The 115343-nt window shown below is 42.8% G+C and carries 97 protein-coding genes and 4 tRNA genes (1 of these 101 running past the window's edge); 44 read left to right on the plus strand and 57 right to left on the minus strand.

What is annotated here, in order from left to right; translation table 11 throughout:
* Together ACUNWA_RS11380 and ACUNWA_RS11385 are read left to right on the plus strand one after the other, a co-directional pair.
* Positions 1 to 183: hypothetical protein (locus ACUNWA_RS11380; RefSeq protein ID WP_445592038.1), on the plus strand; the 183-nt coding region annotated here is incomplete at its 5' end.
* 626 nt (positions 184 to 809) lie between these two features.
* The gene (locus ACUNWA_RS11385) at positions 810 to 1418 is read left to right on the plus strand and encodes a hypothetical protein (RefSeq protein ID WP_445592039.1); all 609 of its coding nucleotides are present in this window, start codon (positions 810 to 812) and stop codon (positions 1416 to 1418) included.
* 78 nt (positions 1419 to 1496) lie between these two features.
* Here ACUNWA_RS11385 and ACUNWA_RS11390 read toward each other — a convergent pair whose 3' ends face one another.
* From ACUNWA_RS11390 to ACUNWA_RS11400, 3 genes are read right to left on the minus strand one after another with little or no spacing between them, the layout of a single operon-like run.
* On the minus strand, positions 1497 to 3209 hold the full coding sequence (locus tag ACUNWA_RS11390) for an acyl-CoA dehydrogenase family protein (RefSeq protein ID WP_445592040.1): 1713 nt from the start codon (positions 3207 to 3209) through the stop codon (positions 1497 to 1499).
* Positions 3210 to 3238: 29 nt separating this feature from the next.
* A complete protein-coding gene (locus tag ACUNWA_RS11395; protein ID WP_445592041.1) occupies positions 3239 to 4258 on the minus strand; it encodes an electron transfer flavoprotein subunit alpha/FixB family protein in 1020 nt (339 codons plus the stop codon).
* Positions 4259 to 4275: 17 nt separating this feature from the next.
* Positions 4276 to 5154, minus strand: coding sequence for an electron transfer flavoprotein subunit beta/FixA family protein (locus ACUNWA_RS11400; protein ID WP_445592042.1), 879 nt, complete (start codon positions 5152 to 5154; stop codon positions 4276 to 4278).
* Positions 5155 to 5529: 375 nt separating this feature from the next.
* Here ACUNWA_RS11400 and ACUNWA_RS11405 point away from each other — a divergent pair, with 375 nt between their 5' ends.
* The gene (locus tag ACUNWA_RS11405) at positions 5530 to 5733 is read left to right on the plus strand and encodes a hypothetical protein (protein WP_445592043.1); all 204 of its coding nucleotides are present in this window, start codon (positions 5530 to 5532) and stop codon (positions 5731 to 5733) included.
* Positions 5734 to 5793: 60 nt separating this feature from the next.
* On the opposite strand, the gene ACUNWA_RS11410 is transcribed toward ACUNWA_RS11405, so the two are convergent.
* Entirely contained in the window at positions 5794 to 7449 is a 1656-nt protein-coding gene (locus ACUNWA_RS11410) for an AMP-binding protein (RefSeq protein WP_445592044.1), read from the minus strand.
* The gene (locus tag ACUNWA_RS11415; RefSeq protein WP_445592045.1) at positions 7446 to 8012 is read right to left on the minus strand and encodes a helix-turn-helix domain-containing protein; all 567 of its coding nucleotides are present in this window, start codon (positions 8010 to 8012) and stop codon (positions 7446 to 7448) included. Before ACUNWA_RS11415 ends, ACUNWA_RS11410 begins: the two co-directional genes overlap by 4 nt.
* A 555-nt stretch (positions 8013 to 8567) precedes the next feature.
* On the opposite strand from ACUNWA_RS11415, the gene ACUNWA_RS11420 reads away from it, so the two are divergent.
* A complete protein-coding gene (locus ACUNWA_RS11420; protein ID WP_445592162.1) occupies positions 8568 to 9026 on the plus strand; it encodes a zinc-binding dehydrogenase in 459 nt (152 codons plus the stop codon).
* Between the two features lie 102 nt (positions 9027 to 9128).
* On the opposite strand, the gene ACUNWA_RS11425 is transcribed toward ACUNWA_RS11420, so the two are convergent.
* The 3 genes from ACUNWA_RS11425 to ACUNWA_RS11435 all read right to left on the minus strand — a co-directional run bounded on the left by ACUNWA_RS11425 (position 9129) and on the right by ACUNWA_RS11435 (position 12585).
* Positions 9129 to 10340 carry a sodium ion-translocating decarboxylase subunit beta gene (locus ACUNWA_RS11425; protein WP_445592046.1) on the minus strand — a complete coding sequence of 404 codons (1212 nt, stop codon included), beginning with the start codon at positions 10338 to 10340 and terminating at the stop codon, positions 9129 to 9131.
* A 15-nt stretch (positions 10341 to 10355) separates the two neighbouring features.
* On the minus strand, positions 10356 to 12263 hold the full coding sequence (locus tag ACUNWA_RS11430; RefSeq protein WP_445592047.1) for a biotin/lipoyl-containing protein: 1908 nt from the start codon (positions 12261 to 12263) through the stop codon (positions 10356 to 10358).
* 61 nt (positions 12264 to 12324) lie between these two features.
* Positions 12325 to 12585, minus strand: coding sequence for an OadG family protein (locus tag ACUNWA_RS11435; RefSeq protein ID WP_445592048.1), 261 nt, complete (start codon positions 12583 to 12585; stop codon positions 12325 to 12327).
* A 500-nt stretch (positions 12586 to 13085) separates the two neighbouring features.
* On the opposite strand from ACUNWA_RS11435, the gene ACUNWA_RS11440 reads away from it, so the two are divergent.
* From ACUNWA_RS11440 to ACUNWA_RS11450, 3 genes are all read left to right on the plus strand, one after another.
* The gene (locus tag ACUNWA_RS11440) at positions 13086 to 14408 is read left to right on the plus strand and encodes a Gfo/Idh/MocA family protein (protein ID WP_445592049.1); all 1323 of its coding nucleotides are present in this window, start codon (positions 13086 to 13088) and stop codon (positions 14406 to 14408) included.
* A 154-nt stretch (positions 14409 to 14562) separates the two neighbouring features.
* Entirely contained in the window at positions 14563 to 14778 is a 216-nt protein-coding gene (locus tag ACUNWA_RS11445) for a dodecin family protein (RefSeq protein WP_445592050.1), read from the plus strand.
* Positions 14779 to 14978: 200 nt separating this feature from the next.
* Entirely contained in the window at positions 14979 to 16265 is a 1287-nt protein-coding gene (locus tag ACUNWA_RS11450) for a citrate (Si)-synthase (protein WP_445592051.1), read from the plus strand.
* A 76-nt stretch (positions 16266 to 16341) separates the two neighbouring features.
* Here ACUNWA_RS11450 and ACUNWA_RS11455 read toward each other — a convergent pair whose 3' ends face one another.
* From ACUNWA_RS11455 to tamL, 21 genes are all read right to left on the minus strand, one after another.
* The gene (locus tag ACUNWA_RS11455) at positions 16342 to 16662 is read right to left on the minus strand and encodes a DUF3467 domain-containing protein (RefSeq protein ID WP_445592052.1); all 321 of its coding nucleotides are present in this window, start codon (positions 16660 to 16662) and stop codon (positions 16342 to 16344) included.
* 2 nt (positions 16663 to 16664) lie between these two features.
* Positions 16665 to 20942 (minus strand): DNA-directed RNA polymerase subunit beta', encoded by a 4278-nt coding sequence (gene rpoC / locus ACUNWA_RS11460; RefSeq protein WP_445592053.1) that lies wholly within the window; start codon positions 20940 to 20942, stop codon positions 16665 to 16667.
* Between the two features lie 51 nt (positions 20943 to 20993).
* Positions 20994 to 24806 (minus strand): DNA-directed RNA polymerase subunit beta, encoded by a 3813-nt coding sequence (rpoB, locus tag ACUNWA_RS11465; protein ID WP_445592054.1) that lies wholly within the window; start codon positions 24804 to 24806, stop codon positions 20994 to 20996.
* 110 nt (positions 24807 to 24916) lie between these two features.
* Entirely contained in the window at positions 24917 to 25294 is a 378-nt protein-coding gene (rplL, locus tag ACUNWA_RS11470; protein WP_445592055.1) for a 50S ribosomal protein L7/L12, read from the minus strand.
* A 37-nt stretch (positions 25295 to 25331) separates the two neighbouring features.
* Entirely contained in the window at positions 25332 to 25850 is a 519-nt protein-coding gene (gene rplJ / locus ACUNWA_RS11475; RefSeq protein ID WP_445592056.1) for a 50S ribosomal protein L10, read from the minus strand.
* An 11-nt stretch (positions 25851 to 25861) separates the two neighbouring features.
* A complete protein-coding gene (gene rplA / locus ACUNWA_RS11480; RefSeq protein ID WP_445592057.1) occupies positions 25862 to 26560 on the minus strand; it encodes a 50S ribosomal protein L1 in 699 nt (232 codons plus the stop codon).
* A 14-nt stretch (positions 26561 to 26574) separates the two neighbouring features.
* A complete protein-coding gene (gene rplK, locus ACUNWA_RS11485) occupies positions 26575 to 27018 on the minus strand; it encodes a 50S ribosomal protein L11 (RefSeq protein ID WP_445592058.1) in 444 nt (147 codons plus the stop codon).
* Between the two features lie 22 nt (positions 27019 to 27040).
* Positions 27041 to 27589, minus strand: coding sequence for a transcription termination/antitermination protein NusG (gene nusG, locus ACUNWA_RS11490; RefSeq protein ID WP_299584333.1), 549 nt, complete (start codon positions 27587 to 27589; stop codon positions 27041 to 27043).
* A gap of 17 nt (positions 27590 to 27606) precedes the next feature.
* On the minus strand, positions 27607 to 27798 hold the full coding sequence (secE, locus tag ACUNWA_RS11495; RefSeq protein WP_445592059.1) for a preprotein translocase subunit SecE: 192 nt from the start codon (positions 27796 to 27798) through the stop codon (positions 27607 to 27609).
* Positions 27799 to 27939: 141 nt separating this feature from the next.
* Entirely contained in the window at positions 27940 to 29127 is a 1188-nt protein-coding gene (tuf, locus tag ACUNWA_RS11500) for an elongation factor Tu (protein ID WP_445592060.1), read from the minus strand.
* Positions 29128 to 29168: 41 nt separating this feature from the next.
* Positions 29169 to 29240 (minus strand) — tRNA-Thr (locus ACUNWA_RS11505).
* Between the two features lie 79 nt (positions 29241 to 29319).
* Positions 29320 to 29392, minus strand: a tRNA-Gly gene (locus tag ACUNWA_RS11510).
* Between the two features lie 83 nt (positions 29393 to 29475).
* A tRNA-Tyr gene (locus tag ACUNWA_RS11515) sits at positions 29476 to 29558 on the minus strand.
* Between the two features lie 79 nt (positions 29559 to 29637).
* Positions 29638 to 29711 (minus strand) — tRNA-Thr (locus ACUNWA_RS11520).
* A gap of 170 nt (positions 29712 to 29881) precedes the next feature.
* Positions 29882 to 30184: a ribosome hibernation-promoting factor, HPF/YfiA family gene (gene hpf, locus ACUNWA_RS11525; RefSeq protein ID WP_445592061.1), complete on the minus strand. Its 303-nt coding sequence runs from the start codon at positions 30182 to 30184 to the stop codon at positions 29882 to 29884.
* Positions 30185 to 30204: 20 nt separating this feature from the next.
* Positions 30205 to 31089, minus strand: a complete 885-nt coding sequence (locus tag ACUNWA_RS11530) for a tyrosine-type recombinase/integrase (RefSeq protein WP_445592062.1) — start codon at positions 31087 to 31089, stop codon at positions 30205 to 30207.
* 44 nt (positions 31090 to 31133) lie between these two features.
* Positions 31134 to 31325, minus strand: a complete 192-nt coding sequence (rpsU, locus tag ACUNWA_RS11535; RefSeq protein WP_445592063.1) for a 30S ribosomal protein S21 — start codon at positions 31323 to 31325, stop codon at positions 31134 to 31136.
* Between the two features lie 135 nt (positions 31326 to 31460).
* A complete protein-coding gene (locus ACUNWA_RS11540; protein WP_445592064.1) occupies positions 31461 to 32372 on the minus strand; it encodes a helix-hairpin-helix domain-containing protein in 912 nt (303 codons plus the stop codon).
* A gap of 140 nt (positions 32373 to 32512) precedes the next feature.
* Entirely contained in the window at positions 32513 to 33874 is a 1362-nt protein-coding gene (locus ACUNWA_RS11545; RefSeq protein ID WP_445592065.1) for a sodium-dependent transporter, read from the minus strand.
* A 185-nt stretch (positions 33875 to 34059) separates the two neighbouring features.
* Complete coding sequence (gene fbaA, locus ACUNWA_RS11550; RefSeq protein WP_445592066.1) at positions 34060 to 35139, minus strand: class II fructose-bisphosphate aldolase; 1080 nt, start codon at positions 35137 to 35139, stop codon at positions 34060 to 34062.
* Between the two features lie 118 nt (positions 35140 to 35257).
* Complete coding sequence (tamL, locus tag ACUNWA_RS11555) at positions 35258 to 37588, minus strand: translocation and assembly module lipoprotein TamL (protein WP_445592067.1); 2331 nt, start codon at positions 37586 to 37588, stop codon at positions 35258 to 35260.
* 98 nt (positions 37589 to 37686) lie between these two features.
* Between tamL and ACUNWA_RS11560 the strand changes: the two genes are divergently transcribed.
* Positions 37687 to 38451 carry a TrmH family RNA methyltransferase gene (locus ACUNWA_RS11560; protein ID WP_445592068.1) on the plus strand — a complete coding sequence of 255 codons (765 nt, stop codon included), beginning with the start codon at positions 37687 to 37689 and terminating at the stop codon, positions 38449 to 38451.
* 176 nt (positions 38452 to 38627) lie between these two features.
* Here ACUNWA_RS11560 and ACUNWA_RS11565 read toward each other — a convergent pair whose 3' ends face one another.
* From ACUNWA_RS11565 to ACUNWA_RS11575, 3 genes are all read right to left on the minus strand, one after another.
* Positions 38628 to 40649 (minus strand): cytochrome c biogenesis protein CcdA, encoded by a 2022-nt coding sequence (locus tag ACUNWA_RS11565; protein WP_445592069.1) that lies wholly within the window; start codon positions 40647 to 40649, stop codon positions 38628 to 38630.
* Positions 40650 to 40873: 224 nt separating this feature from the next.
* Complete coding sequence (locus ACUNWA_RS11570; protein WP_445592070.1) at positions 40874 to 42424, minus strand: Rne/Rng family ribonuclease; 1551 nt, start codon at positions 42422 to 42424, stop codon at positions 40874 to 40876.
* Positions 42425 to 42651: 227 nt separating this feature from the next.
* A complete protein-coding gene (locus tag ACUNWA_RS11575; RefSeq protein WP_445592071.1) occupies positions 42652 to 42939 on the minus strand; it encodes an HU family DNA-binding protein in 288 nt (95 codons plus the stop codon).
* A gap of 130 nt (positions 42940 to 43069) precedes the next feature.
* Here ACUNWA_RS11575 and mutY point away from each other — a divergent pair, with 130 nt between their 5' ends.
* From mutY to ACUNWA_RS11615, 8 genes are all read left to right on the plus strand, one after another.
* On the plus strand, positions 43070 to 44131 hold the full coding sequence (gene mutY / locus ACUNWA_RS11580) for an A/G-specific adenine glycosylase (protein WP_445592072.1): 1062 nt from the start codon (positions 43070 to 43072) through the stop codon (positions 44129 to 44131).
* A 130-nt stretch (positions 44132 to 44261) separates the two neighbouring features.
* Positions 44262 to 44705 (plus strand): single-stranded DNA-binding protein, encoded by a 444-nt coding sequence (locus ACUNWA_RS11585; RefSeq protein WP_445592073.1) that lies wholly within the window; start codon positions 44262 to 44264, stop codon positions 44703 to 44705.
* A gap of 18 nt (positions 44706 to 44723) precedes the next feature.
* Positions 44724 to 46043, plus strand: a complete 1320-nt coding sequence (gldE, locus tag ACUNWA_RS11590) for a gliding motility-associated protein GldE (RefSeq protein ID WP_445592074.1) — start codon at positions 44724 to 44726, stop codon at positions 46041 to 46043.
* Positions 46030 to 46641, plus strand: coding sequence for a gliding motility lipoprotein GldD (gldD, locus tag ACUNWA_RS11595; RefSeq protein WP_445592075.1), 612 nt, complete (start codon positions 46030 to 46032; stop codon positions 46639 to 46641). The genes gldE and gldD overlap by 14 nt, the downstream gene beginning before the upstream one ends.
* Before the next feature lie 3 nt (positions 46642 to 46644).
* Positions 46645 to 47271, plus strand: coding sequence for a 4'-phosphopantetheinyl transferase family protein (locus tag ACUNWA_RS11600; RefSeq protein ID WP_445592076.1), 627 nt, complete (start codon positions 46645 to 46647; stop codon positions 47269 to 47271).
* Positions 47272 to 47336: 65 nt separating this feature from the next.
* Positions 47337 to 48848: a glucose-6-phosphate dehydrogenase gene (zwf, locus tag ACUNWA_RS11605; protein ID WP_445592077.1), complete on the plus strand. Its 1512-nt coding sequence runs from the start codon at positions 47337 to 47339 to the stop codon at positions 48846 to 48848.
* Positions 48849 to 48890: 42 nt separating this feature from the next.
* The gene (gene pgl / locus ACUNWA_RS11610) at positions 48891 to 49631 is read left to right on the plus strand and encodes a 6-phosphogluconolactonase (RefSeq protein ID WP_445592078.1); all 741 of its coding nucleotides are present in this window, start codon (positions 48891 to 48893) and stop codon (positions 49629 to 49631) included.
* A 363-nt stretch (positions 49632 to 49994) separates the two neighbouring features.
* Entirely contained in the window at positions 49995 to 51704 is a 1710-nt protein-coding gene (locus ACUNWA_RS11615; protein WP_445592079.1) for a GAF domain-containing sensor histidine kinase, read from the plus strand.
* An 89-nt stretch (positions 51705 to 51793) separates the two neighbouring features.
* Here the strand turns inward: ACUNWA_RS11615 and ACUNWA_RS11620 are convergent, their stop codons facing one another.
* Together ACUNWA_RS11620 and ACUNWA_RS11625 are read right to left on the minus strand one after the other, a co-directional pair.
* A complete protein-coding gene (locus tag ACUNWA_RS11620; protein ID WP_445592080.1) occupies positions 51794 to 53887 on the minus strand; it encodes an alpha/beta fold hydrolase in 2094 nt (697 codons plus the stop codon).
* 150 nt (positions 53888 to 54037) lie between these two features.
* Entirely contained in the window at positions 54038 to 54721 is a 684-nt protein-coding gene (locus ACUNWA_RS11625; protein ID WP_445592081.1) for a NigD-like protein, read from the minus strand.
* Positions 54722 to 54971: 250 nt separating this feature from the next.
* Between ACUNWA_RS11625 and ACUNWA_RS11630 the strand changes: the two genes are divergently transcribed.
* The 3 genes from ACUNWA_RS11630 (at position 54972) to ACUNWA_RS11640 (ending at position 57601) form a co-directional block, all read left to right on the plus strand.
* Positions 54972 to 55481 carry a thioredoxin domain-containing protein gene (locus ACUNWA_RS11630; protein WP_445592082.1) on the plus strand — a complete coding sequence of 170 codons (510 nt, stop codon included), beginning with the start codon at positions 54972 to 54974 and terminating at the stop codon, positions 55479 to 55481.
* A gap of 197 nt (positions 55482 to 55678) precedes the next feature.
* Positions 55679 to 56980: an NAD(P)/FAD-dependent oxidoreductase gene (locus ACUNWA_RS11635; protein WP_445592083.1), complete on the plus strand. Its 1302-nt coding sequence runs from the start codon at positions 55679 to 55681 to the stop codon at positions 56978 to 56980.
* A gap of 12 nt (positions 56981 to 56992) precedes the next feature.
* Positions 56993 to 57601: a copper homeostasis protein CutC gene (locus ACUNWA_RS11640; RefSeq protein WP_445592084.1), complete on the plus strand. Its 609-nt coding sequence runs from the start codon at positions 56993 to 56995 to the stop codon at positions 57599 to 57601.
* On the opposite strand, the gene ACUNWA_RS11645 is transcribed toward ACUNWA_RS11640, so the two are convergent.
* Entirely contained in the window at positions 57598 to 57885 is a 288-nt protein-coding gene (locus ACUNWA_RS11645) for a YciI family protein (RefSeq protein ID WP_445592085.1), read from the minus strand. The two genes, ACUNWA_RS11640 and ACUNWA_RS11645, sit on opposite strands and share 4 nt — an antisense overlap.
* A 148-nt stretch (positions 57886 to 58033) precedes the next feature.
* Here ACUNWA_RS11645 and ACUNWA_RS11650 point away from each other — a divergent pair, with 148 nt between their 5' ends.
* The gene (locus ACUNWA_RS11650) at positions 58034 to 60508 is read left to right on the plus strand and encodes a helix-turn-helix domain-containing protein (RefSeq protein ID WP_445592086.1); all 2475 of its coding nucleotides are present in this window, start codon (positions 58034 to 58036) and stop codon (positions 60506 to 60508) included.
* A 1-nt stretch (position 60509) separates the two neighbouring features.
* Here the strand turns inward: ACUNWA_RS11650 and ACUNWA_RS11655 are convergent, their stop codons facing one another.
* Positions 60510 to 61490, minus strand: coding sequence for an isoaspartyl peptidase/L-asparaginase family protein (locus tag ACUNWA_RS11655; protein WP_445592087.1), 981 nt, complete (start codon positions 61488 to 61490; stop codon positions 60510 to 60512).
* A 240-nt stretch (positions 61491 to 61730) separates the two neighbouring features.
* Here ACUNWA_RS11655 and ACUNWA_RS11660 point away from each other — a divergent pair, with 240 nt between their 5' ends.
* Positions 61731 to 64697: a glycosyltransferase family 117 protein gene (locus ACUNWA_RS11660; protein ID WP_445592088.1), complete on the plus strand. Its 2967-nt coding sequence runs from the start codon at positions 61731 to 61733 to the stop codon at positions 64695 to 64697.
* Positions 64698 to 64811: 114 nt separating this feature from the next.
* Here the strand turns inward: ACUNWA_RS11660 and ACUNWA_RS11665 are convergent, their stop codons facing one another.
* The 7 genes from ACUNWA_RS11665 to ACUNWA_RS11695 all read right to left on the minus strand — a co-directional run bounded on the left by ACUNWA_RS11665 (position 64812) and on the right by ACUNWA_RS11695 (position 70343).
* Positions 64812 to 65159 carry a hypothetical protein gene (locus ACUNWA_RS11665; RefSeq protein ID WP_445592089.1) on the minus strand — a complete coding sequence of 116 codons (348 nt, stop codon included), beginning with the start codon at positions 65157 to 65159 and terminating at the stop codon, positions 64812 to 64814.
* Positions 65160 to 65170: 11 nt separating this feature from the next.
* Positions 65171 to 65737, minus strand: coding sequence for an RNA polymerase sigma factor (locus ACUNWA_RS11670; RefSeq protein WP_445592090.1), 567 nt, complete (start codon positions 65735 to 65737; stop codon positions 65171 to 65173).
* On the minus strand, positions 65713 to 65949 hold the full coding sequence (locus ACUNWA_RS11675) for a DUF3098 domain-containing protein (RefSeq protein ID WP_445592091.1): 237 nt from the start codon (positions 65947 to 65949) through the stop codon (positions 65713 to 65715). Before ACUNWA_RS11675 ends, ACUNWA_RS11670 begins: the two co-directional genes overlap by 25 nt.
* 123 nt (positions 65950 to 66072) lie before the next feature.
* On the minus strand, positions 66073 to 67629 hold the full coding sequence (locus ACUNWA_RS11680) for an NAD(P)/FAD-dependent oxidoreductase (RefSeq protein WP_445592092.1): 1557 nt from the start codon (positions 67627 to 67629) through the stop codon (positions 66073 to 66075).
* Position 67630: 1 nt separating this feature from the next.
* The gene (gene porT, locus ACUNWA_RS11685; protein ID WP_445592093.1) at positions 67631 to 68401 is read right to left on the minus strand and encodes a type IX secretion/gliding motility protein PorT/SprT; all 771 of its coding nucleotides are present in this window, start codon (positions 68399 to 68401) and stop codon (positions 67631 to 67633) included.
* Between the two features lie 182 nt (positions 68402 to 68583).
* On the minus strand, positions 68584 to 69306 hold the full coding sequence (gene ubiE, locus ACUNWA_RS11690) for a bifunctional demethylmenaquinone methyltransferase/2-methoxy-6-polyprenyl-1,4-benzoquinol methylase UbiE (protein ID WP_445592094.1): 723 nt from the start codon (positions 69304 to 69306) through the stop codon (positions 68584 to 68586).
* The gene (locus ACUNWA_RS11695; RefSeq protein ID WP_445592095.1) at positions 69303 to 70343 is read right to left on the minus strand and encodes an AIR synthase-related protein; all 1041 of its coding nucleotides are present in this window, start codon (positions 70341 to 70343) and stop codon (positions 69303 to 69305) included. The genes ubiE and ACUNWA_RS11695 overlap by 4 nt, the downstream gene beginning before the upstream one ends.
* A 107-nt stretch (positions 70344 to 70450) precedes the next feature.
* Between ACUNWA_RS11695 and ACUNWA_RS11700 the strand changes: the two genes are divergently transcribed.
* From ACUNWA_RS11700 to ACUNWA_RS11720, 5 genes are read left to right on the plus strand one after another with little or no spacing between them, the layout of a single operon-like run.
* Positions 70451 to 71209 (plus strand): SDR family NAD(P)-dependent oxidoreductase, encoded by a 759-nt coding sequence (locus ACUNWA_RS11700; protein ID WP_445592096.1) that lies wholly within the window; start codon positions 70451 to 70453, stop codon positions 71207 to 71209.
* A 9-nt stretch (positions 71210 to 71218) separates the two neighbouring features.
* The gene (locus ACUNWA_RS11705) at positions 71219 to 72307 is read left to right on the plus strand and encodes an Ldh family oxidoreductase (protein ID WP_445592097.1); all 1089 of its coding nucleotides are present in this window, start codon (positions 71219 to 71221) and stop codon (positions 72305 to 72307) included.
* Complete coding sequence (locus ACUNWA_RS11710; RefSeq protein ID WP_445592098.1) at positions 72300 to 73010, plus strand: glycosyltransferase family A protein; 711 nt, start codon at positions 72300 to 72302, stop codon at positions 73008 to 73010. Before ACUNWA_RS11705 ends, ACUNWA_RS11710 begins: the two co-directional genes overlap by 8 nt.
* Complete coding sequence (locus ACUNWA_RS11715; protein WP_445592099.1) at positions 73010 to 74050, plus strand: sensor histidine kinase; 1041 nt, start codon at positions 73010 to 73012, stop codon at positions 74048 to 74050. Before ACUNWA_RS11710 ends, ACUNWA_RS11715 begins: the two co-directional genes overlap by 1 nt.
* Positions 74047 to 74751, plus strand: a complete 705-nt coding sequence (locus tag ACUNWA_RS11720) for a LytR/AlgR family response regulator transcription factor (protein WP_445592100.1) — start codon at positions 74047 to 74049, stop codon at positions 74749 to 74751. The genes ACUNWA_RS11715 and ACUNWA_RS11720 overlap by 4 nt, the downstream gene beginning before the upstream one ends.
* A gap of 118 nt (positions 74752 to 74869) precedes the next feature.
* Here ACUNWA_RS11720 and ACUNWA_RS11725 read toward each other — a convergent pair whose 3' ends face one another.
* Positions 74870 to 75610, minus strand: coding sequence for a nitroreductase family protein (locus ACUNWA_RS11725; protein WP_445592101.1), 741 nt, complete (start codon positions 75608 to 75610; stop codon positions 74870 to 74872).
* Between the two features lie 160 nt (positions 75611 to 75770).
* Positions 75771 to 79076, minus strand: a complete 3306-nt coding sequence (locus ACUNWA_RS11730) for a T9SS type A sorting domain-containing protein (RefSeq protein WP_445592102.1) — start codon at positions 79074 to 79076, stop codon at positions 75771 to 75773.
* 1311 nt (positions 79077 to 80387) lie between these two features.
* Here ACUNWA_RS11730 and gap point away from each other — a divergent pair.
* The gene (gap, locus tag ACUNWA_RS11735; RefSeq protein ID WP_445592103.1) at positions 80388 to 81395 is read left to right on the plus strand and encodes a type I glyceraldehyde-3-phosphate dehydrogenase; all 1008 of its coding nucleotides are present in this window, start codon (positions 80388 to 80390) and stop codon (positions 81393 to 81395) included.
* Positions 81396 to 81577: 182 nt separating this feature from the next.
* On the opposite strand, the gene ACUNWA_RS11740 is transcribed toward gap, so the two are convergent.
* Complete coding sequence (locus ACUNWA_RS11740; RefSeq protein WP_445592104.1) at positions 81578 to 82762, minus strand: ABC transporter permease; 1185 nt, start codon at positions 82760 to 82762, stop codon at positions 81578 to 81580.
* 438 nt (positions 82763 to 83200) lie between these two features.
* Between ACUNWA_RS11740 and ACUNWA_RS11745 the strand changes: the two genes are divergently transcribed.
* The 8 genes from ACUNWA_RS11745 (at position 83201) to ACUNWA_RS11780 (ending at position 92208) form a co-directional block, all read left to right on the plus strand.
* Positions 83201 to 83728, plus strand: a complete 528-nt coding sequence (locus tag ACUNWA_RS11745) for an IS1096 element passenger TnpR family protein (protein ID WP_445592105.1) — start codon at positions 83201 to 83203, stop codon at positions 83726 to 83728.
* A gap of 61 nt (positions 83729 to 83789) precedes the next feature.
* Positions 83790 to 84695, plus strand: a complete 906-nt coding sequence (miaA, locus tag ACUNWA_RS11750; protein WP_445592106.1) for a tRNA (adenosine(37)-N6)-dimethylallyltransferase MiaA — start codon at positions 83790 to 83792, stop codon at positions 84693 to 84695.
* Entirely contained in the window at positions 84692 to 85066 is a 375-nt protein-coding gene (locus tag ACUNWA_RS11755) for an NUDIX domain-containing protein (protein ID WP_445592107.1), read from the plus strand. Before miaA ends, ACUNWA_RS11755 begins: the two co-directional genes overlap by 4 nt.
* Before the next feature lie 132 nt (positions 85067 to 85198).
* Positions 85199 to 86344, plus strand: coding sequence for a glycosyltransferase (locus tag ACUNWA_RS11760; protein WP_445592108.1), 1146 nt, complete (start codon positions 85199 to 85201; stop codon positions 86342 to 86344).
* A 174-nt stretch (positions 86345 to 86518) separates the two neighbouring features.
* On the plus strand, positions 86519 to 88771 hold the full coding sequence (locus ACUNWA_RS11765) for a RelA/SpoT family protein (protein WP_445592109.1): 2253 nt from the start codon (positions 86519 to 86521) through the stop codon (positions 88769 to 88771).
* 67 nt (positions 88772 to 88838) lie between these two features.
* Positions 88839 to 89279, plus strand: a complete 441-nt coding sequence (locus tag ACUNWA_RS11770) for a Fur family transcriptional regulator (protein ID WP_445592110.1) — start codon at positions 88839 to 88841, stop codon at positions 89277 to 89279.
* A 187-nt stretch (positions 89280 to 89466) separates the two neighbouring features.
* On the plus strand, positions 89467 to 90744 hold the full coding sequence (locus ACUNWA_RS11775; RefSeq protein WP_445592111.1) for an adenylosuccinate synthase: 1278 nt from the start codon (positions 89467 to 89469) through the stop codon (positions 90742 to 90744).
* A 360-nt stretch (positions 90745 to 91104) separates the two neighbouring features.
* Positions 91105 to 92208, plus strand: a complete 1104-nt coding sequence (locus ACUNWA_RS11780; protein ID WP_445592112.1) for an alanine racemase — start codon at positions 91105 to 91107, stop codon at positions 92206 to 92208.
* On the opposite strand, the gene ACUNWA_RS11785 is transcribed toward ACUNWA_RS11780, so the two are convergent.
* Genes ACUNWA_RS11785 through ACUNWA_RS11805 form a run of 5 tightly spaced genes read right to left on the minus strand, consistent with a single transcriptional unit; the run spans position 92205 to position 98383 of the window.
* Entirely contained in the window at positions 92205 to 93998 is a 1794-nt protein-coding gene (locus ACUNWA_RS11785; protein WP_445592113.1) for a prenyltransferase/squalene oxidase repeat-containing protein, read from the minus strand. The two genes, ACUNWA_RS11780 and ACUNWA_RS11785, sit on opposite strands and share 4 nt — an antisense overlap.
* Positions 93999 to 94010: 12 nt before the next feature.
* Complete coding sequence (locus ACUNWA_RS11790; protein ID WP_445592114.1) at positions 94011 to 94850, minus strand: hypothetical protein; 840 nt, start codon at positions 94848 to 94850, stop codon at positions 94011 to 94013.
* 11 nt (positions 94851 to 94861) lie between these two features.
* Positions 94862 to 96430 carry a polyprenyl synthetase family protein gene (locus ACUNWA_RS11795; protein ID WP_445592115.1) on the minus strand — a complete coding sequence of 523 codons (1569 nt, stop codon included), beginning with the start codon at positions 96428 to 96430 and terminating at the stop codon, positions 94862 to 94864.
* Positions 96431 to 96435: 5 nt separating this feature from the next.
* The gene (locus ACUNWA_RS11800; RefSeq protein ID WP_445592116.1) at positions 96436 to 97611 is read right to left on the minus strand and encodes a radical SAM/SPASM domain-containing protein; all 1176 of its coding nucleotides are present in this window, start codon (positions 97609 to 97611) and stop codon (positions 96436 to 96438) included.
* Between the two features lies 1 nt (position 97612).
* The gene (locus ACUNWA_RS11805; protein WP_445592117.1) at positions 97613 to 98383 is read right to left on the minus strand and encodes an ATP-binding protein; all 771 of its coding nucleotides are present in this window, start codon (positions 98381 to 98383) and stop codon (positions 97613 to 97615) included.
* Positions 98384 to 98683: 300 nt separating this feature from the next.
* Here ACUNWA_RS11805 and ACUNWA_RS11810 point away from each other — a divergent pair, with 300 nt between their 5' ends.
* Both ACUNWA_RS11810 and ACUNWA_RS11815 read left to right on the plus strand, forming a co-directional pair.
* Entirely contained in the window at positions 98684 to 99472 is a 789-nt protein-coding gene (locus ACUNWA_RS11810) for an FkbM family methyltransferase (protein WP_445592118.1), read from the plus strand.
* Positions 99473 to 99591: 119 nt separating this feature from the next.
* Positions 99592 to 100032 (plus strand): hypothetical protein, encoded by a 441-nt coding sequence (locus tag ACUNWA_RS11815; protein ID WP_445592119.1) that lies wholly within the window; start codon positions 99592 to 99594, stop codon positions 100030 to 100032.
* Between the two features lie 73 nt (positions 100033 to 100105).
* Here the strand turns inward: ACUNWA_RS11815 and ACUNWA_RS11820 are convergent, their stop codons facing one another.
* On the minus strand, positions 100106 to 101977 hold the full coding sequence (locus ACUNWA_RS11820; protein ID WP_445592120.1) for an AMP-dependent synthetase/ligase: 1872 nt from the start codon (positions 101975 to 101977) through the stop codon (positions 100106 to 100108).
* A gap of 150 nt (positions 101978 to 102127) precedes the next feature.
* On the minus strand, positions 102128 to 105175 hold the full coding sequence (gene ccsB, locus ACUNWA_RS11825; protein WP_445592121.1) for a c-type cytochrome biogenesis protein CcsB: 3048 nt from the start codon (positions 105173 to 105175) through the stop codon (positions 102128 to 102130).
* Between the two features lie 224 nt (positions 105176 to 105399).
* Between ccsB and ACUNWA_RS11830 the strand changes: the two genes are divergently transcribed.
* Positions 105400 to 105612, plus strand: coding sequence for a YgaP family membrane protein (locus ACUNWA_RS11830; RefSeq protein ID WP_445592122.1), 213 nt, complete (start codon positions 105400 to 105402; stop codon positions 105610 to 105612).
* Between the two features lie 23 nt (positions 105613 to 105635).
* A complete protein-coding gene (locus ACUNWA_RS11835) occupies positions 105636 to 105878 on the plus strand; it encodes a putative signal transducing protein (protein ID WP_445592123.1) in 243 nt (80 codons plus the stop codon).
* 223 nt (positions 105879 to 106101) lie between these two features.
* Here the strand turns inward: ACUNWA_RS11835 and alaS are convergent, their stop codons facing one another.
* Complete coding sequence (gene alaS, locus ACUNWA_RS11840) at positions 106102 to 108720, minus strand: alanine--tRNA ligase (protein ID WP_445592124.1); 2619 nt, start codon at positions 108718 to 108720, stop codon at positions 106102 to 106104.
* 269 nt (positions 108721 to 108989) lie between these two features.
* On the opposite strand from alaS, the gene ACUNWA_RS11845 reads away from it, so the two are divergent.
* From ACUNWA_RS11845 to ACUNWA_RS11860, 4 genes are read left to right on the plus strand one after another with little or no spacing between them, the layout of a single operon-like run.
* Positions 108990 to 109961, plus strand: coding sequence for a M23 family metallopeptidase (locus ACUNWA_RS11845; protein ID WP_445592125.1), 972 nt, complete (start codon positions 108990 to 108992; stop codon positions 109959 to 109961).
* Positions 109962 to 109972: 11 nt separating this feature from the next.
* Entirely contained in the window at positions 109973 to 110320 is a 348-nt protein-coding gene (locus tag ACUNWA_RS11850; protein ID WP_445592126.1) for a MerR family transcriptional regulator, read from the plus strand.
* A gap of 31 nt (positions 110321 to 110351) precedes the next feature.
* Positions 110352 to 111449: a Nif3-like dinuclear metal center hexameric protein gene (locus tag ACUNWA_RS11855; RefSeq protein ID WP_445592127.1), complete on the plus strand. Its 1098-nt coding sequence runs from the start codon at positions 110352 to 110354 to the stop codon at positions 111447 to 111449.
* 24 nt (positions 111450 to 111473) lie between these two features.
* A complete protein-coding gene (locus tag ACUNWA_RS11860) occupies positions 111474 to 112250 on the plus strand; it encodes a zinc ribbon domain-containing protein (RefSeq protein ID WP_445592128.1) in 777 nt (258 codons plus the stop codon).
* Positions 112251 to 112607: 357 nt separating this feature from the next.
* On the opposite strand, the gene ACUNWA_RS11865 is transcribed toward ACUNWA_RS11860, so the two are convergent.
* From ACUNWA_RS11865 to ACUNWA_RS11875, 3 genes are read right to left on the minus strand one after another with little or no spacing between them, the layout of a single operon-like run.
* Positions 112608 to 113411 carry a TPM domain-containing protein gene (locus ACUNWA_RS11865; protein ID WP_445592129.1) on the minus strand — a complete coding sequence of 268 codons (804 nt, stop codon included), beginning with the start codon at positions 113409 to 113411 and terminating at the stop codon, positions 112608 to 112610.
* 6 nt (positions 113412 to 113417) lie between these two features.
* Positions 113418 to 113858, minus strand: coding sequence for a TPM domain-containing protein (locus ACUNWA_RS11870; RefSeq protein WP_445592130.1), 441 nt, complete (start codon positions 113856 to 113858; stop codon positions 113418 to 113420).
* A gap of 11 nt (positions 113859 to 113869) precedes the next feature.
* Entirely contained in the window at positions 113870 to 114463 is a 594-nt protein-coding gene (locus tag ACUNWA_RS11875; protein ID WP_445592131.1) for a LemA family protein, read from the minus strand.
* Positions 114464 to 114590: 127 nt separating this feature from the next.
* On the opposite strand from ACUNWA_RS11875, the gene ACUNWA_RS11880 reads away from it, so the two are divergent.
* Positions 114591 to 115343, plus strand: the start of a protein-coding gene (locus ACUNWA_RS11880; RefSeq protein ID WP_445592132.1) for a urocanate hydratase. It continues 1248 nt past the right edge of the window; only the first 753 of its 2001 coding nucleotides appear in the window; the start codon lies at positions 114591 to 114593; its stop codon lies off the right edge, out of view.

Here is a 115343-nt window from a genome sequence, read left to right on the forward strand (position 1 = left end):
GGCCTTTTCTACCAAGTCAAAACAGAACCCCTTATTAACAACCACTTAACAACAAATAAAATTCACACCAAACTTGACTTGAGAATGAAATACCCCCTAAAACGTGTCGACCAAGCTCAAGAGAGAGCCACAATCCCACACATCAAAGTAGCAACAATAGAAAGGGAAAGCCGGTCGAAATAGGTTAAGCAATACGATTTATCCAGATCTATCGCAATCGACAAACCTCAATCCATAACACGCAACGCAGAGAATATGCGAGACTTATCACACCAGAGCAAAATACCCCCTTTTCCAATAACTACTTTTCCTCCCATATAATAGTACTCCACGGCTACCACGATCAGATTACGGAGGCAATCTCTCTTCGAAGCAGCGTGGACTATAGATTCGCCCTACTCTATATATAAGTAATGTACAGTAATATCTGAATTACCGTTCCCCATAACAAACCGGCATGCGAAATAAGATCGTGGAATTGACTTGCCCCCAATCAACCAGCTATTATTAAAAAAAACGACATCTGCAGCGCAAAAATCTGGCAATTACAAACTAGCGACTATTCATTCTTATTAAAAAAGGGAACTCCTTTACCCATTTCTCACACCAAAAATACCAAACAAACAGGCTGATCATCACTAAAAAACAGAACCATCATTATTCATCGACTGTCAAATTATAGGCATCCTCATACTAAAAGCCACGAAGCAACGTTTTGCTTTTAGCTTATTTTTTAGGTATCTTAAACATGATCTATTCAAATCACCTCCTTATATTTACATAGATTAACAAAGAAACAAATGATAAACATGAAAGAACTTTTATCGAAATACTTAGTTGTCTTCATTCTAGTGATCTTCTCAGCCTCAACTTTTGCTCAAACCACATCATTCGAAGCAGCCTTTGACACGCTTACAATAAAAGATCAGTTTGAGCATTTATACAAAAGATCGAACACCTTTGAGGTGTATAAAGTGATGAGCATAAGCGGATACAACTCACTCAAACAAAATTCGATTGACAGCATCCGCCAATATCACGAAGAGGTCAGCGATCACCAACAAGAGATTACCACGCTAAAAAACAACCTGAGAAGCACCAGTTCTGAAATTGAAAATTTGAAAGAGGAGCTGGCAAGCACCCAAAAAGCAAAAGACAGTATCAGCTTAATTGGCATCCCAACATCCAAGGGCAGTTACAACTCCATTATGTGGGGATTAATTATTTGTTTAGCAGTGATTTTACTCATTGTTGTTTCGCTATACAAACGGGGACATCAAATTGTTAAAGAGACAAAAACACGACTAACAGAAGTGCAGGAGGATTTGGAGAACCTGAGAAAAAATGCTCTGGTACGCGAACAAAAGCTCGCCCGCGAGCTGATGGACTATAAACTCAAGCACAAACCAAGCAGGTAATCTATTCGAATCATACATCGATAACAAAACAGGGCCTCACTTTTCAGCGAGGCCCTGTTTTGTCTTATTCAAAATTTTCTATTGCATTTCATATTTATATGAGCCTAAATCGCTCAGATCTGAGGTACGGATAAATTCGCCATGCGCTTTAACCTGCGCTTTGGCCATGCGGATAAAGTTTTTAGCCGATTTAGCAAACATCGCATCACGGTTAGAATCCAACACCAACAAGTAGCTCATGATGATATTTCCAGCCATTTCGACTAAACGACGAGCATGGAAATCGATAAATTCATTGTCATCTGTAGCCAGAATCTTATTTAGTGCCTGCTCGTATTCATCAGTCAAAATAATTAATGTACGACGCAAGTGCTCCAACTCGGGAGAAACTTTCTCAGCTTCGTAAACACGAATTTGGTTCAGGTAAGCACCAGTTGTTACGCCACGAATGGCGGCAACCACCTGCAACTGCGTTGTTCCTTCGTAAATAGAAGTAATCCGCGCATCCCGATAAATCCGCTCTACCGGATAGTCTTTCATAAATCCTGATCCACCGTGAATCTGAACAGCATCGTAAGCCAACTGGTTGCTGTATTCACTAGCCATTCCTTTTACCAGCGGTGTAAAAATATCAGCCAAGCGCTGGTATTTTTTCATTTCATCACGTTCTTCTTTTTCCAGCTTACGCTCTTCGGCAATATGCATGTATGTTTTATATACATCGACAAAACGAGCTGTTTCGTAGAGCAAGGTGCGCGATGCATCCAACTTGGCCTTCATATTCGACAACATTTCGTAAACAGCAGGGAAACGCATAATTGCTTTTCCAAACTGAACACGCTCTTTGGCATACACCAACGCTTCGCGATAAGCCGCTTCCGAAACACCAACAGACTGTGCAGCAATCCCTAAACGAGCACCATTCATCAAGGCCATCACATACTTGATCAAGCCCATTTTACGTGAACCAACCAATTCAGCCGGAGCATCTTTGAAAACCAGCTCACAGGTTGGCGAACCAATGATTCCCATTTTGTGCTCAATCCGACGAACGGTTACACCACCATCATTTTTATCGTAAATAAACATGGACAAGCCCCGGCCATCTTTCGTGCCTGGCTCCGAACGTGCAAGCACCAAGGAGATATGCCCGTCACCATTCGTGATAAAACGCTTAACGCCATTCAAAATCCATTTGCCTGATTTTTCATCGTAAACAGCCTTCAACTGAACAGCTTGCAAGTCAGATCCGGCATCGGGCTCTGTCAAATCCATCGCCATGGTATCACCGTTGCAAACCCGCGTCAGGTATTTCTCTTTTTGTTCTTCGGTAGCGAACTCATTGATGGTTTCAGCACAATCCTGCAAACCCCATATATTTACAAAACCAGCATCGGCGCGCGAAACAATATCAGCTGCCATAATATAAGGAACAATCGGAAAATTCAAACCACCATATTTCCGAGGAAGCGACATGCCCATCAAGCCAGCTTTATTTAAAGCCTCGATATTCTCAGACGTTCCACGAGCATAAACCACATGCCCATCAACTACCTGAGGCCCTTCGGCATCAATCGACTCCGCATTCGGTCCAACAATATCGCCACAAACTTCACCCACAACATCCAACACTTTGTCAAAGTTGTCCATTGCGTCTTCGTGATCCATCGGAGCAAAATCAAACGATTCTTTTTCCGAGAAATTCCGTTCCTTCAACCGGACGATTTTTTCCATCAAAGGGTGACCCAGGTGGAATCTCAATTCTTTATTATCGGTATAATAATTAGCCATTTCTTTTAAAGTTTAAGTTTCACAAAGCACTACTTGGTGTTTTGTTTATAATACTTGATCATTTTGGGAATGATGGTAGCCACGTCACCGTTAATCACATAATCGGCCACTGCGTTGATAGGCGCCTCAGGATCGGTATTGATTGCAATAATCTGTGCCGATTCTTCCATCCCGGCACGGTGTTGAATTTGCCCCGAAATTCCGCAAGCAATATACAACTTAGGCCGAACGGTAACTCCTGTTTGCCCAATCTGACGCTCGTGCTCTGCATAGCCAGCATCAACTGCAGCACGCGAAGCACCAACCTCGCCGCCCAATACTTCAGCTAAATCATACAACAATTGGAAGTTGCCTTTCGAGCCCATACCATAACCACCAGCCACCACAATCGGTGCTGCTTTCATGTTTACCTTGCTTTTTTCCATGTGGCGCTCAATGATCTCTACAACGAAATCGGAATCGCTAACATATTTAGCAACATCCAAATTAACCACTTTCCCTTTGTATTTAGGATCGAGTACTTCTTTTTTCATCACCCCTTCGCGGACGGTAGCCATCTGTGGACGACAATCCGGATTGATGATGGTGGCAATAATGTTTCCACCAAAAGCAGGACGAATTTGGTACAAGAGGTTCTCGTAGTTTTTATCTTGTTTTTTATCGAAGTGGTCACCAATTATCAGGCTCGTGCAATCAGCCGTCAAACCGCTATGCAGTGCCGAAGAAACACGAGGCCCCAGGTCGCGGCCAATGGAAGAAGCTCCCATTAAGGCTATCTGTGGTTTTTGCTCCTCAAAAAGCTTGACAACAATAGAGGTGTGTGGCAACGTGCTGAATGGATACAAACGTTTGTCATCAGCAATATAAACGGTATCCACTCCGTAAGGAAAGATCTCCTTTTCAATTCCTGCTATATTATGGCCGATGGCAATGACTTCCAAATTACATTTCAGTTCATTCGCCAACGAACGGCCTTTGGTCATCAGCTCCTGACTTACTTCAGCTACCTGACCTTCTTCTATCTCGCAATATACAAATACGCTATTCATAATCGTTCTGTTAGGGGTTAACCAATGGTGTGACTTTCAATCAGCTCGCACATCAACTCATTGATGTCGTTGTCAGCCGAAGTAATTACTTTTGCTTCTTTTGCCTGAAGAACAACATTCTCCACTGTTTTCACCTTTGTTGGAGAACCACTTAAACCAAGCTCTGCATGATCTACTTCAATGTCACTCACCGTCCATTCAGGGATGTTCAGGTAAGGACGATCGTTGTATAGATGCAAGTAATCTTCGTTTGAATTCTGAAGTTCAGTCACGGTTTTGGCGTGCTTGTGTTTCATCAGCAACTTGGCATTACGGGCACGACAGTCGGGTGCGGATCCATTGACAGTCATTACCATCGGAACAGGACATGAAACTGTTTCTACTCCCCGCTCCAATCGACGCTTCATGAAAACTTTCCCTTTTTCAATTTTCTGAACTTCCTCCACATAGGTAACCTGAGGCAAGCCCAGTTTTTCAGCTACCTGTGGTCCCACCTGGGCAGTATCACCATCAATAGCCTGACGGCCGGCAATGATAATATCAACGCCTTCAACTTTCTTCAACGCCCGTGAAATGGCATATGAAGTAGCCAGCGTGTCCGAACCGGCAAAAGCGCGGTCAGTCAGCAAAATGCCACCATCAGCCCCCCGGAACATGCCTTCGCGAATAATCTCAGCAGCACGACCAGGTCCCATGGTTAAAATTGTAACGGTAGACCCTGGAAAAGAGTCCTTAATTCGAAGCGCTTGTTCCAGCGCATTCAGGTCTTCCGGATTAAAGATCGCCGGTAAAGCAGCACGATTAATCGTACCATCAGCTTTCATGGCGTCTTTGCCAACATTACGGGTATCAGGCACCTGCTTGGCAAGAACGATAATTTTATAAGCTCTCATCATATTTAAATTTGTCAGTTTTATTGTGTGTTAGATTCAAACCAACCATTTTAGATTGGTGTACAGAGGACAATTTATTGCCATTTTTTCTCTGCAAGGGAAGCAAATATAGCCAAACCACCCAAAGTTATCAAGGCTTACAGCCCACCCGGAGATTTCGAACTCATCTGGAAAGTCATTTTTTTTAACAGATCGATTTAAATAAGAAAAAAACCATTGCTAAAAATGTTAATCTACGAGCATTTAAAACAATCAACCTATTTTTTCAAAAAATCATCCTATCACCCTTCAGCGAACTTATTTATAATGATTTTAATCTAGATTAAGTTGTTAACCAATCACCTCAACAAAGAATTGTCCTGGCTTCACCTCCTTTAAATGAATGTATCGCTTGCCACTACCGGACAGGAATTCTCAAGCTCCAGCGGACAAATTATTACGGCAAAAACAATGAATGATTACAAAGATTTCGATCAGGAAGAAAAAGTAACATTGAAGTCGTTTGAGGTGACGAATCCAAAGAATGGGAAATTAACTATCGAACTACCGGCAAAATCAGTTGTACTGCTTCAACTTCAATAAGCATCGATAAAGCACAAAAAAACGGGAACCGTATCTGGCTCCCGTTTTTTTGTGCTTATTTCATTTCGCTTCACCCCGAATTTCCACCCGGCGTATTTTTCCTGAAATGGTTTTCGGCAATTCCGTTACAAACTCCACAATACGTGGATATTTGTAAGGAGCGGTTGTCTGTTTCACATGGTTCTGGATTTCTTTGATTAAAGCTTCTGATCCTGGCTGAAACTCGGGAGCCAGCACGATACTCGCTTTCACCACCTGTCCGCGCACATCGTCGGGAGCAGCCGTAACGGCACATTCAACCACAGCCGCATGCTCCATCAAAGCACTTTCTACCTCAAAAGGGCCGATACGATAACCGGAACTTTTAATGACATCATCCGTTCGGCCAACAAACCAAAAATAGCCATCTTCATCGCGCCAGGCCAAATCACCGGTATGATACAAGCCATCGTGCCATACAGCTTTGGTTCGTTCTTGATCGCGATAATATTCTTTAAACAGACCAACAGGTATTCTATCGTTAGTTCGAATAACAATTTCCCCAATCTCACCATCCTCACATAAGCGTTCTTCGGGATGCAACAATTGTACGTCATAGATCGGATTTGGAACTCCCATCGACCCCGGCTTCGGCTCCATCCACGGGAAGGTAGCAATAGCCAGCACCGTTTCAGTTTGTCCAAAACCTTCCATTAAACGAATTCCGGTCAATTTCAAGAAACGATTATAGACTTCAGCATTCAGCGGTTCGCCAGCTACGGTACAATATTTTAGTGAAGACAAATCATACTTCGAGAAATCTTCCCGGATCATAAACCGGTAAACCGTTGGTGGCGCACAAAAGGTATTAATTTTATATTGACTAATCACCTGAAGCATATCAGCAGGATTAAACTTCTCATGATCGTATACAAACACAGCTGCACCGGCCAGCCACTGCCCGTAAAGTTTTCCCCATACTGCTTTTCCCCAGCCCGTGTCGGCCACCGTAAGGTGTAGTCCGTTTTCTTCTACCTTATGCCAATACGAAGCCGTCGTGATATGCCCCAGCGGATAGGTAAAGTCATGGGCCACCATTTTGGGGTTTCCAGTTGTTCCCGAAGTAAAATATAAAAGTGAAATTGCAGAATTTGTTGACACAGCTTCCGGCCGCACAAATTCGGGCGCCTGTGCTATTCCGCTTGAAAAATCAGCCCATCCTGCTGGAGTTTCAGGTCCTACTGAAATCCGTTGCTCAATCGTTGGCGATTCCTCCATCGCTAAATCTACCTGCTCAAGCACATCCGACTCACCAACCGCTATAATGGCTTTGATATCGGCCGCATTGTTCCGATAAACTAAGTCTTTCTTCTTCAACAGGTGAGTAGCCGGAATACAAACGGCCCCCAATTTGTGCAAGGCAATAATCGAGAACCAAAATTCAAAGCGCCGCTTCAAAATCAGCATGACCTTGTCTCCTCGTCCAATTCCCATCGATTGAAAATAAGCAGCCGTTTGATCCGTGTACTTCTTCATGTCGGCGAAGCTAAAATCCCGGTGTTCGCCTTGATCGTTTGTCCACACCAAAGCCAACTTTTCGGGTTCTAGCCGGGCATACTCATCCACCACATCATAGCCAAAGTTAAAATTGTCAGGCACCTCAATTTCCAGGTTCCCGGTGAAATCTGACAGCCCTTCAAACTCTGCTTTTTTCAAATATTTCTCACTTAATATCATAGTTCCGTTTTAAAGATCATCGCTAAAAATTTCGTCTTTTTTCCCTCCAAGGCCTTCATACTATGCGGCACGGATGAATCGAACCAGATAGAATCCCCCTCGTTCAAAATCAACTCCTTCCCTCCAAGCACAAGCGAAAGCTTACCGCTTATAACCAAGTTAAACTCCTGCCCGGCGTGTTGATAACCGGCTCCAACTACCTGCTCCGAATTGGGTTCAACCGTCACCACAAATGGTTGGGCCGCCTTATGGATATAACTTTCGTTTAAGGCTTGATGCTGATACTCTTTTCGTCGCTCAACCACCGATCCGGTACCTTTTCGCGTAATCGAATAGCGGTGCATGTTGGGTACATCACCCGTTAGCAAGGTGGTTAACTCAATATTATAAACCGATGAAAACCGGTATAAAAAACTGACTGGAATATCCTCCTGCCCACTCTCATACGCAAGGTATTGTTCAGTAGAAATTCCACAGGCCGTAGCACAATCCGACTCCGAAAGATTTAAAGCATCACGCAGTCCTTTTAATCGCTCGGCAATTTGTTGAATTTTGATGTTCATACTTAGTTTAGATTTTGGAAAACGGCCACAAGAGGCCGACTTTCAGGTTGCTTAAAAATAAGAATTATTTCAAGCAATTGGCTGTCTGATCGAATTTCCTATGGTAAAATGGTGAAAATTTGGATTTCACATCCTGATACTACGAATAAGAATTTAAGCTTTCAAACTCGTTTTTTTTGACCATCACATGAAAGAAAAAGCTTTAAACAAAACGGTTGAATCAGATTGCTTTTTGGCAAAAATGAACCAATTCTACAAAAACTGACTGGATCGCCCCGCGCATGAAATTTTCATTAATTCCTTGTGGGCAAGAAAAAATAATCGTGGTTTAAAACACAAAATTCCGGTTCAGCTCCCTGTCCATTCAAAATCTTCCTAGCATAAATCAGACTGAATTGAATTAGACATGAACGAAACCTCAAGCGTAAAAAAAATCCATTCCAAAAAAGACATGCACAAGAGCTCACTTTCTTTTTCACAGCAAATCTTTCTCTTCCAGCGAGCGCTTAAGCTGTTGGTGATTGTTCCAGAATTTCTGCTCCATTTGCCGTTCAGCTGGGCAAAATTATGGGAGTCCAGGTAACCGATGTTTGCAGTACCTCCAATCTCGCACTGGTCAAATCGCTTGGAGCCGAACAGGTGATTGACTATACGAAAGAGCAACTGGCTCAGACTGGTGAAACCTACGATGTTATTTTCGACACTGCTGGCAAAGCCCCCATTAAAGAGTGTGTGCAAGCGCTGAATGAAAAAGGCTTGTACCTATCAGCTGTGCATCTGGAGTTAGCACGAATTATGGAGGGAATTAGAGCCACGCTAAAAAGCAGCAAAAAGGTAATCGGAGGTGTTGCTAACTACACTACTGAAAACCTGAATGATCTTAAGAGGCTTATTGAAGCCGGCCAATTGAAAACAGTCATCGACCGAAGTTATCCGTTGGAAGAAATTGTTGCAGCTCATACTTACGTGGACACCGGGCACAAAAAAGGGCATGTCATTATCCTTGTCGATTAAGTGAATGACAGAGTAAACGCTGATGCTACGAGTACGGATTGGAGCAACAAAAAAGCCCCACCCGCAAAGGATGAGGCTTTTAATTAACCAGTTTATTTTTGTTTATCCCAAAAAAGAGATGAGCACGCCAGCAGCAACGGCCGAACCGATTACTCCTGAAATATTACTGGCCATGCAGTATTGTAGCACGTGATTCTTCGAATCATATTTAATGGCGATTTCATTGGCTACGCGCGATGCCATAGGGACAGCACTTAAGCCGGTAGCACCAATCAGCGGGTTGATTTTCTTTTTGGCAACCAGATTATACACTTTGACAGCTAAAATACCGCCGGCAATAGAAATTGCAAAAGCGATAAAACCACCCACAATAATCATGATGGTCCGTGAGTTCAGAAAAACTTCCGAAGTCATAGTAGCCCCAACTGTCAATCCCAAAAAGATGGTAGCTGTGTTCATAATGGATCCAGTGGCTGCATCCGACAAGCGAGCCACGGTTACTCCCACTTCTTTAATGAGGTTACCAAAAAGTAACATGCCCAAAAGTGGTACCGAGGAAGGCACAAAAATAGAGATCACAATACCCAACACAATGGGAAAAGCAATTTTCACAGCCTTCAGGTTCTTAATTTTCTGCTTGGCAGGATACAACTTATCCATCTCCTTCATGTTAATCCGCAGTTCTTTTTCGGAACACAACAAGCGGGTAACCAAAGGAACGATAACCGGAACAAGCGCCATGTAAGAGTAAGCGGCAATAGCAATGGGGCCGAGCAAGTGCGGAGCCAGCATAATGGTTGTATAAATGGCGGTTGGCCCATCGGCTCCCCCAATAATACCTAATGAAGCAGCTTCAGCAGGTGTAAAGCCCAAAGCAATTGCCGAAATCAGCACGGAGAAAATTCCAATTTGAGCGGCAGCTCCAAAAAAGGCCAGCCGCAAGTTACGCAGCATGGGCCCAAAGTCAGTTAACGCACCAACCCCCATAAAAATAATGGGAGGTAAGAAGCCGGTTTTGATCAGCGAATAATAAAGGAAGTTCATAATTCCATGATCATGCGCGATTTCAAACAGGTTTTTATAATGATGCTCATCAATTTGAATATACTCAGCAGGCACTACAGCCATACCTCCGCCAGGAAGGTTTGCCAGAATCAGTCCGAAAGCAATTGGAATTAGCAGCAGTGGCTCATACTTTTTCTTGATTCCCAAGTATAAAAGCAATGCTCCAATGGCTAACATCAACAATGTTCCCGGTCCATTAACAATCTCCTGGATGGCAGTCATGTGATAGAGTTTCTCTATAATAGACATATGCAGGATTTTCTGTTATTGAATTTTTACTAAAATATCGTCTTCTTCTACTTCGGAACCGTTGGTACCTGTGATTTCAACAACTGTACCAGCAATATCTGACCGAATAGCATTGAAGGTTTTCATCGCTTCAATATAACCGATCAAGTCTCCTTCCTTAATGGTGTCACCCACTTTAACTGCCGTTTCCGAACTTTCTTTGGTCAGGTAGAATTTCCCTTCGAGTGGCGCAATTACTTCCTTGGTAACTCCACCGGCAACAGGGGCAGGTACAGCAACAGGTGTTGGCGCTACCTGAACAGGCGCCGAAACCTCTGCAGGCTGGCTATCACCATAGGCTACTGACACTTTAAACTGCTCTCCATCAACATTGATAATCATGCTTGATGGATTGAAGTTGGCAGGAGTTGCTGCTGCCGGAGCCTCTGCTTTCTTAGTACCTTCAAGCAAGCCGGCACCATCTTTACGTTTTTTAGCCAAATCAGCTTCAAAGGCTTTCTTCGCCTCACCCGACTTATAAGCACGATATTGCTCAGGGTGCATAGCCAGTTCGAACAGCTCTTCGTCGTCCTGTCCATATTCCCAACCGTTTTCATCCATTTCCTTGCGGAAGGTATCCAAAGCGTCGGGGAACAAACTTTGAGGATTGGCTGTAAATTCTTCTTTGCCGTTTTCTTTGGCCAGTTTCTTCAATTCAGGAGCTAATTCTCCGGGCAGCTTTCCGCCTTTGCCCATCAACATATCCCAAATATTGTCGGCAATCATACTCCAACGCTCTTTCCCTTTTTCCAACTGCATCACATTCATCAAGGCCAGGTTTTTCACATACTGACTGTAAGGCGTTACCAGTGGTGGATAGCCAACCATGGGCCAAATATGTTCCACCTCATTAAACAGTTTCACCAATAAATCATCCTGACTCAATTCGGGTTGGTTATGCTTGGCTTTCCACTTATTAATGCTGGCCAGGTTACTTTCAAGGTCAGCCATCAAAGAGCCCATCATACCTCCAGGCAAGCCAGGACCAATGAGCAAGGAGTTCATGAAACGGTTTTTTGGATTGATATAATAGCCCAGGAAATCATCGATAAAGCTTTGTGTCAGGCTACGCACTTTCATATAAGCATCCATATTAATTTCCGGCACATCAAAGCCTGCATCCTTTAACATAGACTGTACAGCAAGTAAATCGACATGTCCGGTTCCCCATGACAGAGGTTCCATCGCCACATCAACATACTCAACCCCGGCACGACACACTTCCAGAATAGAAGCCATGGCAAAACCAGGACCTGAATGTGAGTGATATTGAAGAGGTATTTCGGGATGTAATTTCTTTATGCCGGAAACAATTTTCCCCAACCAGGCTGGACGTCCGATACCCGCCATATCTTTCAGGCAGATTTCATCGGCACCACCTTTAATCAGCTTGTCAGCCAAATTCACATAGTAGTCAACCGTATGCACTTCTGAATACGTTAAGCTCAAAGCCGCCTGGGCAATCATTCCCGCTTCCTTGGCATATTTGATTGAATCTAAAATATTGCGGGCATCATTCAATCCACAAAATGGGCGAGTAATATCAGTTCCTTGGGATTTTTTAACCTTGTACATCATTTTACGCACATCAGCTGGTACCGGGCTCATGCGCAATCCGTTTAACGATCGATCCAGCATGTGTGTTTGGATTCCAGCATCGTTAAAAGGCTGAGTCCATTTGCGGACGGCATTATTTGGGTTTTCTCCAAAAAGCAAGTTAATTTGCTCAAATCCACCACCATTAGTTTCAACACGTGCAAAACATCCCATTTCCACAATGTGTGGTGCTACTTTCACTAATTGATCAACACGTGGCAGATATTTTCCCGACGATTGCCACATGTCGCGGTAGAGCAATGAAAATTTGATCGTTTTCTTTTCCATAAGGCTATATTAATTTTTTAAAATTGGTTTTTCGTAACTGTTCGAAGAGCAAAAAAGGAATCTACATCTTTTCAATCTTGGTTACATGTCCTTTCCCTTCAGTCACTGTTTTGACGGCAGAAACGATGGCGGCTACTTTCTTCCGATTAAAAGTCCCCGTCTGCTCTGCTACTTGTTGAACTTTCTTACTAATTTCTTCTGGTAAGTATTTATTGACAAAACGAATAATCAAATTACCAAGTAAAACGACTAGGGAAAGTATAATAAACACGGTTATCATACCAATTCCCATCAACTGTAATGCAAATCCTAAATCACTCATAGTTTCAATATTTAAAAAAAACTTTTTCCCACGTTATGTAACGAAAGCAATACTACCAAAATTTTAACCGTTCAAAAATGTTAAAAAATACTTCCGAAAAACAATTATCAATTAATTAACATTGATTTTCATCATATCGAAATCAATCAATTTAATCTCGCTTTCATTCTGAAAGTAAAATCATCAAAAATCCATAGATACCCAAAAAAGTCGAGGATTCCCTAGCATCAGAAAGGAGTCTAAAATAATACTTAAAAGTCCTTAATTATTTTAGCAATTTCCCCAAGTTACATTATTTTCATCATCATTTCTAATCGTCAATCAGAAAATATGAAATTAAAATACTATTCAGGAGTCCACTCAAACAGGCTACCGATATCGCTATTTATACTTACAAAAGGTTTTATTCTTAAAAACTTAATTGTTAATTTTAAACGTTAGAAAAAAGGTGTTCGAGCGTGTCAATTTGCTCGATACAAACTATAAATAAATCAACTAAAATGAAGAAACAAACAAAAAAGGAATTGTCCAGAAGGCGATTCCTGGGTACTGCTGCCATTGGTGTAGCCGGTATCTCCTTACTCCCCTCTTTAAGTTCATGTAGTTCTGCCACAGAACCTATCCGCCTTGGGTTTATTGGCATGGGGCGTCAAGCCATGTTTTTACTGAACGGATTCATTCAAATTCCAGGAGTGCGAGTGGTCGCCGGATGTGATGTTTACGGACGTAAGCGTCAACGTTTTGAAAACCGGGTAAATGAATTCTACACAAAGAACAACGTAGCCGTTGAAGTAACAACTTACGAAAAATATGAAGAATTACTTCAACGCGATGATATTGATGCTGTAGTAATCGCAGTGCCTGACCATGCCCATGCTATGATTGCTATTGCAGCCTGCAAAGCCGGGAAAGATGTATACCTGGAAAAACCCATGACCTTTACCATTAAAGAAGGGCAAGAACTAAAACGGGTTGTTCGCGAAACCAATCGTATTTTGGGAATTGGCAGCCAGCAGCGCTCTGATCCCAACTTCCAGCATGCTGTTAATATGGTACAAACCGGCCGCTTAGGAACAATTGAAAAAGCCAACGCATACGTTGGTGCTCCTCCTACTCCATACAATCTACCCGAAGAAGAAATTCCAGCCGATTTGAATTGGGATTTATGGTTAGGGCCCCTACCCGGAGATATTCATTTCAACAATGAATTAAATCCTCCAATTTCTCTTGACCCGGTGGAACACGAGAAAATATGGGGTGCCTGGCGCTGGTATAAAGAAATAGGCGGTGGTTTCACAACCGACTGGGGCGCTCACATGTTCGATATCGTTCAATGGGGATTAGGAATGGACCGCAATGGCCCTGTTGAAATTTCCCCAATTGGAGATGGTTCCGAATACATGCAGTTTACATACGCCAACGGTATCGTTATGTCCTCAGAGCCATTCAACGAGCAAATGACGAAAGGAGTTAAATTCACCGGGACAGATGGTTGGATTGAAGTTTCACGCGGACATTTCAAAGCTTCCGACGACTCTTTACTCCCTCCGTCATCGGCCGAAAGCAATGACAACACGCCTTACGAAACTAAAATCCCACATCAGATTAACTTTATCGAGTCGGTACGAAACCGGGTTGATCCAGTGGTTCCGGTTGAAGTTGGGCATAGTTCATGTACTATTTGTACCTTGGGCAACATTGCTTGCGACCTGCAGCGCACTATCGAATGGGATCCTGTGACCGAGACCTTTAAAAATGATGAAGACGGAGCAGCAACCGCTAAACTTCATTACCACTACCGTGGAGGGTGGAATTTACTCTAAGCTATAATACATTTTTCTTGAAAAGGCTGACTTCTATAAAGTCAGCCTTTTTCATTTTACCACATTCAACCTATTGTCAAGCATCTGATTTTGCGAAACCGTTCCTCCATTTTAAGAGTAAATAATTATAAAACACTAATAAAAGGAGGTCATTATGCCAGAAAGCGTTTACAAAGTTATTGAATTGGTAGGTACCAGTAAAGAATCCTGGGAAAAAGCCGCCGCGAATGCTATTTCCAAGGCTTCTGAAACATTGCGTGATTTACGCATTGCCGAAGTAACAGAAATGGATATACAAATTAATGAAGGTAAAATTGAAAGTTACCGGACGAAGCTGAAGGTTTCCTTCAAATTTGAAGGACATCATTAAAACACCAGGAGAACAACTAACTATCTTCCAGGATATGATGGGAAATCACATCCTGGAAGTTTTACCCAGAAATTAAATGCATCAAATTGATTTAACCATTAAACTCACTGACCCTTAATGCCGCTTCCTGCTTTATAATTTAGCTGACTTTGATTTATCAGGAACCCTTAAGGGAACGTTGTCACTTAAATTATAAAGCTATGAAACAATTAGAAGCCAAGGTAAACCGTCGAATTACAAATTTGTGTAAGGAAATCACGCAAATTTATGAAAGCCACCAAGATCATGTTATTGGAAAAATTACCGTTAAACACCTTTTGGGTGGCATGCGAGGTCTCAAGGCCATGGTCTGCAACACCTCTTTCGTTGACCCACATCAAGGACTTTTCATCAGTGGCTACAGTGTCGCCGAATTTGAAGCAAAAACCCCCGAAGAAATTTTCTTCCTTCTGTGTACCGGTGAATTTCCAAATGATTCCGAATTGTCGGAGCTAAAAGAGGAACTCGCCGAGCGAGCTGAAGTACCGGCCTACGTTTGGACTATGCTTAAATCACTTCCTCAAGAAACCCACCCGATGACCATGTTTAGTATGGGAATATTAGCGATGGAGGGAGAATCGGTTTTTAAGAAGAAATACCTGGCAGGCATTCCCAAATCAGACTACTGGAAATACACACTGAAAGATTCTTTAAACCTGATTGCCAAACTTCCGTCACTAGCCGCCGGAATTTACAAGATTTTGTTTATGAACGGCCGCCTCATCCCCCCAGATGCGGAGTTGGATATGGCTGGAAACCTTACAAAGATGCTTGGCATAAACAACAAAGACAAATCCTTTGCTGATCTGATCCGGTTGTACTTAGTGCTACATTGTGATCATGAAGGCGGAAATGTAAGTGCCTTCACAGCCCGTGTGGTCAATTCCGCTCTTTCCAATATATTCTATGCGACATCTGCTGGCTTAAATGGGCTGGCTGGTCCTTTGCATGGTTTAGCCAATCAAGTGTGTTTGCATTTTATAACTCGTATTCACGACCAGTTTGGCTTGGATGCCAGCAAAGAAGAAGTTCATCTGTTTGTACTCGACACACTAAATTCTGGAAATGTAATTCCGGGTTACGGACATGCAGTATTAAGAGAAACCGATCCGCGCTTTACGGCCTTCATGAGATTTGGAGAAAACCATTGCAGCGATTCTCCCTATTTTAAAACCGTGAAAAAGCTATTCGAGGTAACTCCGCCAATTCTGAAAAACTATAAAGGAGGGAAAATAGCTAATCCTTGGCCCAATGTAGATGCCATTTCGGGCTCGCTGCTCTATCACTACGGGATGACTCATTATGATTTCTACACGGTGATGTTTGGTATATCAAGAACTTTGGGGTTCTGTGCTCAAAACATTATTGCAAGAGGCCTTAACCAGCCAATAATCAGACCGAAAAGCATTACCAATCAAGGATTGAAAGGATTAACCAAAGGATTATAGTCACCTCAAATACCGACAAAATAAAAAAGCCGTTTCAATTAAGTTGAAACGGCTTTTTAAATATGATTTGTAAGAATTAAGCCTCAGCTGTTGGACCTCCGAAATTCATTGGCGGAATCGTTGGATTACTCGGACCACTGACTTTGATTGGACCATGTTGTTGCTCGAACTTCTTCACATTGTCTTCCAGAGCCATCAAAAGGCGTTTGGCATGTTCCGGAGTCAAAATAACCCGGGACTTAACATTGGCCTTTGGAATTCCAGGCATAATGCGAACAAAGTCAAGGACAAACTCTGAACTAGAGTGTGTAATAATCGCCAGGTTCGAATAGGTTCCCTGCGCTACTTCCTCACTCAATTCAATATTCAACTGATTTTGATTCTTATCTTCTGACATAATTAATCCTCGTATTTTTGACCTTCAGTTTCTTTCACATCAACCATCCGGTCATATTCTTCGCGTGAACCTACCACCAAGTTTTTGTATTCCTTCAAACCAGTACCAGCAGGGATCAGGTGACCACAGATGACGTTTTCTTTCAATCCGTCCAAATAGTCAACTTTTCCTTGAATAGCTGCTTCGTTCAATACTTTAGTGGTTTCCTGGAATGAGGCTGCTGACAACCAACTTCTTGTTTGCAGAGCAGCACGTGTGATTCCTTGGAGGATCTGGCTTGAAGTTGCAGGGATCGCATCACGTGATTCAATCAGCTTTTTATCTTTACGACGTAGTACTGAGTTTTCATCACGTAGGCGACGAGCTGTTACAATTTGGCCAGCACGCAATTCTGAATCACCCGGATCAACAACGACTTTTTTATTGTAAATCCAATCATTCTCGTGAGCGAATTCGTTTTTATCAACGATTTGTTTCTCCAGGAATCGGGTGTCACCAGAGTCCAGAATTTCAACTTTACGCATCATCTGACGGATAATCACCTCATAGTGCTTATCGTTGATACGTACACCCTGCATCCGGTAAACGTCCTGCACTTCATTCAAAATATAATCCTGAACGGCAGTTGGTCCTTTAATAGCCAAGATGTCGGAAGGTGTAATCGCTCCATCAGAAAGCGAAATTCCTGCGCGGATGTAATCGTTTTCCTGTACCAGGATCTGTTTTGAAAGTGGTACCAAGTACTTTTTAACATCTCCAGATCTTGTGGTCACAATAATCTCTCGGTTACCACGCTTAATTTTACCAAAAGACACTTCACCATCAACTTCCGAAACAACAGCAGGGTTGGATGGGTTACGCGCCTCAAACAGCTCAGTTACTCGTGGAAGACCTCCAGTGATATCGCCTGCTTTACCAGAAGCACGTGGGATTTTTGCCAAAACCTGACCTCCAATAATTGTGTCGCCTTCGCTTACCGAGATGTGACCACCTACTGGTAAGTTGTACGTACGAATCACTTCCCCTTTTTCATTCAGAACTCGCAAAGATGGGTTTTTCGTTTTATCACGGGTCTCAATAACAACCTTCTCTTTATATCCGGTTTGCTCATCTGATTCTTCACGGAACGTAATTCCGTCAATCAAGTTATCAAATTCAACCTTACCTTTAAATTCAGAGATAATTACACCGTTATAAGGGTCCCATTCACAAATTTTCTGTCCTTTGGTTACTTCTTGTCCATTTTCGATGTACAATTTAGAACCGTAAGGAATACTATGAGTAGAGAGTGGTATTCTTGTTTTCTTATCAATAATTTTCAGTTCAGCCAAACGGCCAATCACCACACCAACTTTCTCACCGGTTTCTTCTTTCGTTTCAACAACACGCAATTCTTCAATCTCTGCGATACCGTCGTAACGTGATTCAACCATCGATTGAGAAGAGATGTTACCCGCGATACCCCCAACGTGGAAAGTACGCAATGTCAACTGGGTTCCTGGCTCGCCGATCGACTGAGCAGCAATAACACCTACGGCTTCTCCTCGTTGTGACATGTTGCCTGTAGCCAGGTTACGTCCGTAACATTTACTACATACACCATTTTTAGCTTCACAAGTCAGTACCGAACGAATTTCAACACTCTCGATTGGAGACTCTTCAATCTTCCGACCAATTTCATCTGTAATCATCTGACCTGTGCCAATAATCAGCTCGCCAGTCAGCGGATGGAATACATCATGAACCGTTGTCCGTCCAATAATACGTTCGAAAAGAGAAGCAACAACTTCTTCATTGTTTTTAATCGCTGAAGCGACCAAACCTCTTAAGGTACCACAGTCTTCGTCTGAAATGATTACATCTTGAGATACATCAACCAAACGACGCGTCAAGTAACCCGCATCTGCTGTTTTCAGCGCGGTATCCGCCAATCCTTTACGAGCACCGTGAGTAGAGATAAAGTACTCCTGAACTGACAATCCTTCTTTAAAGTTTGCCAAAATTGGGTTTTCAATAATCTGAGCACCAGTAGCGCCCGATTTTTGAGGTTTCGCCATCAATCCACGCATTCCGCACAGCTGACGAATCTGTTCTTTCGAACCACGAGCACCCGAGTCAAGCATCATGTAAACGGAGTTAAATCCTTGCTTATCGGTACTAATCGTTTTCATCACTGAGCTAGTCAGCTTGGCATTGGCATGTGTCCAGATATCAATAACCTGGTTATAACGTTCATTGTTGGTAATGAAACCCATGTTATAGTTAGCCATCACTTCGTCAACTTCCTGATATCCACTATCGACAATGGTTACTTTATCCTCAGGAATGATAACGTCACTCAGGTTGAACGACAAACCACCATGATAAGCAGCCTTATATCCCATGTCTTTAATGTCATCCAGAAAGGCTACAGTGGCAGCGTTCCCGGCTGTTTTAAAGATGTCAGAGATAATGGTACGTAGTGATTTTTTTGTCAGCAATTCATTGATGTAACCAGCTTGAGCCGGTACAACCTGGTTGAACATGACACGACCAACCGTAGTTTCAAGAATGTGCCTAAATGGCTCACCATTCTCATCAACATCTTCTACCTTCACTTTAATGATGGTATGTTTTTCAACCTGCCCTTCATTATAAGCAATAATCACCTCTTCAGGTGAATAGAAAGTCATTCCTTGTCCTTTGGCTCCCTCGCGGTGTTTGGTCATGTAGTACAAGCCCAAAACCATGTCCTGAGAAGGAACTGTGATAGGAGCTCCATTGGCAGGGTTCAATAAGTTGTGAGACGCAAGCATCAACAACTGTGTTTCCAGAATTGCGGCATTACCTAATGGCAAGTGAACTGCCATCTGATCACCGTCAAAGTCGGCGTTGAATCCGGTACATACCAAGGGGTGCAACTGGATCGCCTTACCTTCGATCAAAACTGGCTGGAATGCCTGAATTGACAAACGGTGCAGGGTGGGTGCCCGGTTCAACATCACCGGATGTCCTTTCAATACATTTTCCAGAATATCCCAGACTACTGGATCCTTGCGGTCAACAATCTTTTTAGCCGACTTAACCGTTTTTACAATACCACGCTCAATCAATTTCCGAATGATGAATGGTTTGTAAAGCTCGGCAGCCATATCTTTTGGAAGACCACACTCATGCAATTTCAAGGTTGGTCCAACAACAATTACTGAACGTGCTGAATAGTCGACTCGCTTACCCAGCAAGTTTTGACGGAAACGACCTTGCTTTCCTTTCAACGAATCAGAAAGAGATTTTAAGGCACGGTTATTTTCCGTTTTTACCGCGTTGGATTTACGTGAGTTGTCAAATAATGAATCAACCGCTTCTTGAAGCATCCGTTTCTCATTACGAAGAATGACTTCCGGCGCTTTGATTTCGATCAATCGTTTCAACCGGTTATTCCGGATAATTACACGACGGTACAAGTCATTCAAGTCGGACGTCGCAAAACGACCTCCATCCAATGGAACCAACGGACGTAAATCAGGTGGGATCACAGGAACAACTTTTACAATCATCCATTCCGGACGGTTGATATTTTTGCTGGCACGGAATGCTTCAACAACCTGCAAACGTTTTAAAGCTTCGTTTTTACGTTGCTGTGAAGTTTCAGTACTTGCTTTATGTCTTAAATCATATGATAGTTCATCCAATTCGATACGCTCAAGCAACCCATAAAGTGCTTCAGCTCCCATTTTGGCAATGAACTTGTTTGGATCATCGTCATCCAGATATTGGTTCTCTTTTGGTAGAGTATCCAAGATATCCAGGTATTCTTCTTCAGTCAGGAAGTCTAATTTTTTTATTCCATCCTGACCTTTAATACCGGGCTGAATAACCACGTATCTTTCGTAATAGATGATAGTATCTAGCTTCTTGGTAGGCAATCCAAGCAAGTAACCAATTTTATTGGGTAACGATTTGAAGTACCAGATATGCGCCACAGGAACCACCAAAGAGATGTGTCCCATACGCTCACGTCGTACTTTTTTCTCAGTTACTTCTACACCACATCGGTCACATACGATTCCCTTATAACGAATACGCTTGTATTTACCACAATGACACTCATAGTCTTTCACCGGCCCAAAAATACGTTCGCAGAACAAGCCATCTCTTTCTGGCTTATACGTTCGGTAGTTGATCGTTTCGGGTTTTAATACTTCTCCATGAGAACGTTCCAGAATCTCTTCCGGCGAAGAAAGACTAATCGCTATTTTGGCAAAATTACTTTTAACTTTATTATCTTTTCTGAATGCCATATATCGATGTATATTTATATCAAGTTAATAAAAGGACTCGTGTGCTTGGAATTAATCCAAAGTCACACTTAAACCTAGTCCGCGTAATTCGTGAAGCAACACATTCAATGATTCAGGGATACCTGCTTGTGGCATTGGTTCACCTTTCACAATAGATTCGTATGCTTTAGCACGACCCAGTACATCATCCGACTTGACAGTCAGAATTTCCTGAAGAATATGAGAAGCTCCAAAAGCTTCCAGTGCCCAAACTTCCATCTCACCAAAACGCTGACCACCAAACTGTGCTTTACCACCCAATGGCTGCTGCGTAATCAACGAGTATGGTCCAATGGAACGAGCATGCATCTTATCTTCAATCATGTGACCAAGTTTCAGCATGTAGATTATACCAACGGTTGCTGGCTGGTCAAATGGCTCACCTGTTTCCCCATCGTGAAGGATGGTTTTACCATAAGCCGGAACGCCTGCTTTGTCCGTGTACTCCGTTACTTCTTCGAGGCTGGCCCCATCAAAAATTGGTGTGGCAAACTTCAATCCAAGTTCTTTACCGGCCCAACCTAAAACAGTTTCATAAATCTGTCCCAAGTTCATACGCGATGGCACACCTAGTGGGTTAAGCACGATATCGACAGTAGAACCGTCTTCCAGGAATGGCATGTCTTCATCACGTACAATCCGGGAAACAATACCCTTGTTACCGTGACGTCCTGCCATTTTATCCCCAATCTGAAGTTTCCGCTTCTTAGCAACATAAACTTTGGCCAGCTGAATAATTCCTGCAGGAAGTTCATCGCCAATAGTTACGTTGTAACGTTTACGACGAGCAACGGCCTCGTGTTCTTTATGCTTTTGAATATAGTTAATAATCAATCTGAAAATCAGATCATTTTTCTCTTTGTCTGTAGTCCATTTTGATGGATTGACTGTTAAGTAATCCACTTCCTGGAGTTGCTTCAAGGTAAACTTAACGCCTTTTGGAATGATGTCGCCACCGTAGTAGTCTTTCACTCCCTGGCTTGTTTTTCCATTTACCATGGCAAATAACTTATCTTCAAGTTTTGCCCGGACAGATCGTGCTGCACGCTCAAACTCTTCGTCAATTTGGTCAAGCAACGGCTTGGTAGCCATTTTGCCTTTTTTATCCTTGACAACCCTTGAGAATAATTTTTTCTCGATAACAACGCCTTTCAGTGATGGTGAAGCTTTCAAAGAAGCATCTTTCACATCACCGGCTTTATCACCAAAGATTGCACGAAGCAATTTTTCTTCCGGAGAAGGATCAGATTCCCCTTTCGGAGTAATCTTACCGATCATGATGTCGCCAGGTTTCACATTGGCTCCAACACGAATCAGACCAGCTTCATCCAAATTACGAGTAGCTTCTTCACTAACGTTCGGAATATCTGAAGTGAATTCTTCAACCCCACGCTTGGTGTCGCGAACTTCCAGCGAATATTCATCGATATGAATTGAAGTCAGGATGTCATCCCGAACAACACGCTCGGAAATTACAATCGCATCCTCATAGTTATATCCTTTCCAAGGCATGAAGGCTACTTTCAGGTTACGCCCAAGAGCTAATTCGCCTCCTTGCGTCGCATACCCTTCAGTCATCACTTCCCCTTTAGAAACACGCTGACCTTTAAACACAATTGGTTTAAGGTCCATCACTGTTCCTTGGTTCGTTTTTTGATATTTGGGTAATCTATAAGAAACCACTTCTGGTTCGAAGCTCACGAATTTCTCATCGTCAGTCTTGTCATACCGAACAATGATTTCATTCGCATCAACATATTCGATTTCTCCTTCGCCTGTTGCGGAAACCTGAACACGAGAATCACGCGCAGCACTACCTTCCAAGCCAGTTCCTACAATTGGAGCCTCCGGTCTCAGCAGAGGTACTGCCTGACGCATCATGTTCGATCCCATTAATGCACGGTTGGCATCATCATGCTCCAGGAAAGTAATCAATGAGGCAGCTACAGAAGCGATCTGGTTAGGACCTACGTCCATCAACTGTACTTCATCTTTTTCAACGATCGGATAGTCACCTTCCAAACGTGATTTTACACGTTGGTTAATAAAGCAACCTTCATCATCGATAGGCGCATTGGCCTGCGCAATAACTTTTCCTTCTTCTTCCTCAGCAGTCAGGTAAACTACTCCTTCTTCTGACAAATCAACTTTACCATTTTCAACTTTCCGATACGGTGTAGAGATAAAGCCGAGGTCAGTTACTTTTGCAAAAACACACAATGAAGAAATCAAACCAATGTTTGGTCCCTCAGGCGTTTCAATAGGACACAGTCGTCCGTAGTGTGTAAAGTGAACGTCACGAACTTCGAAACCAGCTCTTTCACGCGAGAGACCACCTGGTCCCAAGGCCGACATACGTCGTTTGTGGGTCATCTCGGCCAATGGATTGGTTTGATCCATAAACTGAGACAAAGCATTGGTACCGAAAAATGAATTAATAACGGATGAAAGTGTTTTTGAATTGATCAGATCAATTGGAGTAAACACCTCATTGTCCCGCACATTCATTCGTTCGCGGATAGTACGAGCCATACGTGCCAAACCAACACCAAACTGGTTAAACATCTGCTCGCCTACTGTACGAACACGACGGTTGCTCAAGTGGTCAATATCATCAACATCTGTTTTGGCATTGACCAGCTTGATCAAATATTTGATGATCTCAATAATATCTTCCTTGGTGAGTACCTGCGTATCGATGTCGATATTTAGGCCTAACTTTTTGTTGATACGGTAACGTCCAACTTCTCCTAAGTCGTAACGCTTTTCAGAGAAAAATAATTTATCAATTACATCACGGGCAGTAGCCTCATCGGGCGGTTCTGCATTACGTAACTGACGATATATGTGCAATACGGCTTCTTTTTCCGAGTTACATGGGTCTTTTTGAAGCGTATTATATATAATGGCAAAATCTTGTAAATTCTGATCTTCCTTATGCAACAAAATCGTTTTTGTGCCTGAATCCAGAATCTCTTCAATATGGTCATTCTCAACAACCGTTTCACGGTCAATGACAACTTCATTTCGTTCAATAGAAACTACTTCTCCGGTGTCTTCATCCACAAAGTCCTCAACCCAAGTTTTCAAAACACGGGCAGCCAATTTTCTTCCAACAACTTTCTTTAAACCGGATTTGGATACTTTAATTTCATCAGCTAATCCAAATATTTCGAGAATATCTTTATCGCTTTCGTATCCGATGGCCCGTAACAAGGTAGTTACAGGTAATTTTTTCTTACGGTCGATATAAGCAAACATGACAGAGTTAATGTCCGTTGCGAATTCGATCCATGACCCTTTAAATGGGATAATACGTGCCGAATAAAGTTTCGTACCGTTTGCGTGTAAACTTTGTCCGAAGAAAACCCCAGGAGAGCGGTGTAACTGCGACACGACAACGCGTTCAGCTCCATTGATTACGAAGGTACCTCTTTCAGTCATGTAGGGAACAGTTCCCAGATATACATCCTGAATAACGGTATCAAAATCTTCGTGTTCCGGGTCTGTACAGTACAACTTCAATTTTGCCTTAAGCGGAACGCTAAAGGTCAAGCCTCGTTCAATACATTCCTCGATAGAATACCTCGGCGGGTCAACCTGGTAATCAAGAAATTCTAAAACGAAGTTATTTCGAGTATCCGTGATCGGGAAGTTTTCTTCAAAGACTTTGTACAAGCCTTCGCTCTTTCTATTTTCAGGAGTAGTTACCAACTGAAAAAAATCGACGAACGATTTCACTTGAACTTCCAGGAAATCAGGATAATCAAATTTAGTTTTGGTGGAGGAGAAGTTAATTCTCTGATTTTCAGTGTTTAACGACATGTATCAACAAAATTAAGTGAACTTAATACATAAATATACAAAAAGGCTTAGAACCCCACGACAGTGAGGTTCTAAACCATTATCTGACCTAATAAAAGGCCCTAAGTCTCTTATTTAAGTTCAACTTCAGCCCCAGCTTCTTCCAACTGACTTTTTAATGCTTCTGCTTCGTCTTTTGAAACTTTTTCTTTGATTGCTTTAGGTGCTCCGTCAACAACTTCTTTTGCTTCTTTAAGACCTAAGCCAGTCAATTCTTTTACTAACTTAACAACTGCTAACTTTGAACTACCAGCTGCTTTTAAGATTACGTCGAATTCTGTTTGCTCAGCAGCAGCAGCTTCTTCACCACCAGCGGCAGGTCCAGCAACAGCTACAGCGGCAGCTGCAGGTTCGATTCCATATTCTTCTTTTAAAATGTCAGCTAATTCATTGACGTCTTTCACAGTCAAGTTTACTAACTCTTCTGCAAGTGCTTTTAAATCTGCCATTTCCTCTAATTTTTATGCTATAAAATTGTAACTAAATTTATTCTTTTTCTGAAAGTGTCTGAAGGATACCGTGGATTTTGTTTCCACCTGACTGCAACTGACCAATAACTGTTTTCATTGGTGATTGTAGCAGGCCGATCAAATCGCCTAGTAATTCGTCCTTAGACTTGATTGTTGATAATGCTTCTAATTGGTTTTCGCCAACATAAACTGATTCTTCAACATAAGCAGCTTTTAAAACAGGCTTTTTATGCTTTTTTGAGAATTCTTTAATCAGTTTTGCAGGCGTGTTTCCAACCTCACAGAACATGATCGAAGTATTACCTTTGAGAGTTTCATAAAGCTCGTCAGTATTCTTTTCAGAATTCTCTAAAGCTTTACGTAATAGTGTATTCTTAACTACAACCAGTTTTACTTCTTTGGTAAAACATAGGCGCCTTAAACTACTTGAGTCTTGTGCATTAAGGTCGGCGATATCTGCCAGGTAAAAATGATTGTAAGAGTTGATCTGTTCAGTCAGATTATCAATAATCTCTATTTTTTCTGATCTTTTCATCTATACAATTTTTACTTGTCAGAAACTGACTTTGGTTCAACTTGAATTCCAGGACTCATTGTGCTTGACAGGTAAATACTTTTTACATAAGTACCTTTGGCAGCTGAAGGTTTCAATTTGAGAATAGTGCTGATGAATTCTTGCGCATTTTCCACAATTTTATCTTCAGAAAAAGAGACTTTTCCAACAGATGCGTGAATAATTCCGAATTTATCAACCTTAAAATCAATCTTACCTTGTTTTACTTCACCAACCGCTTTACCGATATCCATAGTAACGGTACCGCTTTTTGGATTAGGCATCAAACCACGGGGTCCTAAAACCCGACCTAGCGGGCCAACCTTTCCCATCACTGGTGGCATGGTAATAACCACGTCGAAATCAGTCCATCCGCCTTTGATTTTCTCGATGTAATCATCAAGACCAACAAAGTCTGCACCAGCTTCTTTGGCTTCCGCCTCTTTGTCGGGAGTTACCAAAGCTAATACACGAACTTCTTTACCAGTTCCATGGGGTAAGGATACAACGCCTCTAACCATCTGATTGGCTTTTCGAGGGTCCACTCCAAGGCGAACATCCATATCCACTGAGGCGTCAAACTTTGTAAAAGTAATTTCTTTTAACAAAGCTGCAGCTTCATTGAGTGAATAGAATTTATCCTTTTCGAGTTTCTCCTGAGCAAGCTTTTTATTTTTTGTAATTCTGCCCATCTTTAAAATTTTAATTAGTTATTGGATGGAAATTTCCCTGTTACGTTAATTCCCATGCTTCTGGCAGTACCAGCAACCATTTTCATAGCAGATTCCACATTGAAACAGTTCAAATCAGACATTTTCGATTCTGCAATCGTTTGAACCTGATCCCAGCTAACTTTTCCCACTTTTTTCACGTGTGGTTCAGCTGATCCTGATTTCAATTTAGCGGCTTCGAGCAATTGAATGGCTACTGGGGGTTGTTTAATTACAAAATCAAACGATTTATCTGCATAAACAGTAATAATTACCGGGAGCACTTTACCAGCTAGCTCTTGTGTCCGGCCGTTAAACTGCTTGCAGAACTGCATAATGTTAACCCCTTTGGCACCTAATGCTGGTCCTACCGGAGGTGAAGGGTTAGCTGCACCCCCCTTAATCTGTAACTTAATTAATCCAGCAACTTCTTTAGCCATAATAAAATCAATAAAAATTTAACTACTCCTTTTCAACTTGCATAAAGCTAAGTTCCAAGGGTGTTTTACGTCCAAAAATTTTGACCATCACTTTCAACTTTTTCTTTTCCTCATTGATTTCTTCAATGATTCCGTTGAATCCATTAAAAGGACCGTCCGTAACTTTCACAGTTTCTCCAACCACATAAGGAATATTAATTTCCTCGTCATTTTCTGCCATTTCATCAACCCTACCTAAAATACGGTTGACTTCTGACTGACGCATTGGTACAGGATCTCCTCCTTTGGTGTCACCTAAGAACCCGATCACGTTGGTAATATTTTTCAACATGTGTGGGATCTCACCTACCAGAGCCGCCTCTATCAAAAGATAACCTGGAAAGAAGTTACGCTCTTTGCTTACTTTTTTCCCATTACGGATTTGATAAACCTTTTCAGTCGGAATTAATACCTGTGAAACATACTCCTGAAGTCCAGCATTTGCAATTTCGCTTTCGATATATTCTTTGACCTTCTTCTCTTTACCTCCAACAGTACGAAGAACATACCATTTTTTGACAATTTCGCTCATGTCGATCTCCAATCGTATTAATAAAATAAACTGTACACAAAGTTCATAATGTTCTCAAAAGAGATATCCATTAAGAATACAACAAGTGCTATTATAAAGGAAGCAACCATCACGATAAATGCACTATTCTGCAACTCTTTCCAAGTTGGCCAAGAAACTTTATGAACAAGTTCATTGTAAGCTTCTTCGAAATAGAGTTTAAGTTTCATTCTTTGTTTTTTATTAGTTGGTCGGATGGCAAGAATCGAACCTGCTTCTATAACGCATAAAAAACTCCCTACCGAGTTTCATCCGTAAAGAGTCCCGAACCACAAGGTTCGGGACATTCTTTGACTATTTTGTGTCTTGTATTACTCAAGAATTTCAGTAACCTGACCTGCACCAACAGTACGTCCACCTTCGCGGATAGCGAAACGAAGACCTGTGTTCAAGGCTACAGGGTAAATCAAGTTTACAACAATTGTTACGTTGTCACCTGGCATTACCATTTCGCGTCCTTCTTCTAAGTTAATTTCACCTGTTACGTCAAGAGTACGCAAGTAAAACTGAGGACGGTATTTGTTATGGAATGGCGTATGACGTCCACCTTCTTCTTTTTTCAATACGTAAACCTCAGCTTTAAATTTAGTGTGAGGAGTGATTGAACCTGGTTTCGCCAGAATTTGACCACGCTTGATTTCCTTTTTGTCAACACCACGAAGCAACAAACCAACGTTGTCACCAGCTTGACCATCATCCAAAATCTTACGGAACATTTCAACACCAGTACAAACGGTTTTACGACCTTCAGCACCTAAACCAATCAACTGCAGTTCATCACCAGTATGAACAACGCCAGTTTCGATACGACCAGTAGCAACAGTACCACGACCAGTAATTGAGAATACGTCTTCAACAGGCATCAAGAATGGCTTGTCAATGTCACGTGGAGGCAGTGGAATCCAAGTATCACAAGCTTCCATCAATTCCATAACTTTTTCTTCCCATTCTGGCTCGCCGTTCAGCGCTCCAAGAGCAGAACCTTGAATTACAGGAGCGTTGTCACCGTCGAATTCGTAGAAGTCCAACAATTCGCGGATTTCCATTTCAACCAATTCCAACAATTCTGGATCTTCAACCATGTCAACTTTGTTCATGAAAACAACCAACCTAGGTACGTTTACCTGACGAGCCAACAAGATGTGTTCGCGTGTTTGAGGCATAGGACCATCAGTTGCAGCCACAACAATAATAGCACCGTCCATCTGAGCAGCACCAGTTACCATGTTCTTAACGTAGTCAGCGTGACCAGGACAGTCAACGTGCGCATAGTGACGTGTAGCAGTCTGATACTCTACGTGAGCTGTATTAATAGTAATACCACGCTCTTTTTCTTCAGGTGCACTGTCGATTGAATCAAATGATTTTACTTCAGAAAAACCTTTTTTTGCTAATACAGTTGTAATAGCAGCTGTCAGGGTTGTTTTTCCATGGTCAACGTGGCCAATAGTACCAATGTTCACATGGTCTTTATCCCTATTAAAATGTTCTTTAGCCATAACTCGTAATTATTAATTATCTTTTCTATTTATTTATCTTGAGCCAGGGATGAGAATTGAACTCACGACCTCATCCTTACCAAGGATGCGCTCTACCCCTGAGCTACCCCGGCTTTTCGACTTCTAATCTTCTAGTTGTTGATTGAAAAACTTCAATCTTTTCTCACTCAATTATCCATCTTCATATTTTTGAGCGGGAGACGGGATTCAAACCCGCGACCCTTAGCTTGGAAGGCTAATGCTCTATCAGCTGAGCTACTCCCGCAATACTCGGCAAATTTCTTATTCCTAGCTTTCAATTCCAAATATCCAGAATTGTTTTTTTAGCAATTAGCAATTTTCCGATAGTGGGGAGAGCAGGATTCGAACCTACGAAGTCATAAGACAGCAGATTTACAGTCTGCCCCAGTTGGCCACTTTGGTATCTCCCCATTACTATATCGTTGAACGCTTGTTAATTCAATCCAACCGCTACCCGAACTTCAGCGGTAACAAACCCACCTTTCACTGAGCCGAATCTCAGATTCGAACTGAGGACCCCGAGATTACAAATCACGTGCTCTGGCCAACTGAGCTAATTCGGCAGCATCCCTCTTTGAACTCCAAGCCAAAACCCCACGAATCAGCCTATCGTATAGGCTCACAGAGGCTCATCATCCTTTAAGCTCTAACTAATCAGAGACTTGTCCAAAAAGGGTTTGCAAATGTATAAATATTTTTAATTAATTCACAGGAATTAAAGCTTTTTTTGAAATTATTTCTCCTTCATTTTTTCTTTGAATTTCGTAAGCTGGCGCCGAATTGCGTCCGTTGCCAAATCAATGGCCTCTTCGAACGTATCAGCTTCCTTTTTGGCAAACAAATATCCTTTAGAAGGGATTGATAATTTAAGTTCAGCAATCTTATTATCGACAGTTTCAGGTTTTAAAACCTTCAGTATTAATTCTGCGGATATAACACCGTCAAAAAAGGTATCCAGTTTATTTATTTTCTTACTCGCAAAGTCTACCAACTTTTGATCTGGCGTAAAATGAACAGCATTCAAGTTAAGGTTCATAATTTTTCCTCCTCTAAATTTTAGGCTCTCGGATGAGCTTGTTTATATATGCTTTGAAGTCTATCCGTCGTTGTATGGGTGTAAACCTGCGTTGCTGCAAGATTACTATGCCCCAACAACTCTTTAACGGCATTTAAATCGGCCCCATGATTCAACAAGTGTGTCGCAAAACTGTGACGTAATACATGAGGACTCTTTTTCTCCAATGTTGTTACCAGTGCAAGATACTTTTTCACCACGCGATAAACCAATTTTTCGTAGACCTTTTTTCCCTTGGACGTTAAAAAAAATTGCTGGACACCGACTCCAAACGATGCATCCCGAATTAAAATATATTCCTCAATCAAGGAATTTAAGCTTCGGGGATAGGGAACAATTCGCTCCTTATTATTCTTTCCAAGGACTTTAACTAAGTGCTCGCTCAAAAATATCTGATTTTGCTTCAGATTAATCAATTCTGATAGTCGAATCCCAGTACCATAAAACATGCTTAAAATCAATTTATCTCTCACCCCTTCAAAGTCAGACTTAAAATAGCCATCGTCCAGAAGGTGATGCAAATTATCTTCAGAAACAAAAATGGGAAGCCGCTTGGGCACTTTGGGCATTATCACACCATCAGCCGGGCTGATATCAATTAATTCCTGGCGCAGCAAGTATCGAAAAAAGGATTTCAAAGACGTAATTTTACGTGTTACGGTTTTCGCCGCGCTTCCTTGATCCATCAACTCAACAACCCAGCTCCGGATTAATTTTGTATCAACCGCTAGAACATTAAAATCCCCGACCGTTTTGAAAACAAACTCTTCAAACTGATCGAGGTCTTTTCTGTAAGCTACTAGAGTGTTCTCTGAACACCTTTTCTCGAATTTCAAATATCTCAGAAATGATTCCCGGTAGGACATTAAACAAAGTCTTTATGCTGCAATCAGGAATCGGCTAAAATAATTTAGTCTTCTTCGCGTTGCATTTGTTCAATATAGATAGCCTTTTTAATCTCAACTCTTCTTTCTACAGAAGGTTTCGTGAAGGCTTGTCTTCCACGTAACTCTTTAATCACGCCAGTTTTTTCAAACTTTCTCTTGAATCTCTTAAGGGCTCTTTCGATATTTTCGCCTTCTTTAACAGGAATAACGATCATATAATTTTATTTTTAACTGTTTAAATTTCGAGCCGCAAATTTATGAATTCTACCGTATTAATCAAATTTATAACTAAAAAATAAACAGATAATATTTTCGAATCCGTTAAAACCTACGAAAACAAACAAGTACAATTAGTTTTTAGTTTTCAGATAAGGAACAATTTTTTGAAAATCAGTCTCGCTAATCACATTCTTTTCTCTTAAAACTTGCAGCTTAGTCACGAAGCCATTTTCGGAGCGGAAGGCCACTAAGGCCTTGGCAAGTTCAAATGAAATATATGGATGCCGGGCGAAATCCTCCACGTCAGCAAAATTGACATTGATTTGCCCAACTTGTTCCGAATCTAGTTTCAGATACGGAAGAATGTTTTCAATGGTTTCCGGTTTCAGTCCATAAACCTCATAAAGCTGATCGAAGCTGTGAAAACCACCCAAAAGCCGCCGGTATTTCACAATGCGCACCGAAAGCACTTTACCAATGCCTCGCAGTTGCTTCAACTCATCGGCCATTGCTGTATTAATCTCGATCGTCTTTAGCTCTGCATTAAGAGGCACTTGCTCATGCACTGACTGGAATGGCTCATTACTTCTCTTAATATTGACATCAGGCCTGTGTGGCTCATGATTTTGCAATACGATTTGAACATAAGGCTGAATAGTATCAAAAATTGAATCGGTCATCCCATAAATCTTACGCATATCAGCGACTTTGTAGAAGCGTCCGCCCTTGGAACGGTAACGCATGAGGTTCTTTTTTACGTAATTTGGCAACTGAAGGCTATCCAACATCAAGCTGTCAATTGCATTCGGATCAAATCGAAAAAGAGTTCCTTGTGCTTGTTCCTGCTCCATCGCCCTTTTCTCGTCTAGCATGACCATCAGTTTTTGAAGCTTTTCAGAATCAATAACGCCAGGAGTTTCAAAATAAAAGATTAATTGATTTGCAGCTAGAATTAAGCCAATCAACACTAACAGGATGACCAGTCCTATGCGCTCATTTTTTGTAAAAGAAAAGTACTCTCGAATGATTTGCTGAAATCTCACGGTATTGTTGTTTTAAAATACATGCCAACAACCAACTTGTAAACAAAACCATTTTAAAAATTACAACAAAAAAAGCGAAAAATGAAATCAACCGATCTGTTCCTCTTCCACTGACATCAAGTAACCGACCATTTTACAGCCTACAACTGAATCAATCCAATCTGCTGAAGAAAAACCAAGGCAATCGCGATGGGAGCAACAAATTTAATGATCAACATAAAAGCAGGGAAATAAACTACTTTTAACCGCCCCACATTTGACAACTCAGCTTTTGCCTTTTCCTTACCTAAAAACCAGGCAACAAAAACAACAATAAGCAAGCCACCCAAAGGCAACAATACATTTGCTGAGATAAAATCGAGCAAAGAAAATACATTCATGCCAAACAATGCTACATCTTTCATGGCTCCCCACGACAAGGTGCACATAATTCCAATGACCGATACCGAACTCGTGGCCAGCCAAGTTGCTTTTTTGCGCGTCAACTTCAGCTCCTCCACAAAATACGCAACAATAACTTCCAACACTGAAATTGTAGACGTTAATGCGGCAACACCTAGCAACAAAAAGAAAAGAATGGAGAAAATATAACCACCGGCCATTTGCTGAAAAATATTCGGAAGCGTAATATACACAAGCCCTTCACCCGACCCGGGCTCGATACCAAAAGCAAACACAGCTGGAAAGATAGCAACTCCAGCCAGAATAGCAATTAGAGTATCAGCAATAGCTACCGAGAAGGAAATACTCCCCAGAGTCTCCTTTTTATTAATATAGGAAGAATAGGTAATCAAGGTCCCCATACCAATGCTCAAAGAGAAGAAAGCCTGCCCAAGGGCTTCTAAAACCGTCCGTGCGGTAATCTTAGAGAAATCGGGTTTGAACAAGAACTCCAGCCCTCCTACTGCCCCCTCCAGCGTTATCGACCGAATGCACAAAACAACAAGAATCAGCAACAAAACGGGCATCAGAATCTTCGTGTATTTTTCGATGCCATTTTTCACTCCCGCGATAATAACCAGCGCAGTTAGTCCCATAAATACAAAAAACCAAAGCAGGGGACGCCAGCTATCGCTCCTAAAATCAGTAAACATACGAGTCAATTCCTCTGACGATTTTTCGGCAAACCCATTGGTGAAAGATTGGTAAATATATTCTAAGGTCCATCCGGCAACGGCTGTATAGAAAGATAAAATCATAAAAGCAGCCACCACACCCATCACTCCAACCAAATACCAAGGCTTACCTGGCGCAAGAGATTTAAAGGCACCAAAAGCATTCCGCTGAGAACTGCGTCCGATAATAAACTCGGATAGCATGACCGGCAAGCCAATTGCCAACACAAATCCAAGGTAGATGATCAAAAAGGCTCCACCGCCATTTTCTCCAACGACGTAAGGGAATCGCCAGATATTTCCTAAACCGATAGCAGAACCTGCAGTTGCAGCGATCACGCCAAATTTGCTCCCAAATGAATCACGGGCAGTTGGTATTCCAGACATAGTCTCTAAGTTTTAATTTAACACAATTTACTGCGCTTTGCTTTTAGTTCTTTCCTACGAGGGCGCAAAAATGCAAAATATTTTCATTGCATTCAAAAAAAACATCTAGCCAGATAGATAGATATGATCAAAAAAAAAGGTCCTTCAATAATTGAAGAACCTCTCTGTATCATTTTTTGAAAGAATTAGCTTCTTCCAATGCAATTCAAATCTTCGAATGCAATTTTCAAACGTGCAATCTCAGCTTCTTCACCTTTACGAACCCAAACACGAGGGTCATAATACTTCTTATTAGGTTTGTCAGCTCCATCAGGATTACCAATTTGAGCCTGTAAGTAGTCGCGGTTAGCTGCTTCGAAAGCGCGCACGCCATCCCAATATGCCCATTGAGTATCCGTGTCGATGTTCATTTTAATTACACCGTAAGAAATTGCTTCGCGAATTTCTTCTAAAGTAGAACCTGATCCACCGTGGAATACGAAGTTTACTGGCTTTTCACCTAAACCTAATTTCTCAGAAATGTATTTTTGAGAAGCGTCCAAAATAGCTGGTTTCAAAACAACATTACCTGGTTTGTAAACACCATGTACATTACCAAAAGAGGCAGCAATAGTGAAGTTAGGAGAAACTTCGCTCAATTGCTCGTATGCATAGCAAACTTCTTCAGGCTGTGTATAAAGCAATGCGTTATCAACATCTGAATTATCTACACCATCTTCTTCGCCACCAGTAATTCCCAACTCAATTTCAAGGGTCATACCAATTTTGCTCATTCTTGTCAGGTAGTCTTTGCAGATAGCGATATTCTCCTCCAATGGCTCTTCCGAAAGGTCAAGCATGTGAGAAGAGAACAATGGCTTACCGGTTTCTTCAAAATGCTTTTCGCCAGCATCTAAAAGACCGTCAATCCAAGGCAATAATTTTTTTGCAGCGTGGTCAGTGTGCAAAACAACTCTTACACCATAAGCTTCGGCCAACAAGTGAATTGTTTTTGCACCAGCAACAGCACCTGCAACCTGAGCTTGCTGTCCTTCCAATTTCAATCCTTTACCAGCATAAAACTGTGCACCACCATTAGAGAACTGAATGATTACAGGAGAATCAACATCTTTTGCTGCTTCCATCACTGCATTAATAGTACTTGAAGTAGTTACATTAACAGCAGGCAATGCAAATTGATTTTCTTTTGCAACTTTGAATACATATTGTAAGTCTTCTCCGGTTAAAACACCTGGTTTGATGTTATCAAAAAGTTTTTCGCTCATAGCTTCTATTTATTAAGTAAATTAAACGGGATTATTCCTCTTTGAAATCTAATTATTAGATCGGCTGCAAATTTACGAATAAAAAACAAAAAAAATTGCAACCAACATTAAATGCAAGTTAAAACGGATATCCGATGGCGAAGCTGAGATTGAAATGTTCAGATGAAAGTGGATAGTTGCCAATGACAACTCTTCTTCCTGCTTCCAAAGAAGGATCGCGCAGTTTCATTCCCAAATCCAATCTGAAAATAAAGTACGTAAAATCGAACCGTAAGCCCATGCCAGTTCCGATGGCAATTTGTTCATAAAACTGATTCAGCTTGAATTGAGCGCCGGGTCGGTTATCTTTTTCATTGATCGCCCAAATATTACCTGCATCCAAAAAGAAAGCCCCTTCAATACGCCAAACAAACCGATACCGATACTCCAAATTAGCTTCCAGCTTAATATCTGACGATTGATTGGGGTAAGCCCCTTCGGGCGCCTTATAGGTTCCTGGCCCCAGCGAACGCACCTGCCAGGCTCTGATTCCGTTAGCTCCTCCTGTAAAGTACTTCTTCTCAAATGGCAATACATCAAAATTCCCATAAGGCAGGCCAACGCCAATAAACGCTCGACCAACAACTGAATTATACTCATCAATCATATGTCCGTAGCGATATTCAAAATCAGCTTTCAAATACTGAGCGTAACGGGTGCCCCACACCTCATGGTAGTTCGATACTTGACCAGTAATGGTATCATTAAAAGCTGCCTTGGGACGATCAAAAACAGAGGAGAGCAGAGATAATGAATTTCCCGCAGACTCGAACGACCACTTAAAATAACGGTAATGATCTCGCCGCTTCAAGCTCTGCGTATTATCCACCTGAGTGTAATTCATCGCGAAAATGAGGTGATCGGTAAAACTGCTCTTAATGTACAGATCTTGGATTGAGTTCAAAAACTCATCATTAAACTCATAAAGATTCACATAATTGAAATCGACCACACTCAAGAAATGAGTTTTGGTTTGAGAGGTTTTCCAGTTATATCCATACCTGAAGTTGGTGATGGTACGCGTATAATCAGGACGCCGCTGATAGTTATACCCTAGCGTTAGGTTGGTTTGAGGAACCTGGTAGTCAAACAAACGACCACGCTTAATTGGACTCAGAAATTTAGGAATTGTTAACGAGCCTTCCACCCCAAACTCCCGGGTGTTAAAATCAAGTTTATTGTTTTTAATCAGGGTTTGCTGCCGCTCAACTGCCCCTTTTAAATTTAGGTTAAATATTTCAGCTCCCCGAAAAACATTCCGGTGCTGATAATTGAAGTTTCCAGCTACCCCCAAATTGCCTGAAGAATTGGTTCCATCAAGGTCCACAGAGAATCCCTGCCTCGGAAGTGGAGACAATTGGAGGTTGCAATCTAACACGCCAATCGAGTCATTTCCCAGATTCTCTATTTCATCGAAATTAAGATTAACGATCCGAAACTGCCGCAATTGAACCAGCGAGCGATAAGTCTGCTCGACACTCCTCTGCGAATAATACAAACTATCTTCCATCCGGTTCACATTGTAAAAAACCTCTGGTTTATACTTCATCTTTCCCCTATGATAAAAAGCATACGGAAAATCCCGAAGCGTATCAGGCACTGCCACTTGTCGGCGGGCATTCAATTGAGAAGCCACAAAATCGGGGGTAATGTGAAAAGAGCGAACCATAAACTTCCGATGTGGCTTAATCGAGTCCACCTCTTGCTCCGGATCTTCATCAGCAACAACGACAACTAAGTCAACCTGCTGAGATGATAAAGCGCTATCGGCATCGTATGAAATATATTCTTCTGAGAAATTGTAATACCCATAATCTTTAAGTCGATTAGCAATTCGCTTCCGCTCGGCATTCAACACATCAACATCAAAAACAGCTCCAGGACTAATCATTTGGCTAGCCGTATCTGTCAAAATCAATGCTTCGATACTGGGGTCTTCAAACTGATAACTGTAATTCCGGATACGATAGGGCTGCCCGGTTTCTATCGAATAAACAACATTTACCTTTTGGCGTCTTTCCCTAACATCAATCTGCTCTGTTATCGAAGCATCGTAGTAGCCCTTATTGCGCAAGTAAAGCTTCAACTGTTCCTTGGAACGCTGAGTCATGTAGTCGTCATAAATTATGGGGGCTTCACCGATACGCTTAAACCATCCTTCTTCTTTCTTAGCAGAGGATAAGTTATAAAGTCCCAGGTGAAATTTCATAAAACCAAGAATCTTGAGATTCTCCTTTTGCCTGACCTGTGCTTTTAGCTCTTCATTATTGATCGACCGATTGTCGATCTTGATGTCGATATCATTCAGTAAATATTCTCCTTGGGGAACAAACTTCGTTGGGGAACAAGAAAAGCACATGACTGCGATCAACAGACCAATCCGTATTTTAAACAGCTTCACTTTTCTCATTTTTTAACCTTCTCTGGGAATTTCAACAAAAATAAACACTATCAGACGCAAACAAATCGATTAGGGTGTTTATTTTTACAAATTGTTTGCCAAATATCATGCTAAGTAAAAATAAAATAAAATTCATCCAATCGCTCAACCGCAAAAAGACCCGCGAAAAAGAAGGTGTTTTTCTTGTTGAAGGTAATAAGCTTGTACTGGAAGCCGTCGCGTCTCATTTTCGGGTAAGACTCTTGATCGGCACCCCTGGTTTTCTTAAATCCAATCCACTCCCCCCTGACGTGGCTGATGAAGTCATCGAGTGCAGCCCGGAAGAAATCAAAAAAGCCAGTTTACAACAAGCGCCTCAGCAGGCCATAGCTGTAGTTGAAATCCCATACTACCAGCTAAGCATGAATCAATTAACCCGGGAATTCTCACTGGCTCTTGACTTTGTGCAGGACCCGGGCAACTTGGGAACCATTATCCGCATTGCAGATTGGTTTGGCATCAGAAATCTGATTTGCTCGACCAATACGGCTGACTGCTTCAATCCTAAAGTCATTCAATCGAGCATGGGAGCCATCTTCCGGGTTCAGATTCATTATCTTGATCTGGAAAAATTGATGGATGAAGCCAACCAGGCACAACTTCCTGTTTATGGTACCTTTTTAGAAGGCGAGAATATCTATTCATCAAACCTTACAGCCCATGGCATATTGGTTCTAGGCAACGAAGGCAATGGGATTTCCCCAGCCATCGAAACAAAAATCCAGCGAAAAATTCATATCCCGTCCTTTGCAGTAGGCGCACGTGGCTCCGAATCATTGAATGTAGCCAGCGCTGCATCCATTTGCTGCTCCGAATTCAAGCGCAGAAGCTAATATTGATATCTCATTGACTTTTTGCGTGTAGTAAATTTTTCATTCCACAAAAAACTGTCGAAGATCATAACATCCAATTGAAAGCTAAATCAAGATCAGATTTCTAAACAAAAAAGCTCACCAAACTGCTTCTCTTCAAAAACAATTCGGTGAGCTTTTCAGAAGGAAGCGAAAAACTAATTCCGTTTCTCAAATTCTTCCAGGGCACGATCCAGAAAATCCACAAAATTATCCGGATTCAAATCATACGCTTTGGGGTCAACTAACAACTCACCATTCGTATCCGTCAGCACATAGTATGGCTGCGCATTTACGCCAAATTGTGTAATCTGGAAATCGGCATATTTTTTCCCCAGAGTCTTTTTTACTTTTCCGTCGTAGCTCGAGGTCACCCACTCACTTTCGGGCAACTTCGACTTATCATCGACATACAAGGCAATGATAATAAATTCATTTTGAAGCCGCGCCAACACCCGGGGATCAGACCAGACTGCCGCTTCCATTTCCCGACAATTAACGCAACCGTGACCTGTAAAATCGATAAACACCGGCTTATTCAACGCCTTGGCACAAGCCAGGCCTTGCTCGTAATCGAAATAGCCACTCAAACCGTGTGGCAAGTGCAAAAACTCTCCAAACTTAGGCTCCTCACACTGCTCGTTCACTTCACCAAAACCGATGCTATTACCAGAAGAACTAACCAACCGGACTTCATCGCGAATTATTTCATGCAAATCAAAATCGTGTGTACTTTGCGGAGGCATATAGCCAGCCAAAGCTTTCAGTGGCGCACCAAACATTCCGGGTATTAAATAAACCACAAAAGAGAATGAGACAATAGCCATCATCAAACGGGGTACCGAAATAAATTTCAAGTCGCTGTCATGCGAAAACTTCAGTTTCCCCAGCAAGTAAAGTCCCAGCAAAGTAAAGATGACAATCCATACGGCCAGATAGATCTCCCGATCAAGAATTCCCCAATGATAAGTCTGATCGGCAATACTCAGAAATTTCAATCCTAGTGCCAGTTCCAAAAAGCCCAGCACCACTTTAACCGAATTGAGCCAACCGCCAGACTTTGGTAAGTTGCTTAGCCAGCCTGGGAAAAGAGCAAACAAGGTAAATGGCAAGGCGAAAGCCAGGGCAAAACCAAACATCCCGATGATGGGTTTCAAAACAGCGCCACCAGCCGATTCAACTAGAATCGCCCCCACAATAGGTCCGGTACACGAAAAGGAAACCAACACCAAGGTTAGGGCCATGAAAAAAGAACCTAAAAATCCACCTTTATCTACCTGCTTGTCCGAACGGTTCACCAACCAACTTGGCATCACAATTTCAAACATGCCAAAAAATGAAAAAGCAAAGAGTACGAAAATGATAAAGAATAAAATATTCGGCAGCCAATGAGTACTTAACCAATTAGCTGCATCGGGACCAAAGAGAACGGCCACCAAGGTTCCAACAATGGTATAAATAGCGATAATAGAGAAACCATAAAACGCGGCATAAAGACGCGACTTAATCTTCGACTCGCCACTGTGCATAAAAAAGGAAACCGTCATCGGAATCATTGGAAAGACACAAGGCGTAAGAATAGCTGCTAATCCAGCTAAAAAGGAGAAGAAGAAAAACAACCAAAGCGTTTCCGTTGAGCCCTCTTTTCCCTTATCTGTCAATACCCGGTTTGATTTTTCGACGTTTTGTATTCTTTCCGACTCACCTCCCTGGTCAGCGCCTGCTCCATTCAACGCAAAAGCAAAATCGGCTTCAGTTGGCGGCAAACAGGTCTCATCGTCGCAGCACATAAATTCAACATACCCTTCAATAGCAATCGGATCAGCTGTTTTTAACCGAATGGTTTGAATGAACTCCGCCTCGTGACTATAATATCGTAAATCCATCTGAAAAGTTTTATCAAACTCCTCCGTAGGCGCCGGATTCTTTTGCAAATCCCCCACAAACTCAAACTGCGATGTGTCTTGATAGTTAATCGACGTGGCTACCGGTCCTCCTTCAGGGAGATGGGTATCGTACAAATGCCAGGTATCTTCAATCGTGGCTTTAAAAATAAGCTGAACTTCTTTGCCGTCTTGCTTCGAGTCGAAAGACCATTTTACTGGCTCAAGGATCTGTGAAAAACCCTGAAAAGCAAACAAGAGAAAAAGAATTGAGAGGCTATGTTTTACTATCTTCATTTTCTAGTATTTTCTTAGTCAATATTTTTTGATGAATACAACAAAGATAAGCAGGAAATGCTTGTTCCGGAAATGACTTTCAACCATTTAAAACAAGCATTCGTCCTTTTTTCGATTTAAATATTTCAATATCAATATATTTGAATACTTCTTGTAAAATCGAATTGATTGTTAACGTTTTTAAATAAAAAAATCCCAAATCAATGATCCGGGATTTCTTGTATTTAAAGAATAATCTCTTCTAAATTATCATCGTAGAAATGGTACTCCAGAAAACTGTAGGCATTAACGCCTTCAACAGTTATTCGTTTGAAATACTTAAAAGCCCACTTTCTTTTAATGGAATGAATTCCTTTCGTTAAAAAAGCGGCCACATACGGATGAACTTTCAAGGTCAGACTTTTCTTATTCAAGTCTTTAAAAATGTAATTGACTTTGCTACTTAATTCATCTGTAAAGAGAATGGTAGGCGTAATTTTTCCGGTGCCCTTACATGTCGGACAGACTTCAGCTGTCTCCACATGCTCTTCAGGTCTTACCCGCTGACGGGTGATTTGCATCAAACAAAACTTACTTAATGGCAGTATGTTGTGTTTGGTGCGATCAGCTCCCATCGCCTCTTTCATACGTTCAAAAACCTTTTGTCGGTTTGCTGCTTCATGCATGTCGATAAAATCGATCACGATGATGCCTCCCATGTCTCTCAACCTCAACTGTCGTGCTACTTCCTCGGCTGCTGCCAAGTTGACTTCCAGCGCATTGGTTTCCTGATCCACACCTGCTTTTGACCGATTACCGCTGTTAACGTCAATCACATGAAAAGCTTCGGTATGTTCAATAATCAGGTAAGCGCCGTTTTTAAATGAAACGGTTTTTCCAAACGACGCTTTTACTTGCTTGTCGACCCCAAAATAATCGAAAACTGGTTGCCCACCGGTGTAGGTCTTAACAATTTTCCTTTTCTCTGGGGCAATCGTCGCAATGTAATCTGCCACATCTTCGGCAACAGCGGCATCGTTAACGATGATGCTGTTAAACGTTGGCGTATAAATATCTCGAAGTAATGCTGTTGTCCGGTCAATTTCTCCAACAATTAAAGCCGGGGCGGTGGCTTTTTTTAATTTTTGGAAGGTGGTTTCAAATTTGGCTACCAGTCTTTTCAATTCCTGGTCGAGTTCTGCTACTCGTTTGCCTTCGGCCACTGTTCGAACAATCACACCGTATTTCTTTGGCTTAATACTTTGAATTAATCTTTTCAGCCTGTTTTTTTCTTCGGTTGAGCTAATCTTTTGCGAAACACTTACTTTGTCGCTAAAAGGCATCAGCACTAAATTTCGTCCAGCTATTGAAAGTTCGGAGGTTAGCCGGGGGCCCTTGGTCGAAATAGGTTCTTTGGCTATTTGAACCAAAATATTCTGGCCTGCTTTCAATACTTCTGTTACTTTACCCTCCTTATTAATATCTGGTAAGGAGTGAATTTTAGATAGTGAAGAAATACGGTTCTTTTTGGAACTGGCAATTTTCATGAACTTATTCAAAGTTGAAAATTGAGGTCCCATATCGAGATAATGCAAAAATGCATCTTTTTCATAACCAACGTCGATGAATGCAGCGTTTAAGCTCGGCATAATTTTTTTCACCTTGGCTAAATAAATATCGCCAACAGCAAATTTTGCTCCGCTTTTTTCCCTGGTAAGTTCAACTAAGCGTTTATTTTCTAATAAGGCAATAACGACTTCTGAGGGAGAGACATCAATAATTAGATCGCTACTCACAACGTTATTTTGATTTAATTTATAATGTAACTTTTTACATTAGTTAAAAACGGATTAAACCTAAAGCGCTATGCACTTTAGGTTTAACCTTCAATTGTCTTTTATAGCTATTGCTAAAAAAAGCGTAAGACTATTTCTTCTTCTTGTGTCTGTTTTTACGTAGTCTTTTCTTACGCTTGTGCGTCGACATCTTATGTCTTTTTCTTTTTTTTCCGCTTGGCATAATCTTAATTTTTTACTTGATCTTTAACTTGAGCAACAAACGTTTTCGCTGGTTTAAAAGCTGGAATGAAGTGCTCTGGAATAATTATTGTTGTATTCTTTGAAATATTACGTGCTGTTTTCTCTGCTCTCTTTTTTACGATAAAGCTACCAAATCCCCGAAGATACACATTTTTCCCTTCAGTTAATGAATCTTTTACAGTTTCCATAAAAGCTTCTACAGTTTTTTGAACCGTTACTTTCTCGATTCCCGTGTTCTTGCTAATTTCATTAACAATATCTGCTTTAGTCATCTCTTAAAATATTTAGTTTTCAATAAATTATATATTCATGCGTTTCGGAGTGCAAAAATAAAAATTATTTAAAAACTTTAAACACCTCAAATGAATTATTTTTGCAATCTATATAGATTTTAAAGCAGTTATGACAAAAAGCGCCTCATTCTCCGGTATTTTGCTTCGTTGGTACGACAACAACAAACGAGATCTTCCTTGGCGGGAAACCGCTGACCCTTATGCCATTTGGCTATCTGAAATCATACTTCAACAAACCCGTGTAGACCAAGGAATGGCCTATTATCTGCGGTTTATCGACACCTACCCCAGTGTTAAGGATTTCGCCAATGCTTCGGAAGATGCGATTTTAAAGCTATGGCAAGGCCTGGGTTACTATTCCAGAGCTCGAAACATGCACCACACCGCGCAAACTATTGCGAGACATTATAGAGGAATGTTTCCGGCTGACTATGAAAGTCTACTCAATCTAAAAGGCGTAGGCGACTATACAGCGGCGGCAATTGCCTCCATCGCATTCAATTTACCCTATGCGGCGGTTGATGGCAATGTGTATCGGGTGCTATCGCGTATTAACGGTATAGATACCCCCATCGACAGCGGGCAAGGAAAAAAACAGTTTGCAATACTTGCCAATGAATTGCTGGATGCGAGCCACGCCGGGAACTTCAACCAAGCATTAATGGAGTTTGGAGCAACTCTCTGCACTCCTAAAAATCCGGGGTGTGAAAGTTGTCCCTTTAATAAGTTATGCTTCGCCTATAAAAACAACAAGATTGACTCCTACCCGGTGAAAAAAGGAAAGGTTAAAATTCGAAAACGTTATTTCAACTACTTGGTGATTGACCATGGCTCCTACACCTACCTTTCGAAGCGAACAGCTAATGACATTTGGAAGAACCTTTATGAATTCCCTCTCACTGAAAGCTCTGAGAAAAGCGACTTACAGCAAACACTGGCAGAAAGTCAAGCAATCTTCCCGCTACAAACCCAACTGCTACTGGAAAAAGAAAGTGACTGGCAAAAACAAGTGCTCAGCCACCAGCACATCTTCTATCGATTCATCTACTTGAAAATAGTCGGTAAAATAAAGATCCCCGCTTCCTTGCTTAAGGTGAATAAAAAAGATATTTTTAACTTTGCTGTTCCAAAACCAATCGAAAAGGAACTAAGCAAGTGTAATTGGTTTTGATTCGTTCATATAGAAGAGGTTATGGTTTAGCGTCAAAAACAGGCCATTTCTAAAATACTTCATCAAACATTACCTCTCAGAGGGGGAAATTTTGTAAATTTATTATTGTTTAATTCTAAAATCTTTAATTATGTCAGTAAACAAAGTAATCTTAATCGGAAATGTCGGTCGCGATCCTGAAGTCAGATACCTAGATAAGGACGTTGCTGTTGCCAACTTTTCGATGGCTACCTCTGAGAGCTACACTGCTAAAAACGGCGAAAAAGTAACCACCACCGAATGGCACAACATTGTTATTTGGAGAGGCTTAGCCAAAGTTGTAGAGCAGTACGTCAAAAAAGGTGACCGTCTGTATATCGAAGGCCGTATTCGCACCCGCTCGTGGGAAGATAAAGATGGCAACAAGCGCTACACTACTGAAATTTATGGTGACAATATGGAAATGCTTGGCGGTTCAAGAAACCAACAGGACAACAGTAACACCAATCAACAAAGCCATCCACAGAATCAACCGGACAACCAGGTTAGCGAACCAGACTTCGCACCCAACGAAGAAGATGACTTACCATTTTAGTAACTTAAATTAGTTTAATTGGAAACAGACCCTTTACCAATACTCACAGCAATTATCGGAGATATTGAATTCTATCCCCTGACAACAGCTGTAATTCTGTGCCTTGCGTTTATTTTGATACTCTTGTTTTCTTCAGCCTTGATTTCAGGCTCTGAGGTTGCGTATTTTTCACTAAGTCCTCAGGATCGTGAAAAACTCAACTCATCCAAAAGCAAGCAGAATCATGCGATATTAAAAAACCTGGACAACCCTGAAAAGTTATTGGCGACCATTCTGGTGGCCAATAACTTTGTTAATGTAGGCATCGTCATTCTTTCGGCCTACACCACAGGAAAGCTTTTTAATTTCGAGTCAGCACCAACCTTAGGCTTTATCTTTCAGGTGGTCGTCATCACTTTCGTCCTATTGCTTTTTGGCGAAATCATCCCCAAGGTGTATGCCTCCAGCCACCCCCGTAGTTTTGCGCGCTTTATGGCTATTCCGCTAACCGTGCTGGAGCGCTTGCTTCGCCCCATTAATTCAATCCTGATTTATTCGACATCGTTTGTGAATAAGCATTTTCAAAAACAAGCACAAAATATTTCAGTCAACGAACTTTCACAAGCACTCGAACTTACGTTGGAGCACGAACACGCCGAGGATAAAGAAATTCTAGAAGGAATTGTCAAGTTTGGAAATAAAAATGTGGTGGAAATCATGCGATCGCGCGTTGACGTGGAGGCGCTTGAGATCAGAGATTCGTACAGCAAAGTAATCAATCTGATAAACGAATCAGGCTATTCGCGAATTCCGGTCTACTCGGGCTCTTTTGATAACATTAAGGGTATTCTTTACATCAAAGATCTACTCCCGCACATTCATAAAAAAGTAAATTTCAAATGGCAAACCATTATCCGTGCACCCTTCTACGTGCCCGAGACCAAGAAGATTGATGATTTGCTGGAAGAATTTCAAAAGAACAAAGTACACATGGCCATTGTGGTCGACGAGTACGGAGGCAGCTCGGGCATCGTCACACTAGAAGATGTACTGGAAGAGATTGTAGGCGAAATAGCCGATGAATTTGATGAAGAAGAAAACTATTTCACCAAAATCGCAGAAAACAAATACTTGTTTGACGGCAAAATCCTTCTCAACGACTTCTATAAAATTACCGGAAGCAACGATCATATTTTTGACGACTACAAAGGAGATGCCGACACCTTGGCCGGACTAATTCTGGAACTAAGAGGTGAAATACCAATTACTCATGAGAAACTAAGCTGCGAGAATTTCGTTTTCACCATTGAATCTGTTGATAACCGACGTATCAAAAAGATCAAAGTTGAAATTAATTAACGCTTCCGAAAAAAATGCTCCTATGCAAAACCGGCTTTTTTTGATTGTAATACTCATTGTTTTACTGGCCAGTTGCCAAAAAGAATATACCCCAAAACCGCGTGGTTATTTCCGGATTGACTTTCCGGAGAAATCCTATCATGGGCTAAGCAAGGATCTCCCCTACTCGTTTGAAATTGCCGATTACTCGACCCCCCGATCTGCCCCGGACTCAGAAAACTCAGCCAATTCAGCGTGGATGACAATCAGCACGCCTGCCAATAAAGCAGATTTGCACCTGAGCTATGCCCATCTGAACAAAGATCTGCAAAAGCACTTGGAAGAGTCGCGGCGCCTGGCTTACGATCATACCATAAAAGCAGATGCTATTGAGGAGCGTTTATTCATCAATCCGGAGCAGAACGTTTATGGCACGATTTATTATATCGAAGGAAATGCCGCTTCACCCATCCAGTTTTTCCTGACCGACAGCACCGAGCATTTTTTGCGTGGAGCACTCTATATCCGTGAAGTCCCAAACATCGATTCCATCCGCCCGGTCATCGATTTTCTGAAGCCCGACATCATCCATTTAGTTGAAACAACCCGTTGGAATTAAGCCATGCCATTAGCCAAAGAAATTCATATCGAAGAAGGCTTGCTTCTGCTTTGGGAGCTGACCGAAGACCTGGAATGGCTCAAAGCTCAGTTTCCAATGCTGGATAGCGATGAAGCATTTCGATCACTAAAAAATAAAAAACGACAGCAAGAATGGCTATCGGTAAAAATGATGCTCCGACACATTGGATGCCAATCAATCAAAGTAACCTACAATAGTAAGGGACAGCCACAAATCGACCACCCCCTTTACCACCATATCAGCATCAGCCATTCCAGCCAGATAGCGGGCATCTTGCTTCATCCTCACCAAGCTGTAGGATTGGACATTGAAAGCCTGAGCCGGAATTTCTTGAACATCGAGCGAAAATATCTTTCTCCAGCCGAAATGGCGTTGGCCCATAAGGACTCGAAACGCCACTGTCTTTTTTGGAGTGCGAAAGAAGCTGTTTACAAAGTGGCAGGCATTCCTGGAATCCATTTTGCTGAGCAGATAGCTCTTAGTCCGAAAGAAAACGATCAATTAATAGCTGAATTAAACACGAATGAAAAGAATCAGCGCTTCCTACTCAACTATTTTGAATACAAGAAACAACTGATTGTCTTTTTGATTGCAGCAGAGCCGAACTGAAAAAAAACGGCTCATTTTAAAAACTTCACACCTACAAACTTGTTTATCCCTGAAAAATTACGACCATGAAACAAGCCGAATCACATATACTCGTCATTTTTGGAGCTTCGGGCGATTTAACCAAACGCAAATTAATTCCCGCACTCCTTGAACTAGAGAGACAAAGCCTTCTTCCAGACGAATTTGCAGTACTTGGCGTAAGCCGAACCAACCTGTCAGATGTTGAATTTCGCCAACGAATGACAGAATTTCTCACAAAGGAAGAAGACCATAAACTGATTGAGAAATTTTTAGGCCGACTATATTATCAATCCATTTCAACAGCCGACTCCTATGAATATCCGGTATTGAAAGATCGGTTGTTTACCATTGCCAAAGAAAACTCGATTCCGGAGAACTTCATTTTTTACCTGTCCACACCACCCAAATTATACGAAATCATTCCGAAAAATCTGGCGAGTGTAGATCTGAATAAAACAGATGATGGTTTCCGCAGGCTAATTATCGAGAAACCTTTCGGCACAAACCTGGCATCGGCCAAAGAACTCAACAAAAATTTGTTGAACTATTTTGCCGAAGATCAGATTTATCGAATTGACCATTATCTGGGTAAAGAATCGGTTCAAAACCTCCTGGTAACGCGCTTTTCCAACGGTATTTTCGAACCCATCTGGAATCAAAATTTCATTCATCATATTGAAATCACCTCTGCTGAAAGCTTGGGTGTTGAAAATCGGGGAGGTTATTACGACCACTCAGGGGCCATGCGCGATATGGTTCAAAACCATTTACTCCAGTTGGTCGGTATGGTAGCGATGGAGCCTCCCGTTGTTGTTGAAGCAGACGCCATTCGGAATGAAGTGCTAAAAGTGTTTCAATCGCTACGTCCAATCAAGGAAGAAGAGGTAGATCAGTACGTCATTCGAGGACAGTACATCGAATCGCATATTAAAGGAGAATTGGTTAAAGGCTACCGACAAGAAGAAGGCGTTGACCCCGAAAGCCGGACAGAAACATTTATGGCCATGAAGTTTTTCATTGACAACTGGCGCTGGGCCGGTGTTCCGTTCTATATCCGAACCGGCAAAAAATTGCCAACCCGTGTAACCGAAGTCGTCATTCACTTCAAAAAAACGCCTCACCATTTGTTCGGCAACCAATACGAAACAGAACAAACAGCCAACCAACTGGTTATTCGTATTCAGCCCGATGAGGGCATATTGCTGAAATTTGGCATGAAAGTTCCGGGAGCTGGGTTTCGCGTGCAAACCGTCAACATGGATTTCCACTACGAAGACCTGGCTGATGCACATCATTTGCCTGCAGCCTACGAACGCTTACTATTAGACTGTATGCAGGGAGACGCCACCCTCTACTCGCGTGGAGATGCGGTGGAAAAAGCATGGGAATTTGTTCAGCCGATTATGAATGCCTGGCAACACAACCCGGACATTCCGATTTATGGCTACCCCGCCGGCACTTGGGGACCCGACGTTGCCGACCAATTAGTTGACGACAGCCAATGGCGCTATCCATGTAAAAATCTGTCGAACGATGGCACCTACTGCGAACTTTAAGAAAACAATCGTTACTAATACAAAATAGTTTACTGCACTGCTATGACTTCAAAAAAAGCAATCAAAATATTCTCAACTGCACAAGACTTAGCCGAAGCTTTTGCACTTGAACTTTACGAAACCGTAAAAGACACCTCCAAGCGATTCGATATCGCCCTTTCCGGTGGAAGTACTCCCAAATTACTGTTCGATGTACTTGCTCAATCGTATGCGACAAAAATGCCTTGGAAACAGCTGCATTTTTGGTGGGGCGACGAACGATGCGTGCCTCCAGCCAGCGATGAAAGTAACTACGGCATGACCCATAAACACTTGTTCTCGAAAATTGAAATTGATGAAAGCCAAATCCACCGCGTAAAAGGTGAACTAAGCCCGAAGGAAGCTACGAGTGACTATATCCAGGAAATTAAGTCAAACCTTAACGAACGTCAAAACTTACCTGTTTTCGACCTGATTATTCTTGGCATGGGTGATGACGGACACACCGCTTCTATTTTCCCACATGAAATGCACCTGCTAAAATCGGATACGATTTGTGAGCTTGCGACTCATCCCGCAAGTGGTCAAAAACGGGTGAGTCTTACGGGAAAAGTCATCAACAATGCCGATCGTATTTATTTTCTTATCTCCGGAAAGTCGAAAGCCAGTCGCATGGCTGAAATCATAAACAACCTCGAAGGAGCAAGCAAGCTGCCAACAAATCACATCCAGCCGACACAAGGACAACTCGTCTTCTTTTTCGATAAGGCTGCAGCCTCTGAAATAGAAAATGAACACGATTGAATTACCAAAACTCCAAAAGAAAGCAAAAATAATAACTGACAAATGCTCACCATCAGCATAAGCTGCTCATTGTTAATATCGTGTGTATAAGATTTACACCAACGAAATAGTTTGATTAATTAAATTTTGTACTTTTAATTCAGTGTTGCCGCAAATAGAGAGCTATATAAATAAAGAAAGAGCCCAACGCAAAAACAGCAAGAAAAAAACGTATGTTCTTTTACCTATTTTAAATAACAACCCATAGTCAGCATTTAACTTGAACTCAAGTCCTTTTTCAAGTTCTTAATAAAAGTTAAAACCGCATTTGGATGTGAGATATGAAAAATTGGTTTGTAATTTAGACAGCTAACATTAACCCATTTGGAGCAAAAACAACAAATAAAGTCGTCTCAGGAAAGTATCTTAAAAAATGCTTTTAATGCTGCGCAAACGGGCATCTGGCATTGGAGCATTGACAGCGACAGAGTTCTTATCAATGATGCCTGGGCTCAACTTATTGGATACACACCTGAAGAATTATATCCCTTCGATTTAGCCCAGTGGCTGAACCTATGCCACCCAGAAAACCGAACTCTTGTTTCCAAAACCTTGAACCGTATTTTAAAGATGGGAACCAACCATTTTTCGTTTCGAACAAGGCTAAGACACAAAAATGGCGGCTGGATCTGGGGGCAATTCAACGGAGGAATAGCTGAACTAGATTCCTTCGAAAAACCAGCGGCTTTGAGCGGTACACTGACCGACCTTTCTGAGCTTTATCAATCAAAAAGCAACCTTCGATACCGCTACGAAATCGAAAAACTGGTTTCTGAAATCTCTTCAGACTTTGTTGGGGCGCATTTGTACGATACCGATAAAGCAATCAACCAAGCCCTAACAAAAATTGGTCAATTTCTAAACGTAGATCGCTGCTATGTCTTTCAATTTCGAGAGAATACGACCATCATGGACAATACCCATGAGTGGTGTACTAAAGGCATCCAGCCGGAAGCCGAACTCCTGCAAAATATACCATCTTCTGTTTTTCCTTGGTGGATGGATCGCTTAACAAAACTTGAGCACCTCTACATCAAGCAGGTCAACGACCTACCAATAGAAGCGATAGCGGAAAAGGAAATATTAAAAAGCCAATCTATCATTTCGCTACTAGTTGTCCCCATTCATTTTCAGCAAAAATTGCTTGGGTTTATTGGATTCGACTCCGTCGCCAAAGAAAAAGAATGGCTTGAAGCTGACATTCATTTAATGAACACAGTGGCCCACGCCATTGCCAGCGCACTGAACGCCAAAAGCTACCAGGAAGTACTTGTTCAAGCCAAAGAAAAAGCAGAAGAAAGTGATCAAATAAAATCGGCTTTTCTGGCAACCATTAATCATGAGCTACGCACACCGCTGCATCACATCTTAGGATTTAGCGACCTCCTGAGGATGAGCAAAATACCAGTTGCGGAAATCAGCAATTTCGCCGACAGAATATACAAAAGCGGAAAAAACCTGCTCCAAATTATTGAAGATATCCTTAACCTGGCACAAGCAGACGAAACTTATGTGAAGATTCGCAAAGAGTACCTTCATGGCAATGAGCTCTTTCTTCAACACAAGAACTTATTGGACGAAATGTTGAAGTCATCAGACAAAGAAGAAAGCATTAAGTTGATTTATAATCCATCGGCTAAGTTCCTCAACAACCATTTTATTTCAGACAACAGCAAGATCAACCAGGTCATCATTAACTTACTGAAAAATGCCATCAAGTTCACCAGTTCGGGAAGTATTGAATACCGGGCGGAGATCAAAAACAAGATGCTTTCATTTCAAATAAAAGACAGTGGCATAGGAATTCCACGAGATCAACAAAAGCTCATTTTTGACTTTTTCAGGCAGCTTGACGATTCAAGCACTCGTATTTACAGTGGGATTGGTGTTGGTCTGGCCATATCCAAAAGAATAACCAAGATACTGCAGGGCCGATTAACTGTTTGCTCTATTCCTGGTAAAGGAAGCACTTTTACTTTGAAAATACCTGTTGAAATGGCCGCCAACCTTCAGAAAGAAACTCGGAAATTCTAATCCCAGTCTTCGCTATCACATCCCATTCAAAAAAAATAAGGCAGCAGCTTTAAGCTACCCCCTTATTTCAATCCGTTAACTCCGGAAAATTATTTCGTCAACCACTTATCAAGCCACTGCTTGAATACCCGCTGCCAAACAATTCCATTCTGAGCTGAAGTAACCCAGTGACTTTCTTCGGGGAAATATAAAAATTGAGCCGGAACATCTCTTAAAACAGCTGCATTGAAAGCTCCCATGCCTTGCGTATACGGAATTCGGAAATCTTTCTCTCCATGAATAACCAGAATCGGTGTATCCCACTTCTCGACAAATAGGTGTGGAGAAAAGCTGTAAGAACGCTGAGCAACTTGATTATTTTTATCCCAGTACGGACCGCCAATATCCCAGTTTTCAAACCACATTTCTTCGGTCGTTACATACATCTGATCGAAGTTAAAGATACCGCAATGCGAAATAAAAGCGTTGAAACGTCCTTCATGGTGCCCCGCCAGGTAGTTGACAGAGAAACCGCCATAGCTGGCTCCTACCGCTCCCAGACGATCTTCATCCACGTAAGGCTCTTTGGCCAGTTCGTCAATCGCTACCAAATAATCCTGAATATTCAGCCCACCGTAATCCTTGCTGATTTGCTCGAGCCATTCCATGCCAAAGCCGGGCAAACCGCGCCTGTTTGGAGCCACCACAATGTAACCATTGGCAGCCATCATCTGGAAATTCCAACGGGTCGACCAAAACTGGCTCACCGTTCCCTGGGGACCACCCTGACAATATAAGAGGGTTGGATATTTTTTATTGGGGTCAAAGTGTGGTGGATAAATCACCCACAGATGCATGTCTTTATCATCAATGGTTTTCACCCAGCGCTCTTCCACTTTTCCCATTTCCAGCTGGTCGAGCAAGCCCTTATTCACCGTAGTAAGTGATTCGTCTTTTCCTGTCTTTGAATTAACCAAGTACAATTCAGCTGGCTGCGACATCGATACCTTCTGTGCTAATAACTTCCCATTGGGCATTTCAACCACCGACTGGTAATTATGCACACCATCCGTCAACCGACTAATCTCAGCCTTTTTCAAGTTTAAACGATAAATTTCATCTGTTGCATGAATGTTGCTGATAAAATAAATGGCTTGACTATTTCTTGACCAACTCAAATGTCCGGCATGCTGTTCCCATCCTTCCGAATAATTCGTTTTCTCCCCGGTTTTCAGGTTCATAACAAACAAGCGTGTTTGGTCTGCTTCATAGCCATCGCGAGCCATACTCGTCCAGGCCAGTTTAGTTCCATCGGGCGAGAAAAGCGGGCTTTTATCGTATCCTTTATTCTCTTCCGTCAAGTTTTCGGTACTCCCGGTTTCCAAATCATAGCGATACAAATCTGTATTGGTTGACAGCGAATAGGCCTTCCCCGTCAGTTTTTTACACGAGTAAACGATTTGTTTACCATCCGGACTCCAAACAACCTGATCCAAACCATCAAACGGCTTATCGGGACTATCGTATTTCTGTCCTTCCAAGATATCCTTCCCTTCTGAAATGACTTCGTTGCCGTATTCAGCAATAAAAATATGATTGTAAGTATAATCATGCCAGCTATCCCAGTGCCGGTACATCAAATCATCTTCAAGTCGGGCATTGGCCTTGGGTAAATCCGGAAACAGATCATGAATATCATCATCCAGTTTCACGGTTTTCGTATAAAAAATGTGTTTTTGGTCAGGCGCATATTTAAAGCCGGTAATACCGCCTTCAATCTGAGAGACCTGAGTGGCATCTGAACCATCGGGGTTCATTTCCCAAAGCTGGGTGTCACCATCTTTGGCAAATAAATACCCGATTTTCTTTCCATCAGGACGCCACTGTGCTCCAGACTCCTTAAGCGCCGTGCTGGTAATTTGTTTTCTTTCTCCTCCATCGACCGGCACCGTATATAATTCACGGTACGACTTATTTTCTTCGATATGATAATAGGTCACCGCATACAATACCGTCTTGCCATCGGGCGACAATTCCGCATTTCCAAGCTGCCCAAAAGACCACAGCACTTCCGGAGTCATAACATCTGATTCCAGCTTCGGGGTTTCCGGGACGTAAGTTTTCTTTTCTACAGCCATAACTTCTGATTTCATTCCGGCATAGAACAACAAAGCCAGAACAGGTAAAACAACTAATTTTCTCATGGTTTCTTCAATTTTTCAGAGTCCGAAAAATACATCTTTGCCTAGAATAATAAAAAGATTCACTGGCGCAAAGTTCCTAATTATAAAAAAAAGCACCTGCTCCACAAGGGAACAGGTGCTGTCATCTTAACCAATTGATGTAATCACCCATCAATAGCGATAAGTACCTTCGTACTCAAACACTTCTCCTCCGTAATCTTTTCCGGTTACTCTAAAGGTCACTGAATCTTGTCCTTCAATTTGCAAGGAGCTCAGGTCAAAAGTAACAAATGCCGACATGCGGTAATTGGGAGCATCATCGCGGTTATTATGTCTCAACTCAAGCGCAACAGGCTCATTATCTGCAGTAATTACACCTGATTCTTTCACCAGATTTACGTAATGAATCATCCCATTACCATAATAGTCCAGTTCAAAGGTGAGCATGTTGTTGGTCGTCCAAACGCTTTCAACATGAATCGGATCATTCCCGATACTATCTTCAATTTCTTCGGTAATGTCCAAAATCCCCTTAAACAAAATATCTTTGACTGAGTTGACCCGCACGTAATACTCTTCAAACTCATCATCAACACGCTTGTCGCCCAAAACAGTAAAATTGACAAGTACACGAGTACTGTCATCCTCTTCATCCCAATGATAATAGCCATCCACTGGAAAAAGTTCTGATCCGTCATCCATTTTAATGGTGAACCCAGCGTTATCGTTAATATCGATCACACCAAACCCTACCCAGAATTTATCCAACGAATATCCATCATCATCATTCAAATCACAGCTGAACAAAGCGATGCCCAGCACTGCGATTAAACTAAATTTCAAAAACCTTTTCATTTTTCTCTCCTTTTTCTATTTTGAATTACATACCTAATAGATTGACTAACCATCAAATTGGTTGCGTCAGCTTTCATTTTTTTTACCGACAAAAAATCAGCAATAAACTTCTGGCACAATCATTGATATTTACTTTTCTACATATTTGCATTTATACATTCAATATGCGAACAGAAAGCAATCGTTAACTGTTTACTGTTGCTGATCGAAATAAAAACCAATGAGTAGAAAACGAATAAAAACAAATACCATGAAAAAATTATTAGTAATCATTGCTCTGGCAGCTGTTACCGCGACAGGATGCGCCACTGGAAACGGAAAAACAAGCGATCCTCTGCAAAACAATCCTTCAGCAACTATTGCTCAGGATGGCCATCAAGGCGGAACGAGTTTGATTTCCAAAGAACAGTTTTTAAAACAAATATGGAACTACGAGCAATCGCCTGATGAATGGAAATTCCTGGGTGACAAGCCGGTGATTATCGACTTTTACGCCGATTGGTGTGGCCCCTGCCGCATTGCTTCGCCCATCCTTGAAGAAGTGTCAAACGAGTTTGCCGGAAAGGTGAATGTTTATAAAATAGATACTCAGAAAGAGCGTGAGCTTGCCGGTGTTTTCGGCATTCAGAGTATTCCTGCATTTTTGTACATTCCGGTAGAAGGCAAACCCGTCATGATGGCAGGCATTGGCCGATCCAATGAAGAAACTAAAAAGATGTTTATCGATAACATCAACAAATACCTGCTTACAAAAGACTAAAGCATCTGCTTTCTTGTTGACGAAATGAACCAGCTCTTGCCCGAACACAGCAAAAAGGGTTCAATAAATTATATGCAGAGAAAGCCGCCTCCGAGTGGCTTTTTTTTGTAGTCCAACAGCCAGCCGAAGACTTAATTACAAAGCCTAATAAAAAGTTGGACGAAAACCTGTACTTTTGCCAGCCTAAAAGCTATTTGATGACAAAAAAAGAGCATACATCCCCTTATGATGTTGTGGTAATTGGAGCTGGACCAGCAGGTTTAATTGCTGCAGGACGGGCTTCCGAACTGGGTTCACGTGTCCTCGTGATTGAAAAAATGAGGTCTGCCGGACGTAAGTTACTAATCACAGGCAAAGGCCGCTGTAATATTTCCAACGATGCATATCAATCCGACTATTTCAAAAATATATTCCCCAACGGAAAATACCTTAAGCCCGCATTTGGCTCCTTCTTTTCCGGCGATATTATTCAGCTGCTAAAAGACGAAGGCGTGGAAACAACCGTGGAGCGAGGAGGTCGTATTTTTCCAACGAGCAACAAAGCACTGGACGTTCTCAATGCCCTGATGAGCTGGGTCAGAAAACGCAAAGTAGACTTTCTGTATTCATCCAAAGTGACTGAATTAATCACTGCAGATGGACGAATCACCGGTGTCGAAATCCTCAGGAACGGACAAACCGAGCAGATTCTTAGCTCATCTGTGATGCTGTGCACCGGCGGAAAATCATACCCCGCCACCGGATCAACAGGCGATGGCTACCTGCTGGTCGAACAGCTTGGCCATACCATTACACCGGCACGTCCGGCACTGGTCCCCCTGGTTACTTCGGGCAAAATGGCTGCCGAGCTACAAGGCTTAAGCCTGAAAAATGTGACTGCCAGTGTTTGGGTCAATTACAAAAAGCAGAAGGACGAGTTTGGCGAAATGTTATTTGCACATTACGGGCTCACCGGACCAATTATTTTGACGTTGAGCCGACTGGTTGTAGACCAGCTCAATCAAAAAAGTAAAGTTCGGATAACAATCGATTTGAAGCCTGCCTTGGATGAAAACAAGCTGGACGCTCGCCTGATTCGTGACCTGGATGCCAATGGTAAAAAGCAAATCGAAAATATTTTTAAAAGCTGGCTGCCTTCTAAACTCATCCCGGTTTTTCTGAACGAACTTCAAATCGATGGAAAAAAACAAGGACACCAAGTCAACGCTAAAGAGCGTCGCAAGATCATGCTGATGATGAAAAACCTGCCTTTTGAGGTGATTGATTACCGGGGATTCAACGAAGCCATCATTACCGCCGGAGGCATTAGCACCAGTGAAGTGGATGGAAAAACCATGCAATCAAAGCTCATCAAAAACCTTTATTTTGCAGGAGAAGTGCTGGATCTGGATGCCAATACCGGTGGCTACAACCTGCAAATAGCCTATTCCACAGCTTGGCTCGCCGCCAACTCGCTGGTTAAAAATCAAAAGGAAACGAATTCAACACCAAACCATTAATACAAGAAGAATATGATTAAAGAAGCCTGTATTGAAAATTTCACACAAGCCCTGGCAGCCCAACAAGCCGGTGCCGACCGAGTTGAATTATGCGAAAACCTGGCTGAAGGTGGAACGACACCTTCCTATGGAACAATTAAAGCCTGCATGGAAGAACTCTCAATTCCTCCGTTTGTTATGATTCGCCCACGTGGTGGTGACTTTGTATACTCTGCAGAAGAATTGAATATCATGCAAACAGATATCGACTGTTGCAAGCAGCTTGGCGTTCCAGCCGTCGTTTTTGGCTTACTTACGAAGGATGGCGAAATTGACACGATAAACACCCGCATGCTGATTGAACAGGCACGTCCCATGCAAGTCACTTTCCACAAAGCATTTGATGACCTAAAAGATCCGCTACAGGGTCTCGAAATCTTAATTGAGCTGGGCGTTGACCGCATCCTCACATCAGGAACAAAAGCTACAGCAGCCGAAGGAACGAAGCTACTCAATCAACTGGCCGAAAAAGCTGCGGGTCGAATTATCCTGGTTGCTGCCGGCAAAGTCACCAAAGACAATGTGCCAGAACTCAGCCAGACCATCAACACCAAGGAGTTTCACGGTAAAAAGATTGTCTAATCCAGTAAGCTATCCAAACCCTTGCCGGCTCTGGTAGCAGCAAACTCGGTAACCTCAAAGTCAGCGATCCCAAATTCATAAAAGGGATCCTGACAAATGATTTGTTCCAACTCATCACGACTTGAACACCGCGCTAAAACAACACCTCCGGTGCGAGGTATTTTTTTGCCTGAAAGCAGAAATACACCTTGCTCAAAATAAGCATCAATAAACCGGATATGTGCCTCCAAATGCTTGTCGGCCTCGCTTACCGGAACTTTATAAGTCAATGAAATAATAAACATGATCTGAATTTTTTCTGAAGAAAAGAAAAAACAAGTCCTGAAAAAAATATTTACTCATTTTTATTCTCCATTGATTTTGCTTATTTTAGTTTAACAAAACTTAGCTCTCCCGCTATTCATTAAATCCCCATAAAAACCGGCTGATATTATGACAACAACCATCGAAAACACCCAATTACAGCTGGCGCTGGACTTCGTAAGATATACCAATCAAAATATTTTTCTGACCGGAAAAGCCGGAACTGGAAAAACCACTTTTCTGCGTAACCTGAAAAACGAATCGCCCAAGCGGATGGTCGTTGTCGCACCAACAGGTGTTGCGGCCATCAATGCCGGAGGAGTTACGATTCATTCCTTTTTCCAGATGTCGTTTGGCCCGCAAGTACCACAGTCCAATCCCTCCTTTTCCATTAGCAATCCAAATGGGATGAACGCGCCGACGGCCATCAAGCGTTACAGCAAAGATAAAATCAACATCATCCGCAGCCTCGACCTGCTGGTGATTGACGAAATAAGTATGGTTCGTGCCGATCTACTAGACGGCATCGACGAAGTGTTACGCCGATTTCGTGACCGCCGCAAACCGTTTGGAGGCGTTCAAGTGCTCATGATTGGCGACCTGCAACAGTTAGCTCCAGTAGTTAAGGAGGATGAATGGAATATTTTGAGAAGCTACTACGACACCTGCTATTTCTTCAGTAGCCGGGCTTTAAAACAAGCCTCCTTCACCAGTATTGAGCTGAAACACATCTACCGGCAAAGTGATGAACAGTTTATTGGTCTTCTGAATAAAATCCGCGAGAACCAAGCCGACGCCACAACCTTAAACGAACTCAACAAACGGTACATCCCCAATTTTCAACCAAAAACTGATGATGAGTACATTACGCTCACGACGCACAACTACCAAGCCCAACAGCTCAACCAATCGAAACTGGCAGCACTGAAAACAAAAGCCAGTTCCTTTGAAGCCAATGTGTACGATGACTTTCCCGAGTACCTATTCCCAACCGATTTTAAATTGGTCTTGAAACCCGGCGCTCAGGTCATGTTTGTAAAAAATGACAGCTCGCCTGAAAAACGCTATTACAACGGTAAAATTGGTACGATTATCGAAATTGACGAAGATTATATTGAGGTCGAATGTAAGGGCGATGCCAAACCCATTGTCGTGGAACGCGACAAATGGCAAAATGCCAAATACGGAATCAATAAGCAAACCCAGGAAATTGAAGAAACCCTCATTGGCGAATTTGAACAATTCCCGCTGAAGCTGGCCTGGGCCATAACCATCCATAAAAGTCAAGGACTGACCTTCGAAAAAGCGATCATCAATGCGCAACAATCGTTTGCTCACGGGCAGGTTTATGTAGCACTAAGCCGTTGTAAGTCATTGGAGGGATTGGTACTGAGTACGCCCATTGAAACACACAGCGTAAAAAATGATGATACTGTTATTTCATTTACCAGTCAGGTAGAAGCCAATGAACCCGGAGAAAAAGAACTGCTCGAATCCCGAAAAAAATATCAACTCCAATTATTAACTGAACTATTTGATTTCAACCTTATCCGTTGGCAGCTTCAATATTTAATGAAGCTATGCGATGAACACGGCGCTTTGCTACTCGGAAATCTGCCTCAACAACTGCAAGCCATCCTTCCGCAGTTGAATACCAAAATCATTGCCGTGTCAGCAACGTTTGAACGTCAAATCCGGCAACTGATCACCCTGACACCCGATGCTGAGGATAACGAGCAACTACAGGAACGGGTTGAAAAAGCATGCGCCTATTACCTTGACAAACTAGAAATGGTATTGATTCAGCCCATTGACTCGCTTGGGTTTGAAACGGACAACAAAGCCGTACGGAAAAGTTTTCAGGAAGCCTTTGAGAAGCTACTCCGCGAATTGGACAGTAAACGAAAAGTGCTGGAATGCTGCCAGTCGGGTTTTAAAATGAAAACCTATATTGAAGTGAAGGCCAAGGCAGCAATGGATCTGACCGGGAAAGCAGCAGCCCGCGGAGCCAGCAAAACAATGATTTCGAAGCATCCTGATTTTTTCAAACAACTGTTGAGCTGGCGAGCGCAAAAAGCCGACGACAACAACCTTCCCATTTCAAAGATCCTTCCGCAAAAAACTTTATTGACTATCGGAGATCAACTGCCGGCAACCATTGTAGAGTTGAAAGCCATTAAAGGAATGGGGGGCAAAAAGATGCAACAGTTTGGTAAAGATATTCTGCAACTCACGATCGCCTATCGACGTGAAAAAGACATGAAACTGCCTGTCGACGCCGATAAAGAACCGGTCAAGGCCTTGCTCGACTCCAAACACATCAGCTTTGCTTTGTTCAAGACTGGAAAATCCATTACCGATATCGCCCGCGAAAGACAGCTGGCAGCAACAACGATCGAAGGTCACCTGGCACATTTTGTTGCTCAAGGCGATTTACAACTTAAGGGCTTGGTTGATAAAAAGAAGCAGGATGCCATTACAAAAGCCTACGAAAAGAGCAAAAACAAGTCTATGGGAGCAATAAAAGCCGCACTGGGGGACCAATGCAGCTTTTCTGAAATACGTTTTGTATTGAGTTATCTGGAAGCCCAGCGAACGCCTTAACCTATTTTTTCAAATACGATTCGGCATCAATCAACACATTCTTATCATCCTCGTAAAGCGCGTAGTTAAAGCCGGGATGCAAGCAGTAAGCTCCTGTGTCACCCGCTTTATTGATGGCAATATAACCAATCTGCACTTCATCAAAGTTTGGTTGCAGCTTCACAATTCGCATTACGGCTTCTTCACAGGCGGCTTGTGGCGAACGTCCCTGACGCATCAGTTCCACCACCAAAAAGCTCCCCAAGGTACGCATCACCCATTCGCCATGACCGGTAGCCGCGGCACCTCCAACTTCGTTGTCGCAAAACATTCCGGCACCAATAATAGGCGAATCACCAACGCGTCCGTGCAACTTGTAAGCCATTCCCGATGTCGTACAAGCTCCGCTCAAATTACCATGCACATCCAAGGCCAGCATCGAAATGGTGTCGTGGTTTTCAATATTCACTTCGGGATGATAGTCGGCCTTTGTTTTCCAATCTTCCCACTGACGGCGTGCCTCATCGGTTAGCAAGTCTTCCTTTTCAAACCCATTTTCCAAGGCAAACTGCAAAGCACCTTCACCGGCAAGCATTACGTGCGGTGTTTTTTCCATCACCAAGCGGGCTACCGAAATAGGATGTTTAATATGCTCTAAAAAGCAAACCGATCCGGCATTCCCTTTGTCGTCCATAATGCAGGCATCCAGGGTTACATGGCCATCCCGGTCAGGACGTCCGCCGTAACCTACACTCATTTCCTTCGGGTCAGCTTCCGGGACCCGAACGCCTTGCTCCACCGCATCCAATGCCGTTCCTCCTGCTTTCAACACTTTCCAGGCGGCCTCATTGGCTGGTATTCCATGGCTCCAGGTTGAAATAGCCACGGGCTTCTTTGCGGCAGGTGCACTCATCGCCTGAGCTCCCTTAAACAGTACAGTAGTTGCAAGAGAAGCTGCTGCTCCCTTTTGTAAAAATTGACGTCGGTTAAGCATGTTTGTCATTTTGATGTATGATTTAAAGCTTCAAAATAAATGAAAAATACGGAGAATGGCCCTCTTCTCAGCCAACAAGTCACCAGTAAATCGTCAAAACAACCGGATTAAAACCGATCGTGAACCAACAAAGAACCTCCACAGGCAGAGCTTAAAGACCATTCCCCATAGAGAGAATGTCCCCCGTCAACCTCTAACAACTGAACCTTTCCTTTTTCAAGTGTATTAGTAGAAAACAACAGCTATCATATGAATTATCAACGTAAGAAAAATGCACTGGGCTGGTCGGTATTTGCAATTTCACTAATTGTTTACGGACGAACCATCGAGCCAACTTTGAGTTTGTGGGACTGCGGCGAGTTTTTGGTTTCAGCTTACAAACTTCAAGTTTGTCACGCGCCAGGGGCTCCACTATTTCTACTGCTTGGACGGATCTTTTCCTTGTTCAGCTTTGGGCATGTAGAACGTGTGCCTCTTCTTATTAATGAGGTATCGGCCCTTTCCAGCGCCGGAACAGTCATGTTGCTCTTCTTTATATCAACCTGGGTGATGGAAAAAATAGCCGCAAAACAGCCAAATGCCATCCTACTGGCCTCGGCAGTAGGAGCCCTGAGTTTTGCCTTTACCGACTCCTTTTGGTTTTCGGCCCTGGAAGCCGAAGTATATGCCTTATCCTCCTTATTCATGGCGCTTGTGTTGTGGGCTGCCACGCGCTGGGAGCGCGAGGCCGGCGAACCTAAGGCCAACCGCTGGCTTGTGTTGATTTTCTTTTTCACCGGTTTGTCCATTGGGGTGCATCTCCTCAACCTGTTAGTATTGCCAAGCATTGCCTTGATTATCTACTTCAAAAAATACAAACCTTCCTTTAAAGGTACGCTGGCCGTATTGGCGACTTCCGGTTTATTTATCATCTTCTTGATGAAAATTTTCATTCCCGGTATCTTTTCCCTCGCCGGGCCATTTGAGTTGCTGGCGGTTAACAAGCTTGGATTACCGGTCAACTCCGGGTTCTATTTTTACTTACTGCTGCTGGCCTCGGTAATCTCTGCTGCTTTGGCTTACTCTGAACTTCGCCGAAAACCCCGGCTCAACCTGGCCTTGTTGTGTTTGCTATTCCTAATGCTGGGCTATACTTCTTATTTCGTCCCCTTTGTCCGCTCAGCTGCCAATCCTCCATTGGATCAGGGAAATCCAGAAACGACCTTCGAACTGATTAACTACCTCAACCGCGAAAGCTATGGCAGTCGTCCGATTTTACATGGTGAGACCTACGGCTCTGTGCCTATTTCGTATAAAGAGCGAATCAGCTACGAATTTGATGGCGAAAAGTATTATCCGGTGAGGCTTCCCCCAAAAGTGAACTACGCCAAAGGAACAACCAGTTTCTTTCCTCGTCTGCATAGCAGCGACAAGCAGCATCGGCAAGCCTATGCCAATTGGGTAAACCTGAAGGAGCGTAAGGTGACCTACACAACCTCAAAGGGCGAACAAGCACAGACCTCTGTTCCGACATTGGCTGAAAACTTCAGTTACTTTTGGCGCTATCAATTCGGGCACATGTATGTCCGCTATTTTATGTGGAATTTTGTTGGTCGTCAAAACGATATTCAAAGCCGTGGCGAACTGGAATATGGCAACTGGCAATCAGGCATTCCCTTTCTGGATCGCCAGCGACTGGGTGACTCGGAACACCTGCCCCATGAGCTTAAAACGAATAAAGCCAACAACCGCTATTTCTTTTTACCTCTTATATTGGGTCTGGTCGGCCTGATCTTTCATTATCGAAGAGAAAAACAAAGCTTTGTAGAATTGATCGTTCTATTTGGAATTATGAGTGTGGGCCTGGTTATCTACCTGAATGAAATTCCAATTACTCCGCGTGAACGGGATTACGTCTTTGTCGGGTCATTCTTTGTTTTTAGCTTTTGGATCGGGATGGGCACACTGGCCTTGTTCAATTGGCTACAGTCCAACTATCGGGCAACTCCGACCTTGATAATCACCAGCATACTGACCCTGGCTGCCGGCCCGGCTTTGCTGCTTCACCAAAACTACGACGATCACAACCGATCGGGGCGCTATTCAGCCCGGGATATGGCCCGCAATTACCTGATGTGCTGCGAACCAAACGCCATTCTGTTCACCCATGCAGACAACGACACATATCCCCTTTGGTATTGTCAGGAAGTTGAAGGTATCCGCCAGGACGTGCGTGTCGTGGTGATGCCTTACCTCAATGCCGGATCGTACATCAAGCAAATTACCCGTAAAATCTATGACAACGAAGGCCTCAAGTTATCCGTTCCGGTGGAAAAATACACCCAGGGTGAGGTTGATTATTTACCCATCATCCCTAAAATCAAGGGGGAACAAGACTTGCAAAAAGTACTGAATTTCATAACAAATGACAGTTCACAAACCAAAGTTGCGCTTTACTCAGGTGAGCAGGTAAACTTTATTCCGGTTCAAAACATGTACCTGACAATGTCAAACCAGAAGATTCCAGTTCAACCAAAAAAAGAATACCTCATGCACAATGAATTAGCTTTCTGGGATATTCTTAATTCCAATAATGCCAACCGCCCGATTTGCTTTACATCCCTTGCCGATGTTCATCAATATGGTCTCCAAAACTATATTCGGAACGATGGATTGGTTTACCGTCTGGTTCCGGCCTACTACGCTGGTGAGTCGCAACTGGAAAACGGACAGGTGGAAACCGACCGGCTTTATGCTAAACTCATGGAGCGCTGCAACTGGGAGAATTTAAAAGATGAAAGCATCTATTTTGACTGGTACCATCGCTACCTGTTTGCTTCAGCGCAAATACGACCATCCTTTTATCAGCTGGCCAAAGCGCTCGCCAACGAGAACCGCCGGACAGAAGCCCTTCAGATACTCCAGGAGGCAGAAGAAATTCTTCCATTCCGAAACCGGGAATTGGACTACTATTCAATTTTGATGTGTGAACTTTATTTTCAACTTGAAGAGAAAGAGGTCGGAGAAAAACAACTTCAAAAAATGGCCACCAACCTGAGCGAATGGATCAATTATTATCTCCAGCTGACGGAACAGCTGAACGCAAACATGATGCAAAACCTACACCGAAAACTATATTATTTTCAGACGTTGGTTTCCATCGCCCAATCCAATCAGCTGGCACTAGCACCAACGCTGATGGAAAACCTAAACACCTACATGGTCCGGCTTGAATAGCAAAGTCCAAAATCGAACAAAAGAAAATTAAAGGGGCGAAAAGAAATACTCTTCTCGCTCCTTTAATTCTTAAATAATAAATTTCGTATTGTAACCAGCAGACTCCGGAACAAGCTAAAAGATACTGTCAACTCTTGATTGCGAATTCTGCTTAAAAAGTGTTGAATCCAAGACAAAACTTTGTTGTACGCACGTTGAATCAATTAATAGCTGAGCATCAGAAGAAGTATTCAGCTTTGGGCCAATCATCACAAAAGCCAGGAGTACAGTTGCCACTGCAGTTTTTAGGCCAAATCCTTTTAAGGAAAAAGTCCATCCCAGAAATCCGCTGAATGAATTTTGCCGGGGCTTGCTTTGAACTGATTTGATCATAAAAGCATAGTTTAGCCGGTTGATCACCTGGGGATCCGGGCTACCAATAACATCTTGTCGAATGATTTTTTCTAGTTGTTTTTCCGTCATAGCCTTCTGCCTTAAAATTCAAATTCACCTTTCAAATGCTGAAATTTATCAGCCAGATACCTGCGCGTATTAAACAGTCGCGATTTCACCGTACCCGGCGCAATCCCAAGCATGTCCGCAATCTCTTTAATCGGAAAGCCTTCCCGGTAATGCATCAGAAAAACCGAGCGATGTTCCTGACTCAAAGCATCCAGGCTTTCAAAAATGCGGCTGATCAACTCATCCTGCGAAACCAGATGAGGAATCACCGGCTTAACCAACTGCTCCTTGTCCAATTTTTCCTGACGAACCTCTCGACGCCGGTATTCATTTTTGCATAAATTATAAGCAACTGAAAATATCCAAGTTTTAAATGGGAAATCCGGGTTAAAGCGGCTTGGGTTTTCGATGATTTTCAGAAAGATATCTTGCAAAAAGTCGTTCGCCAAGGCTTCCGAATTTCCAAGCATCCGATAGAAGTAATAATACAAACGCTCTTTGTAGCGGTCGTAAAGCTGGTTAAAGGCTTGCTGATTACCATTACAAATCGCTTGCATCAACTGCTCATCGCTCTTTATTTTCCTTTTCGCTCCGAACATGCGTTTTTGGTTCGCTTTAAAATTAGATAGATTAAACCTGCATAGGTCCCGACAATGAGCAGAGGAGCCAATGTAATTCGTCGAAAGCTAAAGATGCTTTCATCAAACTGACTGGTTTCTGAATTAGCCGGACCACTCATTAAAACGTACGCTAAAGTTAATAAAACGACTGCGGCAATTAACCACCAATACTTCTTTTTGTCGAATAACATAGACTGCTTTTTGGAACAGTACACGCGAAAACAAAAAGGTTCAGCGAAAAAATCAATTGGAGGCACATTTTTTCAAAACAGCAAATAATGCGCCAGCACGAGTCTTTGCCTGAAATAATCAATTTATTGCTTGAGATTCTGAGCCAGGGCTTCGGCACAACGCTCACCATCCATGGCCGAGGAAGCAATTCCTCCGGCATAACCGGCTCCCTCTCCACACGGATACAATCCTTTGATATGAATGTGCTGCATGTCAAGGTCATTCCGAGGGATACGAACCGGAGAAGAGGTGCGCGACTCCACCCCCACTGCCAAGGCTTCGTTGGATAAAAACCCCTTCGATTTTTTATCAATTTGCTGAATCCCTTCACGCAAGCGGCTGGCAATGCGCTTGGGCAATTTATCGTGCAAGGCCGATGCGACCAATCCCGGACGATAAGACGAATTCGGCAGATCAGCTGATTTTTTGCCTGCCACAAAATCGGCCAACCGCTGAGCGGGTGCCAGCTGGGTTTGTCCGTTCAACATAAAGCAAAGTTTTTCCACCTGCTTTTGGAATTCCACCCCGGCAAAAACACCGTGCTGCTGAAATTCGCGCAAGTCCTCCGGGCGAACTTCCACCACCAAACCAGAATTGGCAAAGGGCGAATTTCGTTTGGAGGCTGACATGCCATTCACAACCAATTCGCCGGGTGCTGTTGCGGCCGGCACAATAAAACCACCCGGACACATGCAGAACGAGTACACGCCCCGACCCTTCACTTGCTCGACGAAGGAATAGCTTGCAGCCGGCAAATACGGTCCACGCTGTGGCTGATGGTATTGAATGGAATCGATCAAAGCTTGCGGATGTTCAACCCGAACTCCCATGGCAAAGGTCTTCGCTTCCAGGTTAACACCATTTCGATAAAGCATCTCGTAGATATCGCGTGCCGAGTGTCCAGTAGCCAAAATCAGGGCATCAAACTCATACGAACTGCCATTGGCGAGTTTCAGTCCTTTGCATTGATCATTCTTAATGATTAAATCCGTTACCCGGCTGCTGAAATGAATTTCACCACCGCAAGCTAGGATCTGCTCACGCATACCTCGAATAACCTGCGGCAGCTTGTCGGTTCCGATGTGTGGGTGAGCGTCAATCAGAATTTGAGGATCGGCACCAAACTGCACAAAGACTTCCAATATTTTTTTAACATTACCGCGCTTTTTTGAACGGGTATATAATTTACCATCGGAGAATGTTCCGGCGCCTCCTTCTCCAAAGCCATAGTTCGAATCCGGGTCAACCAAATGCTCGCGATGAATTAGGGCGATGTCGCGTTTGCGGTCGCTCACATTCTTTCCCCGCTCAAACAAAATTGGTTTTAGGCCGAGTTCAATCAGGCGCAGAGCGGCAAACAAGCCTGCCGGACCAGCACCAACAATGCCCACCGGCGGTTTCGACGCTACATTTTGATAGTGATAACTAACCGATTCGGCCACGGGCTCTTCACCCAGATAAACAGCTACACCCAAGTTTATCCGGATTTGCCGTTGCCGTGCATCAATTGATTTTCGGCGCACAACAATCGCCGTAATGTCGGTATCGGCCACTCCTAATTTCTTTGCAATGATGGGACGATGCAACTGTTCTTCCGACGCCTGTTTAGGCGTCAGTGATATATTGAGTTCTTTTTTCAATTTATTCGAAATGAAAACTTAAAGTAAATACATTAGATGTCAGCTTTTTGATAGCGGAAGTATAATACTGACGTTGCGTGTCATCAGGTCCATCGTTGAGCATATTCCCCAAACCAAGACTCACTTTTAACTCGGTTGACAGGCGAAAGAAAGGTAAGTAACTATCCCAGCCAACACCGGCTTCAAAATAAAAACCACTGCGTTTAACTCGAACCAGATCTTCCTTTCCTGTTTTGGAAATATCAATGCGCATGGCTGGCCCGGCAATTAAATACGGCCGCTGATTATTCAATCGGCTCGATTTATACTTCACCAGCAAAGGTAAGTCGATATAGGTTGATTTAATGGAATAAAACTCCAGCGGATCTGAACTAACGCTGTTGATGTCGTAAACCGGCACATTGTAAACCAGGCGTCGCTCTCCAAAAGACAAGCCCGGCAAAAAGCGCAGGTCAAAATATTCACCAAGTCGTAAATTACTAACAATACCTACAGTCAGGCCGGGAACCGGCTGTGCAATATCGGCATACACCGTATCCTCTGCAGTAATCTCATGCCCATCTTCATTTTGCCAGTCTTTGTAAATAAAATCCTTATTATTACCAATCGGACGATAATGCTCCATACTGAAATCAAGCGTATTAATTGCAATGGTAAATCCAAAATGCAATTTTCTATCATCAAAAGTGGTTAAATTTTTGACTCGCTGAAGCTGAGCAAAAGCATTTGCTGACAGATACAGAAGGACGATAATGCTAATGAGCTTTTTCACTGGTTCCGTTCAAATTTCACAACTGAAACAATTCCCCAAAAACAGTGGTTTGTTCAATTCAATTTCATTTTGTTTGAGAACTTTGACTTCAAAAATACGGATCAAAAACAAATTCCAAACAATCTCATGATTGAAAAACCGCAATATTCAGGAAATATTGTATTGTAACGCGTTGATTATAATTATTTACGTGCGATATAAATCGTTGCAACCCCTAAGGTCAGTCTTTTCTGGCTAACCTCGGAAAAACCGGTCTTTCTCAAAATATCCAGCATCACCTGATCATCGGGAAAAGCCATGACCGACTCCGGCAAGTATGCATAAGCCGAAGCATCTTTTGAAATCATTCCGCCAAGCAGGGGTAAAATATGAAAGAAATAAAACCGATACAGCTGCTTAAACGGGAAATATTTGGGCTTTGAAAACTCCAGAATCAGTGCCAGACCACCTTCTCGCAAGACCCGATGAAACTCATCCAATCCTTGTTGAAGGTTTTCGAAGTTACGCACTCCAAAAGCAACGGTAAGGGCATCGAACGAAGCTTTTTCAAAAGGCATATTCTCCGAATCGCCTTTTTGAAAATGAATGATCGAGCTGAGTCCGCGGTTTTTCACTTTTTCTTCTCCCACACGTATCATCTGCTCCGACAAATCGAAGCCCACAATTTCATCTACATCCAGCCGGGAAGCGGCAATCGCAAAATCGCCGGTTCCGGTGGCCACATCCAGAATTCGCTTAGGATTCTCTTTTTTCAGAATACGAACCGCCTTTTTCCGCCAGAGTTTATCAATCCCTAAACTTAAGAAATGGTTCAGAAAATCATATTTGGGCGCGATATTGTCGAACATCTGCTCGACCTGCTGCTTTTTGTTCTTATCAGAATCTTGATATGGAGCTACTGTCATTCAGCTTTTGGTATCATTTTATCAATATACCCAAGAGACTCGTCATCAATCCGGATTTCTCCTTTGGTGACATGTCCCAGGGTAAAAAATGGCAATTTGGTACTTTGCATGAAATCCACAAAGTCATCTTCCTTATCCTGTGGAACACCAACAATCAATCGGCCCATCGACTCACCAAAAAGGAAAGCATCGCTACGAATTTCGGCATCGGTTGTAATATCAAAACCCAATCCGACCGGCATTCCGGCACGCATCAACGAGAAGAAAAGGCCACCTCGGCCAACCGGACTGGCAGAAGAAATCAATTGTTGATCAACAAGCGTTTTCATCGTGTTCTGTAGCCGCGCCTCCATATCGATATCAAACCGGGGAAGTGGCGAATCGTAAACTTCGTGATAAAATTCCAGGTATTCCGATGAATTGATATCATCGAAAGATTTTCCGATGACAAAAATATTGTTGCCTTTGCTTTTCAGCTTATGCGTAATCACCTTATCCTTATCTTCCACACTACCCATCAAGCTCACAATAATGGTTGGCGTTACGGCCCCGTGTCCGCTAAAATAATCGAAGCGGATTTTACGGTCCGAAACTTTCACCCCAAATTTCTGACAGGCATTTTCCAAGCCCTGCTTAGCGCCTGAGGCAATAAACTGCCCATTGGGATGGGCAATATTGATATGATACAGGAAGGCACTCACTGCCTCGGGTTTCGCCCCGTAGCAAGCCATTCGGCGAGCAGCCTTACTAATCAGAATCTCGATCGCTGTTTTAGGATCCGTATCCAGATGATGATGAAAGGCATGTGTGGTCATGGCCATCATTTGCCCGTTATCCGCGGTAAAAATACCAGCGTCATCAGTCTCTCCGTTGGCAACACTTTCCAGATCAAATCCTTCGTCACTAAAATCATTAAAGTAATTAACCGGGGCCAGATTAGGGTTGACCATTAGGTTAAAAACGATATCATTGATATCTTTGGGCTCTTCAATCTGATCAATAGAGAACACCGTTTGGTTTTCAGCAATTTCAGCCATAATTTATAATTCTTTACTTCGATAATGAAAACAAAAATAGTCAAGTAGTTGATTTTTCCATAAAAAAAAGGGAATTTAAATTCCCTCAGAATAAACAACAAAATACCATGAAACAAAAAATTGCTTTAATTACCGGAGCCACCTCCGGCATTGGCATGGAAACAGCCAAGATACTCTCCGAGAACCATTTCAACCTTATCATAACCGGAAGAAGACAAGATCGTCTGGAGAAACTAAAAAAAGAATTAGAACACGAAAAATGCGAGATACACACTTTGTGTTTTGATGTGCAATCAAAAACGGAAGTCGATCAAGCGCTGGATTCACTACCCGAAAACTGGAAACAAGTTGACATCCTGCTCAACAATGCAGGGCTGGCTGCCGGAATCGACCCAATAAACCAAGCCGACTGGCAGGATTGGGAAGCCATGATTGACACTAACATTAAAGGTCTGCTGTACATGACCCGCAAAGTTTCCAACTGGATGATTGCACGTCAGCAAGGACACATCCTCAACATTTCATCCATTGCCGGCATTCAGGCTTATCCCAATGGATCGGTTTACTGCGGAACCAAGCATGCGGTTAATGCCATCAGCAAAGCCATGCGGATCGAATTGGCTCCGTACAACATTAAGGTTGGAACTATCAGTCCGGGAGCAATTGAAACAGAATTTTCATTGGTTCGTTTTAAGGGTGACGAAGAAAAAGCAGCTAAAGTTTATGACGGTTTTACCCCTTTAAATGCCCGCGACATTGCAGAAAGTATTTACTTTGTGCTCTCGAGGCCAGCGCATGTCAATATCGATGATCTGCTGATCATGCCGACAGCCCAGGCCTCAGCCCGAGATTTTGTCAAAAAATAATGCCGAGAAATGAAGTTAAGCTCAAGCTATTTAAAAGACTTTACACAACAAGTCTTTGAAAAAATAGGCTGCCCGCCCGAGGAAGCAGCACTGGCTGCTGATTGCCTGAATCAGGCCGACCTACGCGGAGTAGATTCACACGGTGTAGCCCGCCTGAGTGGCTATGTGCGTTTATGGGAAAAAAACCGACTGAACGCAACACCCCAAATGAAGGTTGTACATGAAACACCGTCAACAGCAGTGCTCGATGCTGACTTGGCGTTAGGCCTTGTTGCTGGCCCGAAAGCCATGCGTATTGCCTTGGACAAAGCTCGCCAGGTAGGCAGCGGATGGGTAGCGGTAAAAAATTCGAACCATTACGGGATTGCCGGCTACCATGCCATGAGGGCTTTGGAAGAAGACATGATTGGGATTTCGATGACCAATGCCAGTCCGCTGGTTTCACCTACATTTTCTAAAAGTCGTTTTTTGGGAACCAACCCCATTGCGGTAGCCATTCCGGCCAATGAAGAACCTCCTTTTGTGATGGACATGGCTACCACCACAGTAGCCAACGGCAAACTGGAAGTGCTTCAGCGCAAGGGCGAAGATGCTCCAGAGGGCTGGGCTCAAGATAAAAATGGCCGCCCCACAACCGATGCTTTTGCTCTGAAAAAAGGAGGAGCCATGCTACCGCTTGGTGGCGACCGCGAGCATGGCTCGCATAAGGGCTATTGTCTGGGTGCTATGGTCGACATCTTCACCGCCGTTTTGTCGGGTGCCAACTATGGCCCGTGGGTTCCTCCATTTGTTGCTTTTCTCGATCCTCCAACCAACCCGGTTGGTGATGGCATTGGGCATTTCTTTGGTGCTTTCCGAATTGATGCCTTCCGCCCCGCCAAAGACTTTAAAGATCACATGGACAACTGGATTCGTACGTTCCGTGCAGCAGAGCCCGTAAATGCGGGCGATCAAGTTCTGATCCCCGGTGACCCGGAACGACTTTTAAGTCAGGAACGCTTAGCCAATGGAATTCCCGTTCAACAAGCAGTTATTGAAGACCTGGAAAGCCTCGCTTCAAAATTTGAATTAACTTTTAACGCCAAACAACATGCCTAAGACATTGGTCATAACCCCAGTTAAAGATTCGATTGAAACAACCCTTCAGACCATTGAGGCCATTCACCAGGCCGATGGAGATCATCTGCATGTGATTTACAACGATTTCAGTTCGCCTGAAAACAAAGCCATTCTGGAGGAAAAGAAAACTACTTTTGGTTATGAACTCATCAACCTGGAAGATGTTACACAAACGCCATCGCCCAACTACAACCTGGTGCTTCAAATGGCACAGCAAAAAGCGAAGGAGCTCAACATCCCATTGATCGTGATCGAATCGGATGTAATCATTTGGAAAGACACGCTGAATAAAATGTTGGATCTGAGCCGAATTGCTCCAGCTTGCGGAATGCTCGGAGCTGTAACCACCAATGAAGATGGTGACATAAATTTCCCTTACTTAAACTTCAAAAATGAAAAACAGCCCCTCATTGACACCTCGCACAGCTTAAGTTTTTGCTGCACCCTGCTGTCTCCAGATTTGCTCCGAAGTTTTTCGTTTCAGGAACTTTCGAGAGAAAAAGATTGGTATGATGTGTTTATCTCACGTAAATCGAAAACACTGGGCTATAAAAACTACCTGGCTACCATGCTGCCGGTCATTCACAAACCACACAGCAGCCGTCCGTGGAAACAATTAAAATATACGAACCCCGTTAAATATTACTTCAATAAGTTTATCAACCGAAAAGACCGTATTTGATGCCATTCGTCAGAAACTACCAACGCTATAAAATACTTTTACAGATCTTATTCTGGCTAAGTAGCACAGCCTTTGCGCTGGCATCATTTTATGTAGCTTCTGATTATCATTTCAATCCGGCAACCGATATCTTGCGGGCACTCATTTTAAACACGGGCTTTGCGCTTGGCGTTTACATCAACCTTTGGGTATTGATTCCAAAGCTTCTGAAAAAGAAATATTACATTTTCTATACCTTCTGGCTGTTAATTTCCATGGCGCTGGCCTCGCTTATCATTCTCGGACTGTTCTATGTGTTATTGCACTTTTACCGTCCACGCCTCTTCTCTACCTATTTTTTCACCACCGGCTTTTACATTGGTGTAAGCTCCTTGGCCAAGTTTTTAAACGACTGGATCAAAATGCAGGACATTGAGCTTCGGTACAACAAGGTGGAAAGAGAAAAACTAAAGGCTGAACTCAACACCCTGAAAGCTCAGATCAACCCGCACTTTCTGTTCAATTCCTTAAACAATATTTATTCGCTCTCTTTAACCAACTCGAAAAAAACCCCCGAGATGATCCTGAAACTATCGGATCTGATGCGGCATGTGCTATATGAATCGCGGGAAAATTTCATCAGTCTGCAAAAAGAAATTGAGTTCATTCATAACTTTATTGATTTACAGCGCATTCGCTTGTCCGACAAAACAGACATCCGCTTTGAATTAGATGGGGATATTCAGAACAAGCTTATCATTCCGCTCATCTTTGAACCCTTTGTTGACAATGCGTTCAAACATGGAAACAAATCCATCAGCGACAATGTGTTTATTCACATCCAAATTGAAATAAAAGACAACTGGCTTCATTTTAAAGTAGCCAACAACTACGAGGAATCACATCAGCCGACAAACGACAAAGCTCACGGCATCGGGCTTAAAAACGCTCAAAAACGACTGGAATATCTCTACAAAAAAGAGGAATACCATTTAAATATCAGCAAAAAAGAAAATATCTTTAGCGTTGAATTGCAACTGTTATTAAAAACGACAAAATGATTAAAGCGATTATTGTTGATGATGAACCTCTGGCGCAGAATGTTATTCAGCAATTTGCGAAGGACATTCCCAGGCTTGAAATCATTTGCACCTGCAACAATGCGCTGGAAGCCAGCAGCAAACTAAAAGAAAACCAGATTGATCTGATGTTTCTGGATGTGAACATGCCCCGCCTCAGTGGACTCGAACTACTGAAAAACCTGAACAATCCGCCCTTGGTTATTCTCACTACTGCTTATTCCGACTACGCCATGGAAGGCTACGAACTAAACATTTTGGACTATCTGAAAAAACCTTTTTCGTTCGAGCGATTCTTCAAAGCAGTGCAAAAAGCCGAAGAACAATTGAGTTTGCGCCATGCCCATAACGAGCAAAGTGATGCGGATTACATCTTCATAAAAGCCAATAAAAAAAACATTCGGGTTGAATTTAAGTCTATTTGCTACATTGAAGGTTTGGGAGACTACATTAAGATTCACCTGAAAGACAAACACCTGGTCACCAACTTATCCATGAAAAAGATGGAGGAACTATTGCCTACTGATGAGTTTTTCAGAACCCACAAATCCTTCCTGATTCGCTTGGATCAAATCCAAAGTATTGAAGGTAATCTGGTCGAGATTAACGGAAACAAGCTCCCGATCGGCAACAACTTTCGCCAGGATTTTCAGGAACTCATCAATAAGCACGTGATCAAGTAGGCCGGCCCTGCTTACATCAGAATACAACTAGTTCATAAAAGACCATTGCGCACAGAAACAAACTATTTTTCTGTGCGCAATGGTCTTTTATTTTTCCTTGCTGTTAGACAACGATCTGCTACAGATCAAAGCCCTGCTTACGGAGGGTATCCATCAATTTTGCAGAAAAGAACTCACCGTCCTGTTTTTTATAGCGGACATCGGTAAACACCTGCGCCAGGTTTTCTTTATTATTTTCACTCACAAACTGCCGTGAACTTGGTAAGTTTTCTTTTTCAGAAAAAAGCTGATCTACTTGATCGGCCTCAAAATCGGTGTATTTTTCATGGTGCACAACGGCACTCAATGGCAAACGATCGGTCAGTGGCGGCTCCTGATCCGGATAACCAAGCACAACAGCTGTAATGGGGATGACACCTTTGGGGAGCTCCAACACATCAATAAAATCCTGTGCGTTATACAAGGCCGTCCCCAGGTAGCAAATACCAAGACCATGAGATTCAGCTTCAACACATAGATTTTGAGCAAAAAGCGAAGCATCGATTGTCGAATTCATCAACCACAGCAAGTTACTGTACCCCGCATCGGCATTCCGCTGTTTACACCAATGATTGAACAGATTAATATCAGCGCAAATGGTCAACAAAACCGGTGCCTGCTTTACCATCGGCTGATTGAAATGAAGTGGAGCTAACTGAGCTTTCCTATCCACATCGCGGGTGACGACCACACTGTATAGCTGCATATTTCCGGTATTGGAAGCTCGAGTTCCAGCCTCAATGATTTGGTCCAGCAAATTGTCGGCTACTGGTGTTGATTTGTATTGACGAATTGAACGGTGTTGAAATAGAAGTTCCATAGTTGTGCCTTATTTTTTGTTTCGATGCCAGCAAAGTTAAGGATTTCTTCCAATCGGCCTGAATACAAATTGCAAGACATAAAACTCTAAATAAACCACCAAAAACAAGAAAGGGGAAGCCGTTTGGCCTCCCCTTTCTTGCTATAAATCTATATTTTTTTTACCGCTTCACAATGCGTTCCGTTTTTGCAATAGCATCATCCTTATCCACCAAAGTGACAAAGTAGATTCCACTTCGCAAATCACCTGTATTGATAATTTCAGTTGGATTAACAAGGTCTTTCACCCGTTGACCGGCAACATTGGAAATAATCACTCTTGACAGCTTGTTGGCATTTTTAACCGTTATGTAAGCATCAAACGGATTCGGATAAATACTAAACAGTTCCGAGGCATCTGTTGGATCATCAATTGCCGTAGCCCAATCGCCTGTGGTGAAGGTCCAACTTGTCTGATCTGCCAAACCGGCAAAGTCGTTTCCAGCCAAATCCTCAATCGCCTCGCCATCGATATTTACAAAATAATTTGTCTGACGATCCAAACCACCTTTTTCGGCATCATAGTCATAAGTAACCGTAATTGTATTACCATCAACTACAGCCGATGACAATGGAATAACCATCCATGCCTCTGACTCGCCAGCCTTTGTAATGACCAGGTCACCAGCAACACCTGTCAGCTGCACATCTTCGCTGAATGTCATAACAAACTCAGGATGGTTGTCTGACAGCTGCCCTGTTGGTGTCTGAGCCTCCAGCACAGGAGGTGTATTATCTCCTATTGTATAGGTAAACCCTGCGCCATCAAAGGTATTATTAGCAGCATCCATAATTTCAGAACCAACGTTCAGCGTAAGGACATCTCCATCATTACCTGTCATCGTTACCGTAAATTCAGTTGCTGTTCCCGGAATAACACTACCTCCCGTCACATCACCGTCAGCCAGGGTTACTTCCCGATTGAAAGTCAACACCACTTCAAACTCCTGAGCCATTGACTCTCCAGAACTTGGGCTGGCTGTCAGCATGATTGGATCAACCGTAACTACGACATCGTAAGTACATCCCCGGACATCGATAACAGTAATTGTATTCTCTCCCTCTGGCAATACAAAGTCTGGGCCTTGAGAGGCAGTACCATTTAATAAGTATGAATAAGGAGCTTCGCCTCCACTTGGAGTTAGCGTAACATTCAAGTCATCTTGCTGAACAGCAGCTGTCAATTCACTGTCTACAGGAGCCAAGGCTACCAGTTCTGATGCTTCGCCACACTCATAAGGGGCATAACGTACATAGAAATTATAATTCCCCGCATTCGCATCAGCATAAGACAGGCCTTCTATTTCGATGGTTGAGTCAAACGTTTCCCAAGCGGACAGTGTACCTTCTACTCCTCCAACGACTGGAGCATAGGCCACTTCAAATATATGATTGGCTGCTCCTGACGCAGACACCAAAACGGTAACTGATTCAGCTCCAAAGCAGGTCTGATCTTCCACAGTGAATTGAGCATCCTGAACTTGATCCAGCATGATGCTTTCCGACATCGCCTCGCAATTACCATCTGTTACTTTTACTGAATACTCAGCCCCAATAGGCACCACGAATGATGGGATACTGACCAGTGATCCATAAGGTGCTCCATTTTGGTAAATCTGGTAGGTATAGGATCCACTTCCACCTTCAGCCGTGGCTTCCAACCATCCTTCAGTAGCATCCGGACAAGAAAAAACACCTTCGACCCGAATAAATTCGGTTATAACCAATTCATCGGGCTGAGAAATAACCACTTCAGTAGTCGAAAAGCAGCCGCCCACGGTCTCGGTTACGTTAATTTCATATACACCAGCAAGCAAATCAGATAGGACTAAACCGTCCAATACCTCTCCATTAACTGTGATTTCGTAGTTTGCACTTTCTCCTCCATCAATATTGGAGATAGTAATTTCGCCTGAAGGTTCTCCGTTACAAACAATCGATTGTGTGATCGCTGTATTAAAGGTCACTGGAGGAACCGGGTTATCAATTTGCACTCGCCATTCAGAAGCCAACTCTCCTCCAACCATGCAGCCCATACCATCAGCATCTTTCACCCAAACGACATACGTTGCAGGGGTTTCAACAATAACAGACACCGTCCCATCCACATCGGCGGGAGTCCACATCGTATTCTCATCCGGCAAAGCGCCAACAGGCACTGCACCTGTTCCCTGATCTAATGCTGCCCAATAATACTTATATCCTTGAACTCCACCGGCAGCTGAAATTGTAAATTCGCCGGGTTCAGTACATCCGATATGTCGAACAACTGATGCTTCCAACGTCAATGCATCAGCCGGCTCCCACAGAGTAAGCTCAGAAACTTCAGACAAGCAACCATTGCCATCTCTGACATGCACCTTGTAATCTCCTGCCATCAAACCAGAAATTTCGGCAGATCCGGCTGCAGCCGTTCGAGTCGCAACAAGCACATCGCTCGCATCGTAAAGCTCAACAACATAGCCAGTGCCTTCAGTACCGCCTCCAATTCCACTAACGCCAATAACTCCGGTTGCTGCACCTTTACAAAGTAAGTCTTCTGTAACTTCAGCAGCAAACACAATAGGATCCTTTCCAACGATAGCTGTCTCAGCCATCCCTTCGCACGACTTGCTATCGTATGCAACAACGGAATAACTTCCTGCAGCATATCCGCCAACAAAGTCATAAGTCCCTCCAATTGCAGTACCTGTTTCGAGTACTACATCTTCTGAATTCTTTAATACGACTGTATAGTCAGCGTCATTTCCTCCACTAACTTCAACCGAAATTGCTCCTGCTTCATCCATATAGCAGGCATCAGCCTGAAACGAAGGCGTCAAACTCACAGCAACAGGCGCGGGCTCATTAATGGTCACTTGTTGTGGTTCTGTTTCACAACCGTTGCCGTCCATTACTTTAATTTCGTAAGTCCCAGCCGTGTAAATAACCACATCCTTTGCTGTCCCCGAAATCTCGCGCCACCCTTGGTTCGAAATAAGCATCTGGTAAGGATGATCTACATCAAATATTCCTCCAGAGACTTCAAGGTGGATGACTCCATCTTTCGTTCCATTACAAGTAATGTCGTTCTTTGTCACAGTAAAAGAAAGTGGTAAAACGTCTTCAGTCATAATTGTTATCTCGCTCGAAAGACAACCACTAGCAAGCTCCATTACCTGTACGGAAAAACTCGCCCCTTCAGCTACTACCAGCTGGTTGGCGGAAGAAAAGCCACCAGCATTAAACGCAAATTCGTATAAATCAGTGGCGTACCCTTGAACTTCATAGGTGAGATCATCTCCATCACAGATCGTATTTAAATCTGTAACCAATACTACATCACTTGCAGATATCTCCAAGGAGCATTGAGCATAGCCCCACGAAGAAATACAGCATAAGCCGACAAGTAATATTAAACTAAGAAACCGAGTAAACTTTTTGTTCATAGAATTTGGTTTAAAATTTATTATTTATAAATAATACTTCATCGTATTCATTTCACTAACTAAAGTCATTTGAAAGAAAAAGGCACCTAGAAAACAGCACATAATTCTCCGACCCCTTATTTGGAGCAAAGTCCAGCTGAAATGGAAAATTGAATATTTCATTGAATTTGGCTGAGGAAATTGCTGTATTCTAACTTAATTATTGATTCAAACTACGAATCATCTGTTTAGCGACAGTAAAATGTCCAAACAGAATCGTCCCCTGTCCCTACAAGCATGCCGGAGCTCAGGTTGAACAAAAAAATAAGCTTGAAAAATGAAAGAGCAGAGCAAATTTTTTGTACATAACCTTGGGTTTATTTAGTTTTTTATCGCGTCTAGTAGCCTTAAACATCGCGGCCTTATTCACCTCAAGTAACACAATATTTACAAACCTATGAAATTTATCATCACCGCACAAGCATTTTTCTGAACAATAATAAACTTTTTCCTGTACAAAAAATCGCAAAAAACAAACATGACCCACTGCCTATTAGAACATTGCATCAACCCTACTTGATCGCCAAACTAATTTAAACGACTGTGACGCAGTTGTTGTATATTCCTAATTATTCAAAGTTTAAAAACCAAAGAAAAACCCGAGAATAAGTTTTTCGCTTGCAACAGTCGGCAAAAAAAATAACTTTGCCTATCTAAAGTCATTCAGAAAATGCAACCAAAAACAATAGGCAAACTAATACTGACTGCAGCATCGCTGCTGTTACTCGTATTCAATTCCTGCAAAACCTGCAAATGCCCAGCCTACAGCCACACAACAGGTAAACAGTCCAATTATGCTCTTTATTCGAGGGGCCATAACACCCCCATCATTGATAAAGAAAGCCTATTTCCCACCTATGAAAGCCAACAAACGGCAATCGCTGATAAACAATAAACATATTAAAATACCAGCACCACAAGATCTGTCCATTAGCCCTTCATCAAGAGATCCAATCGCAACAAAAAACGCTCCCTCAACTTTACGAATACGATCTGGCATCCACCAAAATAATACGCTCTTTTCTAACTGCATCTCTCTGTAAAGAGACACGCTCAACTTTCAATAACCAATTATTCAAATCTCCGTACGCACAATTACAATTTGAAGCCAACATTAACTGTATTTTAAGCCCTGTGGAAAAAAATCAATTCAAAATCGAAAAATTTGATCGTCTTAATTTTAGTTAGTTATTTTGTGGGGCTTTGAAAAAAAATACTTAAAAGCTAATAGATCAAAAGAATAATCTTTCATTAATTTTTAAATTATCAACTATGTCAAAAATTAAAATCGGTATCAACGGATTTGGCCGTATCGGTCGTTTTGTTTTCCGCCAAGCTGTTGCAAAAGGTACAATTCAAGTAGTTGCCATCAACGACTTGATCGATGTAGACTACATGGCTTACATGCTTAAATATGATTCAACTCACGGACAATTCGACGGAACTGTTGAAGTAAAAGACGGTAAATTGATCGTTAACGGTGACGAAATCCGCGTAACTGCTGAAAGAAACCCTGCTGACATTAACTGGGGTGCTGTTGGTGCTGAATACGTTGTTGAATCAACTGGTCTTTTCTTGACTAAAGAGTCTGCTCAGGGTCACATCGACGCTGGTGCGAAAAAAGTTGTGATGTCTGCTCCTTCTAAAGACGATACTCCAATGTTCGTTATGGGTGTAAACAACGCTTCTTACACAAACGACATGAACTTTGTTTCAAACGCTTCTTGTACTACAAACTGCTTGGCTCCTGTAGCTAAAGTATTGAATGACAAATTCGGTATCAAAGAAGGTTTGATGACTACTGTTCACGCAACTACTGCAACTCAGAAAACAGTTGACGGTCCTTCTATGAAAGACTGGCGAGGTGGACGTGGAGCTGGTCAAAACATTATCCCTTCTTCTACTGGTGCTGCTAAAGCTGTAGGTAAAGTTATTCCTGAATTGAACGGAAAATTGACAGGTATGGCTTTCCGTGTTCCTACTCCTGACGTTTCTGTTGTTGACTTGACAGTTACTTTGGAAAAAGGAGCTTCTTACGAAGAAATTTGCGCTGCTATGAAAGCTGCTTCTGAAGGCGAATTGGCTGGCGTTCTTGGTTACACTGAGGATATGGTTGTTTCTAACGACTTCGTTGGTGACACTCGTACTTCTATCTTCGACGCTGGTGCTGGTATCTCATTGTCTCCAAACTTCGTAAAAGTTGTTTCTTGGTATGACAACGAAATGGGTTACTCTGCAAAAGTTTGCGAATTGATCCAATACATGGACACTGTAAAATAATTACAGAATACAATATTTATAAGAGAGGCTTTCCGTCAAAAATGACGGAAAGCCTTTTTTTTCGTATTGAAGCTGAATAAGGGGTTCAATTTACCAATAGTTCTGAGCAAACATCGCAGCCTGAGTCCTCACTTTATAAACCTGAAGTTCTAAATCCGGACTGCTTTATTATCCACCGCCATCTATTCATGGCGCAAACTCTCAATGGGGTCCATCCGAGCAGCCTTCTGCGCAGGATAATAACCAGAAATAATCCCCACGCCAAAACACAACACAACGCCGGTGATAATCCAAAGCCAGGGAACAATAAAGGAGCTTCCAATCAGGACGGAAACAATATTGCCCACTAAGATTCCGAGCACAATTCCCAAAGCGCCTCCAATCTGACCAATCACCACAGCCTCCATCAAAAACTGTTGCCGGATTAAGCCACCATTAGCTCCAATCGCTTTTCGAACTCCAATCTCCCGTGTTCGCTCCGTAACCGAAACGAGCATAATATTCATCAAGCCAACAGCAGCACCAAACAAGGTAATCATGCCAATAATGGTAGCTACCAGCGTAATATTTTTAATGTTATTCAAAAGCATATTTACCAGGTTATCGCTCTTTTCTATGTTGAAATCTGTTTCATCCAACGGGCTCAAACCCCGAACCACTCGAAAAGCACCCTCTGCTTCACCAATCGCAGCATCGACCAACTGTGTGTTAGTCACCTTAACCTGAACCGTAAAATTCATCTGAGGCCGTGAAAAATAGGTTCTTACATTGGAGTATGGGAGTAAACAAATCTCATCGCCATTATCCCCAAACCCTCCTCCTTTAGATTTCAGTGTTCCAACAACCCGATAGCGGCCGCCACCAATACTGATTTCCTTTTGCAAGGGGTTTGCCTCTTTACCAAACAAACGCCTTACCAGTCCATCTCCGATAACCACCACATTAGCCCCAACATCCAGATCAGCCCGCATGAGGTTGCGGCCCCGTCCGATTTCGAAGCCAGAAGCGAGAATATAATTCTCATCCACCCCACGAACCGTCACATTCGGATTTGACTTCTCTGAACCATACTTCACGGTTGCCGTACCTGTTGCCGTTACCGAAATAGCCACCATGGCCGGAAAATCAAACAGTTCCTTAAACTCTTGAGCCTGATAATAACTAATATAAGCATGATTCTTTGTTCGGATTCGCTCATTCCCAACCTGCACATTCATTCCTCGCGATGTTATGGAAAAAGTATTAGCTCCCATAAAGGTAAACTCATTGGTTATCGATGATTTGATAGAATCTATGGCTGTCAGAATTCCAACCAAAGCCGTAATCCCAACAGCAATAATTAATACCGTCAGAATTGTTCGTAGCAAATTTGACCGTATTGACTGAAGTGAAATCTTCAAATTCTCATAGAGTAGCCCGCGGTATTGCATATTTTCGATCTAGATTGATTCTGAGTCTGTTTTTATTGGTCTCAGGATTGAAATGTAAATATAACGGATTTCAAGTTCAAAATTTATTCGCAGGAAAACAACGAATCCGCTTATAAAAAAATAGAATCATCAAATCAAATATTCATCGAATGACCGAAGAATAAGTTCGATTCTTCACAAAAACACACCGCCGCCCCAAACAAAAAAACCACTCCAACGCTCTAACTACCAACCACCAACACCATTGCAAATCGTAATTAATCTTTTTTAACATTTATAACCTAACCTTTCCAAACCCATCGCCGTTTAAAAAACCTGTGTGCTCCTAAGGCATCAAAACAACTAGAATTTCGAAATAACAACTAAAAATACTGAATGGTATACCAGTTTAAAATAACTTCTATTGAGAATACTGATTTTTTAAGAATAGTGGAGATAGATAGCGGAAGCAGTTTTGCCGATTTACACTGGTGTATACAAAAATGCTGCAACTACAGTTCCGATCAACTTGCTTCTTTTTTTATTGCTGGTGAAAACTACGGAAAACAATTAGAAATTACATTCTTAGATTTTGGTAGAAATGGGACCCAAAAAGAAATCATGGGAAGAACCCAACTACATAATATCATCTCAATCATAGGACAACGTTTGCTCTATGTGTTTGATTTTTTTAATGACAGATCTTTTTATATTGAATTAACTGAAATATCCATGAAAAAGAATCTTCAAGAAAACCAAGTCACCTATCAACTAGGTGATGCCCCTGCACAAGTTCTGGAAGAAGAATTACAGGACCAGGGTCTCGAAATTCTCAATCAAGAGAATAAATACCAGGATTATGGTGATTTAGATGATTATACCGAAATTTTTGGCGAAATGGAGGATCTTATTGAAGGGGACTAAAGGGGCCCCTTCCTTTTTCTCCCAAAACCACTACCTTTGCCCATTCAATGAATAATAACGAATGGAGAAAACATTACTAGTCGTTCAAGGGCCTACCGGAATTGGGAAAAGTTCTTTAAGCATAAAACTTGCAAAACATTTCCAAACCGAAATACTGTCCGCAGATTCGCGGCAACTTTTCAGGGGACTATCCATCGGCACTGCAGTTCCAACACCGGAAGAACTGAGCCAGGCACCCCATCACCTCATCCACTCCCACTCAATTCATGATGATTACAATGCCAGTCGTTTTGAAACCGACGCTTTGGACTTAATTGCGAAGTGCTTCGACAAACTGGATGTATTGATTATGACCGGAGGCTCAATGCTCTATGTTGACGCAGTTTGCAAAGGAATTGATGAACAACCTGATGTTGACCTTGAAATTCGTAAAAAGCTGACCGATGATTTCGAGGAAAAAGGCATTGAACATCTACGCCTGAAATTAAAGCAACTTGATGCCGCCTACTACCAACAAGTCGACCTAAAAAACCCCAAGCGCTTGATTCGAGCGCTGGAAGTTTGCCTGATGACTGGCAAACCCTATTCTTCTTTCCGAAAGGAAATAACAAAAAAACGCCCGTTCAACATCCTGAAAATTGGCTTGAACATGGAACGCGAAAAGCTGTACAACCAAATCAACCAACGCGTAGATCAAATGATGGAGGCTGGCCTGGAAGAAGAAGCGCGAAGCATCTATCCGTTCAAGCATCTAAACTCTCTCAACACGGTCGGGTACAAAGAGCTCTTTGCTTATTTTAATGGCGAGGTCAGCATGGAGAAGGCGGTCGAACTTATCAAACGAAATACGCGACGCTACGCCCGAAAACAGTTAACATGGCTACGAAAAGATCAGGATATACATTGGTTTGAGCCCCACCAGCTCAAAGAAATTATCACCTTCGTCGCGCAAAACCTGACGGCATGAAACCAACACTTGCCAATCAATTTACCATTCGCGTTTACGGCCTATTCATCAATGATAAGCAGAAAATTCTGCTTACAGACGAATTTCAGTTGAATACAAAAATGACCAAATCCCCTGGCGGGGGCTTACAGTTTGGCGAAGGAACCATTGACTGTTTGAAACGAGAAATGCAGGAGGATTGCCTGCAGGACATTGAATCATTCACCCATTTCTATACCACCAATATTTATCAGAAAGCGCAATTTTATGGGAATCATCAACTCATTAGTATCTATTACAAAGCACGGCTTAAACCACCACTCAATTTTAGGATATCAAAAAGGCCTTTCGATTTTGAAATCATGCAAAACGGCCAGCAATCATTTCGGTAGGTAAAACTGGAGGACTTAAATTCTGACGAATTCACTTTCCCGATTGATAAACATGTTGCAAATTTGCTGACACAACAAAGAACCGATAAATGTATCGATTAGAGGTTCGAAACTCAAAACACCCTACTTGAAATGACTAAAACCATCAAAATAATAGGTCCGGCTTATCCGTTTCGCGGAGGATTGGCATCGTACAATGAACGACTTGCACAAGAATTCCAAAATCAAGGTCACCAGGTGGAGATAGAAACGTTTACCGTTCAATACCCTTCACTTCTATTCCCTGGGAAATCGCAATACGTTGATGGTCAAGCGCCAGCCAACTTAAACATCAAGCGAACCGTTAACTCCATTAACCCGCTTAACTGGATTCGCATTGGGAGACGCATTCGGAAAGAGAAACCCGATCTGCTCATGGTTCGGTATTGGCTACCATTTATGGGGCCCGTTTTGGGAACAATTTGCCGTATGGTCCGCAAAAACAAACACACCAAAGTCATTTGCCTTGCCGACAATATTGTCCCGCATGAAAAGCGCCCCGGCGATCAGCTGCTAACCAGCTATTTCATGAAAAGCATTGACGGCATGGTGGCCATGTCACAATCGGTAATCAACGACATTGATCTCTTTAACCCCAAGCTTCCCCGTGCACTTTGTCCCCACCCGCTGTTCGATAATTTTGGTAACAAACTGGAACAGTCCAAAGCAAAAAGCTTATTACAGCTTGAGCCCAAAACCAGTTACTTGCTTTTCTTTGGGTTTATTCGCGAATACAAAGGGCTAGACATTCTGCTAAAAGCGTTTGCTGATGAACGACTACAAAAGCTAGCAGTGAAACTGATTGTCGCCGGTGAGTTTTACACCAAACCTGAGCCTTACCTCGAAATGTTGTCCGAATTAAAACTCAACGACCGGGTATTGCTACATACTGACTTTATCCCCAATGAAAAAGTGAATCAGTATTTCAGTGCTGCCGACTTGATTGTGCAACCCTATAAAAGTGCCACACAAAGCGGCGTTACACAAATTGGCTACCATTTTGAAAAAGCAATGTTGGTTACCAATGTAGGCGGGCTTTCTGAAATTATTCCAGACCAAAAAATTGGCTACGTGGTAGAACCAGACGAAAAGGCCATTGCCAATGCTATTTTCGATTTTTACGACAACAAACGACAAGCAATGTTCGAGCATAATATCATCGAAGAAAAAAAGAGATTTTCCTGGGCAAATATGGTTCAAGCCTTTCTGTCGGTTTATGACTCACTAAACAAGCCTTAAAAGCCCACTCTTTTTCAGAATATAATTCTACCAGACTGAACAAATACAACCACTTAATGCTTTCATTAACGATGGGTGAAATCTGGTTGCTTCAAGCTCTAGCCCGAGCCGATTTTATAAGAAATAGACTATATTTACCTTTTGCAAATTGAAAAAGGCATCAATACTTGTTGCATGACGGAGATAAATAAACTACAGACGAAAGCAGAGCAGCGATTAATTGCTGACTATTACGATAATTTGACCAACACATTTGCCCAGCGAATTACCGATGAGGGACGTGAGCGCATTCGAAAAGCTTTTGAATTTGCAAACAGCGCCCATGCTGGCGTCAAACGCAAATCCGGCGAACCCTATATTATTCACCCACTGGCCGTTGCTCAAATTGTTTCGGGAGAAATGGGATTGGGAGCCACCTCCATCATTTCAGCCATTCTGCACGATGTTGTTGAAGACACCGACTATTCGCTGGACGATATCCAAAACCTTTTCGGCGAAAAAGTCAGCAAAGTTGTCGATGGGCTAACAAAGCTGTCCGATGAAATCACTGCCCAGCACGACTCAAAACAAGCAACCAATTTCCGCAAAATGCTGATGACCCTTTCAGATGATGTCCGGGTGATTCTGATCAAGCTAGCCGACAGGCTTCACAACATGCGCACGCTGGATAGCATGCCACTTCCCAAACAACTAAAGATTGCCGCCGAAACCCTTTATATATTTGCTCCCTTAGCCCACCGCCTGGGACTTTATTCCATCAAAACTGAACTGGAAGACCTCAGCCTGAAATACAAACAACCGGAAACCTACAACCAGATAGTATTCCGACTTCACAGTCAGCGCGAGCGAAGAGAATACCTAGTGGATGAGTTCATAAAACCCATTCAGGATCAGCTCGAAAATGAAGACATTGATTTTGCTGTTTCCGGAAGACTAAAATCAATCTACTCCATCTGGAATAAAATGCAAACCAAAGGCGTTTCCTTCGATGAGGTATATGATTTGATGGCCATCCGGATTGTATTTAAGCCCAAGCCCAATGTTTCGGAGAAAAGACAGTGTTTCGACATCCTTTCCTTGATTACAGACATCTACAAACCGAAGCCTGACCGAATTCGTGACTGGATTACCATCCCCAAAGCTAATGGCTATGAGGCACTTCATGTCACCGTAATGGGGCCGGAAGGAAAATGGGTTGAAGTACAAATACGGACTGAACGCATGGATGAAGTTGCAGAACGTGGCTTTGCAGCCCATTACAACTACAAATACAAAGGAGTTCAATCGCCTGAGACAGAACTGGACAGGTGGCTCGAGAAAATACGGGAGATGCTGCAAAACCCGGAATCCGATGCCATGGAATTTCTGGACCAGTTCAAAATGAATTTGTTTTCTTCCGAAATTGTCATCTTCACCCCAAAAGGAGATATGATCAACTTGCCCAAAGGAGCAACAGTAATCGATTTCGCCTACGAGATCCACACTGATCTCGGGAACCACTGTATTGGAGCTAAAATCAACCACAAACTGGTTCCTCTAAGTTATGTTCTGCAAAGTGGAGATCAGGTTGAATTACTGACCTCCAAAACCCAAAACCCCGACCTTTCATGGCTGCAATTCATGTCCACTGCCAAAGCAAAGACTAAGGTAAAGCAGGCCTTTAAGATGGACAAAAAAATGCACCTTGAAAAAGGCCGCGAAATAATTGAGAGAAAGTTAAAGGAACACAAGATCAAACCTTCAGCTGATACCTTAAAAAAGCTGACTTCACACTATAACTTGTCAAACAAAGACCAACTTTACGCCCATGTCGGCATGAGATTCATCCAGATTGATGATTTGGAAAGCATTTTAAAATCACGACGTGAAAACAAGCTAGCCAAATATTGGAAACTATCCTTCGGCAAAAATAAAAATGAAGAGAATGAATTAGAGCTTGAATTGCCAAAAACGCAAATTAACAAGAAAAACACGTTCTTGCTAAAAGAAGACCCAGATGAAAGCACCTACACTCTCGCCAAATGCTGCCAACCTATTCCGGGAGATAATGTACTCGGCTACTTGAACTCAAACAACCACGTCACCATCCATAAACGCAATTGCCCCGAAGCAAACAAACTGATGTCGCAACAAGGTGATCGGATTATTACTGCCGAATGGACTAACTTCAAGAAACGATCATACCTCACTCGCATCAAAATCAATGGCTTCGATCGTATTGGCATCGTTAGCGAAGTAACCAACATCATTTCAAAGCAAAACAATATCAACATGCGTACCGTCATGTTCGACACCCACGATGGAATCTTTGAAGGAGACCTGTTCATCTACATTCACAACCTCGAAGACTTGAATAAATTAATTTCACGATTAATGAAAATCAAAGGAATAGACACCATTGAGCGGATTGAAAAAATTGAGAATTAGTTTATATTTAGTCTAAACAATCACCAATTTTTACTACTTTTGTGCTTTATTTTAAATTGGTTTAAATATGAATAGCCATAAAACAAAAGATACTGTGAAAAACATGTTCACAGAATACCTGGAGAAGAATGGGCACCGAAAGACCCCAGAGCGATTTGCTATTCTTGACGAGATTTACTCTCGTGAAGGCCATTTTGATATTGAATCGCTCTACATTTCGATGAAAAATAAAAATTACCGGGTAAGCAGAGCCACCTTATATAACACAATTGACCTGTTATTAGAATGCAAACTAGTTGTTAAGCATCAGTTTGGTAAAAACATTGCTCAGTTCGAAAAAGCATTTGCGACCCTGCAACACGATCACCTGATTGACACCAACAACGGTGTTGTCAAGGAGTTTTACGATCCACGCATTCGTGAAATCATTGAGGAAGCCTGTTTGAAGTATAATTTCAAACTTTCCCACCATACCTTATACATCTATGGGGAAAGTATTGAACCTTAACTTGTTTTATACTCATTATAAATAAACAGCCTCTGATGAAACAGAGGTTTTTTTATGCCCGAATGAAAAAATAATTTGTAATTTTATTCGCCAAATAATAAACAATTTGGCACCGCAGAACCCTTTCGGAATGAAAGACTTAATTTCTGCGGTTTAATTATGCTTGAAAAATTGTAATCCAAATAGAATGAAAGTAGATGTAATTTTAGGTCTCCAATGGGGAGACGAAGGAAAAGGAAAGATTGTTGACGTCTTAACTCCAAAATATGATGCCATATCTAGGTTTCAAGGCGGCCCCAACGCCGGGCACACCCTAGAAATCAACGACTTCAAACAAGTACTACACTCCATCCCGTCGGGAATCTTTCACGAGAACAAAGTTAACCTCATCGGAAACGGCGTTGTGCTCGACCCCTTGGTTTTCAAAAAAGAAATTGACTCTTTGAAAAAACATGGGCTGGACTTGCACAAAAACCTTTACATCTCAAAAAAAGCCCACCTCATTTTACCAACACACAAATTGCTTGACGCCGCTTCGGAAGCAGCCAAAGGTGATACAAAAATCGGCTCTACCTTGAAAGGTATTGGCCCCACTTATAAAGATAAAATTGGTCGTGATGGCCTTCGTGTTGGCGACTTGGGCGAAAACTTCGATGAAAAATACGCTCAGCGAACCAATGCCCATAAGGACATGCTCGAAAAGTTCTTTCAATTTGATTACAAGGAACTCCTTGCCCAAGTTGAAAAGGAATGGTTTGAAGCCATTGAGATTTTAAAAGAATTTACCTTTGTTGATAGTGAGCACATGGTCAATGACCTGTTGCTGGATGACAAATCGGTATTAGCTGAAGGTGCACAAGGAACATTGCTTGACATTGATTTTGGCTCCTACCCCTTTGTAACCTCATCGAATACGATCTGCGCCGGAGCCTGCACAGGCCTGGGAATCGCACCGCAAAAGATTGGCAAAGTTTTCGGAATCTTTAAAGCTTACTGCACCCGTGTTGGTATGGGACCATTCCCAACGGAACTACACTGCGAAACCGGGCAAAAATTACGCGATGCTGGCAATGAATACGGATCAACAACGGGCCGTCCAAGGCGTTGCGGCTGGTTAGACTTGGTTGCACTGAAGTACTCGATCATGATTAACGGAGTAACTGAACTTTTCATGATGAAAGGCGATGTTCTGGACGACTTTAACACTATTAAAGTTTGTGTTGGGTACGAAATTGATGGCGAGGTTGTCGACAAATTCCCCTTTGAACTGGACGACCAGGTAAAACCAATTTACGTTGAACTTCCAGGCTGGAAAACTGATTTAACTCAACTAACCCATCCTAATGAGTTTCCAGAAGAGTTAAACAGCTATATCAACTTCATCGAAGACGAAACCGGAATTCCAATTACCATCACATCGGTAGGTCCTAACCGAGCACAGACCATTCACACCGGAAAAGAATAACAACTTCAAATTACAATACTCTCAAAAGAGCCCTTTTTTAGGGCTCTTTTTCATTTAAAAACAGTTCAATTTCTTTCGAAAGTTCCATTAAAATATTACTTTTAACGGACTTAATTCTACAACACCCGCGAATCCATTTGTAAATGCATTCTCCTCTGGTATTTTTTAGTGTGTGAAATGGCCAGTTTTTTTGAACAAAAATGGGGTCAAAGGGTCAATCTGCAAAGAATAAGTCATTGCGATTTAATAAAGAGAAGAAGTAAAACCGAAACGGTTTTGCAAAGGGGACGTTCAAAAATTTTTCTGAGAAAGAAAAGTTTTGGATAGCAGTTTACTGAAATCAAAAATGAATGAACGTTTATGAACATTGTGCGCCCGACCTTAATCCTTGATAAAGAGGTTTGTTTACGAAATATTGATCGAATGGCTGAAAAAGCGAAAGCCAAAAATCTGCTTTTCAGACCACATTTTAAAACCCATCAATCGGCTGTGGTGGGAGAATGGTTCCGTCATTATGGTGTAACCGCCATCACCGTGTCATCGGTTCAAATGGCCACCTATTTTGCCCAATACGGATGGGATGACATCACCATTGCCGTGCCGGTAAATATTCTGGAAATCAACCAAATCAATTCGCTGGCAAAAAAAATAAAACTCAACTTAATCGTCGAGAACAAAGACATTTTAGTCCAGCTCGCTAAGTTTACGAAATCGCCGGTAGGTCTATTTATTGAAATCGATACGGGCCACAACCGAACCGGAATCATGGCCAGTAAAACCAACCAGATAGATGCTTTGCTGGATATTATTAAACAAACACCAGCACTCGAGTTTAAAGGTTTTCTGACCCACGCCGGGCATACCTACAAAGCCAAAACCAGGCATGAAATTTACAACTTCCACTTTGACGCTCTGCTTAAAATGCGCTCACTTAAAAGCAGGTATAAAAAAGAATGGCCCGACCTAATCGTATCCATGGGCGACACACCATCCGAAAGTATTTGTGATAACTTTGACGGAGTGGATGAAATTCGGCCCGGAAACTTTGTGTTTTACGACCTCATGCAACTCAAACTGGGAAGCTGCTATTTTGAAGATATTGCCATTCGGCTGGTTTGTCCGGTAATCGCCAAGCATGGCTCCCGCAACGAAATCACCATCTACGGAGGTGCCATTCACATCTCCAAAGACTCGATAATCAATATTGACGGAAAAAGTCTTTACGGACAAATTGTGATTCGAAAAAACAAAGAAAAGATTCTGTTGGACGAGAAAAACTACCTCTGTGATATGTCGCAGGAAAGTGGCATTCTAAAATTAACGTACAAGGATTTCCATCTGATCAATGTGGGCGACCTGGTCGAAATTATCCCAGTACATAGCTGTCTGACCGTTAATCTGATGGGTAGTTACTACACGACTGATGGAGAGCACATATCGCTGATTACAAAAACGGATAACTAAGCACCCTGCATTCTGCCCAGAGCTTCAAGATAGGCTGTTAGCGGATACAACTTTTCATCGTACCAAAGCGAGGCAAAATATAGCCCAATGGGTGAAGCTTTCAAGCCATGATGCTGGTAATAGTGGTCCAACCACCCTAATCCTGCATCAGTGGCTGCGTTCGCTTTCCCACCAGAAAGAGCAGAAACAGCCAAAGCCGTTTCCTCCATCGAGCCGGCAATTCCCTTCGCTCCTCCCCAGCTGCCATCAGAATTCTGAACCGAAACTAAAAACTGCTCACCTGGTCCAATCATATCCTGCAACTGCTGTTGAATCGATCCAGCCATCCAGCCATGTGCGGCAGCATCCTTTAGATAAGTCAAAACCTTGGCCGTCCCATAAACTGGGTTGGAATGATCCACCGTTTGCTGGTTCCCAAACCAGAGAGGCAACCAACTACCATCCGAGCGCTGATGATTCTGCAAATAACTCAAAGAGCGATTAAAGGCACGTCGATAACGTTTCAACTGAGGCCGATCCAGTTCCCCTTCAAAAGCATCAACGCAGGCCGACAAAGCAAGCAGACCATGGCCGGTCAAGTCCGCACAGCTCTGATCAAACGGCAACTTCCCCCAGCCCCTGGAAAAAGTCGGAAATCCGCCATCCTTATTTTGAAGTTGCAGCAGCCAGTCGCATCCTTCCAATACCTGCTTTTTAACGTCCTCTCTATCTTGAAGTTGAAGAAGCGCTAAAATAGCACCCGGAGTATCGTCACCATCGGGAACCGCACCACTGTAATTGGTCCACCCCCAACCTCCGGGCCGACTCCCATTAAAGGGATGAATAGCTAGATTCTGAACACGCTTCAGATGATTGGCTAACTGCATTTGCACTTCCGGTCTTAGCACCTCATTTTTTAGGTTTCGAAGTGCTTTTACAGACAAAGTGGTTACCCAAGTCGACAAATTAATATCAATCGGCCAGCTGCCATCTTCGCGCTGGGTTCGTTTTAGAAATTGAATTCCTCCATCAACAACCTCCCGATCTTTGTATCCGGCTTCAATCAAACTTAAACACACAAAGGCAGTCAAAGGTATAGCTTCCAAAAACCCGCCACTGGATGGCATCAATTTTTGCAATAAGTCCAAGGCTGGATTGATGGACCAACTTCTCAGCGAACGCCCAAAAGCGCTCGATTTCTTCTTTTTGAAAACCACAATTCCCACTGCAATAAGCGCAGGAATTGCATAGCTTACCACACTTAAATTAAGCATTCGGTAAAAACTACGGGGTAACAACGAAAGCTCAAAAGGCAACTGCGGAATATGCCGAAAAGCCTCTTTGCCAGGCACTCCACACAAGCCACACATGGTAAGAATTGGAACAGAAAACGTATAATCTTTTTGGTAATGACTAAGAATGGCCTCGGCAACCTGAGGCGCGTGCACATCAATGCCCTGACCAGCCAAATAGCATGATATTTTAGTCTGCAAAGCGGCTGTCGCCTGATTCGTGCTGACATACAGGCTGGTGGCAGCATAAACTAGCAGACTTGTACTCATATTGCCCGGACTTTCAGGCGTATCACCAAAACTCCCATCGACATTTACATGACAGTGCAACCAGCTCAATCCTTTTTGTATTTGGGCTTGATTGGCTTCCTTGTCGTGGAAGTGAAGTGCCGCAATAGCAACCGCCACTCCCAGAGCGCTGGACGATAGTTCGCCCGTCCAGTAACCTTCCGGATTCATCTCCTCCAGCAAAATACCTGACAGTTCCTCAAAACGCTTTTGCAAATCATCTCTTATCATGTTCATCCATGTTTAATCCGGTTCATCGTTATTTAAACAGCCCAAAGCCAGTAAGCCATAAAAAGTGTATTCCACATCCCGGGTTTCATCGCCATCGCCCGATAAAAAGGCACCACGCTCGAAATTATGCTGAATAAAATTAAAGCAAGTCGGGGCCATCAGCCGACAATCAAATCCGGTTTTATGCAAAGCGAACAAAGTCACGCCCATCGATAAGAGATCACCGGTTCTCAACTGCTCAAATGCTCGAAAACCAATTCCATCTTCAAAGTAAGTCAGCAATTGCCGTTGCATTTTAGCCACCGGCAATCCTACTTCATGCCGGGCTACGGCTAATGCAGCAATCAAGCTGCATGGCACACTTGCCGGTGATTTATAAACCCGCAACAACATTCGAAGGATGGCAGCCATCCTGGGATTTGTCCCATAACGAGCATCAAAAAGCAGCAGAAATAAAAAAAGTTGATACGAGAAATTTATCGCATGATCTCCATTCACAAGCTCCTTAAGCAAAGCGATACTATTTATTTTTTTCTGACACAAGCCTTGTTGAATCAGCATCAAGGCAAAACGGTCAACAGAACTTTGCTCTTCCTTCCGATTCCGGACAAAGTCTTTCAACCGCTCCAGCTCATCTGTCTTATTCATAGCCGAAGTCAGCCAATAACCAAAAAGCGAATAATACAAATCCGGGCGCTCACCACGATCCATAAAAGCACCACTCGCATGCTGCTGATCCGAAACAAACAGGCTAATTTCCTTTTGGCTATCCGCATCAAGCAAGCTCAATCCAGCTTGCACGTGTTTGATTAATTGTTGGTAGATCGGTATATAATTTAGGGAGGGACTCATGCTTCAGGTAATCAGAAAATTTTCCCCATTACTCCATATAGACTTAATTTCAGTTTCAAATTCTGAAGTTGATCCAGTTCTCCATAACACTTGTCAACATACAAGTTCAAGAAAGCTTCAGCGTATTCATCAATCTGTTCATCGATAATTACGCGGCGCAATTGGCTGAAATTCGTCTGCTCCAACTCCGCCAGCCGCTCTTGTTTTCCGTTTTCAATGAAGCGTTCATTCAGCAAGGCCAGTAAAAAGGGGAAATGATCAACCTGTTCCTGATGCTGTTCATCGCGAAATTCATGCAAATCATCGCGAATCTGATAGGCTATACCAAACCAGTCGGAAAAAATCTGCAAACGCCTGAGTTCATCAGCAGGTGCTCCACCATTGATCGCCCCAAACAACAAGGCTACTTTTACAGCTTCACCGGTTTTCTGAGTGAATATCTTTAAAACTTCATCTATCGTCATCGCTTGCCGATGCTGTCCCAGCATCAAATCAGCTCCCTGCCCGGTAGCCAGGTTCAAATGAGAAGAAGCCACCACGCGCAAGGACTCAGCCAGAATAGCAGGTTCGATTGGAAGATCAGCCAACAATTGATAACCTTTCCCTATCAGATAATCGCCAACGTTAATCGCCAGGGGAATTCCATGTGTTTTATGCAAGGTTTCCTGATCATACCGAAAATCATCATCATCTTCAATGTCATCATGAATAAGTGATGCCTTATGAAAGCACTCAATGATGATGGCCATCTTGGCTTGAACACCTTCCTGAAACTCGTTCGCATAAGACCGGTATGCCAAGACTGTCAATAAAGGTCGGATGCGCTGTCCACCCATGACCAGCACTTGTTTCGCCAGTTTTTCCGTCGCATCATTGGCCAGAAAAAATTCCTGCAGGGTGAAGTCCGTAAAATAATCAGCAACCTGGTCTTTCAGCAAGGAAACCGACAGAGGCTGCTTTTCAGGATTCGGCTTCAAGCGGTGCATTTCTTCAAACAACCAACCGTAATCGACATTGGTATTTTCGCAACCATCAAATAACAGCGGCAAGCCCAACACAGGCACTGCAGCCCGCGAAACCGGCTCAAACGATCGCTGCAACACCGGCATGCAGCTCACTCCTATCACGGCATCGATGGCGCCTTCCTCAACCAAGCCAACAGCCACTGTTGTTCCTTCGGCAACAAGCGTGGTGTAGCCCAAAGCTTCCGCTTTATTCAGCACCGAATCAATCTGGCAACCTTTGCATCCGGCACAAATCAACCCCAACGAATCCACTTCGCCTTGGCAACTTTGTGTGTTTTTCAAACATTGTGGCAACAAAAGCAAACGACGCTCGAAAGGAGTCGCAGCCACCACTTCACGCCAAATTTCATTACCACAAAGCACAATGGTAAAATCGAGGTAATTCTCATCGATACCAAGTTGCTGAATAACTTCTTGTGCTAGCTCTTGCAGGCGGTCAAAATCAGCTGGCGGCAGAATATTTTTCTGCGCAATCAGCCGGGTCGCTTCCTTTCGAAGCGCACTCCGCAGCTTAACGTCTGTAGGCACTTTTAATCGTCGTTGTGTTTTGATCATCCTTCTTATCCGTATGCGCCCAATCCAAAGAAGGCACGTTTTTTAGCAAATCGATACACCCAGTTTTTTTCCGGAATGGGTTTCCCCGAACCATGACTACACACTTGCTCCATCGCGCGTAATCGTTCGGCCTCATTACCTCTCCCCGAAGTATCTTCCGCACCATGCTTCTCCGCATAATCAACCAGCCATTGCGGGTCCTCCATGATGATACAGCCCGAAGTTTTCTTCGGAATCTCCAGCTTCAACTCCTTCAAAAAGCCAGACGAGCGATAAATCTCAGCCAACGGTTTTTCGCCAACCTTGTCCGTAGCAAACTGAATAACAGGACAAGGCTCAACATAACCCGATGCATTGATATGATGGCTTAAGCCCGAAGCTGCCGGACACAATCCGCGTCCTTCGCCATCCCAATAGGCATCAATAATAACCAATTTGTATTTGGTGCGCGCTTCAACCATGTGTTGTCGAAGCTGTTGTATCTCGTCCTGGCTAAGACATAAGGTGGCAGAGGCATTTTCGCCAACCGGCCGAAAAATATAATACCAGAGGTAAGTGACCCCTTTTTTGATCAGCGATTGAATAAAATCAGGTGATAGTGCCAAATCCAGATTGGATTTGCAAACACTCATAGCCACGCCGGTAACGAGTCCTGCTCCGGTTGCGTCGTCAATAGCCTGTTGGGTGCGCTGATAAACATGCTCACCACCTCGACGCACATCAGCCACTTCTTCATCACCCTCAAAACTAATCAAGGGCGAAACGTTGGCACACTGCCTCAACTTCTCCGCCACTTCTGGCGACAACAAGGTGCCATTGGTAAACAGCTGAAAATAGCAATCGCTATGTTTTTTGAAGATATTGAAAAGCGGTTTATACAGCAAAGGTTCGCCGCCCAGAATTCCAAAGAAATAAGAACCCTGTGCTTTAGTTTCTGTTATGATCTTATCAACTTGCTCAGCTGTCAGACGGCTGTTTTTCTTTTTACCCGTCACCCAACATCCCTGACAATTCAGGTTGCAATCATCAGTCACCGAAATAAAATGAAACGCAGGGAAAAACGTGCCCTTTTTCAGTCGTTTCTGAAAACGATTAAAGCTCAGTGTTCCTTTAATTCCAAGGTTGTAAACAAACTTATACAGACACTTTTTATCCGTCTTAAACAATAGTTGTTTCAGCATGCTATTTCCCTTTTTCAATCCCTTTTTTAAACTCTTGCAATGCCTTTCGGCGCTCTTCTTCTGCCAACCGCACCACACCCTGCTTAAAAATCGACTTTCGCCGCTGGTTGCGTTCATTCAGCAGAACAAACAAGCCCTCCTTTTCCCCCGATGAAACTTCGCCCTTTTGAGCCGGATCGGCACCTGCCAACACCGATTTTTCGGCCAGCCGTGGAAACATAATGGCCGATGCAGGACAGGTTCGGCCACAGGCCGGACAATTATTTTTGCAAGCCAGTGGATTGACCACCGTCAGGCTTTTTTTGTTGTAGGCATACACCCCAAACAGACAAAAACGTGCACATTGTCCACAAAGCGTACAAAGCGATTCATCGATCACCGGAAACCAAGCTGGCACCTTCAACTCACTAAGTTGGATTTGATAGCGCGCTTTACCTTCCACTAGTTGATAGTCCTTTTTCAACTTATCCAAAATTTGATCTGCTGCGAGTACCTTAAAATTCAACACCTCAAAATCGTCCAGTTCAACGGCAACCTGTCGAAACATATTTTTAACTGCACGAGGATAGCACGCAACAATAATTTTGCATGTGTATCTATTTGCAATCGCCTCCAATACATCTTTTTCGTGAACCGCAAGAGCACACAAGTCACTTAGCTCATACACATTGGCGTCCAATTGATGAAAAGCCGCAGCCAATTGGTCGACCTTTTCCGAAGAAATTACACCAGCTCCACATCGACAAAAGAGAATACACGTAGTTTGAATCATGCTGCCTGTACATTTAGTTAGCTAAATAAATTAAAATCCACTCAATTGGGAAATCAATCACAAACTTCTACAACAGCATTAACAAGTTTTTACAAAAAAGGAACTTAAATAATCTAAAGAACTCGGAAATACCTTCTTTTTTAGAGGCACTCAGACTCAAAAAAAAGTAATGCCATGCCCCACAAGGGAAGCACGCGACAAGCAATAAAGCAAAAGGAAATACTATATTTGCAATGTAGGTGGCATAAAAATCGAGTTATCCCGCCGCTATTGCAAAAAAAATCTGAATCAACCCAACCAATGAAAAAAATTGGCGTTTTTATCCGGACCGTACTCTACCGGTCACTCTCGTTTGAAAATTACCTTTTCGTACTAAGCAAAGCGTATTTCTTCACCTTCAACACCGGTTTATTAAAACTCAGCAAATCGTTTGAATATCCTTACTTTTTGAATAAATTCGTTCACCATGGCGATGTGGTGATTGACATTGGTGCCAACTTGGGCTACCTAACGGTTTGTTTTTCAAAGCTGGTAGGCAAGCAAGGGCAGGTGCATTCCGTAGAACCGGTAGCGCCCGTTCGTCATGTTCTTCAAAAGAACACCAAACGCCGAAAAAACGTACTGATTTATCCGTTTGCCTTAGGCGAAGAAAACAAAGGTATTCAATTGGGAAACAACACCCGTGTAAAAAAAGGTTATGTGGGATCTGGGTCCCATTTTGTAATCGACAAATCCAGTATTGCTGCTGACGGAACTGACATTATTTCGGAGGCCGAGATGAGACGCGGAAGTGAATTGTTCGCAAATTTGGACCAACTCAATTTTATCAAATGCGACATTGAAGGATTTGAAACCGTTGTTCTACCCGAGATGGAGGCGTTGATCAATCGGTTTAAACCAACGCTCTTGGTTGAAAGTGGAGGAACCAACCGTAAAAAAATGCTTGACTTTTTCAGAGCCAGAGGATTTAAAGCCTTTATCCTACTAAACGGAGAGTTAAGACCGGCTAAGGAACAGGAATCACAGGACATCTTTTTCGTTCACACTGAAAACCTCAACGAATGCCTTAGCAAGCACATTCATTCATAAGCTGAAAACTAAATTTAGTCGGCTTCCCAGGCATTCGGTCGAAATCCTCCGATTCAACAAAATATTTTCAACCAAAAGGCCGGGAAAACGTTTTAGGAGAATAATTTAAAACTGAAACTATGTACACTGGATTTTTACATCTGCATAATACGTTACGGTGGTTAATTTTATTGGTTGCGTTAGTCACCCTGCTCAAGTATTTCATGGGTTGGTTTAGCCAGAAAAGCTGGAAAAAGTCAGACAATATTTTGGGAATCATCTTTACAGCCGCCATGGATCTTCAATTACTGACCGGACTGGTACTTTACTTTTTTTTAAGCCCTATTACTAACGCTGCATTCCAGAATTTTGGTGCTGCTATGAAAAACGCTGATTTACGCTTTTACGCTGTCGAGCATTTCCTGATGATGTTGATTGCCGTTGTCTTGGTTCATATCGGTCGCAGCAAGTCTAAAAAAGCAGTGCAACCACGGAAAAAATTCGGTATCTCACTCATCTTCTTCGGAATTGCCTATATCATTATGCTGGCAGCTATTCCTTGGAGCAGAGTCATCGTTTAACCTCTTGATTCAAATTCACAGAGAAACAATCGACAAGAGGCTGTCTCGAAAGAGCACAGCCTCTTGTTGTATATTAAAGCTTGAACTTCTTCAATAATTCATTCATATCAAACCGGAGATTGACTTTCACTTTCGGCAGTTTTAATCCATTCCCCCCATTGGTTGTCTTCGTGGCATAAATAGCATCAATAATGTGTTGATACTTTTTGGTAACAAAATTGCGCTTCAGCTTTAAGGTAGGCGAAAGATCGCCTGTTTGAGGTGTCCATTCTTCACAAACCAAGCGAAAACGCTTGATTTCTTCATGCTGCCCCAAGGTCTTATTGATGGCAGTCACTTCCTTGAAAAACTGAGTATTAACCTCTTTCTTTTGTACCAGCTCTTCATTGTCACGAAAATGAATCTTGTGCTGCGAGCACCAGTCGTGCAAATATTCAAAATTAGGAGATATCAGCGCACTGGCAAACTTTTCATTTTCACCAATCACCATAGCCTGCTCAATAAAAAAAGATTCTTTCAGCTTATTTTCAATCATCTGCGGAGCAATGTACTTCCCTCCAGACATCTTGAACATCTCTTTTTTGCGATCTGTAATTTTCAGGTACTTGCCTTCCTCCAGCACACCAATATCGCCAGTATGAAACCAACCATCTTCATCAATCACTTCAGCTGTTAGCTCCGGAGCTTTATAGTAGCCTTTCATCACCGTTGGTCCTTTGCAAAGAATCTCACCATCATCAGCAATCCGCACTTCTACATTCTCAAGCACAGGGCCGACGGTTCCCACCTTCATTTGCCCCAATGCCGGATTGTTGACCGCAATTACCGGGGATGTTTCGGTCAATCCGTAGCCTTCTAAGGTATACATTCCGGCCATACCCAAAACCCTTGCAATCCGAGGTTGCAAAGCCGCGCCGCCCGACACTACATACACAATGTTGTTACCTAAAGCTTCGCGCCATTTAGAGTATACCAACTTGTCCGCTATTCGTATTCTCATCCGGAGAGACAGGTTATATTTTCTGTTGTATTCGAAATGGCGGGTTAAGCTAATTGCCCAAAAATAAATGCCTTTCTTAATGCCGGTAAGCTCTTTCCCTTTCGATATAAAACCGTCATAAACGCGCTCCAGCAAGCGCGGAACAGAATTAAACATGTGTGGCTTTATTTCTTTTATCGCCGGCACAATTTGCCCCAGATTCCCGACGTAATAAACGCCCATTCCTTTATACTGAAAGTGATAGTTTACACTTCGCTCATACACATGGCAAAGTGGAAGAAAACTAATAACCCGGTGATCTTTGCCCAAATCATGCATCTTGGCATGAGTTGTAAAATTGGACACCAAGTTTTCCTGTGTAAGCATGACACCTTTGGGAACCCCCGTGGTGCCTGAAGTATAAATGATGGTTGCCAAATCATCGGCAGAAATTGATGCTTTAATTTGCTCTAACCGCGAACCCCATTCGGTTTGCTTGCTTTCTCCCAGTTCCATTATCTCTCTAAAATGCGGGCAGCCTTCAAAATCTTCAAATGCATAAATTCCTTTAATTCCGGGAATTTCTGCCGCCACTGCACTGATTTTCTCAAAAAGTTTAGAGTCGCCTACAATCACATAGTGTACATCGGCATGCTCCAGGATATATCGATATTCATCATCGCCAATGGTGGGATAAATGGGGACATGAACCAACCCTGCCATCGCTAACCCCATATCCACAAAATTCCATTCCGGCCGGTTGGTCGTTACCGTAGCAACTTTATCTCCTTTTTGAAGTCCCAGAGCCAGCATCCCCATGGCCAACTGATGCGACTTTACCTTATATTCTGAAGTCGAGTAAGTGTACCATTTTCCATTGGCTTTTCCTCCAAGAGCATCTTCACGAGGATAGTTTATCTCACACCAAGCAAGGATATCAAACGTCCTCTTCACCATATTTCCCATGTTTCTTTGTTTAGTTAAAACCTAGTCAACCAAACAAAGTTAACATTTCAACGATTTAAGCAAATTGATATAAATCTATTCTGAAAAAGAATATTCCTACATTAAAAAAACACACAAACACAAGACGCTGGCTACCTAACGATTAAACATCTAATTCAATTCTCCTACTTCTTCGTATTTCTTATACTTGGCGTAAGACCACACCGCTAAGATGGTTATCAATCCAATGGAGATATAAACAGCCCAATGAATTCCATCGGCTGAACCTTTTCCATAAGAGTGCAGTCCTGACAAAAAATAGTTGACACCAAAATAAGTCATCAACACCGAAGTAAAACCAATGACGGTTGCCAGGTTATAGTTGTAGCGTCCTCTTAGCGATGGAATCAAGCGCATATGGACGATAAAAGCATAGATGACAGCTGTAATTAAAGCCCAGGTTTCTTTAGGATCCCAGCCCCAATAGCGTCCCCAGCTTTCATTGGCCCAAACTCCTCCCAGAAAGGTTCCTATCGTAAGCATGTATAAACCAATGGTTGCCGAAAGCTCACTGATTGTGGTCAGCTGATCGATAAAGTAATCGACATTCATATGATTGTTCTTCGTCATTAGGGCATACAACACCAACACCAGCAACCCCAGAAAAGCACTTAAACCAATGAAGCCATAGCTTGCTGTAATGATCGACACATGAATCATTAACCAGTAGGATTTCAACACGGGAACCAGCGGCGTAATTTCCGGATTCATCCAATTGAGGTGAGCGACAAACAGGGTAATTCCGGACAAAATAGCTGCGGTGCCAAGCACCATCGGGTACTTTCGTCCAAAGATGATTCCGGCCAACATAGCTGCCCAGGCAACGTAAATCATCGATTCGTAACCATTACTCCAGGGAGCACGCCCCGAAATGTACCAACGAATAATCAAGCCCAAAGTGTGTACTAAAAATCCAATAAAGATGAGCCCACTAAAGGTTATTCGGGTCACTCGATGTATTGGTTTTTGTCGGAAGATATTCACAAACAAAATAGCTAGCAGGATAAACCCGGTTAACAAATACCAGGGAAAAACTCGTTTAAATGGTTGGTATTCGTTGTATAGCATTTCAGCCGATTTCTTTTGCTCTGAAGGCAAAATGTCAGCTCCAAATTTTTGTTGAAAAGCAGCAATGGTAGCCATAATTTGCCGGGGCTGAATATCGCCATTCGAATCGATTCCACCAGCCAACAAGTTGAAGCTTCGATTGACAAAAAGCGAGTCGTTAGTCGGGTAGCCAGTAGGCTTACTTCCAACGGACCACCATGCGTCGGTTTGATTGGCCGGAGGAAAGAAGGTCAGCAAATCACCTTTAAACACCATAAAGCTGATATTAATTCGCTCGTCCAGAAAAATATATTCTTTATCCAACTTATTCCGAAAAGCCGGTGCTTTGGCAAAAGCAGCTTTCACCTGTTCGGTAATCCGGTAATTCCCATCCAGGTCAAACAAATCTGTAATTCGGGCATATTTCTCGCGAACACCAATAGAGGACGCAATTTCCTTGTCAATCTTGATAAATGGAATGGAACGCCACAGCGCGGGATACAGATTCATGCTCAACACCACTTCGTCGGAAGACATACCGTTGAGTGATGATTTCCGACTTAGCTTACGCAAAATCTCACTGGACAAAGTCGACATGGGTTCAATCCGCCCATCGTGTCCATGCACCCACAATTCCGAAAAATCGCTAACCAACTCTTTGTCCAAACGAGGAATACCAGCTGTACTCTGGGCATTTCCGGTCTGTCCTATCACCAGAAGGGCCAACAATAAAACCGCAAATTTGGTTTTGCTTGATTGTTTCAGGTGACGCACTAAAAACTGGAAATACGAATTTTTATTCAGAAGCGATAAAATCATCCCAAGCGTCAATAAGAAGTAGCCCACATACGTAACGAAAGTTCCCCAGAAATCTTTATTAACCGATAACACCGTTCCTAACTCATCCTGATCATAAGATGATTGATAAAACCGGAATCCGCGGTATTTCAAGGTATTATTCATAAATATGCGAACATCGCGCTGAACATTACGCTCGTCATCAATCAATTGAATTTCGCTGGCAAAAGACGAAGGACTTTCAGAGCCAATATACCGTTCCAGTTGAAAATCCTTTAACTTCAAACGAAAAGGCAGTTTAACGGGCTGCGACCCATAAGTTAATTTTACCGGCGTATTGCCTACCATATATGTCACCGGATCTCCGAGTTGACCAGCACGACCGAAAACATTAACTACCGCCTGCCGGTCACCGTCCGATATTTCAACAATCACAGCATCTTCACCGGTATCTCCTGAAGCTGATTTACTGACACGCAAACTGGCGTTTTCATAGAATTTTTTCACCAACACCAGATAGCCATCAAAGGCATACAAATGCATCAATTTAACTTCGGAACGCGTTCCGGCTGGCACCCGCTCCGGCTCCCCGCCTGCCATCGACCGAATTTCCATATCGCGATCAGCAACAACGTACAATTGCGAACCTTCTTGCTCAAAACGCACATCGGCTTGACCTTCGAAACCAACAGTCGCTGGTCCCAGATTGACCTGTTGACCTTTGCCAAAGGTGAAACTCTCCATCCCTTGACCTGCCGAAATCACAAAATCAACCATCGGATCACCTGACTGACTTTCAATAGGTGTGCGTGCAGCATCTTTCACAAAACCAACCGTTTTCACACGAACCGATTGCCCTTCGATGGTCAGTTTCTCATTAAACTCCTTTGCACTCAATTCTGAAAATAGAACTTTATCTGATAACTTCTGCTGATCAGTTTCAACGGTAAAATACGAATCGGTTGAAACGATATAGTCGGCTGAGGATCCCTCACGAATATGCATCATTCCTTCAAAACTGATGTAACGGGTAATGCCAGCTCCAATCACTATCAGTATAAACGACAAGTGAAAAAGGCCAATCGTCAGTTTCTTGATGGTGTATTGCCGATACTTAATGAAATTATGGATCAAACTTATACCTAGCAGTAAAAAAACAAGTTCAAACCAATGTGTATTGTAAACCAAGGCTTTGGCTGCCGGGGTGCCGTAACTACTTTCAATAAACGTAGCAATGGCCATTGAAAAAGCCATAATTAACAACAAAAACCCCATAAAAGCAGTGGAAACCAGAAAGTGATAGATTCTCTTCATTAGAAAGTGTCTTTTATTAAAAGAAGTGTAAAGTATAATTTTTAGGCTGAGTAAAAAAATGCTTTTCTTTAAATAGCTACCACATTAACACTTATTGAGATTATTAGTTTAACATTCCCTCGAAAAGCAAAAAGCAAATACTCCCAAAAACGAAGGACGATATGAAACCCTAAACCATTTCTTCGTGTACAAGAGACTAACTTCAACTTATAAATTAGAATCAGATGAAAAAAAACATGGGAATGACTGATCGCGTGATTCGCTCCGTTGTTGCAGTCGTAATTGCGATTCTTTATTTTGCCAATGTGATTACTGGAACTCTGGGAATTATTCTGTTAATTCTGGCTTGCGTATTTTTATTAACCAGCGTCGTGAGCTTTTGCCCTCTATATCCTATTTTGGGCATGAACACGTGCGAAAAATCGGATGAACTCTAGCTTGGCTTACAAAAACAAAAATCATGATGCGCACACCGGACCACGAAACAGTGGTTATTTATACCGGCAAAACGATGGATGCTGAAATGGTTAACCAGCTGCTGAACAATCAGGGTATTGAAACACTCATCAGCAATCAACTAATGGGGAGCATTGCTCCCTGGCAAGTATCGGCTGGTGGCTTTGAACCCGTCGAAATCATCATCAACAAAGAGGATGAAGCAAAAGCACGACAACTGATTAAGGAGTTTCATTATTCAAGTTAAAATATCTGTTTGCAGAAAAAAAGCATCCTCTCGATTGAAAAGTACAGGTAGGATTTCCCCAATTGCTGTCTAAAACTCAGTGGTTGATTTGTTTCCGAAAAACACGTGACGATTCGGTGTGAGTTTTTCACTTGAACCAAAGGAAACTCATCTGCAATAAAAAAGGTTCCACCTAACAAGTCAAGTGAAACCTTTCGAATCTATTAATATTGATTGAACAGTCTTATCCAACAAATGATTTTGCTTTGGCAATGGCAGCCTCAATTCCGGCCACATCTTTTCCTCCAGCCGTAGCATAAAATGGCTGGCCACCGCCACCACCTTTCATCTCCTTGGCTGCTTCGCGAATAATCTGACCAGCATTCAGGCCTTTTTCTTTCACCAGCGAATCGGCAATCATGATGCTTAAGCTCGGTTTACCATCGATTTCAGCGCCCAGTACCAGGAACAAGTTATCGACCTCCCCTTTCAACTGGAAAGCCAAATCTTTTATAGCCTGAGGAGAATCCAATGCCACCTTTTCGGCAATCACATTCACTCCATCAATCTGAGTTACTTTCTTTTTCAGTTCATCTTTCACTCCGGCGGCAGCTTGCTTTTCGAATGCTTCCAGCTGCTTTCTCAGCTTCACATTTTCATCCTGCAAATCTTCAACCGATTTTTTCAGGTTTTTGGTATTATTAAACAAACCGCGAACTTCATGCAACTCACTCATATTTTTGTTGATAAATGCCTCAGCTTTATCGGCTGTGATAGCTTCAATGCGTCGAACACCTGCCGAAATAGCACTTTCTGAAATAATCACAAAAGAACCGATCTGGCCTGTTGCCGAAACGTGGGTTCCACCACACAGCTCCACCGAATCGCCAAACTTAATCACCCGTACATTGTCGCCATACTTTTCACCAAACAAAGCAATCGCTCCCATTTCCTGCGCTTCAGCAAAGGGCACATCATGTTTCTCTTCCTGCTTAAAGTTCTGGCGAATCAACTCATTCACCCGAGCCTGAATCTGTTCCATTTCTTCTTTGGAAACTTTCTGAAAATGGGCAAAGTCAAACCGCAGGTAATCGGCATTCACCAACGAACCTTTTTGTTCCACATGCGTTCCCAGCACTTCGCGCAAGGCCTGGTCGAGCAAGTGAGTCGCCGTGTGGTTATTGGCTGTTAATTTTCGTTTCTGATTGCTTACCACAGCCCGGAATGCAGCTGATGGATCAGCCGGCAATTCCTTAGCGATATGCACAATGAGGTTATTTTCTTTCTGAGTATCGATGATGCTTATTTTAGCTCCATTGGCTTCAATGTAGCCCGTATCACCTACCTGGCCGCCCGACTCACCGTAAAACGGTGTTTGATCAAAAACCAGGTGATAAAATTGCTTATCTTTTTGCTTCACTTTGCGGTAGCGGGTAATCTGAACATCAGCCTCCAGCGTGGTGTAGCCTAAAAATTGCACTTCGTCAATTTTCTTCAGTTCGACCCAATCACTGGTTTCCTGTGCTGCCGCATTCCGCGAACGATCTTTCTGCTTTTTCATTTCTGAATCAAACTCAGAACGACTCACCGTCAATCCGTTTTCACGCAAAATAAGTTCAGTCAAGTCCAAGGGGAAGCCAAAAGTATCGTACAATTCGAAAGCACTTTTACCTGAAACTTCCGATACGCTTTCCTTTTTTGCTTTCACCATCACCTCATCCAACAAGCGGATACCGGTTTCCAGGGTACGCAAAAAACTCTCTTCTTCTTCCTTGATCACCTTTTCAATCAGCACCTGCTGGGCCTGCAACTCAGGAAAGGCATCGCCCATATTTTCTTTCAGTGTTTCCACCAAGCGGTAAATAAAAGCTTCGCGAAAATTCAGGAAGGTATAGCCATAACGCACCGCACGACGTAAAATCCGGCGAATAACATACCCAGCCTTGTTGTTTGAAGGCAATTGTCCATCGGCAATAGCAAAGGCAATGGCCCGCAAGTGATCGGCAATCACACGCATGGCAATATCGTCCTTCTCATTTTCGCCATATTTCTTACCACACAGTCCGGCCAGGGTACCAATAATGGTTTGAAAAACATCGGTATCGTAATTCGACTTTTTATTTTGCAGCACCATGCACAAGCGTTCGAAGCCCATTCCGGTATCAACATGCTTGGCTGGAAGATCTTCCAATCGCCCGTCAGCTTTGCGGTTAAACTGAATAAAAACCAGATTCCAGATCTCAATCACCAGTGGGTGATCCTGGTTTACCAGTTCGGCTCCGGGAATTTTCGCCCGCTCATCATCATCACGCAAATCGACGTGAACCTCGGAGCAAGGACCACAAGGGCCAGTTTCGCCCATTTCCCAGAAGTTATCTTTTTTACTCCCATTCAATACATGGTGAGCGGGCAAATGTTGCAACCAAAGATGCTTGGCTTCTTCGTCCAATTCAAGTTTATCGTCATCACTCCCTTCAAAAACGGTAGCATACATGCGGTCAGGATGAATCCCCATTTTATCATGTAGAAATTCCCAAGCCCAATTGATGGCCTCTTCTTTGAAATAATCGCCAAACGACCAATTTCCCAACATCTCAAACATGGTGTGGTGATAGGTGTCGTGCCCTACTTCTTCCAAATCGTTATGCTTACCCGAAACGCGCAAACATTTCTGTGTATCTGATACCCGCACCGACTTGGCAGGCTCATTACCCAAAAATATATCTTTGAATTGATTCATTCCCGCATTGGTGAACATCAGCGTAGGGTCATTTTTCACCACCATGGGAGCCGAATCGACTATGGTATGTTGCTTTGAAATAAAAAAATCCAGGAAAGCTTTCCTGATCGCTTTGGAATTCATGTGTCTATCTTTTTCTGGTTGTATGATTCTGTAATTTGCGTATCGCTATTCACTCGCCAATGAAACCACCCAATAATCAATTCAGATTCCGGGATCCGAATACGTTTAATTTTTGTTAAAAAGCACCTGCCGGCACCCCAATCAAACTTATTAACTCAATATTTCAATTACTTTTGCGTTTGTAGTTAATCTGCCTGATTTTTTAAGTCTTGCAAAGTTAGATTAATTACTTAAATTTGTTACATATCGGAAAAAAGAAATTGGTTTTTATGGCAAAAGTTAAGTATAAATTCAACCCCGAAACACTAAGTTATGACAAGGTTGAACGCAACTTAAAATCGAAAATCCACCGTTTTTTATTGTTTTTCTCCTCCAGCATTGTGGTTGGCACCTTGTTGGCAGTGGTCTTTCTTCAGTTTTACGAAACGCCTAAAATGCGAAGTATAAAGCGCGAAAATCGGCGTTTAGTATCACAATATGAACTGCTGTATCAAAACCTGGAAAGCATTGAAGAGGTTTTAACTGATATTCAACATCGGGATGACAACTTATACCGGATTATCTTTGAAGCGGATCCCATCCCCAATTCTGTTCGGAAAGCTGGCTTTGGAGGCGTTAATAAGTACGCGCATCTGGAAAGTTTCGAGAATTCAGAATTGGTCATTAATACAGCGCGCAAGCTGGATGTAATTGCCAAAGAAGCCTACATTCAATCCAAATCATACGACGAAGTATTAAAACTGGCATTAGACAAAGAACAAATGCTTTCGAGCATTCCTGCGGTGATGCCTATCTCCAATAAAGACCTGAGACGAACAGCCTCTGGCTGGGGGTTTCGAATTGATCCAGTTTATAAAATTCGTAAGTTTCACTACGGAATGGATTTTACAGCCCCAATCGGGACTGAAGTGTATGCCACTGGAGACGGCGTGGTAAAAGAGGTTAAAACCTCGCGGGGTGGTTACGGACGATGGGTTGTTATAGACCATGGCTTTGGCTATGAAACGCTTTACGGACACCTCAACGAGTTCAATGTAAAAAAAGGACAAAAAATAAAACGAGGCAGCGTGATTGCCTATGTTGGGAATGCCGGCAAATCAACAGGTCCCCATTTACACTACGAAGTGCACAAAAAAGGGAAAGCCGTGAATCCGCAATACTACTATTTCAAGGATTTAACGCCTCAGGAATATGAAAAGATGATTGCCATTTCGTCCAATATGGGACAATCTTACGATTAAACAGGTGAGTCGTGCCTTACAAAAAACCCAAGATAGAAAAGGTCTTTTATTCGATTGGTGAAGTAGCTGACATGTTTGAGGTCAACACCTCACACATTCGTTTTTGGGAGAATGAATTTGACATTCTGAAACCCCAAAAGAACAAAAAAGGCAACCGACTCTTCACCAAGGAGGATATTGAAAATATTAAGCTGATTTACCATTTGGTAAAAGAGCGTGGCCTGACTCTGAAAGGAGCCAAGCAAAAGCTAAAAGACAACAAGCAAGACACCCTGGACAAACATCAATTAGTCGATCGATTACAATCTATCAAGTACATGCTCCTTGACATTCAAGAGAAAATGGATGACCCTCAATAAACCGGGCGACTGAAATCTGAAAACTGAAAACATGATATTAAGCGAAATCACCACTTACCTCGAATCGGTTGCGCCCCTGGCTTATCAGGAATCGTATGACAACGCAGGACTGTTGGTTGGAGATCCAGACAAAGAAGTTAAGCAGGCACTCATCACGCTGGATGTTACCGAAGAAGTGCTGGACGAAGCCATCGCCAGCAAAAGCGACTTGATCATTGCTCACCACCCGCTGATTTTTGGTGGATTGAAAAAGCTGAATGGTAAAAACGAAGTCGAACGCTGCGTGATCAAAGCCATTCAAAATAACATTGCCATTTATGCCTCACACACCAATCTCGACAGTGTGATTGGCGGAGTAAACAGCAAAATTTGCGAGAAACTGGGCCTCCAAAATTGCCAGGTACTTTCTCCAGTTGCCGGACAATTAAAAAAGCTAGTCACTTTTATTCCTTTTGACCAGGCCATAAAAGTACAGCAAGCCATTTTCAAGACAGGTGCCGGACAAATTGGCCATTACGATTCCTGCGCCTACTCCATTCCCGGGAAAGGTAGCTTTCGCGGCGATGAAACTACCCAGCCCTTTGTTGGTAAACCGGGAGAGATTCATTACGAAAATGAGTTGCGCTTTGAAACCATTTTCCCCAAACACATCGAATCGAAAGTCATCCGCGCCCTAACCGAAGCCCATCCGTATGAAGAGGTGGCCTACGATATTTATTCGCTCGACAACCTTCACCCGCAAGTAGGTATCGGTATGGTTGGCGAGCTGCCCAAGCCTATGGACGAGAAACGCTTTCTTCGCATGACCAAGAAAACATTTGGAACGGGCGTTATCAAACACAGCCCTTTACGCAATGAGAAAGTACAAAAAATTGCCGTCTGTGGCGGTTCCGGAAGTTTCCTGATCAAACAAGCCATTGCTGCTAAAGCCGATGTATTTGTGACCGGTGATTTAAAATACCACCAGTTTTTTGAAGCGGAAGGCAAAATAGTGCTGGCCGATATCGGTCATTTTGAGAGTGAGCAATTCACTAAAGAAGTTTTTTATGAATTACTTACAAAAAAATTCCCTAAATTTGCAATCCGTTTATCCGGTGTAAATACCAACCCGGTAAACTACCTGGTTTAACAAAGAAAATTAGAGCATTCAAATATGAATACACAGTACCAAGAAGACAAATCAGTTCCAATTAGCGAAAAGCTAAAAGCCCTTTTCGAGTTACAAACAGTTGTTTCTGATATTGACAAGATTAAAACCCTTCGTGGTGAACTTCCGTTAGAGGTGCAGGACCTGGAAGATGACATTACCGGTTTGAGTACTCGCGTAAGCAATTACAGTGACGACATCAAAACCCTTGAAACGTCAATTACAAACCGCAAAGCCGCTATCAAAGAATCGGAAGCGCTGATTACTAAGTACACCGAGCAACAAAACAACGTACGCAACAATCGCGAGTACGATTCATTGAACAAAGAGATTGAATTCCAGAAACTGGAAATCGAACTTTCTGAAAAGCGCATCAAAGAATTTACGGCCGAATTAGCGTCTAAAAAAGAAGCCATCGATTCTTCAAAAACGTTGCTGTCAGAGCGCCAAGAAGATTTGGAACGCAAAAAAGCGGAGCTGGAAGAAATTACAGCGGAAACGAAAATTGAAGAAGAAAAGCTAAAAGGCAAAGCCGAAAAAATTGAAAGCGTCATTGAGCCTCGCTTGCTGACTGCCTTCAAACGGATTCGCAAGAATGCCCGCAATGGCCTTTCTGTCGTTACCGTTCAGCGTGATGCCTGTGGTGGTTGTTTCAACAAAATTCCACCGCAACGCCAAATGGACATTGCCAACCGCAAGAAAATTATCGTTTGCGAATACTGCGGACGAATCTTGGTTGACAAAGATATTTTGGAGCCCGATCAGTTAGACCAGGCTGAATAGTTGCCAACAACAAAGCATAAAAAAAACCTTTAGAGCATCTCTAAAGGTTTTTTTGTTTCCACTAGTCTGCTGCGCGAAATAAAAGCCAGCCGATTTTTGTTTGCTTCTCCCGGCGGGGAAATAATTATAGCTTTTCCAAAGCTTTAAACTTTGGAAAAGTAATTAGCTCACCGCGCCTCTGTTTCCCCCAAAAAAACAGCAACTGGAAAGTAGCTGTTTATAGCCAGCTAATCGTCGCGTAAGGATTTGATGTTTACCAACATACTCTAACAAAGCACCTGCACAAAAAAAGGGATCCGATCTTTCTGAAAAAAAGATCGGATCCCTTGACGAATCACTCATTTGTTGCGTCGGGTTTTACCAGCTTCCGCCAGCGCCACCGCCACCAAATCCGCCGCCGCCAAATCCGCCGAAACCACCTCCACCAAAGCTTCCGCCTCCGCTTGAGAAGTTACCGAACGAACCGCCATGGCTGCGTCCTGATCCCATCATGCCACCCATCAGCAGCCAAAATGGCAAACTGCTTCCACGTGTTCCGGTGCTGTAGTAGCGTTTTCGTCCGCGGAAAATGGGGATAATCAAAAAGAAGATGATGAACAGCAAGAAGATAAAGGGAAAACCGCCACTTCCCCCGGAGGCTTTCTCATGATATTCCTGAGCCGAGAATTCGCCCTTGGCTAAGCCCATGATAACCTGTGTTCCGGCATATAAACCACCAAAGGTATCGCCCTGCTTAAAGCGGGGAATCATCTCGTAATCGATAATATCGCGATTAGCCACAGCGTCGGGAATAACCCCTTCCAGGCCATAACCCACAGCCACGAAAATTTGTCCACGCTCGTTGCCTTTTTTAGGTTTGAACAGAACCACCACGCCATTGTCCTTGTCTTTTTGACCAATGCCCCACTCTTCGCCCAGACGAAAAGCAAAGCTCGACGCGTCGTAGCCGTTCAGGCTCGGAACCGTTACGATGGCAATCTGGTTGGAAGTTTCGCGGGCAAACTGCTCCAGCTCCATTTCCATGCGCTGCTCCTCAGCATTGGTCAGCACATCGGCCAAATCGTTCACCAATCGCGGCGGATTGGGCCGCTCGGGAAGATCCTGTGCCGAAACCACCAGGCTTAAAAAAAGTAATAGTAAAAATGAAAGTCTTTTTAACATGCTGTTCTATTTTTTTCCGAATGATATTTCATCCGATAATTCATTGACATCGTCTGTTTGGTATGGAAAGTGCGCTTTAAGCTGCTCTCCGGCCATCCGGATTCCTTCCGACAAACCATCAGCAAACCGGCCTTCTTTAAACTTCGAAAGCACGTGCTCTTTTATTTCATCCCAAAAATCGCTGGGAACTTTGGCATTAATACCGGCATCGCCCAAAATGGCAAACTTCTGATCGGTCACGGCCAGGTAAAACAACACCCCATTGCGAAGCTCCGTTTTGTGCATGGCTAACTTTTCGAACCAATAAGCCGCGCGGTCAAGCACATCTTCCGGGCATTTGCCTTCAACATGCACCCGCACCTCGCCCGAGGTATTCAACTCGGCTGCTTTTACGGCATCGGTAATCTGTTTCTTCTCTTCGTCTGTAAAAAAATCTTGTACTGACATGGTTTGTTTTTTTAGTCGAAACTTACTTCAGGAGCTTTCTCAGCGCCTTGTTCGGCTTCAAAGTAGGCTTTCTTTTCAAAACCGAAAAGATTAGCATAAATATTTTTTGGGAAAGAGCGAATGTACGTATTAAACGAACGGGCACTCTCATTAAACTTGCGACGTTCTACCGTAATCCGGTTTTCAGTACCTTCCAGCTGAGCCTGCAAGTCCAGGAAGCTCTGGTTCGCTTTTAGGTCAGGATAACGCTCCACAACAACCATCAGTCGGCTCAAAGCCGAGCTTAAACCTGCCTGCGCCTGCTGAAACTGTTGCAACGATTGCTCATTCAAGTTCTCGGGATTGATGTTAACCGAAGTAGCTTTCGAACGCGCTTCAATCACTCCTTCAAGTGTTTCCCGTTCATGCGAGGCATAGCCCTTCACGGTATTCACTAAATTCGGAATCAAATCGGCCCGTCGCTGATACACGTTCTCTACTTGCGCCCAGCTGGCATTAACGGTTTCATCTTTTGAAACCATGCTGTTGTAGGTTCCTTTAACCGAGGAAAAAATAAGTAATATAACAACGGCTATTACAGCCAGAATAATCCAGGTTTTCTTCATTTCAATTTATTTTTGATGTTATACAAATATGACAAAACCGAACGAAAATCACTGTTTCTTTTCGGCGAATGTCGCAATTTTGTTGTCAGACCTATCCTTTCAAAAGGTGAACCAAAAAACGCAGGCTATGACTAAAGACGAATTTCAAGCACAAATCAAAGCTGGTATTCCAACACAACTTCCAACGGCGAAACCCTACCAACCAGATATCAACCACGCTCCGCAGCGAAAGGATGTATTGAGCATAGCCGAAAAAAAACAAGCTGTAAAAAATGCCTTACGCTATTTCCCGCAGGAGCAGCATGCCATTTTGGCACCAGAGTTTGCCGAAGAATTGAAGACCTACGGCCGCATTTACATGCACCGGCTTCGTCCGGACTATGAAATGAAAGCCCGCCCCATTAGCGATTATCCCGCCAAGTCAACCCAGGCGGCCAGCATCATGCTCATGATTCAAAATAACCTGGACCACGCCGTGGCCCAACACCCACACGAGCTAATTACTTATGGTGGTAATGGAGCTGTTTTTCAAAACTGGGCACAGTATCGCCTTTGCATGAAATACCTATCGGAAATGACCGATGAGCAGACGCTGGTCTTATACTCTGGTCATCCCATGGGCTTATTCCCCTCGTACCCCAACGCGCCGCGCTTGGTGGTTACCAACGGCATGGTAATCCCGAACTACTCCAGCCACGAAGATTACGAACGCATGAATGCTATGGGAGTCACACAATACGGACAAATGACGGCCGGTTCGTTCATGTACATCGGACCACAGGGCATTGTGCATGGAACCACCATTACGGTGATGAATGCCGCCCGCTTGCGGGGTGCCGCCAAAATGGGTGGTCAGGTGTTTGTTTCGTCCGGACTAGGC

Source organism: Sunxiuqinia sp. sy24 (genome assembly GCF_052677165.1).

Excerpts from the sequence above, each read along its gene's own strand:
- ACUNWA_RS11385 (WP_445592039.1), top strand. The coding sequence starts at position 810 with ATGAAAGAACTTTTATCGAAATACTTAGTTGTCTTCATTCTAGTGATC.
- ACUNWA_RS11390 (WP_445592040.1), bottom strand. The coding sequence starts at position 3,209 with ATGGCTAATTATTATACCGATAATAAAGAATTGAGATTCCACCTGGGT.
- ACUNWA_RS11395 (WP_445592041.1), bottom strand. The coding sequence starts at position 4,258 with ATGAATAGCGTATTTGTATATTGCGAGATAGAAGAAGGTCAGGTAGCT.
- ACUNWA_RS11400 (WP_445592042.1), bottom strand. The coding sequence starts at position 5,154 with ATGATGAGAGCTTATAAAATTATCGTTCTTGCCAAGCAGGTGCCTGAT.
- ACUNWA_RS11405 (WP_445592043.1), top strand. The coding sequence starts at position 5,530 with ATGAATGTATCGCTTGCCACTACCGGACAGGAATTCTCAAGCTCCAGC.
- ACUNWA_RS11410 (WP_445592044.1), bottom strand. The coding sequence starts at position 7,449 with ATGATATTAAGTGAGAAATATTTGAAAAAAGCAGAGTTTGAAGGGCTG.
- ACUNWA_RS11415 (WP_445592045.1), bottom strand. The coding sequence starts at position 8,012 with ATGAACATCAAAATTCAACAAATTGCCGAGCGATTAAAAGGACTGCGT.
- ACUNWA_RS11425 (WP_445592046.1), bottom strand. The coding sequence starts at position 10,340 with ATGTCTATTATAGAGAAACTCTATCACATGACTGCCATCCAGGAGATT.
- ACUNWA_RS11430 (WP_445592047.1), bottom strand. The coding sequence starts at position 12,263 with ATGGAAAAGAAAACGATCAAATTTTCATTGCTCTACCGCGACATGTGG.
- ACUNWA_RS11435 (WP_445592048.1), bottom strand. The coding sequence starts at position 12,585 with ATGAGTGATTTAGGATTTGCATTACAGTTGATGGGAATTGGTATGATA.
- ACUNWA_RS11440 (WP_445592049.1), top strand. The coding sequence starts at position 13,086 with ATGAAGAAACAAACAAAAAAGGAATTGTCCAGAAGGCGATTCCTGGGT.
- ACUNWA_RS11445 (WP_445592050.1), top strand. The coding sequence starts at position 14,563 with ATGCCAGAAAGCGTTTACAAAGTTATTGAATTGGTAGGTACCAGTAAA.
- ACUNWA_RS11450 (WP_445592051.1), top strand. The coding sequence starts at position 14,979 with ATGAAACAATTAGAAGCCAAGGTAAACCGTCGAATTACAAATTTGTGT.
- ACUNWA_RS11455 (WP_445592052.1), bottom strand. The coding sequence starts at position 16,662 with ATGTCAGAAGATAAGAATCAAAATCAGTTGAATATTGAATTGAGTGAG.
- rpoC (WP_445592053.1), bottom strand. The coding sequence starts at position 20,942 with ATGGCATTCAGAAAAGATAATAAAGTTAAAAGTAATTTTGCCAAAATA.
- rpoB (WP_445592054.1), bottom strand. The coding sequence starts at position 24,806 with ATGTCGTTAAACACTGAAAATCAGAGAATTAACTTCTCCTCCACCAAA.
- rplL (WP_445592055.1), bottom strand. The coding sequence starts at position 25,294 with ATGGCAGATTTAAAAGCACTTGCAGAAGAGTTAGTAAACTTGACTGTG.
- rplJ (WP_445592056.1), bottom strand. The coding sequence starts at position 25,850 with ATGAAAAGATCAGAAAAAATAGAGATTATTGATAATCTGACTGAACAG.
- rplA (WP_445592057.1), bottom strand. The coding sequence starts at position 26,560 with ATGGGCAGAATTACAAAAAATAAAAAGCTTGCTCAGGAGAAACTCGAA.
- rplK (WP_445592058.1), bottom strand. The coding sequence starts at position 27,018 with ATGGCTAAAGAAGTTGCTGGATTAATTAAGTTACAGATTAAGGGGGGT.
- nusG (WP_299584333.1), bottom strand. The coding sequence starts at position 27,589 with ATGAGCGAAATTGTCAAAAAATGGTATGTTCTTCGTACTGTTGGAGGT.
- secE (WP_445592059.1), bottom strand. The coding sequence starts at position 27,798 with ATGAAACTTAAACTCTATTTCGAAGAAGCTTACAATGAACTTGTTCAT.
- tuf (WP_445592060.1), bottom strand. The coding sequence starts at position 29,127 with ATGGCTAAAGAACATTTTAATAGGGATAAAGACCATGTGAACATTGGT.
- hpf (WP_445592061.1), bottom strand. The coding sequence starts at position 30,184 with ATGAACCTTAACTTGAATGCTGTTCATTTTACGCCAGATCAAAAGTTG.
- ACUNWA_RS11530 (WP_445592062.1), bottom strand. The coding sequence starts at position 31,089 with ATGTCCTACCGGGAATCATTTCTGAGATATTTGAAATTCGAGAAAAGG.
- rpsU (WP_445592063.1), bottom strand. The coding sequence starts at position 31,325 with ATGATCGTTATTCCTGTTAAAGAAGGCGAAAATATCGAAAGAGCCCTT.
- ACUNWA_RS11545 (WP_445592065.1), bottom strand. The coding sequence starts at position 33,874 with ATGTCTGGAATACCAACTGCCCGTGATTCATTTGGGAGCAAATTTGGC.
- fbaA (WP_445592066.1), bottom strand. The coding sequence starts at position 35,139 with ATGAGCGAAAAACTTTTTGATAACATCAAACCAGGTGTTTTAACCGGA.
- tamL (WP_445592067.1), bottom strand. The coding sequence starts at position 37,588 with ATGAGAAAAGTGAAGCTGTTTAAAATACGGATTGGTCTGTTGATCGCA.
- ACUNWA_RS11560 (WP_445592068.1), top strand. The coding sequence starts at position 37,687 with ATGCTAAGTAAAAATAAAATAAAATTCATCCAATCGCTCAACCGCAAA.
- ACUNWA_RS11565 (WP_445592069.1), bottom strand. The coding sequence starts at position 40,649 with ATGAAGATAGTAAAACATAGCCTCTCAATTCTTTTTCTCTTGTTTGCT.
- ACUNWA_RS11575 (WP_445592071.1), bottom strand. The coding sequence starts at position 42,939 with ATGACTAAAGCAGATATTGTTAATGAAATTAGCAAGAACACGGGAATC.
- mutY (WP_445592072.1), top strand. The coding sequence starts at position 43,070 with ATGACAAAAAGCGCCTCATTCTCCGGTATTTTGCTTCGTTGGTACGAC.
- ACUNWA_RS11585 (WP_445592073.1), top strand. The coding sequence starts at position 44,262 with ATGTCAGTAAACAAAGTAATCTTAATCGGAAATGTCGGTCGCGATCCT.
- ACUNWA_RS11600 (WP_445592076.1), top strand. The coding sequence starts at position 46,645 with ATGCCATTAGCCAAAGAAATTCATATCGAAGAAGGCTTGCTTCTGCTT.
- zwf (WP_445592077.1), top strand. The coding sequence starts at position 47,337 with ATGAAACAAGCCGAATCACATATACTCGTCATTTTTGGAGCTTCGGGC.
- pgl (WP_445592078.1), top strand. The coding sequence starts at position 48,891 with ATGACTTCAAAAAAAGCAATCAAAATATTCTCAACTGCACAAGACTTA.
- ACUNWA_RS11620 (WP_445592080.1), bottom strand. The coding sequence starts at position 53,887 with ATGAGAAAATTAGTTGTTTTACCTGTTCTGGCTTTGTTGTTCTATGCC.
- ACUNWA_RS11625 (WP_445592081.1), bottom strand. The coding sequence starts at position 54,721 with ATGAAAAGGTTTTTGAAATTTAGTTTAATCGCAGTGCTGGGCATCGCT.
- ACUNWA_RS11630 (WP_445592082.1), top strand. The coding sequence starts at position 54,972 with ATGAAAAAATTATTAGTAATCATTGCTCTGGCAGCTGTTACCGCGACA.
- ACUNWA_RS11635 (WP_445592083.1), top strand. The coding sequence starts at position 55,679 with ATGACAAAAAAAGAGCATACATCCCCTTATGATGTTGTGGTAATTGGA.
- ACUNWA_RS11640 (WP_445592084.1), top strand. The coding sequence starts at position 56,993 with ATGATTAAAGAAGCCTGTATTGAAAATTTCACACAAGCCCTGGCAGCC.
- ACUNWA_RS11645 (WP_445592085.1), bottom strand. The coding sequence starts at position 57,885 with ATGTTTATTATTTCATTGACTTATAAAGTTCCGGTAAGCGAGGCCGAC.
- ACUNWA_RS11650 (WP_445592086.1), top strand. The coding sequence starts at position 58,034 with ATGACAACAACCATCGAAAACACCCAATTACAGCTGGCGCTGGACTTC.
- ACUNWA_RS11655 (WP_445592087.1), bottom strand. The coding sequence starts at position 61,490 with ATGACAAACATGCTTAACCGACGTCAATTTTTACAAAAGGGAGCAGCA.
- ACUNWA_RS11660 (WP_445592088.1), top strand. The coding sequence starts at position 61,731 with ATGAATTATCAACGTAAGAAAAATGCACTGGGCTGGTCGGTATTTGCA.
- ACUNWA_RS11665 (WP_445592089.1), bottom strand. The coding sequence starts at position 65,159 with ATGACGGAAAAACAACTAGAAAAAATCATTCGACAAGATGTTATTGGT.
- ACUNWA_RS11670 (WP_445592090.1), bottom strand. The coding sequence starts at position 65,737 with ATGTTCGGAGCGAAAAGGAAAATAAAGAGCGATGAGCAGTTGATGCAA.
- ACUNWA_RS11675 (WP_445592091.1), bottom strand. The coding sequence starts at position 65,949 with ATGTTATTCGACAAAAAGAAGTATTGGTGGTTAATTGCCGCAGTCGTT.
- ubiE (WP_445592094.1), bottom strand. The coding sequence starts at position 69,306 with ATGACAGTAGCTCCATATCAAGATTCTGATAAGAACAAAAAGCAGCAG.
- ACUNWA_RS11695 (WP_445592095.1), bottom strand. The coding sequence starts at position 70,343 with ATGGCTGAAATTGCTGAAAACCAAACGGTGTTCTCTATTGATCAGATT.
- ACUNWA_RS11700 (WP_445592096.1), top strand. The coding sequence starts at position 70,451 with ATGAAACAAAAAATTGCTTTAATTACCGGAGCCACCTCCGGCATTGGC.
- ACUNWA_RS11705 (WP_445592097.1), top strand. The coding sequence starts at position 71,219 with ATGAAGTTAAGCTCAAGCTATTTAAAAGACTTTACACAACAAGTCTTT.
- ACUNWA_RS11710 (WP_445592098.1), top strand. The coding sequence starts at position 72,300 with ATGCCTAAGACATTGGTCATAACCCCAGTTAAAGATTCGATTGAAACA.
- ACUNWA_RS11715 (WP_445592099.1), top strand. The coding sequence starts at position 73,010 with ATGCCATTCGTCAGAAACTACCAACGCTATAAAATACTTTTACAGATC.
- ACUNWA_RS11720 (WP_445592100.1), top strand. The coding sequence starts at position 74,047 with ATGATTAAAGCGATTATTGTTGATGATGAACCTCTGGCGCAGAATGTT.
- ACUNWA_RS11725 (WP_445592101.1), bottom strand. The coding sequence starts at position 75,610 with ATGGAACTTCTATTTCAACACCGTTCAATTCGTCAATACAAATCAACA.
- ACUNWA_RS11730 (WP_445592102.1), bottom strand. The coding sequence starts at position 79,076 with ATGAACAAAAAGTTTACTCGGTTTCTTAGTTTAATATTACTTGTCGGC.
- gap (WP_445592103.1), top strand. The coding sequence starts at position 80,388 with ATGTCAAAAATTAAAATCGGTATCAACGGATTTGGCCGTATCGGTCGT.
- ACUNWA_RS11745 (WP_445592105.1), top strand. The coding sequence starts at position 83,201 with ATGGTATACCAGTTTAAAATAACTTCTATTGAGAATACTGATTTTTTA.
- miaA (WP_445592106.1), top strand. The coding sequence starts at position 83,790 with ATGGAGAAAACATTACTAGTCGTTCAAGGGCCTACCGGAATTGGGAAA.
- ACUNWA_RS11755 (WP_445592107.1), top strand. The coding sequence starts at position 84,692 with ATGAAACCAACACTTGCCAATCAATTTACCATTCGCGTTTACGGCCTA.
- ACUNWA_RS11760 (WP_445592108.1), top strand. The coding sequence starts at position 85,199 with ATGACTAAAACCATCAAAATAATAGGTCCGGCTTATCCGTTTCGCGGA.
- ACUNWA_RS11765 (WP_445592109.1), top strand. The coding sequence starts at position 86,519 with ATGACGGAGATAAATAAACTACAGACGAAAGCAGAGCAGCGATTAATT.
- ACUNWA_RS11770 (WP_445592110.1), top strand. The coding sequence starts at position 88,839 with ATGAATAGCCATAAAACAAAAGATACTGTGAAAAACATGTTCACAGAA.
- ACUNWA_RS11775 (WP_445592111.1), top strand. The coding sequence starts at position 89,467 with ATGAAAGTAGATGTAATTTTAGGTCTCCAATGGGGAGACGAAGGAAAA.
- ACUNWA_RS11780 (WP_445592112.1), top strand. The coding sequence starts at position 91,105 with ATGAACATTGTGCGCCCGACCTTAATCCTTGATAAAGAGGTTTGTTTA.
- ACUNWA_RS11785 (WP_445592113.1), bottom strand. The coding sequence starts at position 93,998 with ATGATAAGAGATGATTTGCAAAAGCGTTTTGAGGAACTGTCAGGTATT.
- ACUNWA_RS11790 (WP_445592114.1), bottom strand. The coding sequence starts at position 94,850 with ATGAGTCCCTCCCTAAATTATATACCGATCTACCAACAATTAATCAAA.
- ACUNWA_RS11795 (WP_445592115.1), bottom strand. The coding sequence starts at position 96,430 with ATGATCAAAACACAACGACGATTAAAAGTGCCTACAGACGTTAAGCTG.
- ACUNWA_RS11800 (WP_445592116.1), bottom strand. The coding sequence starts at position 97,611 with ATGCTGAAACAACTATTGTTTAAGACGGATAAAAAGTGTCTGTATAAG.
- ACUNWA_RS11805 (WP_445592117.1), bottom strand. The coding sequence starts at position 98,383 with ATGATTCAAACTACGTGTATTCTCTTTTGTCGATGTGGAGCTGGTGTA.
- ACUNWA_RS11810 (WP_445592118.1), top strand. The coding sequence starts at position 98,684 with ATGAAAAAAATTGGCGTTTTTATCCGGACCGTACTCTACCGGTCACTC.
- ACUNWA_RS11815 (WP_445592119.1), top strand. The coding sequence starts at position 99,592 with ATGTACACTGGATTTTTACATCTGCATAATACGTTACGGTGGTTAATT.
- ACUNWA_RS11820 (WP_445592120.1), bottom strand. The coding sequence starts at position 101,977 with ATGGGAAATATGGTGAAGAGGACGTTTGATATCCTTGCTTGGTGTGAG.
- ccsB (WP_445592121.1), bottom strand. The coding sequence starts at position 105,175 with ATGAAGAGAATCTATCACTTTCTGGTTTCCACTGCTTTTATGGGGTTT.
- ACUNWA_RS11830 (WP_445592122.1), top strand. The coding sequence starts at position 105,400 with ATGAAAAAAAACATGGGAATGACTGATCGCGTGATTCGCTCCGTTGTT.
- ACUNWA_RS11835 (WP_445592123.1), top strand. The coding sequence starts at position 105,636 with ATGATGCGCACACCGGACCACGAAACAGTGGTTATTTATACCGGCAAA.
- alaS (WP_445592124.1), bottom strand. The coding sequence starts at position 108,720 with ATGAATTCCAAAGCGATCAGGAAAGCTTTCCTGGATTTTTTTATTTCA.
- ACUNWA_RS11845 (WP_445592125.1), top strand. The coding sequence starts at position 108,990 with ATGGCAAAAGTTAAGTATAAATTCAACCCCGAAACACTAAGTTATGAC.
- ACUNWA_RS11855 (WP_445592127.1), top strand. The coding sequence starts at position 110,352 with ATGATATTAAGCGAAATCACCACTTACCTCGAATCGGTTGCGCCCCTG.
- ACUNWA_RS11860 (WP_445592128.1), top strand. The coding sequence starts at position 111,474 with ATGAATACACAGTACCAAGAAGACAAATCAGTTCCAATTAGCGAAAAG.
- ACUNWA_RS11865 (WP_445592129.1), bottom strand. The coding sequence starts at position 113,411 with ATGTTAAAAAGACTTTCATTTTTACTATTACTTTTTTTAAGCCTGGTG.
- ACUNWA_RS11870 (WP_445592130.1), bottom strand. The coding sequence starts at position 113,858 with ATGTCAGTACAAGATTTTTTTACAGACGAAGAGAAGAAACAGATTACC.
- ACUNWA_RS11875 (WP_445592131.1), bottom strand. The coding sequence starts at position 114,463 with ATGAAGAAAACCTGGATTATTCTGGCTGTAATAGCCGTTGTTATATTA.